Origin of the sequence: Streptomyces cinereoruber, from assembly GCF_009299385.1 — a bacterium.
Taxonomy (GTDB): Bacteria; Actinomycetota; Actinomycetes; order Streptomycetales; family Streptomycetaceae; genus Streptomyces; species Streptomyces bikiniensis.
Genome location: NZ_CP023693.1, coordinates 5220118 through 5335460 on the forward strand (window position 1 = coordinate 5220118; position 115343 = coordinate 5335460).

Here is a 115343-nt window from a genome sequence, read left to right on the forward strand (position 1 = left end):
TGCTCATCGTGATGTTCTCGCTGGCCTCTTGGTACCTGCTCAACGGCCTCGGCATCGTCTACGCCGCCACGTCGTTCGTGATGGTCATCGTCATGACCGCGTTCGAGCTCTTCATCCAGGCCGTCCAGGCGTACGTCTTCGTCCTCCTGGCCGCCAGCTATATCCAGGGCGCGCTCTCCGAGCACCACTGAGTCCGGCCCCGACCGGCAGCACACCCCACAAACCAACAGTCGTCCGGTGGCCAACCCCCACCGGGTCCTTGAAAGAGAAGGAAGAACCGGCATGTCCGCTCTCCAGACCCTCGCCGCTGTCGAAGGAAACGTCGCCGCCATCGGTTACGGCCTCGCCGCGATCGGCCCCGGCGTCGGCGTCGGCATCATCTTCGGTAACGGCACCCAGGCCCTCGCCCGCCAGCCCGAGGCCGCCGGCCTGATCCGTACCAACCAGATCATGGGTTTCGCCTTCTGTGAGGCGCTCGCCCTCATCGGCATCGTCATGGGCTTCGTTTACTAAGCCCGATTTCGACGACAGCCACTTTTACGGAAGGCACTGATGTGAACGCTCTGCTTCTTGCGGCGGCGGAGGAGCCCCAGCCTCCTCTGATCCCGCATCTCGACGAGCTCGTCATCGGCCTGATCGCCTTCGTCATCGTCTTCGGCTTCCTCGCCAAGAAGCTCCTCCCGAACATCAACAAGGTTCTGGACGAGCGCCGCGAGGCCATCGAGGGTGGCATCGAGAAGGCCGAGTCGGCCCAGATCGAGGCTCAGAGTGTGCTGGAGCAGTACAAGGCCCAGCTCGCCGAGGCCCGCCACGAGGCCGCGCGTCTTCGCCAGGAGGCGACGGAGCAGGGCACCGCGATCATCCAGGAGATGAAGGCGGAAGGCCAGCGCCAGCGCGAGGAGATCATCGCGGCCGGCCACGCGCAGATCGAGGCGGACCGCAAGGCGGCGTCCGCGTCGCTGCGCCAGGACGTGGGCAAGCTCGCCACCGACCTGGCCGGCAAGCTGGTCGGCGAGTCCCTCCAGGACACCGCCCGCCAGAGCCGCACGATCGACCGCTTCCTCGACGAGCTCGAGGAGAAGGCAGAGGCCGTCCGATGAACGGAGCGAGCCGTGAGGCACTGGCAGCCGCCCGTGAGTCCCTCGACGCGCTGACCGACAACACCCCGGTCGACGCGACGAAGCTCGCGGACGAGCTCGCCGCCGTCACCGCGCTGCTCGACCGCGAGGTGTCGCTGCGCCGGGTCCTGACCGACCCCGCCCAGTCGGGTGAGGCCAAGGCCGCACTCGCGCAGCGACTCCTGAGCGGTCAGGTGGGCGGCGAGACCGCCGACCTGGTCTCGGGCATGGTCCGCTCCCGCTGGTCGCGCTCGCGCGACCTGGTCGACGCGACCGAGGAGCTGGCGAACACCGCGGACCTCACCGCGGCGCAGAAGGCGGGCACCCTCGACGGAGTCGAGGACGAGCTGTTCCGCTTCGGCCGGATCGTGTCCTCCAGCACCGAGCTCCGCTCGGCGCTGACGGACAAGGCCGCCACGGCCACCGCCAAGGGCACGCTGCTCCGCAGCCTGCTGGGCGGCAAGGCCCACGCGACCACCGAGCGCCTGGTCGTCCGTCTGGTGACCCAGCCCCGGGGACGTAGCCTGGAAGCGGGACTCGAGTCCCTGTCCAAGCTCGCCGCGGCGCGCCGGGACCGGATGGTCGCGGTCGTCACCTCGGCGGTGCCGCTGTCGGACCGGCAGAAGCAGCGCCTCGGTGCCGCCCTCGCCAAGCTGTACGGCCGCGAGATGCACCTGAACCTGGACGTGGACCCCTCGGTCCTCGGCGGGATCTCGGTGCGGGTCGGCGACGAGGTCATCGACGGCACCGTCGCGGAGCGCCTCGGCGAGGCGACCCGCCGCCTGGCCGGCTGACGCGGTCACCACAGCAGAAAAGCATCACAGCATCACCAGCGGCCCGGTTGGGCCGTGCAGAGATTGCAGAAGATTCCTGGGGGTCGGCCCCCAGACCCCTTAAGAAACTTCGGGCCCAACAAGGAGAGCAGGGAACCCAGATGGCGGAGCTCACGATCCGGCCGGAGGAGATCCGGGACGCACTGGAGACCTTTGTCCAGTCGTACCAGCCGGACGCGGCCTCGCGCGAGGAGGTCGGCACGGTCAGCCTGGCCGGCGACGGCATCGCGAAGGTCGAGGGTCTTCCCTCGGCCATGGCGAACGAGCTGCTGAAGTTCGAGGACGGCACCCTCGGTCTCGCGCTGAACCTCGAAGAGCGCGAGATCGGTGCGATCGTCCTCGGCGAGTTCAGCGGCATCGAGGAGGGGCAGTCGGTGCAGCGCACCGGCGAGGTCCTCTCCGTCGGTGTCGGCGAGGGATACCTCGGCCGCGTTGTCGACCCGCTCGGCAACCCGATCGACGGTCTCGGCGAGATCGCGACCGAGGGCCGCCGCGCCCTCGAGCTGCAGGCCCCGGGCGTCATGGCCCGTAAGTCGGTGCACGAGCCGATGGAGACCGGCTACAAGGCCGTCGACGCCATGACGCCGGTCGGCCGCGGCCAGCGTCAGCTGGTCATCGGCGACCGTCAGACCGGCAAGACCGCGCTGTGCGTCGACACGATCATCAACCAGCGCGACAACTGGCGCTCGGGCGACGTGAACAAGCAGGTCCGCTGCATCTACGTCGCCGTCGGCCAGAAGGGCTCGACCATCGCGTCCGTGCGCGGCGCCCTGGAAGAGGCCGGTGCGCTCGAGTACACGACGATCGTCGCCGCCCCGGCGTCCGACCCGGCCGGCTTCAAGTACCTGGCGCCGTACACCGGCTCGGCCATCGGCCAGCACTGGATGTACCAGGGCAAGCACGTCCTGATCGTCTTCGACGACCTGTCGAAGCAGGCCGACGCCTACCGCGCCGTGTCGCTGCTGCTGCGCCGCCCGCCGGGCCGTGAGGCCTACCCGGGTGACGTCTTCTACCTGCACTCGCGTCTCCTCGAGCGCTGCGCGAAGCTCTCGGACGAGCTGGGTGCCGGCTCGATGACCGGTCTGCCGATCGTCGAGACCAAGGCGAACGACGTCTCGGCGTTCATCCCGACCAACGTCATCTCCATCACCGACGGCCAGTGCTTCCTGGAGTCCGACCTGTTCAACGCCGGCCAGCGCCCGGCCCTGAACGTCGGTATCTCGGTCTCCCGAGTCGGTGGCTCCGCCCAGCACCCGGCCATGAAGCAGATCGCCGGTCGCCTCCGCGTGGACCTCGCCCAGTTCCGTGAGCTGGAGGCCTTCGCGGCCTTCGGTTCCGACCTGGACGCGGCCTCGAAGGCGCAGCTGGAGCGCGGTCAGCGGATGGTCGAGCTGCTCAAGCAGGCTCAGTACCAGCCGATGCCCACGGAGAACCAGGTCGTCTCGGTCTGGGCCGGCACCACCGGCAAGATGGACGACGTCCCGGTCGCCGACATCCGCCGCTTCGAGGCCGAGCTCCTGGCGTACCTGCGCCAGAACCACTCCGGTCTCATGACCTCCATCCGCGAGGGCAAGAAGATGTCGGACGACACCCTCACGGCCGTCGCCGACGCCATCGCGGAGTTCAAGCAGCAGTTCGAGACGTCCGACGGCAAGCTGCTCGGCGCGGACGCCCCTGCCGCCGTCAACGTCTCGAAGTGACGACGGAAGGGACCTGACTCATGGGAGCGCAGCTCCGGGTCTACAAGCGTCGCATCAAATCCGTCACCGCGACGAAGAAGATCACCAAGGCGATGGAGATGATCGCCGCCTCGCGTGTCGTCAAGGCGCAGCGCAAGGTGCAGGCGTCGACCCCGTACGCGACCGAGCTCACCCGCGCGGTCACGGCGGTGGCCACGGGTGCGAACGACAAGCACCCGCTGACCACCGAGGCGGAGAACCCGAGCCGTGCCGCGGTCCTGCTCCTGTCGAGCGACCGCGGCCTGGCCGGCGCCTTCAACTCCAACGCCATCAAGGCGGCGGAGAAGCTCATCGAGGAGCTGGGGGCCAAGGGCCGCACGGTCGACGTCTACGTCGTCGGTCGCCGCGGCGTCGCGCACTTCAACTTCCGTGAGCGGAAGCTGAGCGACACGTGGACCGGCTTCACGGACGAGCCCACGTACGCGGACGCCAAGAAGATCGCGGCACCGCTGATCGAGGCGATCGAGAAGGACACGGCCGACGGTGGTGTGGACGAGCTCCACATCGTCTACACCGAGTTCGTCTCGATGATGACCCAGACGGCCGTCGAGGCCCGGCTGCTGCCCCTCAGCCTCGACGAGGTGGCGAAGGAGGCCGGCGAGCCGGACACCCTCCGTCCGCTGTACGACTTCGAGCCGTCGGCGGAGGACGTCCTCGACGCCCTGCTGCCGCGCTACGTCGAGAGCCGGATCTACAACGCGCTGCTCCAGTCGGCTGCCTCCAAGCACGCCGCCACGCGCCGCGCGATGAAGTCGGCCACCGACAACGCGGGAGACTTGATCAACAACCTCTCCCGACTTGCCAACGCGGCCCGCCAGGCCGAAATCACCCAGGAAATCAGCGAGATCGTCGGTGGCACCGCAGCCCTGGCCGACGCGACCGCGGGGAGTGACAAGTAATGACGACCACTGTTGAGACGGCCGCCGCCACGGGCCGCGTCGCCCGGGTCATCGGCCCGGTCGTCGACGTGGAGTTCCCCGTCGACGCGATGCCGGAGATCTACAACGCCCTGCACGTCGAGGTCGCCGACCCGGCCGAGGAGGGCGCGAAGAAGACGCTGACCCTCGAGGTCGCGCAGCACCTCGGCGACGGCATCGTCCGCGCCATCTCCATGCAGCCCACCGACGGCCTGGTCCGCCAGGCCCCCGTGGTGGACACCGGCGACGGCATCACCGTGCCCGTCGGCGACGTCACCAAGGGCCGCGTGTTCAACACGCTGGGTCAGATCCTGAACGAGCCCGAGGCGGAGTCGGAGGTCGGCGAGCGCTGGTCCATCCACCGCAAGGCCCCGGCGTTCGACCAGCTCGAGTCGAAGACCGAGATGTTCGAGACCGGCCTCAAGGTCGTCGACCTCCTCACCCCGTACGTCAAGGGTGGAAAGATCGGTCTGTTCGGTGGTGCCGGTGTCGGCAAGACCGTTCTGATCCAGGAAATGATCATGCGTGTGGCGAAGCTGCACGACGGTGTCTCCGTGTTCGCCGGTGTCGGCGAGCGCACCCGTGAGGGCAACGACCTCATCGCGGAGATGGAGGAGTCCGGCGTTCTGGACAAGACCGCCCTGGTCTTCGGCCAGATGGACGAGCCCCCGGGCACCCGTCTGCGCGTCGCCCTCGCCGGTCTGACCATGGCGGAGTACTTCCGCGATGTGCAGAAGCAGGACGTGCTGTTCTTCATCGACAACATCTTCCGCTTCACCCAGGCCGGTTCCGAGGTCTCGACCCTGCTCGGCCGCATGCCCTCCGCGGTGGGCTACCAGCCGAACCTGGCCGACGAGATGGGTCTCCTCCAGGAGCGCATCACCTCGACCCGTGGTCACTCGATCACCTCGATGCAGGCGATCTACGTCCCCGCCGACGACCTCACCGACCCGGCGCCGGCGACCACCTTCGCCCACCTCGACGCGACGACGGTTCTCTCCCGTCCGATCTCCGAGAAGGGCATCTACCCGGCCGTGGACCCGCTGGACTCCACGTCCCGGATCCTGGACCCGCGCTACATCGCGCAGGACCACTACGACGCCGCCACGCGCGTCAAGGGGATCCTGCAGAAGTACAAGGACCTCCAGGACATCATCGCGATCCTCGGCATCGACGAACTGGGCGAGGAGGACAAGCTCGTCGTCCACCGTGCCCGCCGCGTCGAGCGCTTCCTGTCGCAGAACACCCACGCCGCCAAGCAGTTCACCGGTGTGGACGGTTCGGACGTTCCGCTCGACGAGTCGATCGCCGCGTTCAACGCGATCTGCGACGGTGAGTTCGACCACTTCCCGGAGCAGGCCTTCTTCATGTGTGGTGGTCTCGAGGACCTCAAGAAGAACGCCAAGGAGCTCGGCGTCTCCTGAGCCCCGTGCTCGCCTTGAGGGGGGCGGGACTCGTCCCGCCCCCCTCTCCACGCCCCCTAGAATTGACCCCAACACCCGGCACGACCGCCGGGTGGTGACCCGAGGAGCCACCCTTGGCCGCTGAGCTGCACGTCGAGCTGGTCGCCGCGGACCGGAGTGTCTGGTCCGGCGAGGCCACCCTGGTCATCGCGCGTACCACCTCCGGCGACATCGGCGTCATGCCCGGCCACCAGCCGCTGCTCGGTGTGCTGGAGTCGGGCCCGGTGACCATCCGTACGAGCGAGGGCGGGACCGTCGTCGCCGCCGTCCACGGCGGATTCATCTCGTTCGCGGACGACAAGCTGTCCCTGCTCGCGGAGGTCTGCGAGCTGGCGGACGAGATCGACGCCCAGCGCGCCGAGCGCGCGCTGGAGCGCGCCAAGACGGACTCCGACGCCGCCGCCGAGCGGCGCGCCGAGGTCCGGCTGCGCGCGGTAGCGGTCCGCTGACGGTCCGCGCAGAGTAGTGCCCTCAGCCGCGGCACGGCTGGAATTTTCCAGACCGTGCCGCGGCTGAGGCGATGCAGGTGCAGGTTGTATTCGGTTCGGCCGGCTGGTCCGGTCACGGGACGCAGCGAGGAGGTCGGTGAAGATGTTCCTCGCTCTGCTCGTGTGCGGCCTGGTCGTCGCACTGGTGGTGATCGGGCTCTTCGTCTTCGGTTTGCGCCGGAGACTGATCCAGAAGGCCGGCGGGACGTTCGACTGCTCGCTGCGCTGGAACGTCCCCGACGAGCCGGACCCGGCCGGCAAGGGCTGGGTGTACGGCGTCGCCCGCTACAGCGGTGACGAGATCGCCTGGTTCCGCGTCTTCTCGTACGCGCCCCGCCCGCGCCGGGTCCTGGAGCGCTCCTCCATCGTGGCCCTGGAGCGCCGGATGCCGGAGGGCGAGGAGGAGCTCGCGCTGCTCTCGGACGCGGTGATCCAGCCCTGTATGTACGAGGGCGTCCGCCTGGAGCTCGCGATGAGCGAGGACGCCCGGACGGGTTTCATGGCCTGGCTGGAGGCGGCGCCTCCGGGGCAGAGGGTCAACGTCGCGTAGTTCTGCACGACGACGGAAGACGACGGAAGCGGGGGACGGCGTGCTGCGCCGTCCCCCGCTTCTTCGTTCTCGCTCCCGTACGGGCTAGCTCAGGCCGCTGTTGATCGCGCCGACCAGCTCGCCGTTGGTGGTGTCACCGCTGAACTCCCAGAAGAAGGCACCGCCCAGGCCCTGGGACTTGGCCCAGCCCATCTTGGACGTGACCGTGGCCGGGGTGTCGTAGCTCCACCAGTTGGTGCCGCAGTGGGCGTAGGCCGTGCCGGCGATGGTGCCGGTGGCGGGGCAGGTGTTCTTGAGGACCTTGTAGTCCTCGATGCCCGCCTCGTACGTGCCGGGCGCCGCGCCCGTCGCCGTGCCGCCGGGGGCGGACTGGGTGACGCCGGTCCAGCCGCGTCCGTAGAAGCCGATGCCGAGCAGCAGCTTGTTGGCGGGGACGCCCTTCGCCTTGAACTTGGCGATCGCCTCGGCGGAGTTGAAGCCCGCCTGCGGGATGCCGGCGTACGAGGTGAGCGGGGAGTGCGGGGCCGTCGGGCCCTTGGCCGCCCAGGCGCCGAAGAAGTCGTACGTCATGACGTTGAGCCAGTCGTAGTACGGCGCGGCACCGGCGTAGTCGGCGGCGTCGATCTTGCCGCCGGCGGAGGCGTCGGCCGTGACGGCCGCGGTCACCAGGTTGTTGGCGCCGAACTTGGCGCGCATGGCCTGCATCATGTTCTTGAAGGAGGCCGGACCGCTGGTGTCGCAGGTCAGACCGCAGGCGTTGGGGTACTCCCAGTCCAGGTCGATGCCGTCGAAGACGTCGGCCCAGCGCGGGTCCTCGACCAGGTCGTAGCAGGACTGGGCGAAGGCGGTCGGGTTCTGCACGGCCTGGCCGAAGCCGCCGGACCAGGTCCAGCCGCCGAAGGACCAGAGGACCTTGATGTGCGGGTACGCCTTCTTCAGCTTGCGCAGCTGGTTGAAGTTGCCGCGCAGCGGCTGGTCCCAGGTGTCGGCGACGCCGTCGACCGACTGGTCGGCGGTGTAGGCCTTGTCGTAGTCGGCGTAGGAGTCGCCGATGGTGCACTTGCCGCCCTGGACGTTGCCGAAGGCGTAGTTGATGTGGGTGATCTTGGACGCGGAGCCCGAGGTCACGATGTTCTTCACGTGGTAGTTGCGCCCGTAGACGCCCCAGTTGGTGAAGTAGCCCAGCTTGACCGCGTTCGGCGGCGGCGGGATGTCCGGGCCGCCGGTGGTGCGGACCGGGACCGGGCCGGCGGTGGGGCCGGTCTGGTCGATGGTGTCGCGGGCGACCACGGTGTAGCTGTAGTCGGTGCCGGCGGTCAGGCCCGTGTCGGTGTAGGTGAGGCCCGTGGTCGTGGTGACCTTCGTGCCGTCGCGCAGCACGTCGTAGTTCTTGACGCCCTTGTCGTCGGTGGCCGCGGTCCAGGTGAGCTTCACCGAGGTGTCGGTGACGTTCGAGGCGACCGGGGTGCCGGGGGCGGAGGGCGGGTTGTCGCCGGGCACGGTGGAGCCGTCGCACGGAGCGCCGTTGATCTTGCAGCCGGTGGGCGCGCCGCTGCCGCTGCCGTTGAACCCGAAGGAGATGGACGCGCCGGGGGCGAGGGTGCCGTTCCAGCCGACGTTCTTGGCGGTCCAGTGGTTCGCGGAGTTGGTGACGGTGGCGTCCCACGCGGAGGTGACCGAGGTGCCGGCGGGGTAGTCCCACTCGACGGTCCAGGAGGTCAGGGTGGTGGTGCCGGTGTTCTTGATGGTCCAGTTGGCTCCGAAGCCGGAGCCCCAGTCCTGGGTCTTGGTGTAGGTGGCCGTGGCCGAGGTGGCCGCTTCGGCGGGGGTGGCGAGGCCGACCATGGCGGCCAGCGGCAGGACGAGGGCGGTCAGACCGGCAGCGGCCCGGTGTCTGAACCCTGCTCTGCGCGGTGCTTGAGTGCTCAACGGTGCTCCTCAAGTTGCGGACGGGGTGGGGGTGGTCCGTGGAGATGCGCGCGCCCCGCGAGCGTAGGAAGGTCTGGACCAATCGTCAAGAGGTCCAGACCAACGCAAGCGTGCCCTCCTACGCCCCCAACTCCTGGGCCAGCACAGCCGCTTGGACCCGGCTCCGCAGGCCGAGCTTCCCCAGCACCTTGCTGACGTGCGTCTTCACCGTCGCCTCCGCCATGTCGAGCCGTACCGCGATCTCCGCGTTCGACAGGCCCCGGCCGAGCGCCGAGAGGACCTGCCGCTCCCGGGGCGTCAGCGCGTCCAGGACGGCGGGGTCCGTCCCCCGCTCCGCCGCCGACGGCCGGCCGGACGCGGCGAACTCCGCGATGAGCCGCCGCGTCACCGCCGGGGCGATCAGCCCTTCGCCGCGCGCCACCGTCCGCACCGCCTCGATCAGCTCCCGGGCGTCCGCGTTCTTCAGGAGGAAGCCCGCGGCGCCCGCCCGCAGCGCCCCGAAGACGTACGCGTCCAGGTCGAAGGTGGTCAGGACGAGCACGTCCGCGAGGCCCTCCGCGACCACGATCCCGGTCGCCGTCACCCCGTCCATCCGGGGCATCTGCACGTCCATCAGGACCAGGTCCGGCCGCAGCTCGCGGGCCAGCTCCACCGCCCGCTCCCCGTCGGCCGCCTCCCCGACCACCTCGATGTCCGGCGCGCTGCCCAGGATCAGGACCAGGCCCGCCCGTACCGCGCTCTGGTCCTCGGCGACCACCACCCGCACCGTCATGCCCGCTCCCCGGCGACCGCCACCCGCACCGTCATGTCCGCTCCTCGTCGCTCGCGTCCACGGGCAGCTCCGCCCGCACCCGCCACAGTCTCCGTCCCCCGCCGTCCGTCACCGCACCCGCCTCGAAGGCCCCGCCGAGCAGGGCCGTCCGCTCCCGCATCCCCACCAGCCCCGCCCCCGAGCCGGGCGCGGTCGGCCCCGGGCGCTCCCCGTACGGACTGGTCACCTCGACCGCGAGGGCGTCCGGCTCCCGGGCGAGGACCACCCGGACCTCGCCGGGCGCCGCGTGCTTGAGCGCGTTGGTCAGCGACTCCTGCACGATCCGGTACGCGGCCAGCTCCACCGGCGCGGGCAGCCCCGCCGCACTCTCCCGGTTGTCCTCCAGGACGAGGACGAGACCGCTCGGCCGGGCGTTCGTCCGCGCCTGGTCGACCAGGGCGTCCAGGCCGGCGAGCGTCGGTGCGGCCGCCGGCTCCGCGTCCGCGCCGCTCTCCCGCAGCAGCCCGATGAGCCGGCGCATCTCGGCGAGCCCCGCCACGCTGTTCTCCCGGATGACCGTCAGCGCCTGCCGGGTCGTGCCCGGGTCGTCGAGCGAGAGCGCGGCCGTGGAGTGGATCGCGATCGCGGACAGGTGGTTGGCGACCATGTCGTGCAGCTCCCGTGCCATCCGGGCCCGCTCCGCCACCACCGCCTGCGTCCGGTCCATCTCGGCGAGCAGCGCCGTCTGCTCCGCCCGCAGCCGGGCCGCCTCCGCCGCCTCCCGGTGGTTGCGCACGATCGAGCCCGTGACCGCCGGCAGGAAGGAGATCGTGCCGACGAGCGCGCCGATCACGAGCGCGGCCGCGTTCTCCCACCAGACGAGCAGCACCACCGTGAGCGCCACGGTGACCAGGGCGGTGGTGTACGGGATGCGGCGGGCCGAGGCAGGAGTGCCGTACACCACCGACGCGTAGACGACGTCCGTGAACATCAGCAGGGTGGCGAGGTTGCCGCTGGTGAGCTGGTCCCCGGCGATCGCCAGGGCGGCGGCGACCAGCGCGGTCCGCGGGGCCGTGCGGCGCAGGGCCTCCGCCCCCGCCAGTACGAACAGCGGGACCAGCGTCGCCCACCGCTGCCCGAAGACGTGGTCGCGCGTCAGGTACAGGCCGAACGACCAGAGGACCAGACCACCCGCGAGCCCGGCGAGGGCGATGAGCAGGTCGGTGCGGTGCGGGCGGGGGAGCGTCACCGGGCGGGGGAGCGTCACGTACTCATCCAACACGCCCGTCCCCGCCCCGACCTCCTCGTCCGGGCCGATCCGTCCCTCCGTCGAACGATGTAGACGGGATTCGTCATCGGCGACGACGAACCGCGCCCGGCCCCACGGGACGCTGAGGGGGAACCGAAAGGGGAACCCTCGTGATCGTCACGCTGATCGTCGTCTGCGAGGTCGGCTTCTGGGTCCTGCTGGCCGCCGGCCTCGCCACCCGCTACCTGCTGAAGATGCCCCGGACGGGCCTGGCCCTGCTGCTGTGCGAACCGCTCCTGGAGGTCCTGCTCCTCGTCGTCACCGCGATCGACCTCAAGAACGGCGCCGACCCCAGCTGGCGGCACGGCCTCGCCGCGCTCTACATCGGCTACACCGTCGGCCACGGCCACCGCACCGTGAAGTGGCTCGACGGCCACGCCGCCCACCGCTTCGGCGGCGCCCCGCCGCCGGTCAAGCCCCCGCGGTACGGCATGGCCCGCGCCCGCCACGAGGGCACGGTCTGGCTCGGCTCGGTGACCGCCGCCGCCGTCGCCTCGGGCCTGCTGCTCCTGGCGGCCTGGTACGTCGGCGACGACGGGAACACCGAGAGCCTGCGCAGCTGGATCTTCGTCGCCTGGCGGGCGGCCGGCATCCACGGCCTGATCGCGCTCAGCTACGCGATCTGGCCGAAGAAAGCGCCGAAGGAGGCCCCGGAGCACGACCCCGGGAAGACCCGGGAGAAGGCGCCCGGGAAGGCCTCAGCGGTCCCCGCCCGGGACCCAGAGGACGTCCCCGACCTCCTTGTTGGCCGTCCGCGCGAGGATGAAGAGCAGGTCCGATAGGCGGTTGAGGTACGTGGCGGTCAGCGGGTTCATCGTCTCGCCGTGCACCTCCAGGGCCGCCCAGGTGGAGCGCTCCGCCCGCCGGACCACCGTGCACGCCTGGTGCAGCAGCGCCGCCCCGGGCGTGCCGCCCGGCAGGATGAAGGAGCGCAGCTTCTCCAGCTCCTCCAGGAAGCGGTCGCAGTCGGCCTCCAGCTTGTCCACGTAGGACTGCTCCACCCGCAGCGGCGGGTACTGCGGGTTCTCCACGACGGGGGTGGAGAGGTCCGCGCCGACGTCGAAGAGGTCGTTCTGGACGCGGACGAGGACCTTCACGACCTCCTCGTCGAGCTTCCCGAGGGCGATCGCCGTACCGATCACGGCGTTCGCCTCGTTGGCGTCGGCGTAGGCCGAGATCCTCAGATCCGTCTTGGCGGTGCGGCTCATGTCGCCGAGCGCCGTGGTGCCCTTGTCGCCGGTACGGGTGTAGATGCGCGTCAGATTGACCATGGCGCCAGCGTAGCCAGCCGCCCCCGCTCCGGAACGGGCGTGTGCCGACCGTCACGCGCGCGCCGCCCCCGCTCCCTCCCGTGCCGCCTGTCGCGAGTGTGACGTCCGTCAAAGAGGGCGTGACGCGCATTACTTAGCGGTCACATGGCGGCCCCGGACCGCTAATCTCCGCCGGAGAGCCAGAAGTGAACAGGCGTGGAGGGGTGGAACATCGTGGCCAGGAAGCTCGCCGTCATCGGGGCCGGACTCATGGGATCCGGCATCGCACAGGTCTCGGCACAGGCGGGCTGGGACGTCGTCCTGCGTGACGTCACCGACGCCGCCCTGACCCGCGGCACCGACGGCATCAAGGCGTCGTACGACCGCTTCGTCGCCAAGGGGAAGCTCGACGCCGCCGACGCGGACGCCGCCCTCGGCCGGATCACCGCCACCACCGACCTCGAAGCCGTCGCGGACGCCGACGTCATCGTCGAGGCCGTCTTCGAGAACCTCGACGTCAAGCACGAGATCTTCCGCTCGCTCGACAAGGTCGCCAAGGACGGCGCCGTCCTCGCCTCCAACACCTCCGCGATCCCGATCACCAAGATCGCCGCGGTGACCGCGCGCCCCGAGGCCGTCGTCGGCACCCACTTCTTCTCCCCGGTCCCGATGATGCAGCTCTGCGAGCTCGTCCGCGGCTACAAGACCAGCGACGCCACCCTCGCCGCCGCCCGCGAGTTCGCCGAGTCCGTCGGCAAGACCTGCATCGTCGTCAACCGCGACGTCGCCGGTTTCGTCACCACCCGGCTGATCGCCGCCCTCGTCGTCGAGGCCGCCAAGCTCCAGGAGTCGGGCGTCGCCACCGCCGAGGACATCGACATCGCCTGCAAGCTCGGCTTCGGCCACGCCATGGGCCCGCTCGCCACCGCCGACCTCACCGGCATCGACATCCTGGTGAACGCGGCCAACAACATCTACACCGAGTCCCAGGACGAGAAGTTCGCCCCGCCGGAGGTGATGCGCCGGATGGTGGACGCGGGTGACATCGGGCGCAAGAGCGGGCAGGGCTACTACACGTACTGAGCGGACCGGGGCTGTCGGGGCCCCGCCCGTACGGACACACGGGCCCACGGAACGAGTACCGGCCCCGGCCCGCCCACCCCGCCCTCACTCCACGGGGTGAATTTCGGTACTGGATCGCTGACAAGGCGCAACACTTCTGCCGGTGCGGCAGTCAGTTGTTGCAAGACGGAGCACTCTCGGGGAGCGCATATGCACATCAGGGGCGACCACGTCGAGCTGGTCGTCGGGGGCCGCCTCGACGTCCGCAGCGCGGCGGACGCCCGTACGGTCCTGCACTCGGCCGTCGACGACGGAGTCGGCGACCTGGTGCTCGACCTGACAGGGCTCGACTCCTGGGACGCCACCGGTCTCGGCGTCATCATGGGCGCCCACCGGCGGGCTGGCCGCTGCGGCCGACGCCTGGTCCTGCGCGGGGTGCCGCCCCAGATGCAGCGCCTCCTCGTCGCCACCCGGCTGCACCGCATCCTCGCCATCGAGGGCGGCCTCGCCCTGGAATCGCTGCCCCGGGTCTGAACCCTGTTCCCCCCGGGGGGGGGGCGTCCGGTGCGAACCAGGCGTCACGCTCAATCCTCACAAGACCGTGACGTCTTGGTCTCGGGAGCACCCCGACTGTTCCCGGAGGTCCGGCCACGGTCTAGGGTTTCGGCCGTCCGCACATTCGGCCGTCCGCACGAGGACGCGACCCACCCCGCGGGCCCGCACACCGCTTCTTGGGGGCTAGGACCATGGACCCGATCAACCCGGGGTCGGAGGAATACGGTCACGACACCGAGGGCGAGGAGGCCCGCCAGGGCCGCGGCGTGCCCGCACCCGCGGCCACGCCCGCGCGCGCCCGCGTCGTCCGGCTCGTCTCCGGCGAGCTCCTCCTCACCGTCAACCCCGTCGACGGCAGCGAGATCGAGCCCTGCCCGCCCGGACAGGAGCCGGAAACCCCCCGCCCCCGCACCCCCGAGGAGCGCGCCGAGGCCGCCCGCGCCGCCGCCCCGCCCGTACCGCCCGGCCCGGTGGCCCCCGCCCTGCCCCTCCTCGAACGCCAGGAGGAGCGCGAACGCCTCACCGCGATCCTCGGCCGCGGCCGCTCCGCCCGGCTCCTCGGCGTCCCCGGCTCCGGCCGCACCACCCTCCTCGACGCGGTCGCCGCCGACTGCGCCGACCTCGCCCCCGACGGCGTCGTCCGCCTCTCCGGCCACCACCGCACCGCCGGCGAACTCCTCCACGAGCTCTTCGCCGCCGTCCGGCACGCCCCCGGGCAGCGCCCCGACCGGACCGCCCTCCTCGACCGGCTCCGCGACGTCGGCGCCGTGGTCGTCGTCGACGACCTGGAGTTCGGCGGCGCCGCCCTCGACGAACTCCTCGCCGCCGCCCCCGAGTGCGCCTTCCTCCTCGCCGCGACCCCCGACACCCCCGTCCCCTCGGCCGGCGCCCACCTGGAGGAGGTCCTCCTCGCCGGCCTCGGCCGCGGCGCCGCCCTCAAGCTCCTGGAGAGCGCCGTCGGCCGCACCCTCACCGACGAGGAGGCCAACTGGGCCGGCGACCTGTGGTTCGAGTCCGAGGGCCTGCCCCTCCGCTTCGTCCAGGCCGGCGCCCTGCTCCGCCAGCGCGACCGACTGCGCGTCACCCCCGCCGAGTTCGACGCCTTCGGCGCCCTCGAAGAGGCCTTCGGACCCACCGACCCCGAAGCGGCGGCGAAGGCCGCGGCCGCCTCCTTCGACGGCGTCGCCGACCCCGACGTCGAGCTGCGCGAGATACCCCTGCCCAGCCTCGGCGAGGGCGCCGCCCCCGCCGCCCTCCTCGCCTCCCGGCTCAGCCGCTCCGCCCAGACCGCCCTGCGCTTCGCCGTCGCCCTCGGCGGCGAGGTCCCGCACCAGGCCCACCTGCCGGCCCTGGTCGGCGACACCCACGCCGACGCCGCCCTCGGCGAACTCGTGGCCTGCGGCCTGCTCTCCCCGGCCGGCCCCCGCTACCGGCTCGCCGCCGGGGTCCTCACCCAGCTCCTCGCCCAGGGGTACGAGCCCGGAGCCGCCGACCGCGCCCACACCGCCGCCCAGCACTACGCCTGGTGGGCCGCCCACCCCTCCGTCACCCCCGAACGGGCCGCCGCCGAGGCCGACGCCCTGCTCGCCGCCCTCACCGCCCTCCTCCCCGGCAGCGCCACCGCCGCCGAGGCCGCCGCCGAGCACCGGGCCACCGCCGTCCTCCTCGCCCGCGCCGCCGCCCCCGCCTTCGCCGCCGGACTGCACTGGGGCGCCTGGGAGCGGGCCCTGCGCGCCGGCCAGGAGGCCGCCCGGCTGACCGGGGACGTCGCGGAGGAGGCCTACTTCCACCACGAGCTCGGCGTCCTCGCGATCTGCTCGGGCAACCTGGAGCGGGCCCGCGCCGAGCTGGAGGCCTCCATCGGCATGCGCGGCGTCCTCGCCGACAAGCGCGGCACCGTCGCCGGCCGCCGGGCGCTCGCCCTCGTCGCCGACCTCTCCGGGGAGCACGCCACTCCGGCCGCCCTCCGCGCCGAGGAGCCCGTCTCCCCGCCGCGCGGCACCCCGGCCGCCCGCCCGGCCCTCCCCGGCCCGGAGCCGGTCACGGCCCCGCTGCCCGGCGGATCCGCGCGGACCCCGGCCCCCGCCTTCCCCGGCTTCGCCGACACCTTCTCCGGCTTCGCCGACAGGACCCCTGCGCCCGCCGCGCCCCCCGAGCCGGCGAAGGACGGCCGCTCCGGCCTCGCCGGCGGCATCCTCGCCGGCGCCCGCCGCAACCTCGTCGCCGTCGGCGCGGGCGCGCTCCTCGTCGCCGTCCTCGGCACCGTCGTGACCCTCGGCGCCACCTCCGGCAACGGCGAGGACCCGACCCCGCAGCGCGTCACCTCCGACAGCACCGCGACCCAGGGCGCCCCCGACGACGGGACCGACACCGAGGAGACGCCCGAGGACGCCGAACCGGGGGAGACGAACACCCCCACCGGCTCCGTCACCCCGAGCCCCTCCGGCTCCGGCAGCGCCTCGCCGTCCTCCTCCACGAGCCCGGGCGCCACCGACGGCTCGCCGTCCTCCTCGCCTTCGGACGACCCGTCGGCGACGACGTCCCCGTCGGAGACGACGCTGCCCACGTCCCCGACGTCGAGGCCGACCACGACGCGTCCGCCGACGTCCCCGAAACCGAGCTCCTCGACGCCGACGACGCCGACCGAGACCCCGTCGGAGTCGTCGAGCGGTACCCCGTCCGAGACCCCCAGCCCCTCCAGTACGACCAGCTCTCCGGCGGACGGGGAAAACGACCCCAGCAACTCCGCCTCCGCCCCTCTCGGCAGCGCCCCCACCGGCTCCACCGCCACGGAGACCCCCGCCTGACCCGTACGCCGTACGGAAGAACGGGAACGGCCCCGGGATGCGTGTCCACGCACCCGGGGCCGCCCCGTACCCCCGTACCGCTCCTAGAACAGCCGCAGCTTGTCGTCCTCGATGCCGCGCAGGGCGTCGTAGTCGAGGACCACGCAGCCGATGCCGCGGTCCGTCGCGAGGACCCGCGCCTGCGGCTTGATCTCCTGGGCCGCGAAGACGCCCCTCACCGGCGCCAGGTGCGGATCGCGGTTGAGCAGTTCCAGGTAGCGGGTCAGCTGCTCGACGCCGTCGATCTCGCCGCGCCGCTTGATCTCCACCGCGACCGTCGCGCCGTCCGAGTCCCGGCACAGGATGTCCACGGGGCCGATTGCCGTCGGGTACTCCCGGCGGATCAGGGAGTAGCCCGTGCCGAGGGTCTCGATGCGGTCGGCGAGCAGCTCCTGGAGGTGCGCCTCCACGCCGTCCTTGATGAGACCGGGGTCCACGCCCAGCTCGTGCGAGGAGTCGTGGAGGATCTCCTCCATCGTGATGATCAGTTTCTCGCCCGCTTTGTTGATCACGGTCCAGACGCCCGCGTCGTCGCCGGTGCCCTCCTTCAGCGTGCAGGGCGGGGACATCCAGTTGAGCGGTTTGTACGCCCGGTCGTCCGCGTGGACGGAGACGCTGCCGTCTGCCTTGACCAGGATCAGACGGGGCGCGGAGGGCAGGTGGGCGGTGAGCCGGCCCGCGTAGTCGACGGAACAGCGGGCAATGACGAGACGCATGGTCGGCAACGCTACAAGACGGGCGCTCTTCCGCGCGATTCGGGCATCGCCCGGAACCCGGAGGGGATCTTCATGAGCCGAACACCCGTCGGTTATCGGCCGGTTGTGTGCTCCATCTTCTGGTGCGGCCAGGACTGCGCGCTTACCGTGGAAGCTGGAGGTCGTCGTCCGGGCACGCTGCGTGGCGGACGGCCCGGCCTTCGCCCTGCCCGCAAGACCCCGTCCGCGGGGTCGCGAGAGGAGAACCCATGTCGCTCGACGTCTCACCGGCCCTGTTGGAACAGGCCGAGCGAGGCGAGGTCGACGAAGCCGACTTCGTCGACTGCGTCCGGACCTCCCTGCCCTACGCATGGGAGATGATCAGCTCTCTGGTGGCCCAGCTGAAGGTCGACGGCGGAGAGTTCGCCGACAACCAGACGCCGCCGCCGAATGAGCAGGCACGTGGCCAGCTGCTGCGCGCACTCGCGAGCGACGCCATCCGTGGTGCCCTGCAGCGGCACTTCGGGGTGCGTCTCGCCTTCCAGAACTGCCACCGGGTGGCGGTCTTCCCGCTGGACCCGGCGGTGGACGACCGGCTCGCCCGCTTCACCTCCATAAGGGGGCAGCTTCTGAACCAGTCCCCGGAACTGCGCGACTGCTGAGACATGGTGCTGCCGCTCCCCGTCGCGGGAGAAGGGGGCCGGTGCGCGTCGACGCGCACCGGCGCGAAGGGATGCCGGAGCGGCAGCACGGTCACCGGACGAACGGCACCGCGCCGCCCCGCCCCGGGCGCCCGCCGCCTCACACCAGGAGCGGCAGGACCTCCGCGCCGAGGCGCCGGACGTTCTCCTCGGTCGCCGCGAGATCGCCCGAGCCCTCCGCGAGCAGGGCGAAGCGCGTGATGCCCGTGCGCTCCGCCGTCGCCGCCAGCCGGTCCGCCGCGAGCCGGGGCGTGCCCACCGGGTGCAGCCCGCACAGCAGCTCCGTGTACGCCACGGGGTCCCGCATCGACCGGTGCCGGCCGTCCACCGTCACATGCGCGTCGAGCCCCTGCCGCAGCCAGCCGGGCATCGCCTTCACCAGCGCCTCGGCCGCGTCCTCGTCCCGGTCCGCCAGCTGGGCCACGCCCGCCGACACGTGGTGGGAGCCGATCCGCGCGGTCTCCTCCGGGTCCCGCCCGGACTCCCGGGACCAGCGGGTCCAGGCCGCGACCATCTCGGCCTTGTCCTCGTTGCCGCAGTGCATCCCGAGCAGCATCGGAAGCCCGCGCTCGGCGGCAAGCCGCACGCTCTTCGGCGAGGTGCACGCCACCACCACCTCCGGGCCCGCCTCCCCGCCGATCAGCTCGTCCGGCCGGGGCACCACCGGCACCTCCCGGAAGGAGAACCGTTCCCCCTCGGCGCCGACGCGCGCCTCGGTCAGCCAGCGAAGCAGCAGGTCGAGCGATTCGGGGAACCCCTTCTCGTACGCCTCCAGGCCCGCACCGAACACCTCCAGATCGACCCACGGCCCACCCCGGCCCACTCCGAGGGTGAACCTGCCGCCCGAGGTGAGGTGCAGCAGGGCCGCCTGCTCGCCCAGGGCCACCGGGTGGACGGTCGGCAGCACGCTCACCGCCGTGCCGACCCGCAGTCGCCGGGTGCGGCCGAGGAGCAGCGCCGCCAGCGTGACGGCCGACGGGCAGACCCCGTACGGCACGAAGTGGTGCTCGGCCAGCCATACGGAGTCGAGCCCCGCCTCCTCGGCGACCTCGGCGGTCCGCACCGCACGGTGCAGCGCCTCTCCCTGTCCCTGGCCCGGGAACTGGGCGGCCAGAACGAACGTACCCACGCGCATCGCCTTGTGCCTCCTTGCGGCCGACGCGTATTTCCCCCTCGCACTGGCAACAACGCCTGACACGTGCCAAAGGCAACGGCCGTTCATGAAGTTCTTGCGATTTTCGGCAGGGCCCCCGCCCACCGGGCCCGGGGCACCGCGTGGCGGCCCGTAGGCTGGAGGGAACCGTCCGTGTTCCCCGATCCCGTGAGGTGTGCCCGTGTCCCCGCGTCACAACCGCGCCCGAGGCCGCGAGAAGTCCGCGCCGCAGGACGACCACGGCGACCGGTACGGCGGGGCGCAGCGCACCGAGAGCTGGCAGGGCGAGGAGTGGTACGTGCGCCTCGTCGCCGGGTCCAGCTCGCCCGGCAAGCGCTACCGCTGCCCCGGCTGCGACCAGGAGATCCCGCCCGGCGCCCCGCACGTGGTCGCCTGGCCGGAGTACGGGGGAGTGGACGACCGGCGCCACTGGCACAAGGCCTGCTGGAACGCGAAGGACCGCCGCACCAGCCGGGTGCAGCGGTCCCGCAACGCGCCGAGGTACTGAGGGGGCGCCCGACTACACGTCCCGGCTGTTCAGCAGGGCGTAGGCGCCGGCGAGCACCACCGCCGCCGTGCCCCCCATGATCAGCAGCGGCTCCCAGCCCGCCGGGCCGTCCTCGCCGAACGGCGGCTGCGAGCTGTACAGCGCGATCATCTGCGAGGGGATGGCGTACGTGAACAGCCACTCCTGCACCGACTTCAGCGCCGCGGAGAACATGAACAGGGCCGCCACCAGCGGCAGCAGCAGCAGACCGATCATCACCGTGATCGCGCCCGCCGAGTGCCGGATGAGCGTGCCGATCGCCAGCGACAGCAGCCCGAGCGCGGCCAGGTAGGCGCCCGCGCCGACCGTCGCGCGCAGCCACTCGTCCGCCGACGGCTCCGCCGCGTCCACCAGGGCGACCTGCGCGAGGGCGACCAGCGTCGCGACCACCGTGGTGACCGTGAAGACCAGCAGGAAGAAGACGATCGCCTTCGCCGTGAGCACCCGGGCCCGGCTCGGGCACGCCGTCAGCGTCGTGCGGATCATGCCCGTGCCGTACTCCGAGGCGATCGTCAGCACCCCGAGCGTGATCACGCAGATCGAAGCCGGCAGCATCCCGAAGAAACCGAAGGCGAGCGCCGTCTCCTCGCCCATCGGAGCCTCCGCGGACGAGGCGATGGCCGCCACGCCCAGGCCGATGACCACCATCAGCAGGATCATGACGCCGAGCGTCCACATGGTCGAACGCACCGAGCGGATCTTCGTCCACTCGGAGGCGAGGGCGTCCCCGAGGTGCGCCCTGCGGACCGGGATGGGGGAGACGTAGGCGTGCGGCGCCGGGGCGTGCTGCGGGTGGGCGGGGGCGGTCATCGGGCGTCCTTGGGAGTGTCGCTCGGCTGGGGGGCGGCCTGAGGGGCGTACGGACCCGGCGCGGGCGCCGGCGCGGCGTACGGGTTCTGCCCGGGCGGCGGCGGGGCGTACCAGCCCTGCTGCGGCACGTCCTGGGCCACCGGCTGCGGCGGCACCCCGTACCCCGGCTGCCCGGGCTGGAGCGGCGGCTGGAGGTGGGCGAGCTTGTCGTCGGTGGAGCGGTAGTCCACGGCGCCCTGCGTCAGGCGCATGTACGCCTCCTCCAGGGACGCCTGGTGCGGGGACAGCTCCCAGAGCCGTACGTCCGCGCCGTGCGCCAGGTCGCTGATCCTCGGCAGCGGCAGGCCGGTCACCCGCAGCGCCCCGTCCGGCTCGGAGAGGACCTGGCCGCCGGCCTCCGTCAGGACCGCCGTCAGCTTCTCCCGCTGCGCCGGCTCGGTCCCCGGCGTCCGCACCCGGGCGAAGTCGGCGGAGTTCGCCGAGATGAAGTCCGTGACGCTCATGTCCGCGAGCAGCTGCCCCCGGCCGATCACGATCAGGTGGTCCGCCGTCAGCGCCATCTCGCTCATGAGGTGGCTGGAGACGAAGACCGTCCGGCCCTCCGAGGCCAGCTTCTTCATCAGGTTCCGCACCCAGAGGATGCCCTCGGGGTCCAGGCCGTTGACGGGCTCGTCGAAGAGCAGCACCTGCGGGTCGCCGAGGAGCGCCGCCGCGATGCCGAGCCGCTGGCCCATGCCGAGCGAGAAGCCCTTCGAGCGCCGCTTGGCCACGTCCTGGAGGCCGACCACGCCCAGGACCTCGTCCACCCGCTGCGCCGGGATGCCGGCGAGCTGGGCGAGCGAGAGCAGGTGGCTGCGCGCGCTCCGGCCGCCGTGCACGGCCTTGGCGTCGAGGAGCGCGCCCACCTGCCGCGGCGCGTTCGGCAGCTGCCGGAACGGGTGGCCGCCGATCGTCACGTGGCCCGCGGAGGGCTGGTCGAGTCCGAGGATCATCCGCATCGTCGTGGACTTGCCGGAGCCGTTGGGCCCCAGGAAGCCGGTGACGACACCGGGCCTCACCCGGAAGGAAAGGTCGTACACGGCCGTCTTGGCGCCGTAGCGCTTCGTCAGGCCGACTGCCTCGATCATTCTGCAGCCCCATCGACAGGTCGGTCGCATCCGTGCCGGGGCGCGGCGTCAGTCGGCCGGAGCCCCCCGTATGAGCTAGGAGCTTATCCAGGGGTTGACGGTTCCGGCCAAACAGAAAGGGCCGGGCGTCCCGCTTCCGGGGATCAGGCGTCCCGCTTCTTCAGCACCAGGTAGCCGCCGAGCAGCGACGCCGCCACCCACAGCAGCATGATCCCGAGCCCGCCCCACGGCCCGTACGGGGCCTCCTCCGAGTCCAGGGCGCCCGGCACGACCTGCATGATCTTCGACCCGGCCTGGTCCGGGAAGTACCGGGCGACCTCCTTGGCCTTCGGCACCGCCGCCAGGATCTGCGAGACCAGGAAGAAGAACGGCACCAGGATGCCGAGCGAGAGCATCGAGGAGCGCAGCATCGCCGTCACGCCCATGGAGAAGATCGCGATCAGGCCCATGTAGAGCCCGCCGCCGACCACCGCCCGCAGCACGTTCTCCGCACCGATCGTGGTCCCGTGGTCGCCGAGCAGCGCCTGTCCCAGGAAGAAGGAGAGGAAGCTGGTCGCCAGACCCACCAGGAGCGCGAGCCCGCCCGCCACCGCGATCTTCGAGAAGAGGAAGGCGGCCCGCTGCGGCACGGCCGCCAGCGAGGTGCGGATCATGCCGGAGGAGTACTCCGTCCCCACCACCAGGACGCCGAAGACCACCATCGCCAGCTGGCCGAGGACGGTCCCGGAGAAGCTGACCAGGGTCGGGTCGAAGGTGAGCCGCTGGGCCTCGGGCAGGTCGTCGAAGGTCGCCGCCATCAGCGCGGACAGGCCCGCACCCATCGCCACCGTGACGAGGAGGGCGCTCGCCAGGGTCCAGACGGTCGAGGACACCGTCCGGATCTTGGTCCACTCGGACTGGAGGACCGCGGATGCCGCTGCCATCGTTCAGGCTCCCTTGGTGGTCGTGCCGGTGGTCGTGCCCCACTGGGGGCCGGGCGCCGCCGCGCCGCCGTGTACGTCGGTGCCGTGCGCGTGGTACTCCACCGCGCCCGCCGTCATCTGCATGAACGCCTCTTCGAGGGAGGCGCGCTGGGCGCTCAGCTCGTGCAGCACGAGCCCGTTCTCGGCCGCCAGCTCGCCGAGCTTCTCGGTCGTCGCCCCGTCGATCTCCAGGACGCCGCCGCCCGCCTCGACCACCGTGAAACCGTTGGCGTGCAGCACGTCCCGCAGCCGCTCCTGCTGCGGCGAACGCAGCCGCACATAACTCCGGGAATTCTGCTGGATGAAATCCGCCATCGACGTGTCGGCCAGCAGCTTTCCCTGCCCGATCACGATCAGATGATCGGCCGTCAGCGCCATTTCACTCATCAGATGGCTGGAAACGAAGATCGTCCGCCCTTCGGACGCCAACGCCTTCATCAGATTGCGGATCCAGTGAATTCCCTCGGGGTCCAGACCATTGACGGGTTCGTCGAACATCAGGATCTCGGGATCACCGAGGAGCGCCGAGGCGATGCCGAGCCGCTGCCCCATCCCGAGGGAGAAACCCTTCGACTTCTTCCCCGCGACCGCCGTCAGACCCACCAGACCGAGGACCTCGTCCACCCGGCTCCGCGGGATGCGGTTCGACTGCGCCAGGCACAGCAGGTTGTTGTACGCCGAACGGCCGCCGTGCATCGCCTTGGCGTCGAGCAGTGCCCCGATGTGCTTCAGGGGCTCGTGCAGCTCCCGGTAGTGCTTGCCGTCGATCCGGACCGTCCCGCTCGTCGGGTTGTCCAGGTCCAGCATCATCCGCATCGTGGTCGACTTGCCCGCCCCGTTCGGCCCGAGGAAGCCGGTCACCACACCGGGTCGCACCTGGAAGGAGAGGTGGTCGACCGCGGTCTTCGTCCCGTAACGCTTGGTCAGGCCCTCAAGCTCGATCATGCGTACAACCTACGGGCGCGCAAAACCCTCCGCCACCGGAATGACGGAGGGTTCGCGAGCCGTTGCCGAGTCGTTGTCCGACGGGCCGTTACCGGGTCTGCTGGGCCGGGACGCCGGTCTGCCGCTCGTCGTCGATCGGGGAGCCGGCCGCCGCCACCGCGGCACCGGTCAGCGTCGCCAGCATCTCGCGGACGTTGGTCAGCTGCGCGTTGATGGAGTCCCGGCGGTTCGTCAGGGCCGCCAGCTCGCGCTCCGATTCGCTGCGGATGCGGTCGGCCTTGGCGTTCGCGTCGGCCACGATGTCCTCGGCCTGGCGCTGCGCGGTCTCCACCGTCTGGCGGGCCCGGCGCTCCGCGTCCGTACGCAGCTTCTCGGCCTCCAGGCGCAGCTGCTCGGCCCGGTGCTCGATCTCCGCCAGGCGCTTCTCGGCCTTCGCCTGGCGCGAGGCCAGGTCCCGCTCCGACTGCTCGCGGCGCTTCGCCAGGTTGGTCTCGAAGTCCGCGGCGGCCTGGGCGGCCTTGGCGCGGGTCTCCTCGAAGAGGGCGTCCGCCTCCTCGCGCTTCGACTGCGCGTCCTTCTGCGCCTCGGCGCGCAGCGAGTTCGCCTCGCCCTGCGCCTTCTCGACGATCCGGACGCCCTCGTCCTCGGCCTTGGCCTTGCGGTCCGCCGCGAACGTCTCCGCGTCGTTGCGCACCTGCTGGGCCGCCGACTCGGCCAGCTCGCGGTGCTGCTCGGCGGCGCGACGGGCCTCCTCGCGCAGGTCCTTCGCCTCCTCCTCGGCGAGCCGGAGGATCTTCTCGACCCGGGCGCCGAGCCCCGCGTACGACGGCTCGGCGTCGGTGACCTGTGCCTGGGCGTTCTGCGTCTCGAGGTGGAGCTCCTCGATGCGCTTCTCCAGAGAGGTGATGCGCGAAAGAGCACTGTCGCGGTCGGCCACGAGCTTGGTAATGCGGTCGTCCACCTGACCGCGGTCGTAACCGCGCCGCACGAGCTCGAAGCCGAAGGGGGAGGAAGTGTCGCTCATGGGGTTCCTGTCGAATGAGACCGGTGAGGTGTTAGAGGGAATCCTAGGGGCCGAAGCGGCGTGTCATCGAGCGTATGCCTGTTTGGTCTGGAGAATGTCCAGCCTTTTGAGTGGCTAGCCGTCCTGGGACTTGCCACCCGTACGAGTGGAACCGGCCGAGGCCCCCGCCCTGGCGCCCGCGCCCCCGGGGGACTTCGCGCCGCCCGGCGCCTCGAAGGACTCCAACGCCTCCAGCACGTCCTGGACACGGGAGATCTCGGCGTTGATGTCCTTGCGCCGGCGCACCAGCACCTCCAGCTCGCGCTTGCCCTCCGCGATCGTCTCCGCCGCCTCGGCCTCCGCCTCGGCCCTGATCCGCTGGGCCTCCGCCTTGATGCCCTCGGCCTCCGCGACCAGCGACGCCTTCTTCTGCTCGGCCTCCTTGAGGAGCGCGTCGGCCTTCCGCACGGCCGCGATCCGGACCTTGCTCGCCTCCGAACTCGCCTCGGAGACCAGCTCCTTCGCCTTCTCCTCGGCCTCGGCGCGCTGCTCCGTCGCCGCCTTCACCAGCTTGTCGACCCGCTCGCCGGCCGTCTTCATCTGCTCGGCCGTCTCGCGCCGCGCCCGGTCGTGCAGCTCCTCGATCTCGCCCTCGATCCGGCCCCGCAGCTCCTCGGCCCGCTCCCTTATGGCCGTCGCGTCGCTGCGCGCCCCGACCAGGAGCTCGTCCGCGTCCGTACGGGACTTCTCCACCAGGGAATTGCCCTCGACGGTCGCCTCGGCGACGATCCGCTCGGCCTCCTTGCGGGCCGCGCCGACCATCAGGTCCGCCTGCGCCTCGGCCTCCGTGGTGGCGCGCAGCGCCTCCTCCCGGGCCTTGTTGATGAGCTGGTCCGCCTGCTCGGCCGCGTCCGAACGCTTCTTGGCCCCGGCCTCCCGCGCCTCGTCCAGGACCCGGTCCGCCTCCGCGCGGGCCTCCGCGCGCATCCGCTCGGCCGCCGCCTCGGCGTCCGCCTTCAGCCGCTCCGAACCGGCGCGGACCTCCTCGGCGTCCCGCCGCGCGGAACCGACCGTCGCCTCCGCCTCGGCGCGCGCCTCCGCCACGACCGACTCGGCCAGCTCGCCGGCCTCGCGGGTCAGCCGCTCGGCCTCGCTCGTGGCCTCCGCGATCAGGGCGTCGGCCTGCTCGGCGGCGTCGCTGCGCCGCTTGTCGGCGGCCTTGCGGGCCTCGTCGAGGACCTGCTCGCCGTCCGCGAGGGCCGCGGCCCGCAGCGCCTGGGCGTGCGCCTCGCCGTCGATCCTGACCTGCTCGGCCTCGGCGCGGATGCGCAGGGCGTCCTGCTCGGTGGTCTCCATGAGCTCGACCGCCTCGGCGGTGAGCCGCTCGGCCTCGGCCGTCGCCTCCGTGGTGACCCGCTCGGCCAGCTCGGCCGCCTCGCGGGTCAGGCGCTCGGCCTCGCTCGTCGCCTCGGCGATCAACGCGTCGGCCTGCTCGGCGGCGTCGGCGCGCCGCTTGTCGGCGGCCTTGCGGGCCTCGTCGAGGACCTGCTCGCCGTCCGCGAGCGCGGCCGCCCGCAGCGCCTCCGCGTGCGCCTCGCCGTCCGCCTTGACCCGCTCGGCCTCGGTACGGATGCGCAGGGCGTCCTGCTCGGTGGTCTCCATGAGCTCGACCGCCTCGGCGGTGAGCCGGTCCGCCTCGGCCCGCGCCTCGCCGACCACCGTCTCGGCCCGCTCCGCGGCCTCCGAACGGATCCGGTTCGCGTCGTCCCGGGCGTCCGCCCGCGTACGGGCCGCGTCCTGCTCGGCCGCGGCGAGCGAGTCCGTCACCTCGGTCCGCACCCGCTGTGCGTACTCGGCGGTGTCCGCCCGCAGCTTCTCCGACTCCGCGAGCGCGTCCGTGACCGTCCGCTCGGCCAGCGCCTTCGCGGCCTCGGCCTCCTCCTGGGCGCGCGCCCGGACGCTGGCCGCGTCCTCGGCCGCCCGCTCCCGCTCCTCGTACGCGTCGGAGCGGACCCGGTCCGCCTCCTCCTGCGCCTCGGAACGCGTCCGCTCGGCGGCGTGCTCGGCCGCCGACCGCAGCCCGGCGATCTCCTCCTCGGCCTGCTCGCGCAGACCGGCCACCGAGTCCCGCACCTCCTGGGCGGTCCGCTCGGCCGCCGCGACCATCTCGGTCGCCCGCGCGTCCGCCTCCTCGACCAGCCGCTGCGCCTCGACCTGGGCGTCCTCGACCCGCTTGCGGGCGGCGGCGAGCAGCTCCTCGGACTGCTCCCGGGCCAGCTCGCGCTCCCGGCCGGCCTCGGAACGCGCCGACTCCAGCGTCTCCTCGGCCTCCCGGCGGCGCCGTACGGCCTCCTCCTGCGCGGCGGCCAGCGCCTCGGCGGCCTCGGCGGCCACCCGCTCGGCGGCGGCCGCGGCCTCCGCCCGCACCCGGTCGGCGGTCTCCTGGGCCTCCGACCGCAGCCGCTCGGCCTCCTCGGACGCCTCCGTGCGCAGCCGTACGGCCGCGGTCTCGGCCTCGGCGCGCGCGGCGCCCGCGTCGGCCGCCGCCTCGACGCGCAGCCGCTCGGCCTCCTGCTCGGCCTGCTCCCGCAGGACGCGGATGCGCTCGGCGGCCTCGGTCCGCAGCCGCTCCGTCTCCTCGGCGGCCTCGCGCCGGATCCGCTCGCCCTCGGCGCGCGCGTCGGTCAGCTCCTCCCCGGCGGCCGCCACCTTCGCCCCGGCCTCGGCGTGCAGCCGGGCCAGCTCCTCGGCGGCCTCCGCGCGCCGGGCCTCGGCGGCCCGCTCGGCGTCCGCGCGCAGCGCCGTCGCCGCCGCCTCGGCCGCGGTCCGCACCGACTCGGCCTGCTCCTCGGCCTCGGTCCGCAGCCGCTCGGCCTCGGCGCGGGTGCGCTCCAGGGTCTCCTCGGCCTGGGCCCGGAGCGTCTGGGCGCGCTCCATCGCCTCGGACTTGACCTTCTCGCTCTCCGCGCCGGCCTTCGTCCGCAGCTCCTCGGCGTCCGTACGGGCCTTGGAGAGCAGCTCCTCGGCGGTCTTGGCCGCCTCCTCGATCTGCTGGAGGGCCTCGCGGCGCGCCTCGCCGCGGATCCGCTCGCCCTCGTCGATGGCCTCGCCGCGCAGCTGCTCGGCCTCGCCGCGCAGCCGCCGCGCCTCCTCCTGGAGCTCGACGGTCTTGGCGCGGTACTCCTTGGTGTCGTCCTTCGCCGAGCCGAGCAGTTCGTCCGCCTGCTCCTCGGCCTGGGCGCGCAGCCGGTCGGCCTCGGTCTCGGCCTCGCGGCGGACCCGCTCGGCCTCCTCGGCGGCCTTGCGGGTGGTCTCCCGGGCGTCCTCGGACGCCTTGGTGAGGATCTCCTCGGCGCTGCGGGCGGCCTTGGCGAGCGCGGCGGCGGAGTCCTCGGCGGCGGCCGTACGGGCCTTGTCGGAGGCCTCCGCGACCAGCTTCTCCGCCTCGGCGGTCGCCTCGCGCAGCTTCTCCTCGGCCTCGGCCTTGAGGGTCTCGGCCTCCTTGGTGGCCTCGCCGACGAGCCGGGCGATCTCCGCCTTGGCCGTACGGGTGCGCTGCTCGTTGACCGACTCGGCGGAGGAGAGCTGCCGGGCGGCGGCCTCCTTGGCCTCGGTGAGTGCCTTCTCGGCCTCGGCGCGGGCGGTCCGCAGCCTCTCCTCGGCCTCCTGCATCCGCTGCTCGGCGGCGCGGGACAGCTCGGTGGCCTGGCGGCGGGCCTGGTCGGTCTCGGCCGCGGTGGAGGAGCGCAGCTGCTCGGCGTGGCTGGTGGCCTCCTGCGCCTGCCCCGCGGCGTTGGCGAGGAGCCGTTCGGCGTCCTTGCGGGCGCGCAGCAGAATCGCTTCGGCCTCGGTGCGGGCGGCCTCCGCCTCGGCACCGACGCGGCGGCTGGTCTCCTCGGCGAGCCGGGTGGCCTCGGCGCGGGCGGTGGCGAGCGCCTGCTCGGCCTCCGCGCGGGACTCCTCCATCAGCCGGCGGGCCTGGGACTCCGTACGGGCGCGCAGCTGCTCGGCCCAGGCGACGTTCTCGTTGACGTGCGCCTCGACGGTCTGGCGGCGCTCGTTCAGCTCCTGGTCGAGCTGCTGGCGCCGCTGGACGGCCTCGTTGTGCAGCTCGGCCTGGAGCCGGGCCTGGTGCTCGGCGTGCTCCTGGAGGATGCGCTGGGTCTGGGCCCGGGCCTCGCGCAGCTCCCGCTCGGCGTCCTGGCGGAGCTGCTCGGCCTGCGCCTGGGCGTTGCGCAGCATCTGCTCGGCCTGGTAGCCGATGTCGGCGCTGTCGTACGCGGGCCGGGACGCGATGGTGCGGCGCGCCTCGTGGAGCTTGGCACGCAAGACCTCGACCTGGTAACCGAGGTCCTCGGCGTGCTGGACGGCCTTCTCCCGCTCGGTCTTCAGCCGGTCCATCTCGGCTTCGAACCGAGCGAGATGGTCGTCCTCAGCTCGGTGGCTCTCCTGGCGTTCGTAGCCCCGCACTGCGCGGTCCCATCCTTCCCCGAGCTCTCAACGCGTTCGAGCGGGGGAGACCCCAACCCTGGTCGCAACACCCAACGAGCGCCGCCCCCTCGGCCGGGGACGGGCCCCCGGGAATCGTGGCAGATCGGACGACCCCGACATCCCGACTTGGGTGCCACGCGGAGCGGCCCCGACCGGCCCCGGCCCGGAGCCGCCCACTCTACCGGGCCGGGAATCCGGAGGTCAGTGCTCCGCTGAGGAGTGGTCAGCCGACGGCTCCGCCGAAGTGACCAGTTCCGTGAGGACGCCGTGGCAGTCCTTGGGGTGCAGGAAGGTGATCCGGGAGCCCATGGAGCCGATCCGCGGCTCGTCGTAGAGGACCCGGACGCCCTTGCCGCGGATGGCCTCGGCGTCCCCGTCGACGTCGGCGGTGCCGAAGGCGATGTGGTGCACGCCCTCGCCGTTCTTGGCGAGCCACTTGCCCACCGCCGAGTCCTCCCGGGTCGGCTCCAGGAGCTGGAGGTAGGAGGCCCCGCCGTCCGAGGTCTCGTTGATCTTGAGCATGGCCTCGCGGACGCCCTGCTCCTCGTTGACCTCGGTGTGGAAGACCTCGAAGCCGTAGGTCGCGCGGTAGAACTCGACGGTCGCGTCGAGGTTGAAACAGGCGATCCCGATGTGGTCGATTCGCGTCAGCATGGCTCCAGTGCAACCCCGGAGGGGTGGTTACGCAACGTGCGCGCCGTCACACCGCCGCGCCGATGACCGGGCGCCGGGCCCCTCAGTACATTGGCGGTAAACCCTCGTTCACTTCTCATCCCTAGGGGCCGTGCCTCATGTCTGGAACGACCGGTACCACCTCAGTGATCGTCGCGGGCGCCCGTACGCCCATGGGTCGCCTGCTCGGTTCGCTCAAGTCCTTCTCCGGCGCCGACCTCGGCGGCTTCGCCATCAAGGCCGCCCTCGACCGGGCCGGCATCGGCGGCGACCAGGTGCAGTACGTGATCATGGGCCAGGTGCTCCAGGCGGGCGCCGGGCAGATCCCCGCCCGCCAGGCCGCCGTCAAGGCCGGCATCCCGATGAACGTCCCGGCCCTCACCGTCAACAAGGTGTGCCTCTCCGGGCTCGACGCCATCGCCCTCGCCGACCAGCTGATCCGCGCCGGCGAGTTCGACGTCGTCGTCGCCGGCGGCCAGGAGTCGATGACCAACGCCCCGCACCTGCTCCCGAAGTCCCGCGAGGGCTACAAGTACGGCGCGATCGAGCTGCTCGACTCCATGGCGTACGACGGCCTCACCGACTCCCTCGAGGGCATCGCCATGGGCGAGTCCACCGAGAAGCACAACACCCGCCTGGGCATCGCGCGCCCCGAGCAGGACGAGATCGGCGCCCTCTCGCACCAGCGCGCCGCCGCCGCCCAGAAGAACGGCATCTTCGAGGCCGAGATCACCCCGGTCGAGATCCCGCAGCGCAAGGGCGACCCGGTGATCTTCTCCCAGGACGAGGGCATCCGCGCCGAGACCACCGCCGAGTCCCTCGGCAAGCTCCGCCCCGCCTTCGCCAAGGACGGCACCATCACCGCCGGCACCTCCTCGCAGATCTCCGACGGCGCCGCCGCCGTCGTCGTGATGAGCAAGGCCAAGGCCGAGGAGCTGGGCCTGGAGTGGATCGCCGAGATCGGCGCCCACGGCAACGTGGCCGGCCCGGACAACTCCCTCCAGTCGCAGCCGTCCAACGCGATCCTGCACGCCCTGAAGAAGGAGGGCCTGACCGTCGACGACCTCGACCTGATCGAGATCAACGAGGCCTTCGCCGCGGTCGCCGTCCAGTCGATGAAGGACCTCGGCATCACCTCCGACAAGGTGAACGTCAACGGCGGCGCCATCGCCCTCGGCCACCCGATCGGCATGTCCGGCGCCCGGCTCGTGCTCCACCTCGCCCTGGAGCTCAAGCGGCGCGGCGGCGGCGTCGGCGTGGCGGCCCTGTGCGGCGGCGGCGGCCAGGGCGACGCCCTGATCGTCCGCGTGGCCGGCAAGTAAGTCACCCAGGCAAGGTCAGGCAAGGAGCTCTGCACATGGTGGACGTCCCCGCACTCGTCGCCCAGGCGCGCGAGGGCAGGCCCCGGGCCGTGGCCCGGCTCATCTCGCTGGTGGAGGGGGCGTCCCCGCAGCTGCGCGAGGTGATGGCGGCGCTCGCGCCGCTCACCGGCGGCGCGTACGTGGTGGGCCTCACGGGCTCTCCCGGCGTCGGCAAGTCCACCTCGACGTCCGCGCTCGTCACCGCCTACCGCCGGGCGGGCAAGCGGGTCGGCGTCCTGGCCGTCGACCCGTCCTCCCCGTTCAGCGGGGGCGCGCTGCTCGGCGACCGGGTCCGGATGTCGGACCACGCCTCCGACCCGGGCGTCTACATCCGCTCCATGGCGACCCGCGGCCACCTGGGCGGCCTCGCCTGGTCCGCCCCGCAGGCCATCCGCGTCCTGGACGCGGCCGGCTGCGAGGTGATCCTCGTGGAGACCGTCGGCGTCGGGCAGTCGGAGGTCGAGATCGCCTCCCAGGCCGACACCTCCGTGGTCCTGCTCGCGCCGGGCATGGGCGACGGCATCCAGGCCGCGAAGGCGGGCATCCTGGAGATCGGCGACGTGTACGTGGTGAACAAGGCCGACCGGGACGGCGCGGACGCCACCGCCCGCGAGCTCAACCACATGCTGGGCCTCGGCGAGGCGCGCGCGCCGGGCGACTGGCGGCCGCCGATCGTCAAGACGGTCGCGGCCCGCGGCGAGGGCGTCGACGAGGTCGTGGAGGCCCTGGAGAAGCACCGCGCCTGGATGGAGGAGCACGGGGTCCTGGCGGAGCGCCGCCGGGCCCGCGCGTCGCGCGAGGTCGAGACCATCGCGGTCACGGCCCTGCGCGAGCGGATCGGGGACCTGCGCGGCGACCGGCGGCTCGACGCCCTCGCGGAGCGGATCACGGCCGGCGACCTCGACCCGTACGCGGCCGCCGACGAGCTGGTGGCGGAGCTGACGGGCAACTGAGCGGCACGCACGAGGAAGGGCCTCCCCGGGGCGCCGGGGAGGCCCTTTCCCGTACGGGGGCTACGGCTTGCCGCGCCGTCCGCGCAGCTGCTCCGCGACCGGCTTCAGGGACTCGTGGAGGTCGCCGAGCGCCTCGGGGGTGAGCTGGTCGATGAAGTGCCGGCGCACCGACTCGACGTGGTGCGGGGCGACCTTGCGCATGGTCTCCATGCCCTGGTCGGTGAGGACGGCGTACAGGCCGCGCCGGTCCGACTCGCAGTTCTCGCGCCGGACCAGGCCCGCGTTCTCCATCCGGGTGATCTGGTGGGAGAGGCGGCTCTTCGACTGGAGGGTGGCCGCGGCGAGGTCGCTCATGCGCAGCCGGCGCTCGGCCGACTCCGAGAGGTTCACCAGGATCTCGTAGTCGTTCATCGTCAGGCCGAAGGGCTGGAGGTCCTTCTCCAACTGGTGCGTCAGCATCCTCTGGACGTCCAGGAAGGTGCGCCAGGCACACTGCTCGCCGTCGGTGAGCCACGGGGTGGCCGTATCGGTCTCCATATGTGGATTCTACCTAAGAAGTTGAATTCTTGACGAAATCTGGGAGCGTGACGCAGGGCACCCGGGGCCCCACCCGGAGACGGCCCCCGCCCCCGCCGTCGGCGCAGACGTTCGAGTACGTCACGGTCCGCAGACTACCGCTCACAGCCCGAAGCGGCGCTGGAGGTCCCCCAGCTGGCCGGGAAGACGCGGTGTCGAACCCTGCTGTCCGTGGCCCGAACCGTGCGCACCGTGGCCGCCGGGAACGCCCGCCTGGGCCGGGGGAGCGCCGATGTCCTGCTCCGCCATCAGCAGCTCCGTCGACTGGAGCAGCACCGTGCCCGCCCCCACGAACTCGAACTGGTGCTCCTCACCCGAGGTGCCGCCCAGCCCCGTCAGGGACCGCAGGCCGCCCATCACGCCCGTCAGGTAGCCGTGGTCGTAGTGGTGGCAGGGCGAGGGGCAGTCCGCCCAGCCCACGAGCGCCTGCGGGTCCACCCGCATCGGCGGCTCCATGAAGACCACCGGACCGTTCGACGCGGCCACGAACTTGCCCGTCCCGATCAGCGTCACGAACCCCGGCACGATCGACTGCTTCAGCGCCAGGGTCGGCTGGTAGGCCAGCAGGTTCCCGGACCGGATCGTCAGGTTGCCCTCGTCCAGGTCGAAGGAGTTCACGTCGAAGGCCCGGTCCGCGAGCAGCATCTTCCCGCTGCCCTCGGCCACCACCCAGTCGCTCGCGTGCAGCGGCGAGTGGAAGGACGTCCGCACCAGCCGGTCGAGCCGCCCGTGCCCGATGCCGTTGAACTCGATCCGCCCGTAGTAGGCGATCATCTTGCCCTTCTGCAGGAACCACTGGGAGCCCTTCAGCTCCACGCAGAAGGTGTACGGATTGACGTTGTCGTCCGACGGCAGGGTGTGCGGATCGTGGATGACAGGGGTGCTCACAGCTTCTCCTCCGAGGCCTGGACGTACACCGCGCCGCTGCCGCTCAGCTCCAGCTGGAACGCCTCGCCCGAGCCGCGCCCCACCATGTCGCGCCAGCCGAGCGCGGTGGAGAGCTTGTTGCGCACGTCGCCGTGGTGGGCCACGTACGCCTGCGGGTCCACGTGCACCGGGCGGCCCGGGACGATCGGCAGCTCGATCACCCCGCCGTGCGCCATCACGGCCACCGACCCGTGGCCCTTCAGGGTGGTGGTGAAGAGGCCCTGGCCGGTCACCTGGCCCCGGACCATGCCCATCACCCCGCCCTGCGAGCCCATGAACATCGTGCCCTGCTCCAGGGTCCCGTCGAAGGCGAGCAGCCGGTCGGCCTCCACGTACAGGGTGTCGCCGGTCAGCGCGATCACCTGGATGTGGTGGCCGCCGTGCCCGAACATCACCGTGCCGCTGCCCTCCACCGTCATCAGCGGCGTCGCCTCGCCGGCCACCCGGCGGCCGATCATCGACATCAGGCCGCCCTGACCGCCCGCCGTGTTCGGCGTGAAAGTGACGTCCCCGCGGTACGCCAGCATCGCGCCGCGCTGGCTGAACAACCGCTGCCCCGGCACGACGGTCGCCTCGACCATCTTCGAGTTGATCTCCCGGAACGGCATCAGACGTCACCCCCGATCGTGTTCCGCTCGCTCGGCTGGACGTACACCAGGCCGTCCCCTTCGAAGCGGATCTGGAAGGCCTCGCCGCCGCCCTCGCCCATGAAGGTGCGGAAGGTCACGCCCGACTGGAAGTGCTGCTGGAGGTTGCCCTGGTGGGCTATGTACGCGCCGGGGTCCACCTGGAGCGGGTACTGCGGGGTCACCCGCAGCACCACCGCCGGGCCGTCCGACAGGAGCGCCGCCTGGCCCGTCCCCTCCACCGTCGTGGTGAAGAGGCCGTTGCCGGTGGCCCCGCCGCGCAGCCCCGTGAAGGTGGTGCCGGTGCGCAGCCCCGCGTCGGTGCAGAGCAGATTGCTCGCCTCCACCCACAGCTTGTCGCCGTGCAGGGAGACGAGGTTGATCTCGGACGCCCGGTCGGCGAACCAGCAGGTCCCCTGCCCGCGCACCTCCATCACCTCCATCTGCTCACCCGTGAGCCGGCGGGTCACCATGCCGCGCAGGCCCTCACCGCCGCCGCTCATCTTCTTGAACGCCATCTGGCCGTCGTAGGCGACCATCGAGCCGTTCTTCGCCTTCACGGCGTCGCCGGTCAGGGAGACGGCGAGCACCTTGCTGCCTTGGAGTCGGAACGTTGCCACGGCCCGAAGGTACTGGGGACCCACCTAAAGGGACAGCAAAGTCGCCGTGCACAATGGACGCGCCCTTGTGCATCCGTTCACAAGATCGCGTCACGAGACCGAACGAAGGTGACCCCCTCCGTGGACATCAAGACCGCCTCCTCCCTCCACCGGCTCCGGCTCGTCTCCGCGCCGGAGGCCGTCTCGTTCCTGCTCCTCCTCGTCTGCTCGGTGCTCAAGCGGACGACGGAGTTCAACGCGGTGCCGGTCATGGGAGCGATCCACGGCATCCTCTTCGTCGTGTACGTGCTCTTCTGGCTGGACGCCTGGAACCGCACCAAGTGGAGCTTCGGCACCGCCGCCCTCTACTTCGCCCTCTCGGTCCTGCCCCTGGGCGGCTTCTACGCCGAGCGGAAGCTGAAGCGCGAGGCCGAGGACGCGGTCATCGCCTCCCGCGCCCGCCGCGAGGGCACGGTGAACGCGTGATCGTCGCCTTCTCGGTGACCCCGCTCGGCGTGGGCGAGGAGGTCGGCGAGTACGTCGCCGACGCCGTCCGCGTCGTCCGGGAGTCGGGCCTGCCGAACCGCACCGACGCGATGTTCACCTCGATCGAGGGCGAGTGGGACGAGGTCATGGACGTCGTCAAGCGCGCCGTCGCCGCCGTCGAGGCCCGCGCGCCCCGCGTCTCCGTCGTCCTCAAGGCCGACATCCGCCCCGGCGTGACGGACGGCCTGCACAGCAAGGTCGCCACCGTCGAACGGCACCTGGAGAGCTGACACCCGGAGGGCCGAGCGCCCCCCTGCCCCCGACCCCCGTCCCGGATCCTCCGGGCCGGGGGCCGGTCATTCCGCTCCGGGCTGCGACACCGCGAGGCCCAGCGGGGTCCGCTCGTACAGCACCTGGTGGCCGTAGCGCCGGGAGGCGAGGAGTCCCGCGTCCCGCAGCACCGTCAGGTGCGCCGAGACCGTCGAGGGCGCCCGGCCCAGCAGATGGGCGAGGGCCGTGGTCCCCATCGGCTCCGTCAGGGCGCACAGCACGTCCGCCCGCACCGGGCCGAGGAGCCGCCCCAGGGCCTCCGGAGTGCGGTCCCGGGCGTCCGTCCACAGCCCGCCGATCCCGCGCGCCGGGTACACCACCGTCGGCTGCCACGGCGGGTCGAACCCGCTCACCACGTTGGGCCAGGTGAACACGGACGGCATCAGGACGAGGCCCTGGCCGTCCAGCGGCCGCACGTGCTCGCCGTGGTAGTCCACCCGGAGCGTGGCCGTCTCCGCCGCCCAGTCGAAGGACGGGTGCAGCTCGCCCAGGAGCCGTTCGAGGCCGCCCTCCGCGAGCCGCCGCGAGTGGTACGCCACGTCCGCCTCCAGGAGCGCCCGCAGCCGGGGCCAGTCGGGCGCCACCAGCGCCTCCCAGGCGGCCCGCAGCAGCTCGGTGAGCCGCCCCACCGCGCCGGCGGGGTCCGCGAGCATCCGCCGCCCCTCCTCGGTCTCCGCCGCCCCCGGGGTCGCGGCGAGCGCCCGCTCGAAGTCGAGCAGGGCGAGCGCCGGATCGGTCCTCCGTACGGCCTCGATCTCCTCCTCGAAGGAGGCGGCGGGCCCCAGCGGCGGCGGGTACAGGAAGTCCGGGCTGTGCCCGCGCGCCGGCATCAGCAGGTGCAGCGGCGCCAGGTCCAGCCCCCGCGCGGCGTCCGCGATCCGGCGCATCCAGGGCAGGTGGTACCCCTGCTGCCGGGGCCGCGCGAGGACCCGCACGGCGGAGTGCGCCTCCCACAGCGGCGAGACGGCGAACCGGATGCGCAGCGGGTCGGCCTCCCCGAAACGCAGGTGATACGGCACGGCCCCTCCGGAAGATTCGCCTGGACCCGAAAGTCTAGGTCCCCCGCCCCCGCGACGGCAGTCTGCGCCCATGCCGAAGCCCGACACCCCGACCCCCTCCGCGCCGCCGGGGGAGCCCGCACCCGCGCCCGCCCTCGCGCGGGCGGGGGAGACCGCATCCGTACCGGCGGGCACGCCCGTCTCCGTACCGGTCGGGGAGGCCGTCCCCCTACCGGCCGGGGCGCCCGCGTCCGTGCCCGCCGGCGGCCCGAAGGCCGAGCCCGCGCCCGCCGACCGGACCGAGGGCGCGTCCGCCCCCGGCAGCCCGACCCCCGTCGCGGGCCCGGGGCAGGGGCCGGTTCCGCCCAGCCCCGGCTACCGGGCCGTCTTCCGCGTCCGGGAGTTCCGGTTCGTGTTCACGGCGCACCTGTTCTCCCTCCTCGGGGTCGTCGTCAGCGAGCTCGCGCTCACCGTGCTCGTCTACGACCTCACCCGCTCCCCGCTCCTCTCCTCCCTCACCTTCGCCCTCGGCTTCCTCCCCTACCTCGTCGGCGGCACCCTCCTCGCCGGTCTCACCGATCGCTTCCCGCCCCGCCGGATCCTCGTCGTCTGCGACCTCGTCTGTGCCGCCTGCGTCGTCCTGATGACCGTCCCCGCCACCCCCGTCGCCGCCCTGCTCGCGCTGCGCTGCGCCATCGCCGTCGTCTCGCCCGTCTTCAACGGCACCCGCATGGCGACCCTCGCCGACGTCCTCGGCGAGGGCGACCTCTTCGTCCTCGGCCGCTCCCTCCTGCGGATCGTCTCCCAGAGCGCCCTGCTCGCCGGGTTCGCCGCCGGCGGCGTCCTCCTCACCGTCGTCCCGCCGCGCGGCGCCCTCGTCGTCACCGCCGCCACCTTCCTCGTCTCGGCGCTGCTGCTCCGCCTCGGCACCGTCCGGCGCCCCGCCCGGGGCGGCGGGGACGGGGAGGGCGGCCTCGCCGGCACCTGGGCGCTCCTCCGCGACCGGCGCGTGCGCGCCCTGATGGTGATGTTCTGGGTGCCGCCGTTCTTCGCCGTCGTACCGGAGGCGCTGGCCGCCCCCTACGCCGACGAGATCGGCGTCTCCACCGCCGCCCTCGGCCTCCTCATGTGCGCGCTGCCCGTCGGCACCATCACGGGCGAGCTGCTCGCCGGCTCGTTCCTCTCCGCCGCCGCCCGCTCCCGGCTCGTGCTGCCGCTCGCCGTCACCGGCGTGCTGCCCTACCTGCTGTACGCCGTCCGGCCCGGCGTCGCCCTCGCGGCCGCCGCGCTCTTCCTGGCCGGCGCCACCGGCGCGTACACCCTCGGCCTCGACGCCCGGTTCGTCGCCGCCGTGCCCGAGGAGCGGCGGGGGAGGGCCATGACCCTGATGACGGCGGGCATGATGACCGTCCAGGGCGTCGGCATGGCGGGCGCCGGGCTCGCGGCAGAGTTCGTCCCCGTGCACGCGGTCGTCGCGGGCACCGGTGTCGTCGGGACCCTCTGCCTCCTCGCCGCCGCCGCGGAACTGCGGGCGACCGAAGGACGAGACGGGGCTGACCGCCATGTTCCCCATGGGTAAGGTCGACGCGTGCCGAAGCCGCTCAGTCTCCCCTTCGACCCCATCGCCCGCGCCGACGAACTCTGGCAGAAGCGCTGGGGCCCGGTCCCCTCGATGGCCGCGATCACCTCGATCATGCGCGCCCACCAGATCCTCCTCGCGGAGGTCGACGCGGTCGTCAAGCCGTACGGCCTGACCTTCGCGCGGTACGAGGCCCTGGTCCTGCTGACCTTCTCCAAGGCGGGCGAGCTGCCGATGTCCAAGATCGGCGAGCGGCTGATGGTGCACCCCACCTCGGTGACGAACACGGTCGACCGGCTGGTGAGGTCCGGCCTCGTCGCCAAGCGCCCCAACCCCAACGACGGCCGCGGCACCCTCGCCACCATCACCGACAAGGGGCGCGAGGTGGTCGAGGCGGCGACCCGCGACCTGATGGAGATGGACTTCGGCCTCGGCGCGTACGACGCCGAGGAGTGCGCCGAGATCTTCGCGATGCTCCGCCCGCTCCGGGTGGCGGCGAACGACTTCGACGAGGTCTGACCCGCGCGAAGATCGCCCGGAACGTACGGTTACGCTCGACGCCATGAAATCCAGCGTGCTGACCCGCTACCGCGTCATGGCGTACGTGACCGCGGTCATGCTCCTCATCCTGTGCGCGTGCATGGTCGCCAAGTACGGCTTCGACACGGGCGAGGACCTCACCTTCGCGGTCTCCCAGACCCACGGCGTCCTCTACATCCTTTACTTGGTCTTCGCCTTCGACCTGGGCTCCAAGGCGCGCTGGCCCTTCGGCAAGCTCCTGTGGGTGCTGGTCTCCGGGACCATCCCGTTCGCCGCCTTCTTCGTCGAGCGCAAGATCTACCGCGAGACGCTTCCGCTGGTCAGCGGCGCGCAGCCGGTTCCCGCCAAGGCGTAACCCCCACCCCGCGCCACACCGGCGCGGGGTCTGCCATCGACATTTACTAGGACGTCCTAGTAAATTCGGAGCATGGACGCTGACGCCATCGAGGAAGGCCGCCGTCGCTGGCAGGCCCGTTACGACAAGGCCCGCAAGCGGGACGCCGACTTCACCACGCTCTCCGGCGACGCCGTCGAGCCCGTCTACGGGCCCCGGCCCGGGGACAGCTACGAGGGGTTCGAGCGCATCGGCTGGCCGGGCGAGTACCCCTTCACCCGGGGACTCCACCCGACCGGCTACCGCGGCCGGACCTGGACCATCCGCCAGTTCGCCGGCTTCGGCAACGCCGAGCAGACCAACGAGCGGTACAAGATGATCCTGGCCGCCGGCGGCGGCGGCCTCTCCGTCGCCTTCGACATGCCCACCCTCATGGGCCGCGACTCCGACGACCCCCGCTCCCTCGGCGAGGTCGGCCACTGCGGCGTCGCCATCGACTCCGCCGCCGACATGGAGGTCCTCTTCAAGGACATCCCGCTCGGCGACGTCACGACGTCCATGACGATCTCCGGGCCCGCCGTCCCGGCCTTCTGCATGTACCTCGTCGCCGCCGAGCGCCAGGGCGTCGACCCGGCCGTGCTCAACGGCACGCTCCAGACCGACATCTTCAAGGAGTACATCGCGCAGAAGGAGTGGCTCTTCGAGCCCGAGCCCCACCTGCGCCTCATCGGCGACCTGATGGAGCACTGCGCGGCGAAGATCCCCGCGTACAAGCCGCTCTCCGTCTCCGGCTACCACATCCGCGAGGCCGGGGCGACGGCCGCGCAGGAGCTCGCGTACACCCTCGCCGACGGCTTCGGCTACGTGGAGCTGGGCCTCTCCCGGGGCCTGGACGTCGACGTCTTCGCCCCCGGCCTCTCCTTCTTCTTCGACGCGCACCTCGACTTCTTCGAGGAGATCGCCAAGTTCCGCGCGGCCCGCCGGATCTGGGCCCGCTGGATGAAGGAGGTGTACGGCGCGAAGACCGACAAGGCGCAGTGGCTCCGCTTCCACACCCAGACCGCCGGCGTCTCCCTCACCGCCCAGCAGCCGTACAACAACGTCGTGCGCACCGCGGTCGAGGCACTCTCCGCCGTCCTCGGCGGCACCAACTCCCTGCACACCAACGCCCTCGACGAGACCCTGGCGCTCCCCAGCGAGCAGGCCGCCGAGATCGCCCTGCGCACCCAGCAGGTCCTCATGGAGGAGACCGGCGTCGCCAACGTCGCGGACCCGCTGGGCGGTTCCTGGTACGTCGAGCAGCTCACCGACCGCATCGAGGCCGACGCCGAGCGCATCTTCGACCAGATCAAGGAGCGCGGGCGCCGCGCCCACCCGGACGGGCAGCACCCGATCGGTCCGATCACCTCCGGCATCCTGCGCGGCATCGAGGACGGCTGGTTCACCGGCGAGATCGCCGAGTCCGCCTTCCAGTACCAGCGCGCCCTGGAGAAGGGCGACAAGCGGGTCGTCGGCGTCAACGTGCACCACGGCTCGGTCACCGGCGACCTGGAGATCCTGCGGGTCAGCCACGAGGTCGAGCGCGAGCAGGTCCGCATCCTCGGCGAGCGCAAGGCGCGCCGGGACGACGCCAAGGTCCGCGCCTCGCTCGACGCGATGCTGGCCGCCGCCCGCGACGGCTCGAACATGATCGCGCCGATGCTGGAGGCCGTCCGCGCCGAGGCCACCCTCGGCGAGATCTGCGACGCCCTGCGCGACGAGTGGGGCGTCTACACGGAGCCCCCGGGCTTCTGACGCGCCTGGCGCGTCGGCAGGGGCGGTACGGGACTTCCCGTACCGCCCCTCACGCGTTCGGGGTCCCGGCCGTCGCCGCCGCGCCCAGGCCCCCCACCAGGAGGGCCGACAGGCGCGCCACCCACGGCCCGTCCACCGGCTCGGCGCTGACCAGGGCGCGGTGCACGACCGCGCCCGCGATCACGTCGAAGATCAGGTCGTCGGTGGCGCCGACGGCCGGCAGGTCGCGGTCGGCCGGGAGTTCGCCGCGCCGTTGCGCCCGCATCCGGCCCTCCAGGACGAGCCGCTTCTGGCGGTCGACGATGGAGGCGCGGATGCGCCGGCGCAGCGGCTCGTCCCGGGTCGACTCGGCGACCACCGCCATCAGGGCCGTCTTGGTCTCGGGGCGTTCGAGGAGCGCCGCGAACTGGAGCACCACGTGCTCGACGTCGGCCCGGAGCGAGCCCAGGTCGGGGAGTTCGAGCTCGTCGAAGAGGACGGCGACCGCGTCCACCACCAGCTCGCTCTTGTTGGCCCAGCGGCGGTACAGGGTCGTCTTCGCGACCCCGGCGCGGCCGGCGACGTCCCCCATCGTGAGCTTGGACCAGCCCAGCTCGACCAGGGCCTCGCGGGTCGCCTCCAGGATGGCCGCGTCGGCCTCGGTGGAGCGGGGGCGCCCGGTACGGCTGCTGCGGGGGTTGGTGCGGCTGCACATCGACGACATGGACGACGACCATACCCGCCGGTAGGTACGGCGCCAGAGGGCCGCGATGTGAGGCAGTTCACCGCGCGGAACGCCCGTGCGGCCTCCCGTCGCCTCCGCCCCGGCAGTTACGCTACGACTCGTAGCGAAAGGCTTTGAGCGGCCCGAGCGACAACCATGGTGTCGGGTGGGGACCCGGCGCGAACCAGCAGACGACAGAAGACGGGCAACCGTGTCGTCCACGCGTCTCGCACACCGGCGGGAGGCGGGTGGACGGCGCGGTTCGGCCACGGCTTAACGGTTACGCGCGCGGAAGGGGGAGGATGTAGCCATGCAGCCCCGAAACATGTCCATGAGCGGCGTCGTCGACCTCGCCGCGGTGAAGGCGGCCGGAGAGGCCAAGACGAAGGCGGAGCAGGCGCGCGCCGAAGCCGCCCGGCAGGGCGGATCCGCCGCCGTGCCCCCGTCCGCCCTGGTGATCGACGTCGACGAGGCGGGCTTCGAGCGCGATGTGCTCCAGCGGTCCGCCGAGGTCCCGGTCGTCCTCGACTTCTGGGCCGAGTGGTGCGAGCCCTGCAAGCAGCTCGGCCCCCTCCTGGAGCGGCTCGCCGTCGAGTACAACGGCCGCTTCCTGCTCGCGAAGATCGACGTCGACGCCAACCAGATGCTGATGCAGCAGTTCGGCATCCAGGGAATTCCGGCCGTTTTCGCGGTGGTCGCCGGCCAGGCGCTGCCGCTCTTCCAGGGCGCGGTGCCCGAGGCCCAGATCCGCGAGACCCTCGACCAGCTGATCGCGGTCGGCGAGGAGCGCTTCGGCCTCACCGGGATCACCGTGGACGCGGACGCCGACCCGTCGGCCCCCGCCGCGCGCCCGGCCGGCCCGTACGACTCCCTCCTCGAAGCGGCGATGACCGCGCTCGACGCGGGCGACCTGGCGGGCGCCGTCCAGGCGTACAAGAACGTGCTGGCCGACGACCCGGCCCACCCGGAGGCCAAGCTGGGCCTCGCGCAGGCCGAACTCCTCGCCCGCGTGCAGGACCTGGACCCGGGCGCGGTGCGCAGGAACGCCGCCGACGACCCGGCCGACGTCACCGCGCAGCTCGCCGCCGCCGACCTCGATCTGGCGGGCGGCCACGTGCAGGACGCCTTTGGGCGCCTGGTGGAGACCGTGCGCCGCACGGCCGGCGAGGACCGGGACGCGGCGCGGCTGCGGCTCCTGGAGCTGTTCGAGGTGATCGGCGCCGACGACCCGCGGGTGACGGCGGCCCGGCAGGCCCTCGCGCGCGTGTTGTTCTGAACCTTCCGGACCCCTGTTCCCCGCGCCGAATCGCCCGTCGATTTGGCAGCGGGGTGACAAACGGCGGCCGCGCTTTACCAAAACTTGGTAATCGCGGCCGCTGTTACTTGCAGTAAATCGAACCCGGCGTTCTGCCCGGATTCATCCGGCGATCTCCCGACATTCCCCTCCCTTCGAACGCACCCTGTGTACCCGTTCGGTCCCGCCCCGCCATGCCGCGGTTATCCACCCGTTACTAGCCAGTAACGAACCCTCTTGTGCGGGCGCCCGGAATGGACCACGATCGGCCACGCTCGGTCCGAACCGCACACCCCGGCAACCAACCGGGACCGCGGGGAGGGTCCCCACCGGGCGGACCGGTGCCCCGGCACCGGTCGCGGACAGGGGGGTTCCCGCTCGTACCGAACGGGGCCTGTCCGACTCAGGTCACGCGCACCGCGTGGCCCATGGTTGTCGCTCGGGGGTGATCGCCGGTGATGCGGAGGCGTACTGCGCCGTTCGCCGCCCCGGCGCTCTCCTTCCCGAGGACGTAGCTCTTCTCCCATCGCAGAACGGGCCCACGCCCCTTCTGGAGATGTACGTCCGAGAAGGAGGATTCTCATGAAGTCCCAGGTTCGTGGCGGGACCAGATGGAAGCGTTTCGCCGTCGTCATGGTGCCCAGCGTGGCCGCGACGGCAGCGATCGGCGTCGGCCTGGCGCAGGGCGCGCTCGCCGCGTCGTTCTCGATCTCCGGCCAGGAGTTCAAGGTCAAGGCGCAGACCCTTGAGGGCACCAACTTCGTCCAGTACGGCAGCGTGGACGCCGGCAAGACCCTCGACGACAAGGCGTTCGCCGCCCCCGTCGCGGTCTCCGGTTTCTCCACGGCCTACATCACCAACATGTGCCAGTCGGTCGTGACGCCGAAGGTGCCGTTCCTCGGTGACATCACCCTCCGCCTGGAGGCCGGCGGGGAAGGGGCGAAGGACCCGGACCAGCGCGTCTACGCCAAGGACATCTACCTGGATGTCTCCGACCTGAAGGCCGACGCCGAGTTCGGGAACATCGACATCGGTGTGGCCGCCGGTCAGCTCAACGGCGGGAACAAGAACAAGCCGGGCATCCAGCCCGGTACCCCCGCGGACCGGGTGTACCAGAACGGGTTCTCCCAGCGCGCCGAGACCGCGAAGCTGAGCAACGTCGAGCAGAAGGCGTGGGCGACCACGGCCGCCACGTTCAAGCTTCCCGACCTGAAGCTGTCCCTGCACCGCGGCACCGACGCCGAGTGCTACAAGGGCTGATCCGGTCCTGAGGGTGCGGGCCGCTCCGGCGGCCCGCACCGTCTCCGGGGCGCGGCCCCGCTTCTTCGCACCTTCTTCAGCAACACCGCTTCCAGGGAGCTGTTTCCATGAGCGCCGAGAACCCCGCTTCCCGCGAAGTCCCCCAGGACAACCGATTCAAGGTCTGGCGGCAGACCCGGCCCTTCTGGGCGGGACTGTTCACCATCATCGGCGGTATACCGATCGCCTACCTCCCGTACGGGGACCTGCGACTCGGCAACATCATTTTCGCCATGAAGACGACCGCGGGGTCCACCGCGCTGATCATCGGCGTCCTGCTCGTCACGCTCGGACTGACGATGTGGTTCCAGCCCATCGTGCGGATCTTCGCGGGTGTCGCGGCGATCGTCCTGGGACTCGTCTCCATCCCCGTGTCGAACTTCGGCGGTTTCGTCATCGGGTTCCTGTTCGCCCTCGTCGGGGGCGGCATGTCCATCGCCTGGGCGCCCGCGCCGCCGGTCGAGGAGGCCGTGGACGCGGAGGAAGACGGCGAACCGGAGGCCTCGGCGGAGGCCGGAGCCGTACTGACGGCCGGCCTGCCGGAGCAGCGCGGACCGGAGCACCACGCGACCGACAAGACGATCGACGCCAACGGCGGGAGGAACAGTGCGGGGTGACGAGACCCAGCCGGCGCTCGCGAGGGGCGGACCGCGGCACGCGGCCCCACGCAAGTCGCTGCTGAACAGGATCCAGGGCCCCGCGGGCAAGGCGATGGCGCTGGCCGCCATGCCGACCGCGGTGTTCGTGGGCATGGGCCTCACGCCCAAGATCGCCCTCGCCGACGACAAGGACATCCCCTTCGCCCCCGGCCCCTGCGTGACGCGCTCGGACGAGCCGACGCCGGAGGCCACGGAGACGGAGAAGGAGACGGCGAAGCCGACGGCCACCCCCTCGGCGACCGCGACCGCCTCCCCCACGGCGACTCCCTCCGGAACCCCTTCCGCCACCGCGACGCCGACGCCGACCGCGACGACGACCGGAGAGGCGACCACGCAGCGGAAGCCGACCGCCACCACGGCCCCGAAGCCCGCCGCCACCCCGACCCCGACGGCCACACCCACGCCGACGAAGTCGAAGAACCCGCTGGACCCGCTGGGCCTGGGCGACGCGCTGAAGGACCTCTTCGACGGTCCGGACCCGAAGCCGACGCCCACGCCCACCGCGACGGCCACGCCCACGACGGCGGTGCCGACGACCCCGGTCCCGAGCGCCACGACCGCCGCGCCGAAGCCCACCGCCGACCCGAAGGCCACCACGGCCCCGAAGCCGGCCGTCGACCCGGACGCGGAGAAGAAGAAGGCCGCGATCCGCGAGGCCGCCGCGAAGGCCGGCGTCGAGGTCGAGGAGCTGCCCGAGAGCGCGCAGGGCCTCGACGCCAAGAAGGACGAGGACATACCCGAGGGCGCCAAGCCCCGCTTCCCGTGCCCCGAGCGCGACGACGCGGCGCTCGCGGCGGCCGAGGTGGAGCCCGGCATCCCGCTGCTCCCGGACGAGCCATGGCGCCTGGAGAGCTCGCTGCTCACCCTCAAGGGCCTCAAGTACCACGGCATCGTCGAGGTGAAGACCTACGGCGGCAAGGTCAAGAAGGTGCTGAAGTTCACCGCGAGCGGGGTGGACATCAAGGACCTGCACCAGATGGCGGACCACAGCCCGGGACGGACGGCCCACGTCCGCTCCAAGAAGGGTTCGACGTCGACGATCACCGGCGGCACGGTGACGATGTACACGGAGGAGCTGAAGGGCAACCTCCTCGGCATCATCCCGATCACCTTCGGCCCGGAGTCCCCGCCGCCGCTGGACCTCCCGTTCGTCTTCTTCACCAACGTCAAGCTCAAGCAGGCCGGCCAGTTCGGCGGCACCCTCAAGGTCGCGGAACTCCGCAACACGATCGAACCGAGCTGACGCCCGTACTACTCCGGGAGCCGCACAAGGCGAAGCCCCCGTCCGCACCGGACGGGGGCTTCGTCGTGGATCGGGCGCGTCAGGCGCGCTCGCCGCCGCCCAGGTGGTGGACGCGGACCATGTTCGTGGTGCCGGGGACGCCGGGGGGCGAGCCGGCCGTGATGACCATGGTGTCGCCCTCGTTGTAGCGCTGGAGCTTGAGGAGCTCGGCGTCCACGAGGTCGACCATCGCGTCGGTGTTGTCCACGTGCGGGACGACGAAGGACTCGACGCCCCAGCTCAGGGTGAGCTGGTTGCGGGTGTTCTCGTCCGTGGTGAAGGCGAGGATCGGCTGCTGGACGCGGTAGCGCGAGAGGCGGCGGGCCGTGTCGCCGGACTGGGTGAAGGCGACCAGCGCCTTGCCGCCCAGGAAGTCCGCGATCTCGCAGGCCGCGCGGGCGACCGAACCGCCCTGGGTGCGCGGCTTCTTGCCCTGGACCAAGGGCTGGAGGCCCTTGGAGAGCAGCTCCTCCTCGGCCGCCGTGACGATCTTCGACATCGTCTTGACGGTCTCGATCGGGTACGCGCCGACCGAGGACTCGGCCGACAGCATGACCGCGTCCGCGCCGTCCAGGATCGCGTTGGCGACGTCGCTCGCCTCGGCGCGGGTCGGACGCGAGTTGGTGATCATCGACTCCATCATCTGGGTGGCGACGATGACCGGCTTGGCGTTCCGGCGGCAGAGCTCCACCAGGCGCTTCTGCACCATCGGGACCTTCTCCAGCGGGTACTCCACGGCGAGGTCGCCGCGGGCCACCATGACCGCGTCGAACGCGGCGACGACGTCGGCCATGTTCTCGACTGCCTGCGGCTTCTCCACCTTGGCGATGACGGGGACCCGGCGGCCCTCCTCGTCCATCACCTTGTGGACGTCCTTGACGTCGTCGGCGTCCCGCACGAACGACAGGGCGACCATGTCGCAGCCCATCCGCAGGGCGAAGCGCAGGTCGTCGACGTCCTTCTCGGACAGGGCCGGGACGTTGACGGCCGCGCCGGGCAGGTTGATGCCCTTGTGGTCCGAGACGACACCGCCCTCGATGACGATGGTCCTGACCCGGGGGCCCTCGACCTCGACCACCCGCAGCTCGACGTTGCCGTCGTTGATGAGGACCTGGTCGCCCTTGGAGACGTCGCCGGGCAGCCCCTTGTAGGTGGTGCCGCAGATCGACTTGTCGCCCGGGACGTCCTCGGTGGTGATGGTGAACTCGTCACCGCGCACCAGCTCGACCGGTCCCTCGGCGAAGGTCTCCAGGCGGATCTTCGGGCCCTGGAGGTCGGCGAGGACGCCGACGGCCCGCCCGGTGTCCGCGGCGACCTGCCGGACGCGGTCGTACCGCTCCTGGTGTTCTGCCTGGGAGCCGTGGCTGAAGTTGAATCGGGCCACGTTCATGCCGGCCTCGATGAGAGCCTTCAGCTGCTCATACGAGTCGACGGCGGGGCCCAGCGTGCAGACGATTTTGGAACGGCGCATGAGGCGGATCCTATCGGTTTGTTTCGCTGCGGAATATTCCGACTGGCGGAAAGTACAAATGGGCGGGCGGCCGCTCAGGCGATCACTCGTTCGAGCCCTCCGTGTCCCGTACGAGCGGGTCCTCCCCGGCCCTTCCCTCCCCGGACGCGCCCCGTACGAGCGCGTAGCTCTGGCGCGCGATCTCCAGCTCCTCGTCCGTCGGCACCACGGCGACCGCCACCCGCGCGTACTCCGGCGAGATGATCCGCGCCTCGTCCGACCGTACGGCGTTCAGCTCCGCGTCCACCGCGAGCCCCAGCTCCTCCAGGCCCGCGATCGCCGCCTGCCGCACCGGCGCCGCGTTCTCGCCGACGCCCGCCGTGAACGCCACCGCGTCCACCCGGCCGAGCACCGCGTAGTACGCCCCGATGTACTTCTTCAGGCGGTGGACGTAGATGTCGAAGGCGAGCGCCGCCCGCTCGTCGCCCTCGTCGATCCGGCGGCGGATCTCCCGCATGTCGTTGTCGCCGCAGAGCCCCACCAGACCGGACCGCTTGTTCAGCAGGACGTCGATCTCGTCCGCCGACATCCCCGCCACCCGCCGCAGGTGGAAGGTGACCGCCGGGTCGATGTCGCCCGACCGGGTCCCCATGACCAGGCCCTCAAGCGGCGTCAGGCCCATCGAGGTGTCCACGCACCGGCCGCCCCGCACCGCCGAGGCGGACGCCCCGTTCCCCAGGTGCAGCACGATCACGTTCACCTCCTCCGGCGCCTTGCCGAGCAGCCGCGCCGTCTCCCGCGAGACGTACGCGTGCGAGGTGCCGTGGAAGCCGTACCGCCGGATCCGGTGCGCGTCGGCGGTCTCCACGTCGATCGCGTACCGCGCCGCCGACTCCGGCATCGTCGTGTGGAAGGCGGTGTCGAAGACCGCCACCTGCGGCAGGTCGGGCCGCAGCGCCATCGCCGTACGGATGCCGATCAGGTTCGCCGGGTTGTGCAGCGGCGCCACCGGCACGAGCCGTTCGATCTCCGCCAGCACCTCCCCGTCGATGACCGTCGGCTCGGTGAACCGCAGCCCGCCGTGCACCACCCGGTGCCCGATCGCCGCCAGTTCGGGGGAGTCCAGGCCCAGGCCGTCCGCCGCCAGCTCCTCGGCGACCGCCTTCAGGGCGGCCGAGTGGTCGGAGATCGGCCCGTTCCTCTCGCGCTTCCGCCCGTCCCCCTCCCGGAGCGGGGTGTGCGCGAGCCGCGAGGTCTCCTCGCCGATCCGCTCCACGATCCCCTGCGCCAGCCGGCCGCCGTCGCGCATGTCGAGCAGCTGGTACTTCAGCGACGAGGAGCCGGAGTTGAGGACGAGGACGCGCGTGGGAGCGGACGTGGGCGCGGTCATGCGGGGAGCTCCTGACCCTGGGACTGGATCGCCGTGATGGCGACGGTGTTGACGATGTCGCTGACGAGCGCGCCGCGCGAGAGGTCGTTCACGGGCTTGCGCAGGCCCTGGAGCACCGGGCCGACGGCCACGGCGCCGGCCGAACGCTGCACGGCCTTGTACGTGTTGTTGCCGGTGTTCAGGTCGGGGAAGATCAGCACCGACGCCTGCCCCGCCACCTCCGAGTCCGGCAGCTTCGTCGCCGCCACCGAGGGCTCCACGGCCGCGTCGTACTGGATGGGCCCCTCGATCCGCAGCTCCGGGTGCGCCTCCCGGACGAGCTTGGTCGCCTCCCGCACCTTGTCGACGTCGGCGCCGGAGCCCGAGGTGCCCGTGGAGTACGAGAGCATCGCGATCCGCGGCTCCACCCCGAACCGGGCCGCGGTGGCCGCCGACTGGACGGCGATGTCCGCGAGCTGCTCGGCGTCCGGGTCCGGGTTGACCGCGCAGTCGCCGTACACGAGCACCTTGTCCGCCAGGCACATGAAGAAGACCGACGAGACGATCGAGGCGTCCGGCTTCGTCTTGATGATCTCGAAGGCCGGGCGGATCGTCGCCGCCGTGGAGTGCACCGAGCCCGACACCATCCCGTCGGCCAGGCCCTCCTGGACCATCAGGGTGCCGAAGTAGTTCACGTCCGACACCACGTCGTACGCCAGCTCCACGGTGACGCCCTTGTGGGCGCGCAGCGCCGCGTACTGCTCCGCGAACGCGTCCCGCAGCTCCGAGGTGTGCGGGTCGATCAGCTGCGTGTCCCGCAGGTCCACGCTCAGGTCGGCGGCCTTCTTGCGGATGGTCTCCACGTCCCCGAGCAGCGTCAGGTCGCACACGTCCCGGCGCAGCAGGACGTCGGCGGCGCGCAGGACCCGCTCCTCCGTGCCCTCCGGGAGCACCACCCGGCGCCGGTCGGCCCGCGCCTGTTCGAGCAGCTCGTGCTCGAACATCATCGGGGTGACCCGGCCGCTGCGGGCCACCGAGATCCGCTTGAGCAGGTCGGCGGTGTCCACGTGCCGTTCGAACAGGCCGAGCGCGGTCTCCGCCTTGCGCGGCGTGGCCGCGTTCAGCTTGCCCTCCAGGGCGAAGAGTTCGGCGGCCGTCGGGAAGCTGTTCCCGGCGACGGAGACCACCGGGGTGCCGGGCGCGAGCCGGGCCGCCAGGGTCAGGACCTCCTCGCCGGGCCGCTCGTCCAGGGTGAGCAGCACCCCGGCGATCGGCGGGGTGCCGGCCGAGTGCGCGGCGAGCGCGCCGACGACCAGGTCGGCCCGGTCCCCGGGGGTGACGACCAGGCAGCCGGGCGTCAGGGCGTGCAGGAAGTTCGGCAGCATCGCGCCGCCGAAGACGAAGTCCAGGGCGTCCCGGGCGAGCCCGGCGTCGTCCCCGAGGACGACGGTGCCGCCGAGCGCGTGGGTGATCTGGGCGACGGTCGGCGCCGACAGGGCCGGCTCGTCCGGCAGGACGTAGCAGGGCACGGGCAGCCGGGCCGCCAGCCGCTCCGCGATGGCCTCCCGGTCCTCGGCCGCCACCCGGTTGACCACCATCGCGAGCACGTCGCAGCCGAGCCCGTCGTACGCCCGGAAGGCGTTGCGCGCCTCGGCCCGCACGGACTCCGCCGACTGGCCCTTGCCGCCGACCACCGGGATGACGGAGGCGCCGAACTCGTTGGCGAGCCGGGCGTTGACGGCCAGCTCGTCGGGGAGCTGGGTGGCGGCGAAGTCGGTACCGAGGACGAGGACGACCTCGTAGTCGCGGGCGACGGCGTGGAAGCGGTCGACCAGACGGGAGACCAGCTCGTCGGTGCCCCGCTCGGCCTGGAGGGCGGAGGCCTCCCGGTAGTCCATGCCGTAGACCGTCGAGGCGTCCTGCGAGAGGCGGTAGCGGGCGCGCAGCAGGTCGAAGAGCCGGTCGGGCCCGTCGTGCACCAGCGGCCGGAAGACCCCCACCCGGTCCACCTGGCGGGTGAGGAGCTCCATGACTCCCAGCTCGACGACCTGGCGGCCGTCACCGCGGTCGATCCCGGTCACGTACACGCTGCGCGTCACGCCGTGGTCTCCTGTCCAGTCCTGCGGAAGGGCCCCGGGCGGCGCCCCAGCTCCGCCTTCCCGGCCCGTATGTTCCTCACCCGTGCGTTCGGTCACGTGCGTCAACCGAAAGGGCTCGGAAAGCCCCGATAGAGCGGCATTACCCCCTTGACAATACCCCCGGCGGTGGTTAGGTCGCCCGCCGGACGAAGGGCCTGGAGGTGAGGGCCGGAGGGCCCGGGGGAGTCGCCGGAAGGCCCCGGGGGGCAGCCTCCGGAAGGTCCCGGAGGAGAGCCCCCGGAAACCCTCCGGAAGACCGCCGGAAAGGGTGCCCGAAGGCCCCCCCGGAGGCCTCACGGACGCCCTCCGGGAAGCCGCTCGCGATCCGCCCGGCGGGACGCGCGGAACGGCGGCGAGCGCGCCCCTCAGGCCCGGCGTGTGAGAATTGCCCTGGCTCACACGGACCGCGACCGAGCAGGAGACACAGCACGATGCGCATCGGAGTTCTCACCGCAGGCGGCGACTGCCCCGGCCTGAACGCAGTGATCCGGTCGGTCGTGCACCGGGCGATGACCGGCCACGGAGACGAGGTCATCGGCTTCGAGGACGGCTTCAAGGGCCTCCTCGACGGGCACTTCCGGCCCCTCGACCTCAACGCCGTCAGCGGTATCCTGGCCCGCGGCGGCACCATCCTCGGCTCCGCCCGCCTGGAGCGGAACCGGCTGCGCGAGGCCGCCGAGTCCGCCTCCGAGCTGGCCCGCCAGTACGGCATCGACGTCCTCATCCCGATCGGCGGCGAGGGCACCCTGACCGCCGCCCGGATGCTCTCCGACGCCGGCATGCCCGTCGTCGGCGTCCCGAAGACCATCGACAACGACATCTCCTCCACGGACCGCACCTTCGGCTTCGACACCGCCGTCGGCGTCGCCACCGAGGCCATGGACCGCCTCAAGACCACCGCCGAGTCCCACCAGCGCGTGATGGTCGTGGAGGTGATGGGCCGCCACGCCGGCTGGATCGCCCTGGAGTCCGGCATGGCCGGCGGCGCGCACGGCATCTGCCTCCCCGAGCGCCCCTTCGAGGTGGACGACCTCGTCAAGATGGTCGAGGAGCGCTTCGCGCGCGGCAAGAAGTTCGCGGTCATCTGCGTCGCCGAGGGCGCGCACCCGGCCGAGGGCTCGATGGAGTACGCGAAGGGCGAGATCGACCAGTTCGGCCACGAGCGCTTCCAGGGCATCGGCACCCAGCTCGCCGTGGAGCTGGAGCGGCGGCTCGGCAAGGAGGCCCGCCCGGTCATCCTCGGCCACGTCCAGCGCGGCGGCACCCCGACCGCGTACGACCGCGTCCTCGCGACCCGCTTCGGCTGGCACGCGGTGGAGGCGGCGCACCGCGGCGACTTCGGCCGGATGACGGCGCTGCGCGGCACGCACATCGAGATGGTGCCGCTCGCGGAGGCCGTGACCCAGCTCAAGAGGGTTCCGGCGGACCGCATGCGCGAGGCGGAGTCGGTCTTCTAGCCCCTCCCTCCGGCCTTCTGGTCCCCGCCCCGGACCTCGTACGCCGGAAGCGGCCCTGACCGTACCCCCGTGGACGGTCGGGGCCGCTTCCGCGTCCGGCATCGCCCCGGAAATGCCGGATTCCACTCTTGAGCCGGGGCACGGGATCAACAAGGCTTGGGGCCTGTCCCGGACATGTCCCAACGCTGTCCGCCCGTCCGGGAGGAGGGGGAGGCGAGGATGACGCCGGGGGAGCACGCCCCTGACCCGCGGGGCGCACGGAGCCCCGCCGAGTTCCTCGCGCGCCTCCAGGCGCTCAAGGACTGGTCGGGCCTGACGTACCGCGAGCTCTCGGCGCGGGCGGAGGCGCGCGGGGACGTCCTGCCCCGCTCGACGGTGGCGAACATGCTGTCCCGCGCCACCCTGCCCCGCGAAGAACTCCTGACCGCCTTCGTCCGCGCGTGCGGAACCGGCCCGGCCGCGCTGGAGGAGTGGCGGACGGTACGGAGGGAACTGGAGGGGCGGAGGGGGTACGGAGACGCTTCGGACCCGGGGGAGGCGGTCCCGGAGGCCCCGGACCCGGACCCGCACCCGGTCCCGGAGGAAAGGCACCCGGACCCGGAGGGGCTCGGCCCGGCGCACGAGCAGCTTCCCGCCCCCGAGGAGCCGCCCGCCTCGGGGGAGCTTCCCGCCTCCGAGCAGCCGCCCGCCCCCGAGGAGCCGCCCGCCCCCGAGGAGCCGCCCGCCTCCGAGCAGCTTCCCGCCTCCGGGGAGCCGCCCGTCTGGCCCGGCGCCCCCGCCGACGAGCCCCGGAATCCCGGCCCCGGGGCCCGGTTCCGAATACGTCGTCTGCTCGTCCCGGCGGTCGCGGTCGCCGCCCTCGTGTTCGCCGGGGTCAGCGTCGTCGCCTTCCTGCGGGACGGCCACACCGGCCACCCGCCCCGTACCCCCACCGCGCCCGCCGCCGGCGACGTCCGCATCCGGGTCGTCGGCACCGACTTCTGCCTCGGCGAGCGGCGCGGCACCCGCAGCGGCCAGGTGTACCAGGTGCCGTGCGCCGCCGCGGGCGTCCCGCTGTACGCGCTCGCGGAGGCGGGCGACGGCCGGTGGCGGATCGCCTCCGACCACCCCGACTACGGCGCCGGCTGCTCCGGCCTCCCCTCCGGCGGGCGCGTGCCCGGCGCCCCGTACGAGGACTCCGAGTGCGGCGACCCCACCCGGATCGAGGAGTTCTCCCTGGAGCCCCACGGCACCCCCGTACGGGGTTACCGGATCGTCCCGGCCGGCTCCGCGCCCCCCGGCGGCTGCGTCACCGTCGTCGGCGACCGCGCCGCCGCCTGGTCCCGCCTCGCCCAGGCCCCCTGCGCACCGGACGCCGCGGGCCAGCTCTTCGACTTCGACCGCCGGGACTAGGGCCTGTCCGGCGCCTCCACCAGACGGGTCCTCAGGGCCGTCACCACCGCCGGGTCCAGGCCGACGTGGCCGGTGGCGTACGCGTACACCGATCCGTACCGCGCCCGCAGGTCCGCGAGGAACAGGCGGATGATCTCGGCGGGCGCGCGGCCGTAGCCCGGCCAGCGGAGTTCGCGGCCCGGGTGGGACGCGCGCCAGTCGGCGACCAGGCGTTCCGTGGCCAGCTCGGTGAGGGCGAAGTCCGCGAGGATCTCCTCGTCGGGGACCTCCAGGAGCGCGAGGAGGACCGCCGCGAGCAGACCCGTACGGTCCTTCCCCGAGGCGCAGTGGAAGACGAGCGGCCCGTCGGCGGCGGCGATGACCTCCAGGGCCGTACGGAGTTCCACGGCCCCGTCCTCGGCGACCTCGGCGAACCGGTCGGCGAGGTACCGCCACGGGTCGAGGCCGGGGTCGATCTCCGCCTGGTCGTAGGGGCGGTGCTCGACGGAGAGGTTGTGCCAGGCGACGCCGTCGGTCTCCGGCAGGCGGCCCTTGGCCGCGATCTCCCACGGGTAGCGCAGGTCGATCACCGTGGTCACGCCCAGCTCCCGGAAGCGTTCCAGGTCTGCGGGACCGGCGTCCGCGAGCTTGCCGAGGGAGTCGGAGCGGTAGAGGGTCTCCCACCGCACGGTTCCGCCGCCGGCGGTCCGACAGCCGCCCAGATCACGGAAGTTGTGGAGTCGCTCGAAGGGTATGTGTCGTCTCACGGCGCCAACCTACGGCGTCGGACGCCGGGGGATCATGCGCCGGCGTACGCCCAGAAGTGGCCGACGATCCCGTCCAGGTACGCGCGCCCCTCCTCGCCCGTGGTTCCCGAGGCGCCCCAGCTGCTGACCGCCGCCATCCGGGCGTGGTACTCCGTATGGAGCCGCTGGAGCGCGGACTCCACGGTCCGCCGGGGCAGCGGCACCGTCCGCGCCACCGGCTTCACGTACGCCTGCCAGCGGGTGGTGACCGCGTCGCGCAGCAGCTCGGCGAGGCTCTCGTCGCCGCCGGTCGCGGTGAGCAGGGCGCGCGGGCCGAGGCCGAGGACCTCCGCGAGGGCGGCCGTCTGGCGCTCGGTGCCGCGCCAGCGCCCCTCGTCCTCCATCCGCCGGTACGCGGAGGCCGAGAGCCCCACCCGCCGCGCCAGCTCCTCGGGGGCGATCCCGCGCGCCACCCGGTGCTCGCGCAGGGTGGAGGCGGCGGAGATCAGCTCGGCCGGGGAGCACCACAGGACGCCCGCGAGGGCGGTGAGCTCCTGTTCGGTGGGGACCGCCCCGCCGCGCTCCCAGGCGAGGACGGTCTCGGGCGTGGCGAAGACGCCGTACTGCGCCCGCAGGCCGTACGCGACGTGGCCGTGGGTCATGCCGAGGCCTTCGCGCAGGCGGCGCGCGGCCTGGGCGTCGAACGGTGGGGTGGGTCTGTGCACGCGGCCACCGTAGGTGCGGAGGGTTACGGATGGATACGGTGCGTTCCCCCAAGGCCAGAGGTTCGTAGGAACGTGGGAACCAGTCGGTAACAGCGTCGTCCCTGCTCAGCGAGCGCGCGCGGGCCCGCCCAGCCAGCGGTACTGGAGCTCGGGTCGTCCGATCTGCCCGTACTGCGGCGCCCGCACGGCCCGGCCCTCGGTGACGAGGTGCTCCAGGTAGCGGCGCGCGGTGATCCGGGAGATCCCGACCTCCGTCCCCGCCTCGGCGGCGGTGAGCCCCTCCGGGGCGGCCCGGAGGGCACGGGTGACCGCCTCCAGGGTGGGGGCGCTCAGCCCCTTGGGGAGCGCGGCGGGGTGCGGGGCCCGAAGGACGGCGAGCGCCCGGTCCACCTCGTCCTGCCCGGAGGCCTCCCCGGCGGCCGCCCGGAACTCGGCGTACCGGACGAGCCGGTCCCTGAGGGTCGCGAAGGCGAAGGGCTTGAGCACGTACTGGACGACCCCGAGGGAGACGCCCTCGCGCACGACCGCCAGGTCCCGGGCGGAGGTCACCGCGATGACGTCGGCGGTGTGCCCGGCGGCGCGCAGCGCGCGCAGCAGCTGGAGGCCGTGGCCGTCGGGCAGGTACAGGTCCAGCAGGATCAGGTCGACCGGCGTCCGGTCGAGCACCCGCACGGCGGCGGCCCGCGAGTGCGCGACCCCGACGACGGCGAACCCCTCGACCCGCCCGGCGTAGAGCGCGTGCGCGTCGGCGGCCACGGGGTCGTCCTCGACGACGAGCACCCGGAGGGGGACGCCGCTCATGACCCCGCCTCCGCCCCGGGGGCGCCGGCGACGCGGTCGGCCTCGCCCGCACGCGGGAGCCCGCCCGGGCCGGGGGAGCCACCCGGCCCGGGGGAGTCGTCCGGGCCGGGAGTGCCACCCGTACGCGGGGCGCCGTCCGGTCCGGGAACGCGGCCCGCGCCGATGGCTCCGCCCGTACGGGAAGACCCGCCCGCGCCCGGAGTCCCCTCCGGGACCGGAGCGCCGCCCGCCCCCGAAGTACCGCCCGCGCCCGAAGCGCTCCCCTCCCGTGGCGCGGGCACCGCTCCCCGTACCGCATCCGTGCGCGCGCCCGCCCCGGCCCCCGTACCCGCCCCCGATTCCCTCCGCAACGGCAGCCGCACCGTGAACTCCGCCCCGCCCTCCTCCCCGTCCGTCAGGGTCAGCGTGCCCGTGGCGCGGGAGACCGTCTGGCGGACCAGGGCCAGGCCCAGGCCGCGGCCCGGGCCGCGGGTGGACCAGCCGCGGCCGAGGACCGCGTCCCGGTCGGCCGGGCGGACGCCGGGGCCGTTGTCCGAGACCCGGAGCAGCAGCTCGCCGTCGCCCGCGCGGGCCGCGACCGTGACCGTCACGCGCGCGTGCGGGGTCCCGCCCGCCGCCTCCACCGCGTTGTCGATCAGGTTGCCGAGGATCGTCACCAGGTCCCGGGCGGACAGCGTCGCCGGCACCCGCCCGTCGTCGATGCGGCTGTCCTCGGTGAGGACCAGTTCCACGCCCCGCTCGTTGGCCTGCGCCGCCTTGCCGAGCAGCAGCGCGGCGAGGACGGGCTCGCCGACCGCGTCCACGACCCGGTCGGTGAGCGCCTGCGCCAGCTCCAGTTCCGCCGTCGCGAACTCCACCGCCTCCGCCACCCGGCCCAGCTCGATCAGCGAGACGACCGTGTGCAGCCGGTTCGCCGCCTCGTGCGCCTGCGAGCGCAGCGCCTCCGTGAAGCCCCGCTCGGAGTCCAGCTCGCCCGACAGCGCCTGGAGCTCCGTGCGGTCCCGCAGCGTGACGACCGTCCCGCGCCGCTCCCCGCCCACCACCGGGCGGGTGTTCACGACGAGGACCCGGTCGTCCGTCAGGTGCGTCTCGTCCACGCGCGGCTCCGAGGAGAGCAGCGCGCCCGTCAGCGGCGCGGGCAGGCCGAGGTCCGCCGCCGGACGCCCCACGACCCCCTCGTCCAGGCCGAGCAGCTCCCGCGCCCCGTCGTTGATCAGGGCGATCCGCCGCCGCCCGTCGAGCATCACGAGCCCCTCCCGCACGGCGTGCAGCGCGGCCTCGTGGTAGTCGTGCATCCGGCTCAGCTCGGTCGCGTTCATGCCGTGGGTGTGGCGGCGCAGCCGCGCGTTCACGACGTACGTCCCCGCCCCGCCGAGCGCGAGCGCCGCGCCCGCCATGCCGAGCAGGGCGGTCACCTGCTCCCGTACCTGCGCGCTGATCCGCTCGATCGTGATGCCCGCGCTGACCAGCGCGACGACCCGCCCGTCGGCGTCGAGGACGGGCGCGATCGTCCGCACGGAGGGGCCGAGGACCCCCAGGTGCGTCTCGGAGTGGACCTGCCCCCGCCGGGCCTGCTCGATGTGGCCGAGGTACGTGCGCCCGATCTGGTCCGGCTCCGGGTGCGTCCAGCGGGTGCCGTCCGGGGCCATGATCACCACGAAGGCGACGTCCGCGTGGCGGCGCAGCGCCTCCGCGTACGGCTGGAGCGCCGCCGACGGGTCGGCCGAGCGCGCGGCGGCGGCCACGGACGGCGAGTCGGCGACGGCCGCGGCGGTGGCCGTGGACTGGCGCCGCGCGGTCTCCTCGGCCTGCGCCCGGTCCGTGAGGTACGCGAAGACCGCGCACCCCGCCACGACGACGGCCACGAGCACGACCTGCATCGCGAAGAGCTGGCTGGCCAGGCTGCGGGGGCGGGGGAGGCGGAAGCGCATGCGGGTAAGTGTGCACGCCCGGGGCCGCGCGGCGGCGTCCCGGCCCGCCCCCCGTCGTTTCGGCCGTGAACGAAACGTACGCAACCGTGACCCGGGTCACAGGCTGGTGGATAGTCGCGGAGGCCCACCGGGACGCGGACGCCCGGGGGACAACCGCCCACCGGGACGCGGACGCCCGGGGGCACCCATTCAGCACGAGGAGGACCCCCGTGGCCGCACGCCGGGACCGTACCCACTATCTGTATCTGGCCGTCATCGGCGCCGTACTGCTCGGCATCGCGGTGGGCTTCCTGGCGCCGGGCTTCGCCGTCGAGCTCAAGCCGCTCGGCACCGGCTTCGTCAACCTGATCAAGATGATGATCTCCCCGATCATCTTCTGCACGATCGTGCTCGGCGTCGGCTCGGTCCGGAAGGCCGCGAAGGTCGGCGCCGTCGGCGGCCTCGCCCTCGGCTACTTCCTGCTCATGTCGACGGTGGCGCTCGCGATCGGCCTGCTCGTCGGCAACCTCCTGGAGCCCGGCTCCGGCCTCCACCTCACCAAGGAGCTGGCCGAGGCCGGCGCCAAGCAGGCGGAGGGCGCGAGCGAGTCCACGCCGGACTTCCTCCTCGGGATCATCCCCACCACCCTCGTCTCCGCCTTCACCGAGGGCGAGGTCCTCCAGACCCTCCTGGTCGCCCTCCTCGCGGGCTTCGCGCTCCAGGCGATGGGCGCGGCCGGGGAGCCGGTCCTGCGCGGCATCGGGCACATCCAGCGGCTGGTCTTCCGCATCCTCGCCATGATCATGTGGGTGGCCCCCGTCGGCGCGTTCGGCGCCATCGCGGCCGTCGTCGGGGCGACCGGCGTGGACGCCCTGAAGTCCCTCGCCGTCATCATGATCGGCTTCTACCTGACCTGCGGACTCTTCGTCTTCGTCGTGCTCGGCGCGCTCCTGCGCCTGGTCGCCGGGATCAACATCTGGACCCTCCTGAAGTACCTGGGCCGCGAGTTCCTGCTGATCCTGTCCACGTCCTCCTCCGAGTCGGCGCTGCCGCGCCTGATCGCGAAGATGGAGCACCTGGGCGTCTCCAAGCCGGTCGTCGGCATCACCGTGCCGACCGGCTACTCCTTCAACCTCGACGGCACCGCGATCTACCTCACGATGGCCTCGCTCTTCGTCGCCGAGGCGATGGGCGACCCGCTGTCGGTCGGCGAGCAGGTCTCCCTCCTCGTCTTCATGATCATCGCATCGAAGGGCGCGGCGGGCGTCACCGGCGCGGGCCTCGCCACCCTGGCGGGCGGCCTCCAGTCGCACCGACCCGAACTGGTCGACGGGGTGGGCCTGATCGTCGGCATCGACCGCTTCATGAGCGAGGCGCGCGCCCTCACCAACTTCGCGGGCAACGCCGTCGCCACCGTCCTCGTCGGCACCTGGACCAAGGAGATCGACAAGGCGCGGGTGATCGAGGTCCTCGCCGGCCGCATCCCCTTCGACGAGAAGACCCTGGTCGACGACCACGCACCGACGACCCCGGTCCCGGACCAGCGGGCGGACGAGGAGGGCGAGAAGACCCCCGCGAAGGTCTGACGGGCTCCGGCCCCCTCGCGAAGGACCTCCGGGTCCCGGGCCTTGAGCCGGATCCGGGCCCCGGGTACGGGAGGTCCCCGGTCGCCACGCGCGGCCGGGGACCTCCCGTTCATCCCCGTACTCCCGTAGCCCCGTTCACCCCCGTGCTCCCGCCCCCGCCGACTCCTCCAGCTCCTCCAGCTCCTCCTCCGTCAGGACGAGCCCGGCCGCGGCCGCCGAGTCCCGGGCCGTCTCCGGGCGGCTCGCCCCCGGGATCGGCAGGACGGTCTCCGAGAGCGAGAGCAGCCAGGCGAGCGCCACCCGCTGCGGGCTGGTCCCGCGCGCCCGGGCCACCCGGTGGAACGCCCCGAACTCCGGGTCCTCCTCCAGGGCGGACGCCCCGTCCAGGGAGCTGCGGGAGATCCCGCCCAGCGGACTCCACGGCAGGAAGGCGAGGCCGAGGTCCGCGCAGAGCCGCAGCTCGGCCCCACTGCCCCGGACGGCGGGCGAGTACCGGTTCTGTACGGAGACGAGGCGGTCGCCCAGGACCTCCCGGGCCAGCAGGATCTGCCCGGCGTCCACGTTCGAGACCCCGGCGAGCCGGACCGTGCCCGCGTCCAGCAACTCCCGCACCGCGCCGAGCGATTCGGCGTACGGGACGTCCGGGTCCGGCTTGTGCAGCTGGTACAGGCCGATCGCGCCGCCCCCGAGCCGCCGGGCCGAGGCCTCCGCCGCCCGCCGCAGGTGCGCGGGCCGGCCGTCCACGGTCCAGCCGCCGTCGGCCGTCCGCCCCCGCCCGCCCTTCGTCGCCACGAGCACCCCGTCCGTACGGCCCCCGTACGAGGCCAGGGCCCGGGCCACGAGCCGTTCGCCCTCGCCGGGCTCGCCGCCCGGCGGGTGGTACGAGTCGGCGGTGTCGAGCAGGGTCACGCCCGCGTCCAGGGCCGCGTGGACGGTGGCGACGGCCCGCGCCCCGTCGGGCCGCCCCTCGATGGAGAGCGGCATCGTGCCGAGGCCGACGGCCCCGACCCGTACGTCCCCCAGCATCCGGAACGCCGTCACCGCGCCGCTCCGACCGCCTCGGAGACGGCCCGAGCGAGCCACTCCGAGGAATGCGTGAAGGAGTAACCGAGCTCCGTGGCGCGGGAGTTGTCCATCCCGTACGAACGGACGAAGGAGAACGGCGAGACCTCCCCGACCTCGCTCTCCCCGACCCCCACCTCCTGGAACACCGTCCGGCCACCCACCTGCCGCTCGATCTCCGCGCAGAGGTCGGCGGTGCGGAGGGGGCCGTGGGAGTGCGCGTTCACGGGGCCGGTGAAGTCCGCCTCCACAGCCCAGGCGAGGAACGCGGCGATCTCCTCCACGTACACGTAGGTCGCCGGCCGGTTCACCGCCGGCACCGCGATCGGCTCGCCGGCCCGGACGCGCCGCACGTAGTGGTCGAGCCGGCCGGTGAAGTCGTCGTCGCCGCCGAGGACGTGCGCCACCCGCACGGAGGCCCACGCGAACGGCGACCCGGCCGCGAAGACCGCCTCGGCCTGCCGCTTGCCCTCCCCGTAGTGGGCGTCCCGGAACGCCGGGTCGTCCCAGGGCGCGCCCGTGTCGACGGCGACCGACGCCAGGTCGAGGGCGGTCTCCGGGAGCGGTACGGGCGAGTCCTCGTGCTCGTACACCTCCACCGTCGAGGTCATCACGTAGCGCCGGGCGCGCCCCGCGAAGACCCGCCGGGCGGTCTCCGCCTGGCGCGGGGTGTAGCAGACCTGGTCGAGGACGACGTCGAAGGAGCGGCCCGCGAGCACGGATTCGAGGGCGGCCTCGTCGTCGCGGTCGGCCACGAGGTGCTCGATCCCGGCGTCGGGCACGGGGGAGGTGCCCCGGTTGAGCACCGTGATCCGATGCCCGGATTCCCGCAGAAGGGCGATGACCCGCTTGCCGAAATAGCGGCTCCCGCCGATGACCAGAACGTCCATGAATGCCAACTCCCTTTCCTTCGGGGACAAGTGTTACGTTGAGCGCTCGCCGTCTGAAGGGGGAAACATGGGCGTCTCGGTCATCGCGCCGAAGGAACCACGGCGTTCGCGCCCCGCCGCCGACGAAACCTCGGCGGCCCCTTATGCGGCTTTCGATCCGATCGACCGGCAGATCCTGGACCTCCTCCAGACCGACGGCCGGATCAAGCTCAGCGAGCTCGGCCGCCGCGTCCGGCTCAGCCCGGCGGCCGTCACCGAACGGGTCCGCCGCCTGGAGGAGAGCGGCGCGGTCACCGGCTACGGGGCCAGGGTCTCCCCGGCCCGCCTCGGCTACGGCCTCCAGGCCTTCATCCGCGTGAACCCGCACGGCGGCCACACCCTCAAGCACCCCCGCACCCTCGAACTGACCGCCCGCCCCGAGGTCCTGGAGGTCCACCACGTGGTGGGCCAGGACTGCTGGATCCTCAAGGTCGCCGTCACCGACACCGTCCACCTCGAAGAGATCCTGGAACAGACCTCGGCCCTCGGCCGCACGACGACCTCGATCGTCCTCTCGACCCCGGTCGAGGGAAAACCCCTGCTGCCACCGGACCGGAAGCGCCCCTGACGCCGGCCCTTGCCCTGACGCCGACGTCAAGGCCTACCGTCGGGGGCATGCGCATCGGAGAGCTGGCCGAGCGGGCCGGGACCACCACGCGGACCCTGCGGTACTACGAGTCGCGCGGTCTCCTGACCGCCCGGCGCACGGACCGGGGGCACCGCACGTACGACGAGGACGACCTGCGGCTCCTTGGGCAGATCAGGACCCTTCAGGACTTCGGGTTCGAGCTGGAGGAGACGCGGCCGTTCCTGGAGTGCCTGCGCGCGGGGCACCCGGCGGGGGACGCGTGCCCCGCGTCGATCGCCGTCTACCGGCGCAAGCTCGCCGAGCTGGACGGGCTGATCGAAGAGCTCCGGACGGTACGCGCCCAGGTGGGCGCCCAGCTCCTCCGGGCCGAGGCGGAACTGCCGCACGGCCCGGAGCCCCGGTGCGAACTGGCAGCGGAGACGGAGGAGTGACGGACATGACGACGAACACGCCGGGCGTGACCGAGGTGACGGACGCGGACTTCGCCACGGAGGTACTGGGTTCCGGACCGCCGGTCCTGGTGAAGTTCACCGCCGAGTGGTGCGGGCCGTGCCGGCAGCTCAAGCCGGTGCTCGGCGCGCTCGCCGAGGAGGAGGCCGGGCGCCTCCGGATCGTGGAGATCGACGTGGACCGCAACCCGGGGACCACGGTGCGGTACGGGGTCCTCGCCACCCCGACCCTCATGGTCTTCCGGGACGGCGAACCCGTGAAGTCCCTGGTCGGCGCCCGCCCGAAGCGCCGCCTCCGGGAGGAGCTGGAGGACGTGCTCGGTCCCTGAGCCGCCGGGGGCCTCCGGCGGTCTGTGCCACACTCGGGCCGCATGAACCATGATCACGACATGGCCGGTCCGACAGACCTGACCGGCCTGACCGTCGGCGACCGCGACCCCGAGCTGGCGAGGCTCCTGGACCAGGGGCTCGACGCGTACAACTTCGCGGCCACCGGGACCAGCCTCAAGGACCAGAGCGAGTTCTCGGTGAAGGCCGTCGATCCGGCGACCGGCGAGGTCGTCGGCGGGATCACCGCCTGGACCTGGGCCGGACTGCTCGGCATCGACATGCTCTGGGTCCACGAGGAGCACCGTCGCGACGGCTGGGGCGGCAGGCTCCTGCGCGCCGCCGAGGAGGAGGCCCGCCGCCGCGGCTGCGACCGGGCCACGGTCTCCTCCTTCACCTTCCAGGCCCCGGACTTCTACCGCCGGCACGGCTACGTGGAGACCGGCCGCACCCTCGGCATCCCGGGTGGCGCCGAGGACGTCCACTTCCACAAGAGCCTGACCGGGAACCCGGCGGGGGAAGAGCGGGAAAACCCCCACCGGAATTGACGGCGGGGGTGTCGCGGAGCGTATATTGGTGGATTCCGTGTCTGCGCAACAAAAAGGCGCACCTAAGTGCGCCTGCAAGTCACGGAGAAGCTCAATAAACGTACTGTATCGCGCCGGGAGTCGAATTGTCAACCGAGGAATTTCGGAATGAACAACAATTCATCACCGATCTCTACACCCGACTCGACGACCTGAGGGACCAGGCCGAGGCCGCCGTCGACCGCGCCCTGCGCACCCCCGGCACCGGCAGCAACCAGGGCCGGCTCGAACGGGACGTGCTGGTCGCCGAGCAGTCCGGGCTGCTCGCCGCGCTCAACGCGGGGGAGAGCGGCCTCTGCTTCGGCCGGCTCGTCTTCCGCGACGGCCGCGACCACCACATCGGCCGGCTCGGCATCCGCGAGGACGACCCGAACCGCACCCCCCTCGTCGTCGACTGGCGCGCCGAGGTCGCCCGCCCCTTCTACCTCGCCACCGGGTACGAGCCGATGGGCCTCTCCCGCCGCCGCCACATCAGCACCACCGGCCGCACGGTCACCGCCCTCCACGACGAGGTCCTGGACCTCGCCGACGCCACCCGCACCGGCCACGAGAGCCGGGACGCCGACGAGGTGCTGCTCGCCTCGCTCGACGCCGCCCGCACCGGCCGCATGCACGACATCGTGCAGACCATCCAGGCCGAGCAGGACGCCATCATCCGCTCCCCGCACCGCGGCGTCCTCGTCGTGGAGGGCGGCCCCGGCACCGGCAAGACCGCCGTCGCCCTGCACCGCGCCGCGTACCTCCTCTACGCCCACCGCGAGCAGCTCGCCCGCCGGGCCGTCCTCATCGTCGGCCCCAACCCCGCCTTCCTCGGCTACATCGGCAACGTGCTGCCCTCCCTCGGCGAGACCGGCGTCCTCCTCGCCACCCCCGCCGAACTCTTCCCCGGCGTCCGCGCCACCGGCACCGACACCCCGCGCGCCGCCGCCGTCAAGGGCTCCGCCGCCATGGCCGACGCCCTCGCCGCCGCCGTACGCGACCGCCAGCGGGTCCCCGAGCGCGGCGAACCCCTCGTCGTCCCGCACGACGACGGCGACCTGGTCATCGACTGGGACATGGCCCTGGAGGCCCGCCACAAGGCCCGCGAGACCGCCCTCCCGCACAACCTCGCCCGCCCCTACTTCGTCTTCCGCGTCCTCGACGCCCTCGCCGAACAGCTCGCCGACCGCATCGGCGCCGACCCCTACGGCGGCCCGAACTTCCTCGGCCCCGACGACATCGCCCTGCTCGCCAAGGGCATCGCCGCCAACCCCGAGGTGTACGCGGCCCTCGACACCCTCTGGCCCGCCCTCACCCCGCAGGACTTCCTCGCGGACTACCTCACCGAGCCCACCCACCTGCCCGACGCCGACGCCGCCGCGATCCGCCGCGAGGGCGGCGCGTGGACCCCCGCCGACGTGCCCCTCCTCGACGAGGCCGCCGAACTGCTCGGCCAGGACGACTCGGCCGCCCTCGCCGCCGAGGAGGCCGAGCGGCAGAAGCGCATCCAGTACGCGCAAGGGGTCCTCGACGTCTCCTACGCCTCCCGCACCTACGAGTTCGAGGACAAGGAGGAGCAGGACAAGGACGCCTCCGAGGTCCTCTCCGCCCACGACATCATCGACGCCGAGCGGTTCGCGGAGCGCCACGAGGAGGCCGACCACCGCACCGCCGCCGAACGGGCCGCCGCCGACCGCACCTGGGCCTTCGGGCACATCATCGTGGACGAGGCCCAGGAACTCTCCGCGATGGCCTGGCGGCTCCTCATGCGCCGCAGCCCCACCCGCTCCATGACCCTGGTCGGGGACCCCGCCCAGACCGGCGACCCGGCCGGCGTCGGCGCCTGGCGGGACATCCTCGGCCCGTACGTGGAGGACCGCTGGGACCTCGTCCGGCTCGGCGTCAACTACCGCACCCCCGCCGAGATCATGGCCGTCGCCGCCGACGTGCGGCGCGAGACCGACCCCGGCTTCGAACCGCCCGGCTCGGTCCGCTCCACCGGGGTCGAGCCCTGGGACCGCACGGCCGAGGACCCGGTGAAGGAGGCCGCCGACGCGGTCGCCGCCGAGCGGCGCCCCGACGGGCGGCTCGCCGTGATCGCCCCGCCGGAGCTGCACCCGGCCCTGGTCGCCGCCCTCCCGGACGCCGACCACGGCCCGGCCCCCGACCTCACCCGGCCGGTGGTCCTCCTCGACCCCCGGCAGGCCAAGGGCCTGGAGTTCGACACGGTCCTCGTCGTGGACCCGGACGGCATCCGGGCCGGCGCCCCGCACGGCGTGAACGACCTGTACGTGGCGCTGACCCGGGCCACCCAGCGCCTCGGCGTGATCAGGCCGGCCGGGTCCTCAGCGGCCTCGTGACCTTCAAGCCGGCCTGAGCCACACCGTCGCCAGCGGCGGCAGCGTCATCCGCACGCTCGACTCCCGCCCGTGCCACGGCACCGACTCGGTCTTCACCGGGTCGGTGCCGACCACGTCCGAGCCCCCGTACCGGGCCGCGTCCGTGTTCAGCACCTCCGTCCAGGCCGCGAAGGTGTCCGGTACCCCGAGCCGGTAGTCGTGCCGCACCACCGGCGAGAAGTTCGACACGGCGAGCAGCGGCGAGCCGAAGCCGTCGAAGCGCAGGAACGCGAAGACGTTGTCGTCGGCCGCGTCCCCGACCACCCACTCGAACCCCTCCGGCGAGGTGTCCCGCTCCCACAGCGACGGCGTCGCCGTGTAGACCGTGTTCAGGTCGCGCACCAGGTCCTGGACGCCCCGGTGGTCGGCCTCCGCCCCGTACTCCGGGTCGAGCAGCCACCAGTCCGGCCCGTGGTCCGCCGACCACTCCCCGCCCTGTGCGAACTCCTGCCCCATGTAGAGGAGTTGCTTGCCCGGATGGGCCCACATGAAGCCCAGGTACGCGCGGTGGTCGGCCCGCTGCTGCCACCAGTCGCCCGGCATCTTCGACACCAGCGACCGCTTGCCGTGCACCACCTCGTCGTGCGAGATCGGCAGGATGTAGTTCTCGCTGTACGCGTACACCATCGAGAACGTCATCTCGTTGTGGTGGTACTTCCGGTGCACCGGCTCCTTCTGCACGTACTCCAGGGAGTCGTGCATCCAGCCCATGTTCCACTTCATGCCGAAGCCGAGCCCGCCGAAGCCGCCCGGACCCACCTGGTCCGTCGCCCGCGTCACCCCGTCCCAGGCCGTGGACTCCTCCGCGAAGGTCACGATCCCCGGGCAGCGCCGGTACACGGTCGCGTTCATCTCCTGGAGGAACGCCACCGCGTCCGGGTTCTCCCGGCCGCCGAACTCGTTCGGCACCCACTCGCCGTGCTCGCGCGAGTAGTCCAGGTAGAGCATCGAGGCGACCGCGTCCACCCGCAGGCCGTCGATGTGGAACTCCTGGCACCAGTACACGGCGTTCGCCACCAGGAAGTTCCGCACCTCCTTGCGCCCGTAGTCGAACTCCAGGGTCCCCCAGTCCGGGTGGTGCGACCGGCGCGGGTCCTCGTGCTCGTACAGCGGCCGCCCGTCGAACTCCGCGAGCGCCCAGTCGTCCTTCGGGAAGTGCGCCGGGACCCAGTCCATCAGGACCCCGATCCCCGCCCGGTGCAGCGCGTCCACCAGGTACTTGAAGTCGTCCGGGGTGCCCATCCGGGCCGTCGGCGCGTAGAACCCGGTCACCTGGTAGCCCCACGAGCCGCCGAAGGGGTGCTCGGCGACCGGCATGAACTCCACGTGCGTGAACCCGAGGTCGCGCACGTACGCGGGCAGCTGCTCGGCCAGCTCGCGATAGGTCAGCCCCGGCCGCCAGGACGCCAGGTGCACCTCGTACACCGACAGCGGCGCCTCGTGCGCCGGGCGCGCGCCCCGCCGCTCCATCCACTCCGCGTCGTTCCACACGTGGTGCGACTCGGTGACGATCGACGCCGTGTTCGGCGGGCACTCGGTCCGCCGGGCCATCGGGTCCGCCCGCAGCGTGTGCGAGCCGTCGGGCCGGGTGATGTCGTACTTGTAGACCGTGCCCTCGCCGAGGCCGGGCACGAACAGCTCCCACACGCCCGTCGAACCGAGCGAGCGCATCGGCAGGCCCGCGCCCCAGCACGTGAACTCGCCGGTCAGCCGCACCCCGCGCGCGTTCGGCGCCCAGACCGCGAACCGGGTGCCGGTCACGCCCTCGTGCGTCATGATCCGGGAGCCGAGCGCCGTCCACAGCTCCTCGTGCCGGCCCTCCCCGATCAGGTGCAGGTCCAGCTCGCCGAGCGAGGGCAGGAAGCGGTACGGGTCCTGGAGCTCCAGCTCGGGCCCTTCGTCGTACCGCACCCGCAGCTCGTACGCCGGCACCTTCCGCAGCAGCGGCAGCAGCCCGGAGAAGAGCCCGTCCCCGTCGTCGTGGAGCACGATCCGGCGGCCCTTGGTGAGGACGGCGACCTCGCGGGCGAACGGGCGCAGCACCCGCACCACCACCCCGCCGCGCACCGGGTGCGCGCCGAGCACCCCGTGCGGGTCGTGGTGCTCCCCGGCGAGCAGCCGGGCCCGGTCGCCCGGGTCGAGCGGTGGCGCCTTCCGTACGGCGGTCCGGTCCGGCGCGGGCGTCTTCTTGGCAGGGGACGTCTTGCCTGCGGATCGGGCGGTCACGGGGCGGCCTCCTGGAGGGCGGAAGAAGGGGATACGGAGGATGAACGGCCCGCCGCCCGCCCGGGAAACTCCGCCGAACGGGGCGCGTGGCGATCACCGCGGGCGGGGGCGGGCACGGGGGAGCGGGACACTGCTCCGAACGGGGACGCGCCCGTACGGGAGACAGCGCCCGTGATCGGGGACGTTCCCGTACGGGAAGGGGTGCCCGCGGGCACGGGCGTACTCGTACGGGCGGAGGCGGTCGTGGGCGAGGGCATCACCCGACCGCCGCCAGGCGTTCGATCGCCGCCATCGGGACCGGCAGCCAGTCCGGCCGGTGACGGGCCTCGTACACGACCTCGTACACCGCCTTGTCGGTCTCGTAGGCACGCAGGAGCGCCGGGTCCGAGCGCGGGTCGGCGCCCGCCGCCTCCGCGTAGCCGCCGCAGAAGGCGTCGCGGCAGCGGGCCGCCCAGTCGGCGTTCCACGGGCGGTGGGTGCGGGCCGCGTAGTCGAAGGAGCGGAGCATCCCCGCGACGTCCCGGACCGTGGGCTGCGGGCTGCGCCGCTCGTCCAGCGGCTTCGCGGGCTCGCCCTCGAAGTCGATGACCGCCCACGCCCCGTCGGAGCCCCGCAGGGTCTGCCCGAGGTGCAGGTCGCCGTGGATGCGCTGGAGCGCCCCCGCCTCGGCCGCCCCGCCCGCCGCCGCGAAGACGGCCCGGAGCCCCGGCACGTGCGGCAGCAGCGCGGGCACGGCCTGCGCCGCCGCGTGCAGCCGCCGGTCCATCGCGTCGGCGAGCAGCTCGGCCTCGGCCTTCCCGAGCCGCCGCGTCGGCAGCGCCCCGGCGAGCGCCAGGTGCACCTCGGCCGTGGCGCGGCCGAGCGCCCGCGCCTCGGTGGTGAACTCCCGCCCGTCGGCCAGCGCGTCGAGCGCGAGCCGCCAGCCGTCCCGGGAGTCCCGCAGATAGGGCTGGAGGACGCCGAGGGTCGCGGCCCCCGACTCGAACCAGGCGACCGGCGCGGGCACCCGGGCGCAGCCGGCCCGGCTGAGCGCGAGCGGCAGCTCCAGGTCGGGGTTGGCGCCGGGGCTGACCCGCCGGAAGATCTTCAGGATGTACGCGTCGCCGTAGACGAGCGAGGAGTTGGACTGCTCGGCGTCGAGCACGCGGGGCGCGAGCGCGGCCGGCAGGGCGGCGGTGGCGTGGAAGCGCAGCGGGCCGGTCCGGCCCGGGGTGCGCAGCCGCTCGTAGAGGAGCCCCGCGAGCCGCGGGTCCCGCAGCCCTTCGTAGACGGCCCGTCCGGCGAGCGGCCCCTGCCGGATCCGCCCGATCAGGGCGGGGGCGAGGCGGGGCGGGAGCTGGGTCCGTACGCCCAGGAGCAGTTGGTAGCAGTCGGAGGGCGAACCGGCCGGGCGGCCCGGCTGTTCGACCCGTACGAGCAGATGGAGGAGGCCGGGCCCCGGGCCGTCCAGCGGCAGCAGCTCGGTGGCCGCGTCCAGGGTGAATCCGGTGACCCGGCGGCCCTTGCCCGCGAACCAGCGCTGCCGTGGCAGCCATTCGTGGAGCAGGGGGGCGAGGGACGGAAGGAGGGCGTCCGGGGCCCGGGTGGTGGATGCGGTCTCCGGCATGGCATCGCGTCCTTTCCCCGGGGCGCGCAGTTGGCTTTCGTATACGTTCAAATGCGCAGAGTGTCCCGGATGGCGGCTTGGACTGTCCGGATGTGCGGGACGTGTCGGAAAGGGAAGATCCGTACGGGCCCGGGAAGAAGGCCCGTATGGACCTGAATCGTGTGTGGGTCACAGTGCCCAGGGTGGGGCGGGTGAAACCGCCCCACCGCGGACGTGGCCGAACCGGCTCGCGGTCAGGCCTTCTTGAGGCGGAACCAGTAGAACCCGTGTCCCGCGAGGGTCAGCAGGTACGGGAGTTGACCGATGGCCGGGAACTTCACGCCGCCGATCAGCTCCGTCGGGTGCAGGCCGGCGAAGCGGCGCAGGTCCAGCTCGGTCGGCTGCGCGAACCGCGAGAAGTTGTTCACGCACAGCACCAGGTCGTCGCCGTCCTCGCGCAGGAACGCGAGCACGGCCGGATTCGACGCCGGGAGCTCCGTGTACGTCCCCGTCCCGAAGGCCCGGTTCTGCTTGCGGATCTCGATCATCCGCTTCGTCCAGTGCAGCAGCGACGACGGCGAGGCCATGCCCGCCTCGACGTTGGTCACCTGGTAGCCGTGGACCGGGTCCATGATGGCCGGAAGGTACAGCCGGCCCGGGTCGCAGGAGGAGAACCCGGCGTTCCGGTCGGGCGTCCACTGCATCGGGGTCCGCACCCCGTCCCGGTCGCCCAGCCAGATGTTGTCGCCCATGCCGATCTCGTCGCCGTAGTACAGCACCGGCGAACCGGGCAGCGAGAAGAGCAGCGCGGTGAACAGCTCCATCTGGTTGCGGTCGTTGTCCAGGAGCGGGGCGAGCCGGCGCCGGATGCCGATGTTGGCCCGCATCCGCGGGTCCTTGGCGTACTCGGAGTACATGTAGTCGCGCTCTTCGTCCGTGACCATCTCGAGCGTCAGCTCGTCGTGGTTGCGCAGGAAGATGCCCCACTGGCAGCCGGACGGGATCTCCGGGGTCTTCGCCAGGATCTCGGAGACCGGGTAGCGGGACTCGCGCCGCACCGCCATGAAGATCCGCGGCATGACCGGGAAGTGGAACGCCATGTGGCACTCGTCGCCGCCCGACCGGAAGTCGCCGAAGTAGTCGACGACGTCCTCCGGCCACTGGTTCGCCTCGGCGAGCAGCACCGTGTCCGGGTAGTGCTCGTCGATCTCCTTGCGGACCCGCTTCAGGAAGGCGTGGGTGGCCGGGAGGTTCTCGCAGTTGGTGCCCTCCTCCTGGTACAGGTACGGCACCGCGTCCAGCCGGAAGCCGTCGATCCCCAGGTCCAGCCAGAACTTCAGCGCGGACAGGATCTCCTTCTGCACCGCCGGGTTCTCGTAGTTGAGGTCCGGCTGGTGCGAGAAGAACCGGTGCCAGTAGTACTGCTTGCGCACCGGGTCGAAGGTCCAGTTGGAGGTCTCCGTGTCGACGAAGATGATCCGGGCGTCCGGGTACTGCTTGTCGTCGTCGGCCCAGACGTAGTAGTCGCCGTACGGCCCGTCCGGATCGCGCCGCGACTCCTGGAACCACATGTGCTGGTCGCTGGTGTGGTTCATGACGAAGTCGATGATCACGCGCATGCCGCGCTGGTGGGCCGCGTCCACGAACTCCACGAAGTCGGCCAGGTCGCCGAACTCCGGGAGCACCGAGGTGTAGTCGGCCACGTCGTAGCCGCCGTCCCGCAGCGGGGACTTGAAGAACGGCGGCAGCCAGAGGCAGTCCACGCCCAGCCACTGGAGGTAGTCCAGCTTGGACGTGATGCCCTTCAGGTCGCCGACGCCGTCGCCGTTGCTGTCCTGGAAGGAGCGGACGAGGACCTCGTAGAAGACGGCCCGCTTGAACCAGTCGGGGTCACGGTCCTTGGCGGGGGTGTCCTCGAACTTGTCGGGGACGGGCTCGTTGACAGTCATGAGGTGGGTGACCCTCCGGTCTGCGGGGACGGTCGCAGGGCCAGCACGTGCGCGGGCGTGACGCCCGGTTCCAGGCGCACGTAGTTGGACCTGCCCCAGTGATAGGTCTCGCCGGTGAGCTCGTCGCGCACCGGCGCGGTCTCGTGCCAGTCGAGGCCGAGTTCCGGCATGTTCAACGAGACCGTCGCCTCCTGGGTGTGGTGCGGGTCGAGGTTGACGACCACCAGAACGGTGTTCGAACCGGAGCGCTTGCTGTACGCGATCACCTGCGGGTTGTCCGCCTCGTGGAAGGTCAGGTTCCGCAGCCGGCGCAGGGCCGGGTGGCGGCGCCTGATCCGGTTCAGGTTCGTGATCAGCGGGGTGATCGTGCGCCCCGCGCGCTCCGCCGACTCCCAGTCACGGGGCCGCAGTTCGTACTTCTCCGAGTCCAGGTACTCCTCGCCGCCCTCCCGCAGCGGGGTGTTCTCGCACAGCTCGTACCCGGCGTACATGCCCCAGGACGGCGAGAGCGTCGCCGCGAGCACCGCCCGCACCTCGAACGCGGGCCGACCGCCCTCCTGGAGGTAGCCGGGCAGGATGTCCGGGGTGTTCACCCAGAAGTTCGGCCGCATCTGCGCGGCCGTCTCCCGGGACAGCTCCGTCAGGTACTCCGTCAGCTCCTCCTTGGTGTTGCGCCAGGTGAAGTACGTGTACGACTGCTGGAAGCCGATCGCGCCCAGGGTCCGCATCATCGCGGGCCGGGTGAACGCCTCCGCCAGGAAGACCACGTCCGGATCGGCCCCGTTGACCTCACGGATCACCCGCTCCCAGAACACCACCGGCTTGGTGTGCGGGTTGTCGACGCGGAAGATCCGGATCCCGTGGTCCATCCAGTGCCGCAGCACCCGCACGGTCTCCTCGACGATCCCGTCCATGTCCTTGTCGAACGCGATCGGGTAGATGTCCTGGTACTTCTTCGGCGGGTTCTCCGCGTACGCGATCGAGCCGTCCGGCCGCTGGTGGAACCAGTCCGGGTGCTTCTCCACCCACGGGTGGTCCGGCGAGCACTGGAGCGCGAAGTCGAGCGCGATCTCCAGACGCAGCTCCCTGGCCCGCGCCACGAAGGCGTCGAAGTCCTCGAAGGTGCCCAGGTCCGGGTGGAGCGCGTCGTGCCCGCCCTCCGGCGAACCGATCGCCCACGGCACGCCCACGTCGCCCGGCGACGCCGACAGGGAGTTGTTCGGTCCCTTGCGGTGCGTCTCGCCGATCGGGTGCACCGGCGGCAGGTACACCACGTCGAAGCCCATCGCCGCCACCGCCGGCAGCCGCTCGGCGGCCGTCCGGAAGTTCCCCGGGACCGTGCGCCCGTCGACCGTCCGCGCGCCCTCCGAACGCGGGAAGAACTCGTACCACGAGCCGTACAGGGCCCGCTCCCGCTCCACCTGGAGGGGGAACTTCGGCGAGGAGGTGACCAGTTCGCGCAGCGGATGGCGTTCCAGGACCTCCACCACCCGGGGGGCGAGCGCCGCCGCGAGCCGCACGGCGGCGGGGCGGGACGGGTCGCGCAGCGTGTCCGCCACCGCCAGCACGGCCTCCCGGCCGCCGCCCTTCTTCGGGACGCCCTTCGCCGCCCGCTCGTGCAGCTCGGCCCCCTCGGCGAGGACCAGCTCGGAGTCGATCCCGGCCGGGATCTTGATCTTCGCCGTGTGCCGCCAGGTGGCGATCGGGTCGCTCCAGGCCTCGACGGCGTACGTCCACGAGCCCTCGGCGTCCGGGGTGACCTCGGCACCCCACCGGTCGGTGCCCGGGGCCAGTTCGCGCATCGGGATCCAGGGGCCGGGACGGCCCGACGGGCCGCGCAGCACGACATTGGCGGCGACCGCGTCGTGACCCTCGCGGAAGACGGTCGCCGTCACCTCGAAGGTCTCTCCGGCCACCGCCTTCGCGGGGCGCCGGCCGCAGTCGACCAGTGGGCGGACGTCCAGTACGGGAATGCGTCCCATGAGCGGATTCACAGCATCACCTGACGGGTTACGGGGGTGCGGGTGGTGGTGCGCTCTTTCTAGCTCCGCCGACGGCCGGCGGGTCGGGGGCGTGCCCTCTCCCGCCCGCGTTCACCCGGAAGGCCGAACCGAGGGGGCGAAAGGGGGTCGGGAACGGGCGCGTGCCGGGCGTTACCGGAGGAGCCTTCCCATGGTGCACCCCCGGGCAATCCGGCGCTTTGTTAACTACCGGGTCGTAGCAAAACGGGCAAGGGCGGAAGTCGGACACGAAGTCGTCACCGTCCCCGTGGCATCGGGAGGTTGCTCCCGCACGGCCCGTCACAGGGGTTTCCCCGCCCGTCGGTTCCCGTTGCTCCGATCCGGTCGGGGCTACCATCGGAACGGCACGCCGGGCACACAGCGTGGTGCGCCCGCTCCGCTCCGTACTCGCCTGCGAAGGTGGAACACGTGAAGGCAATCCGTCGATTCACCGTGCGTCCCGTCCTCCCCGACACCCTTCGACCCCTCGCCGACCTGGCGCGCAACCTGCGCTGGTCCTGGCACGAGCCCACCCGGGCCCTCTTCGAGTCCCTCGCCACCTCCGGTCCCGGTGCCCCGCCCGGCACCGACCCCGTCCGGATCCTCGGCTCCCTCGAAGCCCCCCGGCTCGCCGCGCTCGCCGCCGACCAGGACTTCCTGGCCCGGCTCCGCGCCGCCGCCGAGGACCTCGACGCCTATCTGCACGCCCCCCGCTGGTACCAGGAGCAGTCCGGCGACCTCCCGGCCGCCGTCGCCTACTTCTCGCCCGAGTTCGGCGTGGCCGCTGCCCTGCCCCAGTACTCCGGCGGCCTCGGGATCCTCGCCGGCGACCACCTCAAGGCCGCCAGCGACCTCGGCGTCCCCCTGATCGGCGTCGGCCTGCTCTACCGGCACGGCTACTTCCGCCAGTCCCTCGGCAGGGACGGCTGGCAGCAGGAGCAGTACCCCGTCCTCGACCCCGGCGAGCTGCCCGTCACCCTGCTCCGCGAGCCCGACGGCACCCCCGCCCGCGTCACCCTCGCCCTGCCCGGCGGCCGCAGCCTGCACGCCCACCTGTGGACCGCCCAGGTCGGCCGCGTCCCGCTGCTCATGCTCGACTCCGACGTCGAGGAGAACGCCCCCGGCGAACGCGGCGTCACCGACCGCCTCTACGGCGGCGGCAGCGAGCACCGGCTCCTCCAGGAGATGCTGCTCGGCATCGGCGGCGTCCGCGCCGTCCGCACGTACACCCGGCTCACCGGCCACCCCGTCCCCGAGGTCTTCCACACCAACGAGGGCCACGCCGGCTTCCTCGGCCTCGAACGCATCCGGGAGCTCCAGGGCGACGGGCTCGACTTCGACAGCGCCCTGGAGACCGTCCGGGCCGGGACCGTCTTCACCACCCACACCCCCGTCCCGGCCGGCATCGACCGCTTCGACCGCGCCCTGGTCGCCCGCCACCTCGGCGAGGACGGCGCCCTGCCCGGCGTCGACACCGGCCGCGTCCTCGCCCTCGGCGACGAACTCCCCCTCGGCGGCGAACCCGGCGTCTTCAACATGGCCGCCATGGGCCTGCGGCTCGCCCAGCGCGCCAACGGCGTCTCCACCCTCCACGGCGCCGTCAGCCGCGCCATGTTCGCCGGACTCTGGCCGGGATTCGACGCCGACGAGGTGCCGATCACCTCCATCACCAACGGTGTCCACGCCCCCACCTGGGTCGCCCCCGAGGTCGGCCCCCTCGGCCCCGACGCGAGCGACCGGGAGCTGTGGGACCTGCGCCGCACCCTGCGGGAACGGCTCGTCGCCGACGTACGGGACCGGCTGCGGGCCTCCTGGCGGCAGCGCGGCGCGGCCGCCGCCGAACTCGGCTGGACCGACTCCGTCCTCGACCCCGACGTCCTCACCATCGGCTTCGCCCGCCGCGTCCCCTCGTACAAGCGGCTCACCCTGATGCTGCGCGACAAGGACCGGCTGCGGTCGCTGCTGCTCCACCCCGAGCGGCCCGTGCAGCTCGTCGTCGCCGGCAAGGCCCACCCCGCCGACGACGGCGGCAAGCGGCTCGTGCAGGAACTCGTCCGGTTCGCCGACGACCCCCGGGTCCGGCACCGGATCGTCTTCCTGCCCGACTACGGCATGGAGATGGCCCGCGGTCTCTACCCCGGCTGCGACGTCTGGCTCAACAACCCCCTGCGCCCCCTGGAGGCCTGCGGCACCAGCGGCATGAAGGCCGCCCTCAACGGCTGCCTCAACCTCTCCGTCCTCGACGGCTGGTGGGACGAGTGGTTCGAGCCCGACTTCGGCTGGGCCATCCCCACCGCCGACGGCGCGGCCGCCGCCGACGAGGAGCGCCGCGACGACCTGGAGGCCGCCGCCCTCTACGAGCTGATCGAGCGCCGGGTCGCCCCCCGCTTCTACGACCGGGGCCCCGACGGGGTGCCGTCCGGCTGGACGGCGATGGTCCGCCGCACCCTCGCCGACCTCGGGCCCAAGGTCCTCGCCGACCGCATGGTCCGCGAGTACGTCGAGCGGCTCTACGCCCCCGCCGCCTCCGCCCGCCGGGCGCTCACCCCGGGCCGGGCCCGCGAACTCGCCGCCTGGAAGGCCCGGGTCCGGGAGGCCTGGCCCAAGGTGGCCGTCGAGCACGTCGAGGTCGGCGACGGCCTCGCGGACGACGTGGCCGACGCGGAGCTGGGCGCCACCCCGGTCGTCCGCGTCCGGGTCGCCCTCGGCACGCTCGCCCCCGACGACGTCGAGGTCCAGGCCGTCACCGGCCGGGTCGACGCCGACGACACCCTCACGTCCCCCCGCACCGTCACCCTCAAGCCGGCGGGCGGCCCGGACCTGGAGGGCCGCCTCCCGTACGCGGGCACCCTGGAACTCGACCGCACCGGCTCCTTCGGCTGCACCGTCCGCGTCCTCCCCACCCACCCCCTCCTCGCCCACCCCACCGAACTGGGCCTGGCGACCCTCCCGGAGGAGACGACGGGGGCGGGGGCGGGGGTGTTGTTGCGGTAGGGGTCGTCCGGATCCCCTGAACCGTGGTGCCTCGCCCCGAGGCACCACGGCCCTCAGGACCCGCCTCCGGGCCGGTCGCACGTCGCCCGGTGGGGTGCGGGCCGGTTTCCGGGGAACCGGTGCGGGGACGCGCGGACACCGAACGGAGCCAGGCCATGACGTACGACGGAAGCGTGGCGCCCGCCGCCCTGCTGCCCCTGCTGCGCACGTCCGTGGAGCGGTTGCACGCCTCGGCGGCGGCCCTGACGGACGACGACGTAGGGGCCCCCTCGCTGCTGCCCGGGTGGACCCGGGCGCACGTGCTCACCCACATCGCCCGCAGTGCCGACTCGCGCACCCGGCTGCTGACCGCAGCCCGCACGGGCGCGGACCTCGCGCAGTACGACGACGAGGCGCAGCGGGAGCGGGAGATCGAGGAGGGCGCCGGGCGGCCGGCCGCCGAGCTGGCGGCGGACCTGCGCGGTGCGCTGGGCGGCTTCCTGACGACCGCCGCCGAGCACCCGGACACGGAGTGGGAGGTGCCGGTGCGCCGGCTGGGCGGCGGGATGCGCCCCGTGCGGGGCGCCGTCGGCAGCATGCTGCGCGAGGTGGAGGTGCACCACACCGACCTGGGGCGCGGCCACCGGCCCGCGGACTGGCCCCCGTTCTTCATCGCCCGCGAACTCGCGACCACGGCGGCCGGGCTGCGGGAACGCGACGACGCGCCCGGCATGGTGCTGATCGCCGACGAGGACCGGGTGCTGCGTCCGGTCGGCGGCGGGCGCGGACCACGGGTGTCGGGGCCGGCGACGGCCCTCCTGGGCTGGCTGACCGGCCGCGCGGACGGACACGGCCTCACCCTCGACCCGCCCGGCCCGCTCCCCGACGTGCCCGCCTGGCGGAGCTGACCGGACGGCGGGTTTCCCGCGGGGGCGCGAGGGGTCGTTTCCCTTCGTGACCGTTCAGGGCACCTCGGTCTTGTCGGTGAGGTGCCCGGCCGTGAAGCACAGGCGGTAGACCGGGATCGTGGCGAGGAGGGTCGTCCGGTAGTAGCGGCACTCGTCCGCGCCCGGCGGTTCGGCGGGGGCGCCGTGGGGCGGGCCGTCCAGGGAGCGGGCGGGCAGGTGCTCGGTGACCTGTGCGTACGGCTGGCCGATGCGCAGGCGGGCGTACTCGGCCGGGTCCAGGTGCGATCGGTGCTGGGTCCACAGGGCGACCCCGGTCATCAGAAGGCCGAGGGCCGTGAGGAGGGCCAGGGGGATCCAGATCGCCTGCGTGAGGCCCCGGCGCACCTCGCGGCGGGCCCGGTCCAGTTCGCGTGCGGAGGTGGGGGCCGTGGGTGGGGGCGGTGGGGGGTTGCGGGGCAGGACGGCCTCCAGGGCGAAGCCGCCGTCCGCCGTCGGCCCGTGCGTCAGGGTGCCGCCCGCGAGGCGGACCCGTTCGTCCAGGGCGACGAGGCCCGTGCCGGGGGAGGGGAGGGGGGTGGTCGCCGTGGAAGCCGGGGCGTTGAGGACGCGGACCCGTACGGCCTCCTCGGTCGGCTCCGGGGCGATCGTGAGCGAGATCGGCGCGCCCGGGGCGTGCTTGGTCGCGTTCGTCAGGCCCTCCTGGACCACTCGGTACAGGGCGGGACCCGTCATTCCCGGGAGGGGTGGCATCGGTGACGTCACGAACGTGACGGGCAGGCCCGACGCTTGGGCGCGGGTCACCAGTTCCTCCACCGTTTCGCCGGGTGGGGTCGTCGGCGCCGCCGTGCCGTCCTCCCGCAGTACGCCGATGACGTCCCGCAGCCGGGCCGTCGCGTCCGCCGCCGCGCGCCGCAGTTCGCCCGCCGCCCGCCGCTGGTCCGGGCCGAGGCCCGGGTCCAGCTCCAGGGCGCCCGCCCGGACCGCGATCAGGGCCAGGTCGTGGCCCAGGGAGTCGTGCATGTCGCCCGCGATCCTGGACCGCTCCCGCAGCCGCTCCCGGTCCGCGACGGCCGCCTGCTCCCGTTCCATCCGGTCCGCCAGCTCCCAGCCGCTGCGCACCAGCCGGTCGTACTGGCGCACGTAACGGCCGATCAGCCACGGCGCCACGACCGCCAGGGCCAGTGCCAGGAGGAGGGTGAACCACTGGGCCGGGGGCGTGTGCGTGACCGCGGTCAGGAGCAGTCCCGTCGCCGCGATCGCGGCGAACAGCCACAGCGCCCCGCGCGTCCGCTCCTGCCGTCGCCCCGCGAGGTAGCCGAAGGCCACCAGGGCCAGGCTGTACGAGGGGGTGAACAGCTCCAGGGTGAGGGTCAGGCTCGCCGCGACCGTGATCGCGAGCGGCACCAGCGGCCACCGCCTGCTCACCGCGACACAGCCGCCGAGGACCGTCACCCCCAGGGCGACCAGCGGCCAGGAGCCACCGTCGTTCGGGTCCGAGCGGAGGAGGACCGGGAGGGAGAGGAGGAGCCAGAGGGCCGTGTCGGCGGCGTGTTCGCGGGTGGTGCGGCGGAGGTGTTCGCGCGTGTGGGGCCAGGGGCCGTGGGGGCGCTTGCTCTTTCCGGGCCAGGGACGGCGGGGGCGTTCAGTCATGCGCGACCAGGCCCGCCTCGTGCGCCAGGACCGCCAGTTGGACCCGGTTGCGCAGGTCCAGACGGCTCAGAACCGCGCTCACGTGTGCCTTCACCGTGCCCTCGGCGATGTGCATCCGGTCCGCGATCTCCTGGTTCGAGAGACCCGCGCCCAGGAGGGCCACGACCTCCCGCTCCCGGCCCGTCAGCGGCTCCAGGCGGGTCCGCGCCTCGGCGGCGCGGGTGAACCGCTCGCCGCCCAGGGTGTCGATGACCCGGCGGGCTACCGAGGGGGAGAGCGCGGCGCCGCCGGCCGCCACCGCCTTCACCCCGGCGACGAGTTCGCGCGGATCCCCCGACTTCAACAGGAAGCCGCCGACGCCCGAGCCGAGCGCCCGCGCGATGTAGGCGTCCTCCGAGAAGGTCGTGAGCACGACGACGGCCGCGCCCGGCACGGCCCCGCGCAGCTCCTCGGCGGCGGCCAGCCCGTCGAGCCGGGGCATCCGGACATCGAGCAGGACGACGTCCGGCCGGTGCTCGCGGGCCAGCTCGACCGCCTCGCGCCCGTCGCCGGCCTCCGCCACCACCTCGATCCCGGGGTCGGTGGCGAGGATGGCCCGCACCCCGGCCCTGATCATCGTCTCGTCGTCGGCCAGCAGCACCCTGATCATGCGTTCCACCCTACGGAGGACGCGCGGACGCCCCGGGAGCGTTGCTCCCGGGGCGTCCGTCGCTTCGTTCCGGCCTTTCCGTGACGGTTACGGGAAGGTCAGCTTGAAGCCGTTGATGTAGCCGGTGTCGTACGAGGCCCTGTCCTGGACGCGGAGCTTCCAGGCGCCGTTGGCGACCTCCGAGGAGGCGTTCACGGTGAAGGTCTGCACGATGTTGTCGGCGCTGCCGCCCGCGCGGTTGTGCAGGTTGTAGACCGAGCCGTCGGGGGCGATGAGGTCCACGACCAGGTCGCCCTTGTAGGTGTGGACGATGTCCACGCCGACCGAGAGGTTGCTGGGGGCGTTGCCGGTGACGCCGGTGACGTTGACCGTCGAGGTGACCGCGGCGCCGTTGTCCGGGATCGAGACGTCGGCGGTGTTCTCGAAGACCTTGCCACCGGGGTTGCCGCCGCCGGGGCGGGCGCCGACGTTGATGGCGGCCCAGGCGTTCTCGACGGCCGTCACCTCGGGGCTGGTGGCGCCGTAGAGCGCCTTCGCCACGTCGACCGTGCCCGTGCGGGCCGCGGCGTAGTTGGTGTTCGAACCGAACTTGGTGGTGAGCGCCTTGAACCAGATCAGCGCGGCCTTGTCCCGGCCGATGCCCGTGACGGGCAGGCCGTCCGAGGTCGGCGAGTCGTAGTTCACGCCGTTGATCGTCTTCGCGCCGCTGCCCTCGGAGAGCAGGTAGAACCAGTGGTTCGCCGGGCCCGAGGAGTAGTGGACGTCGATCGAGCCGATGCCCGAGTACCAGGCGTCCTTGGACGAGCCGTCCTTGCTCGGCTTGTCCATGTAGCGCAGCGGGGTGCCGTTGCCGCGGATGTCGATCTTCTCGCCGACCAGGTAGTCGCCCTGGTCCTGCGGGTTGTTGGCGTAGAACTCGACCGCCGCCGCGAAGATGTCCGAGGTGGCCTCGTTGAGGCCGCCGGACTCGCCGCTGTAGACCAGCTTGGCGGTGACCGAGGTGAGGCCGTGCGTCATCTCGTGCGCGGCCACGTCGATCGAGGTCAGCGGCTTGGCGTTGCCCGCGCCGTCGCCGTACGTCATGCAGAAGCAGGAGTCCTGCCAGAAGGCGTTGACGTACGCGTTGCCGTAGTGGACCCGGGAGTACGCGCCGACGCCGTCGCCGCGGATGCCGGTGCGGCCGTGCACGTTCTTGTAGTAGTCCCAGGTGAGCGCGGCGCCGTAGTGCGCGTCGGCGCCGGCGGTCTCCTTGTTCGACGGGCTGCCGTTGCCCCACACGTCGGTGGAGTTGGTGAACAGCGTTCCCGTGCCGGAGCTGCCGCCGTTGAGGTTGTACGTCTTGTGGTTGCCGCGGCCCGTGTCCGTCAGCGTGTACGAGGGCGCGGTGCCGAGCGTCACCTGGCCGCTGTACTGCGTGTTGCCGGTGCCCGTCTCGACGGCCTGCCACTCGTAGAGCTTCGCGCCCGTCTTGGCGTCCGTGACGACGTGCAGCTCGTTCGGGGTGCCGTCGTGCTGGAGGCCGCCGACGACGGTCTCGTACGCGAGGACCGGGGTGCCCTCGGCGAGCCAGACCACCTTGCGCGGGGCGCGGCTGGCGGCGGTCTTCTCGGAGCCGTCCGCCTGGGCGAGGCCGACGGCCTGCTTCTCGGCGACCGCCGGGGCGACCTTGGCGGTCGTGTCGACGTTCTTCAGCTCCGCGCGGACCGCCTTGGTGACGCTCTGCCGGGCGCCGGCCTTCGTCTCCTCGACGATCAGGTCGCCGCCGAGGACGGGGAGGCCCGCGTAGGTCCGCTCGTAGCGGGTGTGGGTCGTGCCGTCGCGGTCCTGGACGACGTCGCGGACGACCAGCTTCTCCTGGGCGGTGAGGCCGAGGGACTTGGCCGTGGCGTCCTTGTCGGCGTCGGCCGCCTTGATGAGCGCGGTGCGCTCGGCGGGGGTGAGGTCGGCCGGGAGCTTGCCGGGGTTCGCCGAGGTGCCCTGCTGGGCCTTGGGCGCGACGCCGAACGGGGTGTCCGCCGCGGTGGCGGCGCCCGTCTGGACGCTCACGGCGATCATGGCTGCGGCGGCTATCAGGGCGCCGGTCGCGGTGGCGCGACGGCTGGGCGTGGATCTCACGCGGACTCCTTTTGCGAGGGGGGTACCGGCGGGCCTGGGTGAGGCCGTCGGGCAGAGCAAGGAGAGCGGTTGAGCACGTTCGGGTGGCGCCGGGAACTTTCGTTCGGGGCAGGGGAGAGAGTGGCAGGGATGACGGGGACCTGTCAGGAGTGCGGCTGGAAGTTGGCCAGAAATCGTCCGCTGTCGGTGCGGGCGCGTTCGTTAAGCGGACGTTTCGTGGGGGGTGGGGGTGGTGTTGCTTTCTGTTCGGGTGGAGGTGTCCTTTTGCCCGCGGTCGATGGGGGTGGGGCGTGCGCCGGTGCCCCCGGGGGCGTGGGGGCCGCGGAGGGGGCCGCGTTCGGGACTGCATGATTTACGGCGCGTGCGGGGCCTGGTGGAGTGACCGGTTCCCGTGCGCCACACATCACGCTTTACGTCCCGAACGCGGCCCCCTCCACGGCCCCCACTCGCGTGCGTCCTCCTCCTCCACGCCCCCCACTCGCGTGCCTCCTCCTCAGCCCACCAGGCTGTCCCGCCACGCCCGGTGCAGGCCCGCGTAGTGGCCGTCTCCCGTCACCAGGGTCGACGGCGGGCCGTCCTCGACGATGCGGCCCGACTCCATCACCAGGACCCGGTCCGCCACCTCGACCGTCGACAGGCGGTGGGCGATGACCACCGCCGTACGGCCCTTCAGGACCGTGTCCATCGCCTGTTGGACCGCCCTTTCACCCGGTACGTCGAGGGAGCTCGTCGCCTCGTCCAGGATCAGGACTGCTGGATTCGCCAGGAGCGCGCGGGCGAAAGCCACCAGTTGGCGCTGGCCCGCCGAGATGCGGCCGCCTCGCTTGCGTACGTCCGTGTCGTAGCCGTCGGGGAGATCCTTGATGAAGTCGTGGGCTCCGATGGCTTTTGCCGCTTCCTCGATTTCTGCGCGGGTCGCGTCCGGGCGGCCGATCGCGATGTTCTCCGCCACCGTGCCCGAGAAGAGGAAGGCCTCCTGGGTGACCATGACGATTCCCCGGCGGAGGTCGGGGGTGGTGAGGTCGCGGAGGTCGGTGCCGTCGAGGAGGACTCGGCCTTCCGTCGGGTCGTAGAAGCGGGCCAGGAGTTTGGCCAGGGTTGATTTTCCTGCGCCCGTCGCTCCTACTACGGCCACCGTCTGGCCGGCCGGGATCTTCAGGTCGAAGGTGGGGAGGACCTCGCCTCCCGTGCGGTACGCGAACCTCACGTTGTCGAAGACCACCTCCCGGCCCGGGGCGCCGGTGCGGTGGGGGAGTTCGTGGGGCGCCGTCGTCTCCGGGACGCCCGGTTCCTGGGCCAGGAGGCCCGCGATCTTGGCGAGGGACGCCGCCGCCGACTCGTACGAGTTGAGGAACATGCCCAGGCGGTCGATCGGGTCGTACAGGCGCCGCATGTACAGGACGGCCGCCGCCAGGACGCCCAGCTCCAGGGAGCCCTCCGCCACCCGGTACGCGCCCCAGAGGCACATTCCGGCCACTGCCGTGTTCGCCACGAGGCGCGAACCGACGACGTAGCGGGCCATTTCGAGGAGCGCGTCGCCGTTGCTTCGTTCGTGCCGGTGGTTGAGCGCCGAGAATTCCGTGTCGTTGGTCTTCTCGCGGCGGAACGCGCGGACCGGGCGGATGCCGTTCATCGTCTCCGCGAACTTCACGATCACGCCCGCGATCGCGGTGGAACGCTCCCCGTACACCCGGCCCGCGCGGCGGCGGTAGAGCTGCACCAGGAGGTAGAGGGGGACGAAGGACGCCGTCGCCACCGCGCCGATGCCCAGGTCCAGCCAGAGGAGGACGAGGGTGATCGAGAGGAAGGAGAGGACCACGCCGATCAGTTCCTGGAGGCCCTCCGAGAGGAGTTCGCGCAGCGACTCCACGTCCGTGGTCGAGCGGGAGATCAGGCGGCCCGAGGTGTAGCGCTCGTGGAAGTCGACGCTGAGCAGCTGCGCGTGGCGGAAGATCCGGCCGCGCAGGTCCAGGAGGACGTCCTGGTTGACGCGGGCCGCTCCCCGGACGAAGGCGTACTGGAGGAGGCCCGAGAGGGCCGCGCAGAGGAGGTAGCCGAGGGCCACCGCGACCACAGGGCCGTGGTCGCCCGCGCGGAAGGCCGGGACGCCGCGGTCGATGGCGTACGCGACCAGCAGCGGGCCCGCCTGGACCGCCGCCTCCTTGACCAGGAGGACCAGCGCGGCGACCGCGACCCGCGCGCGGTGCGCGGACAGGAGGGAGCGGAGCAGGGCGCCCGTCGCCCCCGGGGGCGCGGGCAGGTCGTCGCGGTCGAAGGGGTCCGGCTCGTCCGGCGCGGTGGTGGGCGGCTTCGTGAGCGTGGTGTCCGTCATCGCCGTTCCTTCTCGCCCGACATCAGCCAGGCGTACTCCTCGCTGCTCCGCAGCAGTTCCTGGTGGGTGCCCACGGCCGCGATCCGGCCCCCGGACAGCAGCGCGACCCGGTCGGCCAGCATCACCGTCGACGGGCGGTGCGCCACCACCAGGGCCGTCGTCTCCCGCAGCACCTCCCGCAGGGCCGCCTCCACCCGGGCCTCCGTGTGCACGTCGAGGGCGGAGAGGGGGTCGTCCAGGACCAGGAAGCGGGGGCGGCCGACCACCGCGCGGGCCAGGGCGAGCCGCTGCCGCTGGCCGCCCGACAGGCTCAGGCCCTGCTCGCCGACCTGGGTCGCCGCGCCCTCGGGCAGCCGGTCCACGAAGCCGTCCGCCTGGGCCACGGCGAGGGCGCGCCGCAGTTCCGGTTCGCCGGCCGTGCCGCCGGCCCCCATCAGGACGTTCTCGCCGACGGACGCGGAGAACAGGGTGGGTTCCTCGAAGGCCATCGACACCAGGGAGCGGAGGCGGCTCCGCTCCATGAGCGCGATGTCCTCGCCGTCGAGGAGGATCCGGCCGCTCGTCGTCTCGTGCAGGCGCGGTACGAGGGCGGTGAGCGTTGTTTTTCCGGAGCCCGTGCCGCCGACCAGGGCGAGTGTTTCGCCGGGTCGGATGTGCAGGTCGACGCCGTCCAGGACCGGCGGGGCGTCCTGCGGGGCGTCCGGGTAGCGGAAGGTGACGTTCTCGAAGCGGACCCCGTCCGGGCCGGTGGTCCGCGAGGACCCCGGGGCGGCCGTGTCCGGTTCCTCCTCGGCGTCCATCACCTCGAAGTACCGCTCCGTCGCCGTCGCCGCCTCCTGGCTCATCGCCAGGAGGAAGCCGATCGACTCCACCGGCCAGCGCAGTGCGAGCGCCGTCGACAGGAACGCCACGAGCGTGCCCGCCGACAGGTCGCCGTCCGCGACCTGCACCGTGCCGAGGACGAGCGCCGCGCCGATGGCCAGTTCCGGTACGACCGTGATGACCGCCCAGATCATGGCGAGCAGCCGGGCCTTGACCAGCTCCGTGCCCCGCAGGCGTTCGGAGAGGTCGCGGAAGGCCCGGGCCTGGCTGCGGTGCCGGCCGAAGCCCTTGACGATCCGGACGCCGAGGACGCTCTCCTCCACGACCGTCGTCAGATCGCCCACCTGGTCCTGGGCCCGGCGCGCCACCCGGCCGTACCGGCCCTCGAAGAGCGAGCAGACCACCACCAGCGGCAGCACCGGGGTCAGCAGCACCAGGCCGAGGGACCAGTCCTGGGAGAGCAGCAGCACGTACCCGGCGAGGATCGTCACGCCGTTGACCAGGAGGAAGGTCAGCGGGAAGGCGAGGAACATGCGGACCAGCATCAGGTCCGTCGTCCCCCGGGAGAGGAGCTGGCCCGACGCCCACCGGTCGTGGAAGGCGATCGGCAGTCGCTGGAGCCTGCCGTACAGGTCGGCCCGCATCCGCGCCTCCACCCCGGCGAGCGGCCGAGCCACCAGCCAGCGCCGGAAGCCGAACAGCACCGCCTCCGCGATCCCGAGCAGCAGCAGGTACAGCGCGCCGAGCCACACGCCCCCCGGGTCCCGGTCCGCCACCGGCCCGTCCACCAGCCACTTCAGGACGAGGGGGATGACCAGCGACAGACAGGAGGCGACGATCGCGACGAAGGCGGCCGTGAACAGCCGCCCCCGCACGGGTCGTACGTACGGCCACAGGCGGAGCAGGACGCGCACCGCCGACCGGTCGGGGGTGCTTGGCGGGGGGAAGGGGTTCTCGGGCATCAGGTCCGACCTTACGGTTCGCCACTGACACCGCTCATCCGGTTTTCCGGCCCCGGCGCCCCGGGGGTCGTACCGGCCGTCAACCGATCGGCTGATGGCCGGTCCGAGCGGATCGGCCGATACCGGCGGGCCGCCCCGGACGGGAGGCTCGGGGCATGACGACAGCAGCGATCGAAGTGCGGGGACTGCACAAGTCCTACGACGGCCGGAAGGTCGTCGACGGGGTCTCCTTCGAGGTCGGCGAGGGGGAGGTCTTCGGGATCCTCGGGCCCAACGGCGCCGGCAAGACCACCACCGTGGAGTGCGTCGAGGGGCTGCGCACCCCCGACGAGGGCCTGGTCCGCGTCTGCGGGTACGACCCCGCCGTGCGGCGCGCCGAGGTGACCCGGGTCCTCGGCGTCCAGCTCCAGGAGAGCGAGCTCCAGCCCAAACTGACCGTCCGCGAGGCCCTCGACCTGTACGCCTCCTTCCACGAGCGGCCCGCCGACCCGCACGCGCTCGCCGAACGGCTCGGGCTCCTGCCCCATCTGAAGGTGCGGTTCGCGAAGCTGTCCGGTGGCCAGAAGCAGCGCCTGTTCATCGCCCTCGCCCTGATCGGGGACCCCCGGGTCGTCGTCCTCGACGAACTGACCACCGGCCTCGACCCGCGCGCCCGCCGCGAGGTCTGGTCGCTGGTCGAGGCCGTCCGGGACAGCGGGGTGACCGTCCTGCTCGTCACCCACTTCATGGAGGAGGCCCAGCGCCTCTGCGACCGGATCGCCGTCCTCGACCGCGGCCGGGTCGCCGCCCTCGACACCCCCGACGGCCTGATCGGACGCTCCGGCAGCGCCAAGGAGATCTCCTTCGCCGCCGGCACCCCCGTCGACCCGGCCGAACTGCGGGCGCTCCCCGGGGCCGTCTCCGTCACCACCGCCGACGGGCGCACGGTCGTCGGCGGCACCGACGAGACCGTCACCGCCTTCGTCTCCCTCCTCGCCCGCCAAGGCGTCACCGCCCACCAGCTCCGGGTCACCGACGCCACCCTCGACGACGCCTACCTCGACCTGACGGGAAACGACCACCGATGAGCACTCCCACCGCGACCGTCCTGAAGACCGAGGCGCGGCTCTTCGGCCGCGAGCCCGGCAGCCTGTTCTGGGTCATGCTCTCGCCGACTCTGCTGCTCGTGATCCTCGGCCTGATCCCCTCCTTCCGGGAGGCCTCCGAGGACCTCGGCGGACGCCGGGTCATCGACCTGTACGTCCCCGTCTCCGTCCTCTTCGCCCTCATCATGTCCGGGCTCCAGGCCATGCCCCCGGTCCTCTCCGGCTACCGCGAGCGCGGCATCCTGCGCCGGATGTCCACCACCCCCGTACGGCCCGGGGCCCTGCTCACCGCCCAGCTCGCGCTGCACGCCGCCGCCGCGCTCGTCTCCGCGCTGCTCGTGATCGCGGTCGGCCGCCTCGCCTTCGGCGTCGCCCTGCCGGGGAACCCCGCCGGGTACCTGCTCGCCCTGCTGCTCGCCGTCGCCTGCGGGCTCGCGCTCGGCGCGACCGTGTGCGCCGTCTCCCGCACGCAGAAGATCGCCACCGCCGTCGGCTCGGCCGTCTTCTTCCCCACCATGTTCACCGCCGGAGTCTGGGTACCGGTCCAGGCCATGCCCGATACCCTGCAGCGGATCGTCGGGCTCACCCCCTTCGGCGCCGCCTCCGAGGCCCTCGACACGGCAGCGTCGGGCGGCTGGCCCGGCTGGGCCGCGCTCGGGGTCATGGCCCTGTGGGCGGTCGCCCTGACCGGCGCGTCGGTGCGCTGGTTCCGTTGGCAGTGAGCGAGTGAGCGAGGGGGTGGGGGTGGTGCCGACCACCGTCGAGGAACGCTGGCGCCAGTTCTTCCGCTGGGGGCCGTACGCGCTGCTCGGCATCGCCACCGCGATCGCCGGGGCGTCGGTGGGGACGCTGATGGACCGCGCGGAGGCGCTGGTCGCCGGTGTCCTGGTGGTCGCGGCCCTCCTCCTCCACGTGCTGTGGGACCGCCGCTGCGCCCGGTTCGTCGCGGCCCACGGGTGGACGACCGGACCGCCCGGCGCCGGGGCCGCGCCCGTACGGGGAGGGACCGCACCCGTACGGGAAGGGGCGGAGCCCGTACGGGGTGAGTTCGCGCCCGTACGGGATGAGCCCGCACCCGTACGGGACGAGATGGAGCTCCTACGGGATGAGCCGGGGGCCCTACGGGGAGCGTCCGGGGGCCGTTCCGTGCCGGAGGAGCCCCCGCCCGTGCTCGTGCCCGGGGCGCCCGGGCCCGCCTCCACCGCGCACTTCGTCCTCCGTACCGCCCTCGCCTTCGCCCTGACCTGGCTCAACCCCTTCTTCGCGGTCTACGCCTGCGTCGGCTACTTCGACGCCGTCCACCTGCTGCCCCGCCGGCTCTCCCACCCCGGACTCCTCGTCGTCGCCGTCACCATGGCCGGTTCCCAGTCCGGCGGACTGCCGCCCGCCTCCCCGGTGCAGTGGCTCGTCTTCGGCGGGCTGTTCGCCCTGAACGCCTGCCTCGTCGTCGGCTTCTCCCACCTCGCCGTCAAGGACGCCGAGAAGGCCACCGAGCGGGCCGCCACCATCGCGGAGCTCGGCCGCGCCAACCGGCGCCTCGAACAGGCCCTCGCCGAGAACGCCGCCCTCCAGGCCCAACTCCTCCTCCAGGCCCGGGAGGCCGGGGTCGCCGACGAGCGGCGGCGGCTCGCCGCCGAGATCCACGACACCATCGCCCAGGGCCTCACCGGGGTCGTCACCCAGCTCCAGGCCGCCTCCGCCGCCCCCGACCGGGACCGCGCCGAGCCCCATCTGCGGCGCGCCGCCGACCTCGCCCGGCACAGCCTCGGCGAGGCCCGCCGCTCCGTGCGGAACCTGAGCCCCGTCGCCCTGGAGCACGACGCCCTCCCCGACGCCCTGCGCAAGACCGTCGAGGAGTGGGCCGAACGCACCGGCGTCGACACCCGGTTCACCGTCACCGGCACCGAGGCCCCGCTGCACGACGAGGTCGCCGCCACCCTGCTGCGGATCGCCCAGGAGGCCCTGTCCAACACCGCCCGCCACTCCGGGGCCGCCCGGGCCGGCGTCACCCTCTCCTACATGGGCGACGAGATCACCCTGGACGTACGGGACGACGGACGCGGCTTCGACCCGCTCGCCCGGCCCGAACGGGACGGCGACGGCGGCGGGTTCGGGCTCGACGGCATGCGGGCCCGCGCCGAGCGCCTCACCGGCACCGTCACCGTCGAGACCGCCCCCGGCGAGGGCACGGCGGTCTCCGCCCGCGTACCGTTGGCCACACCATGACCGACATCACCCTGCTGATCGTCGACGACCACCCCGTCGTACGGGACGGCCTGCGCGGCATGTTCGCCGCCGAGGGCTCCGGCTTCCGCGTCCTCGGCGAGGCCCCCGACGGCGTCCGGGGCGTCGAACTCGCCCTGGAACTCGACCCCGACGTGGTCCTCATGGACCTGCGGATGCCGGGCGGCGGCGGTGTCGACGCCATCGCCGCGCTCGCCCGGCACGGCGCCCGCTCCCGGGTCCTCGTCCTCACCACGTACGACACGGACACCGACACCCTCCCGGCGATCGAGGCCGGCGCCACCGGCTACCTCCTCAAGGACGCCCCGCGCGAGGAGCTGTTCGCGGCCGTGCGGGCCGCCGCCGAGGGCCGTACCGTCCTCTCCCCGGCCGTCGCCTCCCGGCTCGTCACCGCCGTCCGCGCCCCCGCCGCCCCGCCCGCCGACACCACCCTCTCCGCGCGCGAGGCCGAGATCCTCGCCCTCGTCGCCCGGGGCACCGCCAACCGGGCCATCGCCGCCGAGCTGTTCATCAGCGAGGCCACCGTCAAGACCCACCTCACCCACATCTACGGCAAGCTGGGCGTGAAGGACCGGGCGGCCGCCGTCGCCGCCGGGTACGACCGGGGGATCCTGGGCCGCTCCTGAAGCGGCGGGACCCCCCGGACCCCTATCTCGACACCCGCAGCAGCACCACCGACCGGGCCCCCACCGCCAGCGCCTCCCCGCCCCGGTGGACCGTGCCCGGCGGCTCGGACTGGTCCTCGCGGGCGGTGTCCACGACCAGTTCGTACGTCTCCGCCCACGGCGGCCCCGGCAGCCGGAAGTCCAGCGGCCGGTGGTCGGAGTGCAGGACGGCGAGGAAGCTGTCGTCGGTGATCCGCTCGCCCCGCGCGTCCCGGCCCGGGATGTCCCGGCCCGACAGGTAGAGGCCGAGCGTCCCCGCCCGCGCGTACCAGTCGCCCTCCGTCATCTCCGTGCCCTCGGCCGTGAACCAGGCCAGGTCCCGCAGCCCGTCCGCCCGCTGCGGCCGGCCGGAGAAGAAGGCCCGGCGCCGCAGCACCGGATGCCGGTGGCGCAGCGCGAGGAGCCGCCGGGACAGGGCGAGGAGCTGGGCCCGGCCGGGGTCCTCCGGCAGCGACCAGTCGAGCCAGCCGATCTCGTTGTCCTGGCAGTACGCGTTGTTGTTGCCGCCCTGGGTGCGGCCCATCTCGTCGCCGGAGACCAGCATCGGCACCCCGGTCGACAGGAGCAGGGTGGTGAGCAGGTTCCGCTGCTGGCGCAGCCGCAGCGCCCGGATCTCCGGGTCGTCGGTCTCGCCCTCCGCGCCGCAGTTCCAGGACCGGTTGTCGTGGGTGCCGTCCCGGTTCCCCTCGCCGTTGGCCTCGTTGTGCTTCCGCTCGTACGTGACGAGGTCCCGCAGCGTGAAGCCGTCGTGGGCGGTGACGAAGTTGACCGAGGCGTACGGCCGGCGCCCGCCCCAGGCGTACAGGTCGCTGGAGCCGGAGAGCCGGTAGCCGAGGTCCCGCACGTCCGGCAGCGCCCCCCGCCAGAAGTCCCGCACCGCGTCCCGGTAGCGGTCGTTCCACTCGGTCCACAGCGGCGGGAACGCCCCGACCTGGTAGCCGCCGTTGCCCACGTCCCAGGGCTCCGCGATCAGCTTCACCCGGCGCAGGACCGGGTCCTGGGCGATGACCGCCAGGAAGGGGGAGAGCATGTCCACGTCGTGGAAGGAGCGGGCGAGGGCCGCCGCCAGGTCGAAGCGGAAGCCGTCCACCCCCATCTCCGTCACCCAGTAGCGCAGGCTGTCGGTGATCAGCCGCAGCACCTGCGGCTGCACCACGTGCAGGGTGTTGCCGCAGCCCGTGTAGTCGGCGTACCGGCGGGCGTCGGACTGGAGCCGGTAGTAGCCCCGGTTGTCGATGCCCTTCAGGGAGAGGGTCGGGCCCAGCTCGCCCGCCTCCGCCGTGTGGTTGTAGACCACGTCGAGGATGACCTCGATCCCGGCCGCGTGCAGCGCCCGCACCATCTTCTTGAACTCGCCGACCTGCTGCCCGGCCGTCCCCGAGGAGGAGTAGCCGGCGTGCGGCGCGAAGTAGCCGACGGAGTTGTACCCCCAGTAGTTGCGCAGGCCCCGCCGCAGCAGGTGGTCCTCGTGCGCGAACTGGTGCACCGGCAGCAGCTCCACCGCCGTCACCCCGAGCCGTACGAGGTGGTCGATCGCGGCCGGGTGCGCGAGGCCCGCGTACGTGCCGCGCAGGTGCTCGGGGATGCCCGGGTGCAGCTGGGTGAAGCCCTTGACGTGCACCTCGTAGATGACCGAGTCCTGCCAGGGCGTCTTGGGCCTGCGGTCGTCGGACCAGTCGTCGTCGTCCTGGACGACGACCCCCTTCGGGACGTGCGGGGCGGAGTCCCGCTCGTCGCGGACGGTGTCGGCCACGTGCTGCTGCGGCCAGTCCCGCACGTGCCCGTACACCTCGGGCGGCAGGGAGAACTCGCCGTCGACGGCCCGCGCGTACGGGTCGAGGAGCAGCTTCGCCGGGTTCCACCGGGCGCCCGTCCACGGGTCCCAGCGGCCGTGCACCCGGTAGCCGTACCGCTGCCCCGGGCCGATCCCGGGCACGAAGCCGTGCCAGATCTCGTGGGTCAGCTCGGTCAGCGGCAGCCGCGTCTCCGTCCCGTCCCCGTCGAACAGGCACAGCTCGACGGCCTCCGCGCCGCCCGCCCACAGGGCGAAGTTGGTGCCCGCGACCCCGCCGGGTCCGACCCGGCAGCGGGCGCCCAGGGGCGTCGGGGCCCCCGGCCACACGGGCGGCCCCGCCCGCTCCAGGGCACGCTGCTGTACCGCCTCCTGCTCGGCTGCGCTCGCCACCGTCCGGCCTCCCGCGGCTCCGTCGGGCCCGCGCGCGGGGAGCGGCGGCGTCCCGGCCACCGCTCCCCGCGCGAGGTTCTCCTCCTGTTCTGCCCGCACGGCCGTGCTCCCAACATGGCCCGCGCGCACGTTTCCCCTGGAGGGTGGCCGTCGTTGGTCCCGGCGTGACATCTGTATGGAAGCGGGCGGGGCGCGCCCTCGCGGTGGCGGGACTGCTGGCGGGCCTCGCGGGCTGCACCGGAACGGACGGCGGCGGGGGCCTCGGCCTCTCCCTGCCGGGCAAGGGGCGGGCCCCCGGCGACGTCATCCGGGTCGTCCCGGAGGACGGCAGCCGCGCGGTCCCGGCCGACGGGCCGGTCGAGGTGAGGGTGGACAGCGGACGACTCGAACGGGTGACCGTCGCCCGGGTGGAGGACGGCCTGCGGACCGAGGTCGCCGGGGAGATCTCCGCCGACGGGCTGCGCTGGCGGCCGTCGGACCGTGACCGGCTCGCCCTGGCCGCCAAGTACAGCGTGGACGCCGTCGCCCTCGACGCGCACGGGCGCCGCTCGGCCCGCCACACCACCTTCACCACCGTGGTGCCCGAGTCCCGCTTCATCGGCTACTTCAAGCCGGAGAACCGCTCCACGGTCGGCACCGGCATGATCGTCTCCTTCACCTTCAGCCGGCCCGTCGAGAACCGGGCCGCGGTCGAGCGGGCCGTCCGGATCACCTCCGACCCGCCGGTCGAGGTCGCCGGGCACTGGTTCGGCAAGGAGCGGCTCGACTTCCGCCCGGAGCGGTACTGGGCCCCCGGCACCCGGGTCACCGTCGACCTCGACCTGCGGGACGTCGAGGGGGCGCCCGGCGTGTACGGCATCCAGCGCAAGAAGGTCGGCTTCACCGTCGGCCGCTCCCAGGTCTCCCTCGTGGACGCCGCCGCGCACACCATGGAGGTGCGCAGGGACGGCGAGGTCCTGGCCACCCTGCCGATCACCGCCGGGGCGCCGAAGACCACCACGTACAACGGGAAGATGGTCGTCACCGAGCTGTACGACGTGACCCGGATGAACGGGGCCACGGTCGGCTTCGGCGGCGAGTACGACATCAAGGACGTGCCGCACGCGATGCGGCTCACCGAGTCCGGGACCTTCCTGCACGGCAACTACTGGGCCCCGCCCGAGACCTTCGGCACCACCAACGTCAGCCACGGCTGCGTGGGGCTCCGGGACGAGAAGGGCGGCAGCGAGCGGTCGCCTGCGGGCTGGTTCTTCGACCGGACCCTGATCGGGGACGTGGTGGAGGTGGTCAACTCCCGCGACCGGAAGGTCGCTCCCGACAACGGGCTCGGCGGCTGGAACACGGACTGGAAGAGCTGGAAGGCGGGGTCGGCCCTCCGCTGAGCCGCTCCGCCGCCCTGAGCGGTCTGCGACGATGACCGCCATGGAATCCACGGAACCCACGGCACCCACGGGCCCCGCCGAGTTCACGGCAGAGGAGGCCGTTCCCGTGCTGCGCGTCGAGGACGCCGCGGCGGTGGTCGCCTGGTACGGGCGGCTGGGCTTCGTCCGGCAGTGGGAGCACCGCTTCGAGCCGGGCTTCCCGGCGTTCGTCGAGGTCGCCCGGGGCGGGGTGCGGCTGTTCCTGTCCGAGCACACCGGCGACGCCCGCCCCGGCACGCTGGTCCACCTCCGCGTCCGGGACGTCGACCCCGTCGCCTCCGAGTTCGGCGTACGGGTCGAGGACGCCCCGTGGGCGCGCGAGGTCGAGCTGCGCGACCCCGACGGCAACCGGCTGCGGATCGGCACGCCGACGGAGTGACGCGCCCTCCGGCGGGGCCGTGACGCCCCTGGTCGCGGCCGTGGGCGGTGACGGACGGGGAGCGTGTCGTCCGATGCGTCACCAGCACGTCGATCGGGACGGAACGGTGACATGCGCGAGGATCTTTCGTGTCCTGCGGTGTGATTATCTAGCGCCGTGTGCGCGAGCGGATGCGCACGGGGGTGGGGCCGTGGCGTTGCCGGGCCGTGCGAGGGGAGACGACCACAGTGAACGGGCAGCTGATACCGGGGGCACCGACGGGGACCACGGGGAGGGGCCGGCGACGCGGGGGCGTCCGGTTCCAGGCCCTGGCGACGGGGGCACTGCTCTTGGTGCTCACCGCCTGCGGCGGGGGCGGCGGGGGCTCCGCCGACGGCGCGAAGGGCCCGCAGGCCCAGGGCGCGGGCAAGCAGGAGAACGCGGCCTCCCAGGCCGTCGTGACGATCCTTCCGAAGGACGGCGCCGACTCGGTCGCCACCAGCGGCGCCCTCAAGGTGACCGCCCAGCAGGGCAAGCTGACCACGGTCACGGTCGCCGACTCCAAGGGCACCGAGGTCGAGGGGAAGATCGCGGCGGACGGCACCAGCTGGCAGCCGACCGCCCACCTGTCCGCGGGCACCCAGTACAAGGTGCACGCCGTCGCGAAGGACGCCGAGGGGCGCGAGTCGGCGAAGGACACCACCTTCACGACCCTGGTCCCGAAGAACACCTTCATCGGCCACTACACGCCGGAGGACGGCTCGACCGTCGGCGTCGGCATGCCGGTCTCCATCAACTTCACCCGGGGCATCACCGACCCCGAGGCCGTCGAGAAGGCCATCAAGGTGACGGCCGTGCCGTCCGTCCCGATCGAGGGCCACTGGTTCGGCAACGACCGCCTCGACTTCCGCCCCGAGCAGTACTGGGCCGCCGGCACCAAGGTGACGGTGCACCTGAACCTGGACGGCGTCGAGGGCCGCCCCGGCGTCTACGGCAAGCAGAAGAAGACCGTCACCTTCACCATCGGGCGCCGCCAGGTCTCCACGGTCGACGCCGGCGCCAAGACCATGAAGGTCGAGCGCGACGGGAAGATCGTCAAGACGCTGCCGATCACCGCCGGCGCGCCGTCCACGACCACGTACAACGGTCAGATGGTCATCAGCGAGAAGTACAAGGTGACCCGGATGAACGGCGCCACCGTCGGCTTCGGCGGCGAGTACGACATCAAGGACGTGCCGCACGCGATGCGCCTGTCCACCTCGGGGACCTTCGTGCACGGCAACTACTGGGCCCCCAAGAGCACCTTCGGCTCGCAGAACGTCAGCCACGGCTGCGTCGGCCTCGCGGACACCCGGGGCGCGGGGGACAGCTCGACCCCGGCCGCCTGGTTCTACGACAGCTCGATCATCGGTGACGTGGTCGTCGTGAAGAACTCCAAGGACAAGCAGATCAAGCCGGAGAACGGCCTCAACGGCTGGAACATGCCGTGGTCGGAGTGGATCGCCTAGGCGCTCCGACGCTTTTCGGTGGGACCCGGTGCTGTGAGCAACAGCACCGGGTCCCACCGCGTTAACGACCTCTAACCTTCTCCCATGACTGTGAACCTCGAAGTCGCCGAAGGCGTCGGCACGATCCGCCTCGACCGCCCCCCGATGAACGCCCTGGACGTCGCCACCCAGGACCGGCTGCGCGAGCTGGCCCAGGAGGTGACCGACCGCGACGACGTGCGGGCCGTGGTCCTGTACGGCGGCGAGAAGGTGTTCGCGGCCGGCGCGGACATCAAGGAGATGCAGGTCATGGACCACGTGGCCATGGTCAAGCGCTCGCGCGCCCTTCAGGACGCCTTCACCGCCGTCGCCCGCGTCCCCAAGCCGGTCGTCGCCGCGATCACCGGCTACGCGCTCGGCGGCGGCTGCGAGCTGGCGCTCTGCGCCGACTACCGGATCGCCGCCGACAACGCCAAGCTCGGCCAGCCCGAGATCCTGCTCGGCCTGATCCCGGGCGCGGGCGGCACCCAGCGCCTCTCCCGCCTCGTCGGCCCCTCCAGGGCCAAGGATCTCATCTTCACCGGCCGGATGGTGAAGGCGGACGAGGCCCTCTCCCTCGGCCTGGTCGACCGGGTCGTCCCGGCCGCCGAGGTGTACGAGCAGGCGCACGCGTGGGCCGCGAAGCTGGCGCAGGGGCCGGCCGTCGCGCTGCGGGCCGCGAAGGAGGCGATCGACCAGGGCCTGGAGACCGACATCGACACCGGTCTGGCCATCGAGCGCACCTGGTTCGCCGGCCTGTTCGCCACCGAGGACCGCGAGCGCGGGATGCGCAGCTTCGTCGAGGAGGGCCCGGGGAAGGCGAAATTCGGCTGAGCTGACCGAAAGGAAACCGTCGGGTGTCGGCCAGGTGTCCGTAAGGCGCCTGCGCCGGACCCGTAAGGGGCCTTCCCCGGGCCCGTAGGGGGCCGTTTCCCGCGGAACGGCCCCCGCGGGCCGCTCCGTGCGGCCATGATGGGGGGCATGGCGGGCCTGGAGGGTAGGGAACAACCACGGCAGCGCGCGAGCGCCGCCGCAGCGCGGTGGTCACTGGCCGCGGACGACGAACAGGCCGCCGAAGCAGTGGAGTTGTACGGGAATCCGGCGGAGGGTGACGTCCGGCTGCCGTCCCGTCCCGAGTCCGCGTGGGTGGCCCGCAGGCTCACGCAGCACGTCGTGATGCGCCAGTGGGCGCTGGGGCCGCAGCTCGCCGAGCACGCGGTCCTGCTGGTCTCGGAGCTGGTGGGGAACGCGGTCCGGCACACCGGCGCCCGGTCCTTCGCGCTGCGGTTGCAGCGGCGCCGGGGCTGGATCCGGGTCGAGGTGCGCGACCCCTCGCGCGGACTGCCCTGCCTGATGCCGGTGCACGAGCTGGACACGAGCGGCCGGGGGATCTTCCTGGTCGACAAGCTGGCGGACCGGTGGGGCGTGGACCTGGCGCCGCGCGGCAAGACGACCTGGTTCGAGATGCGGGTCGCGGACCGCCCCTGAGCCTTCCGCGACCGCCCGGCCCCGCACGCACGGAAGCCCCCGTGCGCCGGGGTGGGGCGTCTGGGGGCTTCCGTGTGATGCGCCGTGGACGGGGGGGTGTATCCACGGCCGCTGTGTCGACCTGGCCCGGGTCAATGGGGGTCGTGTCATCGACTATGTCAGACAAGTGGCCCATCACCAAAAGTCCCTAGCGGGGCAAAATCGGGCAAAAGCTGACACTTTACCTGTGAATCGTTGGTGACATGTGGCACTCACCTTGTAAACAGTGAATGGCTATGCGGTTCATCGATTGTTTCCCGGGCCCGTCCGCATGCTGGACGCCCGGTGGAGTCCGTCGAACGTCCCGTATCGGGGCAATCGCCGCCGACGGTCACGGCCGTCGTCCCCGGGGAGACCCTCCTCGCCGACTGCGGCGGAGCCGGGGCGGCTAATCTGACCCCCGTCAGAGAAGCACCACGAAGGGGCGGAAACAGTGGCGGACATCGAGTCGGCACGCACGGCATTCAACCGGTACGACGTGGACGGGGACGGCTTCATCACCGCCGCGGAGTACAAGAGCGTGATGGCGCAGCTGGGCGACTTCAACGTCACCGAGACGGTCGCCGAGGCGCTCATCAAGCAGCGCGACGCCAACGGCGACGGCCGGCTGTCGTGGGACGAGTTCTGGTCGCACCTCGACAAGGCCTGACCCGCGCCCACCCGGGCGGGCCGCGCAACACCGCGTTGCCGCCCGCCCGGGGCCCGGCGACGATCGCCCGTCGTTCCGGAGTTGACAAACGTCGGGCGTCGTCCGGAAAGGCCGGTGCGGCCGACAGCGGATCGGCGTTGTCGGTGATGCGGCCGAACGGTTGCCGCGAAGAATTCGGAAAGAAAAGCGCACGAGCGTCGACGGCGTCGAGAACGGCGACGCGAATGAGGCCTTTGAGGACTTCGGCGTCGACGAGCCGGAGACCCCCGAGGTCGCCCAGGGCGTGGCCCTCCCGGAGAGGGGTGCCTCCAGCGACTCGATCGGCACCTCGTCGTCCTCCACCTGCTCGGCCTGCTGACCGGGTGGCGGAGGCGGAACGCCCGAAGGGTGCGACCGCCCGGCCCGAACCGGGGGCGCGGGTCAGCCGCGCAGGGCGACGTGGAAGGACGAGGCCCACAGCACGACCGCCGCGCCCAGGCCCACCACCGTACGGATCGTCTCCGCCGTGGTGCCGGCCGCGAGCACGGCGAGCCCCACCAGCGCGACCGCCGTCAGGAAGACCGCGGTCCACGTGTACTGGCCCTGGTCGAAGAGGCGGGCGAGCGGGAAGAAGTGCAGCCCCACGACCAGGCAGATCCCGACGGGGATGAACTCCGGGTGTCCCGAGGCGTTCGACGCGGCGATCACCGCGAAGATCGCCACCAGCTCGGCCGCGTTGACCAGGCCGACCTCCGGTTCCACTTCTCCGGCAGCCGCACCAGGCGGGTCACGGGACCCGCGGTGCCCCGGAAGGCCAGCACCACCGCACCGGCCGTCACGGCGGCCGCGACGACGCCGACCGCCACGGACACGGGTACGGCCACTATCCCCGAACCGCCCGCGAAGGCCCACACGAGGGCGAAGACGGCGAGGACGATCGCGCCGCGACGGCGCAGATTGCGCGTGAGCGCCAGGCAATCGGCGTCGGTGGACTCCGTAGTCATGGCGCGGATGCTACAGCGATGATCCGACCGGGTTGTCTATTCTCGGGCAATCCGACCGGACGGCGCCGTGGCAGGCCGCGGCCCGAGTTCCACGGAAAAGGCGACGCATGGAAGGGAGGGGCCTTTTCCTCTGTTCTCCCGCAATTCCTCCGGCGTATGACGAGGGGCGGCAAGAAAGAAACACGGGACGTTGCTCCCCTTTTCCCGGAAGGTGCCGGGGGCACACGGAAGGGAACGCGCCGGCCGGGGCCCGCGGGCTCAGCACTCGATGATGTTCACCGCGAGCCCGCCCCGCGCCGTCTCCTTGTACTTGACGCTCATGTCGGCGCCCGTCTCCTTCATGGTCTTGATGACCTTGTCGAGGGAGACCAGGTGGCTGCCGTCGCCGCGCATCGACATCTTCGCGGCCGTGACGGCCTTGACCGCCGCCATGCCGTTGCGCTCGATGCAGGGGATCTGGACCAGGCCGCCGACCGGGTCGCAGGTCAGGCCCAGGTTGTGCTCCATGCCGATCTCGGCGGCGTTCTCCACCTGCTCGGGGGAGCCGCCCAGGACCTCGGCGAGGGCGCCGGCCGCCATCGAGCAGGCCGAGCCGACCTCGCCCTGGCAGCCGACCTCGGCGCCGGAGATCGAGGCGTTCTCCTTGAAGAGCATGCCGACCGCGCCGGCCGCGAGGAGGAAGCGGACCACGCCGTCCTCGTCCGCGCCGGGCACGAAGTTCATGTAGTAGTGCAGGACGGCGGGGATGATGCCGGCCGCGCCGTTCGTCGGGGCGGTGACCACCCGGCCGCCGGCCGCGTTCTCCTCGTTCACCGCCATCGCGTACAGGGTGATCCACTCCATGGCGTGCGCCTCCGGGTTCCCCTCGGAGCGCAGCTTGCGGGCGGAGTTCGCGGCGCGGCGGCGCACCTTCAGGCCGCCGGGCAGGATGCCCTCGCGGGACATGCCGCGCGAGACGCAGGACTGCATGACCCGCCAGATCTCCAGGAGGCCCGCGCGGATCTCGTCCTCGGTGCGCCAGGCCTTCTCGTTCTCCAGCATCATCGCGGAGATCGACAGGCCGGTCTCCTTCGCGAGGCGGAGCAGCTCGTCGCCGGTGCGGAAGGGGTACTTCAGGACGGTGTCGTCCGGGACGATCGGGTTCTCGCCGGCCACTGCGTCCTCGTCGACGACGAAGCCGCCGCCGACCGAGTAGTACGTCTTCTCCAGGACGAGCCCGCCCTCCGCGTCGTACGCGAAGACCGTCATGCCGTTGGCGTGGTACGGGAGCGCCTTGCGCCGGTGCAGGATCAGGTCGGCGTCGAAGTCGAAGGGGATCTCGTGGGCGCCGAGCAGGTTGATCCGGCCGCTCGCCTTGATCCGCTCGAACTCCTCGTCCGCGTGCTCCACGTCGACCGTGCGGGGCGAGTTCCCCTCCAGGCCGAGCAGGACGGCCTTGGGGGTGCCGTGCCCGTGGCCGGTGGCGCCGAGGGAGCCGTACAGCTCCGCCCGCACCTTCGCCGTGTGGGCCAGCAGGCCCTCGTTCTTCAGGCGGCGGGCGAACATCCGGGCCGCGCGCATCGGGCCCACCGTGTGGGAGCTCGACGGACCGATGCCGATCGAGAACAGGTCGAAGACCGAGATGGCCACGGGAGGACTCCTTGTGGGGGCTGGACGTCGTTGTCTGCCGGGGTGGTGCAGAGAGCGCGTGGGGCGGGGGACATGGGTCGGGGCACCGCGCCCGTTGTTCCAGTGTGCGCGGTGCCCCGGATGTCCGTACGAACAAAAGCGTACGAAATTACTACGGTGTCACTACTACTGCGGTGTCACTTCAGGCCGGGGTACAGCGGGTGCTTGTCCGCGAGGGCGGTCACCCGGGCCTTGAGGGCCTCGGCCTTATCGGCGTCGAAGCCCGGCTTCAGGGTCTCGGCGATGACGTCCGCGACCTCGCGGAAGTCCTCGGCCCCGAAGCCGCGGGTCGCGAGCGCCGGCGTGCCGATGCGCAGGCCCGAGGTGACCATCGGGGGACGCGGGTCGTTCGGGACCGCGTTCCGGTTGACCGTGATGCCGACCTCGTGGAGGCGGTCCTCGGCCTGCTGGCCGTCCAGCTCCGAGTCGCGCAGGTCGACCAGGAGCAGGTGCACGTCCGTGCCGCCGGACAGGACCGAGACGCCGTGGGCCTTCACGTCGTCCCGGACCAGGCGCTCGGCGATGATCCGGGCGCCCTCCAGGGTGCGCTCCTGGCGCTCCTTGAACTCCTCCGAGGCCGCGACCTTGAAGGAGACGGCCTTGGCCGCGATCACGTGCTCCAGGGGGCCGCCCTGGAAGCCCGGGAAGACGGAGGAGTTCAGCTTCTTCGCGAACTCCTTCTTCGCCAGGATGATGCCGCCGCGCGGACCGCCGAGCGTCTTGTGCGTGGTGGAGGTCACCACGTCCGCGTGCTCGACCGGGTTCGGGTGCAGGCCGGCGGCGACCAGGCCCGCGAAGTGGGCCATGTCGACCCACAGGTAGGCGCCGACCTCGTCGGCGATCCGGCGGAACTCCGCGAAGTCCAGCTGGCGCGGGTACGCCGACCAGCCCGCGATGATCACCTTGGGGCGGTGCTCCTTGGCGAGGCTCTCGACCTCGGCCATGTCGACCAGACCGGCCCCGTCCACGTGGTACGCGACCACGTTGAACTGCTTGCCGGAGAAGTTCAGGCGCATGCCGTGGGTGAGGTGGCCGCCGTGCGCCAGGTCCAGGCCCAGGATCGTGTCGCCCGGCTGGGCGATCGCGAAGAGGGCGGCCTGGTTCGCGGAGGCGCCGGAGTGCGGCTGGACGTTGGCGTACTCGGCGCCGAACAGGTCCTTGATCCGGTCGATGGCGATCTGCTCGGCCACGTCGACGTGCTCGCAGCCGCCGTAGTAGCGGCGGCCCGGGTAGCCCTCGGCGTACTTGTTGGTGAGGACGGAGCCCTGCGCCTCCATGACGGCGACCGGAGCGAAGTTCTCCGAGGCGATCATCTCGAGGGTGGACTGCTGACGGCGGAGCTCGGCGTCGACGGCGGCGGCGACGTCGGGGTCCAGCTCGTGGAGGGGAGTGTTCAGAAGCGACATGAATCGATCCCTAAGGGGTCTCGGGCCCGGTCTCAGTTCCCGGCGGAGAACGCGGCGTACTCGTCGGCGGTGAGCAGGTCGTCCGGCTCACCCGCGACGCGCACCTTGAACAGCCAGCCACCCTCGAACGGAGCCGTGTTCACCAGGGACGGGTCGTCCACCACGTCCTGGTTGGCGGCGACGACCTCGCCCGACACGGGGGAGTACAGGTCGCTCACGGACTTCGTCGACTCCAGCTCGCCACAGGTCTCGCCCGCGGTGACGGTGTCGCCGACCTCGGGGAGCTGGGCGTAGACGACGTCACCGAGCGCGTTGGCCGCGAACTCCGTGATGCCGACGGTCGCGACGCCGTCCTCGGCGTCCGACAGCCACTCGTGCTCCTTGGTGTACCGCAGCTGCTGGGGGTTGCTCATGACCTGATTCTCCTGGATCGGGGGAGTGCTGATGAACGTCGGTCTTGCGGGGTGAGACGCGCGGTGGGACGACTTCGTCACTTCTGGCGCTTGTAGAACGGCAGCGCCACGACCTCGTACGGCTCGTGGGTGCCCCGGATGTCCACACCTACACCCCGGGTGCCGGGCTCCGCGTGCGCCGCGTCCACGTACGCCATCGCGATCGGCTTTCCGAGGGTCGGGGACGGGGCCCCGGAGGTGACCTCGCCGACGACCTCGCCGTCCTTGACGACGGAGAACCCGGCGCGCGGGACCCGGCGGCCCTCGGCGACCAGGCCGACCAGCCTGCGCGGCGGGGCGGTCTCGGCGCGCTCGGCGGCCTTCTCCAGGGCCTCGCGGCCGACGAAGCGGCCCTCGTTGGTCGTCTTCTCGAACTTCACGACCCGGCCGAGACCGGCGTCGAAGGGGGTGAGGGAGGTGGTCAGCTCGTGGCCGTACAGCGGCATGCCCGCCTCCAGGCGGAGCGTGTCGCGGCAGGACAGGCCGCAGGGGATCAGGCCGACGCCCTCGCCGGCCTCGGTCAGCGCCTTCCACACGCCCTCGGCGTGCTCCGGCTTCAGGAAGAGCTCGAAGCCGTCCTCACCGGTGTAGCCGGTGCGGGCGATCAGGGCGGGCACGCCCGCGACCGTGCCCGGCAGGCCGGCGTAGTACTTCAGGCCGTCCAGGTCGGCGTCGGTGACCGACTTCAGGATGCCGGGGGACTCCGGGCCCTGGACCGCGATCAGGGCGTACGCGTCGCGGTCGTCGCGGACCTCGGCGTCGAAGCCGGCGGCGCGCTCGGTGAGGGCGTCCAGGACGACCTGCGCGTTGGAGGCGTTGGCGACGACCATGTACTCCGTCTCGCCCAGGCGGTAGACGATCAGGTCGTCCAGGATGCCGCCGTCCTCGCGGCAGATCATCGTGTACCGGGCGCGGCCGGTGCCCACCGTGGAGATGTTGCCGACCAGGGCGAAGTCGAGGAGCTCTACGGCCTGCGGGCCGGTGACGGTGATCTCGCCCATGTGGGAGAGGTCGAAGAGGCCGGCCCGGGTGCGGACGGCGTTGTGCTCGTCGCGCTCGCTGCCGTACCGCAGCGGCATGTCCCAGCCCGCGAAGTCGGTCATGGTCGCGCCCAGGGAGCGATGCAGCGCATCGAGGGCGGTGAGGCGGGGGGCAGTGGTCATGGGGTGGCTCCCGGGTCCCAAGGGCGTTCGGTGACGAAGACATGACGGGCGAGGACGTCCTCCCCATCTGTCATGGAACCTGAGAGGTTCACCGGGGGCATCTCGTCACCGAGAGCCCGGCTTGCACCTTGGGTGGGGACACCGGGGTGTCCCGCTTTTCAGATCTGCCTCATCCACGCGGTACGGGGCCTGAGAGATTCAAGGGAGGGTCTTGCTCCTTCGGCGCCCGGACGCACCGGGTGGTCACCCACTCCGTGGTCCGGAACTCTCCCGCGCGGATTCGAACGGCCGGTATGCGGTTGTACAGGCGACCGTGGGCGCCTGGCGCGCACATCATTGCACGCGGTGTCGGCGCGGCAAATCGCTTGTGCCCCATTACCGTTTCTTTACACTTCTTGGGAAGGGTCTCCCGAGGCCCGTCAGGGGGAGAAGGTCATGACGATCCAGCACACCGGCGCGTACGCGGCGAGTCCCGGCATACCGTCCCCACGGGCCCGCGCCCGGACCCGGGGACGGGGCCGGATCCTGCGGGACCTGCGCGAGCGCGGAGGGCGGGGCCCCCGCGCCCTCGCCTTCGCGCCCGGAGACCTCGTGGTCGTCTCCGGGCTGCCCGGCAGCGGCAAGTCCACCCTGATGAAGCGGACCGCCGGGAGCCGGGGCGTCGACTCCCAGGACGCCCGGGAGCGCTGGGAGGCCCGGATGCCCCGCCTCCTGCCGTACGCGGTCTACCGCCCCCTGGTCCGGATCGCGCACTACGCCGGGCTGCGCCGCGCCCTGCGCTCCGGCGCGAGCGTGATCGTGCACGACTGCGGCACCCAGTCCTGGGTGCGCGGCTGGCTCGCCCGCGAGGCCCGCCGCCGGGGGCGCGAGCTGCACCTGCTCCTCCTCGACGTGACCCCGGACACCGCCAGGGCCGGGCAGCACTCCCGCGGCCGGGGCGTCTCGGCGTACGCCTTCGCCCGGCACCGGCGCGCGGTCGGCCGGCTGCTGCGGGCCGCCGAGACCGGCCGGCTGCCGCACGGCTGCGCCTCGGCGACCCTGCTCGACCGGGACGCCGCCGACACCCTCCGGACGATCACCTTCGGGGAGGCGGTCTGACGCGAGCACCCCTGTGCGGCCCCTCCGGGGCGCCCGTACGCCCCCCTTCCGGTCACGGCGGTGCCGGGGCGGCGTTAGGGTGCTGCCGGGCGGCCGGGTACGGCAGGCCGTGCGAGAAGGGGAACGGGACCGTGGACGTGACGTGGCCGGGCAACGAGTTGGAAGAGGTGCTCGCCGCCTCGCTCGGCAACCCCGAGGCGGGCGGCCGCCTCGTCGAGGTACTGGGCCGCAGCCCGGTCTGGATCCCCCTGCCCAACGGCGGCGGTCCCGACAGCACCGACCTGGACCTCGCCACCATGGAGATCGACGGCGCGGCCTACGTCCCCGTCTTCAGCTCCGAGCAGCAGTTCCGCGCCTGCGCCGGCGACCACATGTCCTTCGCCGTCGCCCCCGCCCGCGACTTCGCCCGCGGCCTGCCCCCGCAGCTCGGCATCGCCGTGAACCCCGGCGGGACCGTCGGCGTCCCGCTGCCCCCGCCCGCCGTCGCCGAACTCTGCCGCGTCGGCCGGACCCCGCTCGACGGCCCCGCGTCCGGCGGCCGCGTCCGGCTCTTCGAGCCCGACTGGCAGGACGACCCCGTCGACTTCCTCGCCGCCGCCTCCGCCGAGTTCGAGGCCACCGGCGTCGTCGCCAGCGCCCGCCGTGCCCTCGCCAGCGTCGAGGGCACCGAACCGGCCCTCTTCATCGGCGTCCAGCTCTCCCACTGGGAGGGCGCCGACCGCACCGCCCCCCTGGACGCCCTCGGCCGGGCCCTCGGCCGCGTCGAGGTCGCCTGGCCGGTCAACCTCATCCTGCTCGACATGGCGCAGGACCCGGTGGGCGACTGGATGCTGGAGCGGGTCCGCCCCTTCTACCAGCGCGCCGCCGTGTGAGCGGCACCCTGTTCAGGGCTTGCCGGGCGGGTCAGGCCCTAAGCTGAACTGATTCGACGGAACCGATGCGACGGCCGCCCCTGACCCGGCGGCCGCGCGGACGTGGTGGACGGAAGAGGGGCGGGACCCAGGGTGAGCGCGTCAGGCACCGCTGCGGCTGGACACGTCGAGCACATGCTGCGCCAGGTGGCACCCGGACGCTACGACGCGTACGAGCGGCTGCTGCACGCCCTCGCCGACGGCGAGCTCCGGATGCTGCTCTGGCAGGGCACGCCCGGCTCCCCCGACGCCCAGTACGGGAACATGGAGGTCGAGGGCTTCGGCTACGCGCCCTGCGTCACCTCCGACCAGGAGCTCGCCGCCTCCGGCTGGAACCGCGCCCACGAGCGCGTCACCGGCCGCGAGATCGCCCGCGCCCTCTACCCCGACCGCTGGGGCGTCTGGCTGAATCCGCACGCCCCGGGCGGCGGCGTCGGCATCCCCTGGGCCGACCTGCGCCGGATCGCCACCGGACTCGACCGGATGCCCGCGGGCCCGCTGCGCGTCACCGAGCCCGCCCTGGAGCTCCCGCAGTTCTACGCCCTGATCACCCAGAACGCGCACCGCACCCCGGCCGTCCGGGCGCTGCGCCGCGGCTGGGTGCAGCCCGCGCTCGGCTCCCCATACCTGGTCATCGGGCTCGACCTGTACGACACCTCCCCGGCCGCCGTCGACGCGGTCCGGGCGATGATGCGCCAGTCCATCGGCTCCGTCCCCGACGGGCTGCCCGTCTCGACGGTCGCCCTCTCCGACGCGTACGACCCGGTGGCGCTCTGGCTGAAGGCGAACGCCCGGCCCTTCTACGACCGCGAGGCGCACGCCGCCCCGCCTGCCCCGGGATACGGCTATCCGCCCCGAGGTTGACCGGAAGTCCCGGATGGGCGGTCTGTCCGGTCGTGACACCTCTCGTTAACTCACCCGCGCGTCAAGGGTGTTCGCCCAGGCCACGCACTTGTCCCGGAAGTGCCCGGTTTGGCGAGTGTCCGGGTCTCGACTAGGTATCACCGTTATCCGGACTGTTCTCCAGCTGGTTGCCCGTCGGTAGTGTTCGGCCGGTCAAGACCTCTCCACACGGCTGATCCTGGGGTGGCCCCATGCGAATATTCAATTCCCGTACCGTTCGGGCGATCACGGTGGTGGCTGCCGCCGCGCTCGTCGCGACGGGCTGCTCCAGTGAGCGCGGAAAGGACGGCGCGAAGGGCGGTGCGAAGGACACCTTCGTGTTCGCCGGCGCCGGCGACCCCGGTTCCCTGGACCCCGCCCTCGCGAGCGACGGCGAGACCTTCCGGGTGACCCGGCAGGCCTTCGAAGCACTCCTGGAGCACGAGTCGGGAGGCAGCAAGCTCGTCGGCGGCCTCGCCGAGACGTGGTCCGCCGACCCCGCCGGCAAGGTGTGGACGTTCAACCTGCGCAAGGGCGTGAAGTTCCACGACGGCGAGGCGTTCAACGCCGCCGCCGTCTGCGCGAACTACGACCACTGGTTCAACTGGAAGGGCACCTACCAGTCCAGCTCGGTCTCGTACTACTGGCAGTCCATCATGGGCGGCTTCGCGAAGAACGAGGACGCCGAGGCGCCGAAGCCCAACTACAAGTCCTGCACGGCCAAGGACGAGAACACCGCGGTCATCGAGGTCAACGAGCCCTCCGCGCAGCTCCCCGGCGGCTTCTCCCTCCAGGCCCTCGCGATCCACTCGCCGAAGGCGATCAAGGAGTACGAGAAGCAGGACGCGTCCGCCAAGGGCGACGCCATCACGTACCCCAAGTACAGCCAGGAGGCCGGCACGGTCGCCGGCACCGGCCCGTACAAGATCACGAAGTGGAACAAGGGCAACAAGGAAGTCACCCTCGAGCGCTTCGACGACTACTGGGGCGAGAAGGCCAAGGTGAAGAACCTGGTCTTCCGCACGATCGACACCGAGGAGGGCCGCCGCCAGGCGCTCCAGGCCGGTGACATCGACGGCTACGACCTGGTGTCGCCCGCGGACGTGAAGACCCTGGAGAAGGAGGGGTACAACGTCCCGACGCGTGACGTCTTCAACCTCTTCTACGTCGGCATGAGCCAGGAGAAGAACGCGGCGCTGAAGAAGCCCGCGGTCCGCCAGGCCATCGCCCACGCCATCGACCGCGAGAACCTCGTGAAGACCCAGCTGCCCGAGGGCGGCAAGGTGGCCACGCAGTTCATGCCCGACACGATCGCGGGCTACTCGGACAAGGTGAAGACGTACGCGTTCGACACCAACAAGTCCAAGGAGCTCCTGAAGGGCGCCGGCGAGTCCGCCCTCAAGGTCGAGTTCTGCTACCCGACCGAGGTCACCCGCCCGTACATGCCCGCCCCGCAGGACATGTTCGAGCTGATGAAGGCCGACCTGGAGAAGGCCGGCGTCACCGTCACCCCGAAGCCGATGAAGTGGGCCCCGGACTACCTGGACGCCACCGAGGCCGGCTCCTGCGACCTGCACATGCTGGGCTGGACCGGTGACTTCAACGACGGCTTCAACTTCATCGGCACCTGGTTCGCCGGGTACGACAAGCAGTGGGGCTTCAAGGAGCCGAAGGTCTTCGACGCCGTGAACGGCGCCTCCAAGATCGCCGACCCGGTCAAGCGCGTCGAGGCCTACAAGGCGGCCAACGAGGCGATCATGGAGTACCTGCCGGGCCTCCCGATCTCCTCCTCGCCCCCGGCCATCGCGTTCGGCAAGAACGTCAACCCGCCGAAGGTCTCCCCGCTGACGCAGGAGAACTTCGCCGAGGTCTCCTTCAAGTAATCGACACACGAGCGGGATTCGCCCGGCCACGTCGGACGTGGCCGGGCGAACCCGCTTCTCACGCACACGCAAGAAAGGGGCACGCGGGGTGCTGCGACTCGTCGTACGAAGACTGCTACAGCTCATACCCACCCTGCTCGGCCTGTCGGTTCTCCTCTTCCTCTGGCTGAACCGACTGCCCGGCGGACCCGCCTCAGCGATCCTGGGCGAGCGGGCGACCGAAGCCGAAGTGGCGCGCATCAACCGGGCGCTCGGGCTCGACCAGCCCATCTGGGTGCAGTACGGCCGCTTCCTCAAGCGGATCCTCGACCTGGACCTCGGCACCTCCACCCAGACCGGACAGCCGGTGTGGGACGAGTTCGCGCTGCGCTTCCCGGCCACCGTGGAACTCGGCGTCGCCGCCATCCTGATCGCCGTCGTCGTCGGCATCCCGCTCGGCTACCTCGCCGCCAAGCGCCGCGGCGGCTGGCTCGACGTCGCCTCGGTCTCCGGCTCGCTCGTCGGCATCTGCATCCCGGTGTTCTTCCTCGCCATGATCCTCCGGGGCCTCCTCGCCGTCGAACTCGGCATCTTCCCGAGCTACGGACGGCTCTCCACCGGAATCGACGCGACCAGCGTCACCGGGTTCGCCGTCCTCGACGGCCTCCTCACCGGAGAGTTCGACGCGTCCTGGGACGCGATCATGCACCTGGTCCTGCCGGCCGTCACCCTCGCCTCCATCCCGCTCGCCGTCATCGTCCGGATGACCCGCGCCAGCGTGCTCGAAGTGCTCGGCGAGGACTACATCCGCACCGCCGAGTCCAAGGGCCTGGGGAAGAACGTCGTCCGCGTCCGCCACGTGCTGCGCAACGCGCTCCTCCCGGTGGTCACCGCGATCGGCCTGCTCACCGGCAGCCTCCTCTCCGGAGCGGTCCTCACCGAGTCCGTCTTCTCCTTCGGCGGCATCGGCTCCTTCATCCGCACCTCCATCGACGCCCGCGACTACCCGGTGCTCGTCGGCTTCATCATGTTCATCGCGATGGTGTACGTCCTCATCAACCTGCTGGTCGACCTGGCGTACAGCCTCATTGACCCGAGAGTGCGGGTGCACTGACCGTGAGCACCAAGACAGAGAAGATCGACCGCCTCGCGGCGCTCACCCAGCGGAACGAGGCCACCGTCGGCGCCAGCCTGTGGCGCGAGGCCTTCCGGCGCCTGCGGACGAACAAGATGGCCGTCATCGGCGCCGTCGTCATCGCCCTGTTCGCCCTGATCGCCATCGTCGGCCCCTGGTTCGCGCCCTACTCGCCGACCGCCCAGACCTGGCGCGGCGAAGTCCTCTCCAACCAGGGCAAGTTCGTCGGCATGCGGGGCGAGAACTGGTTCGGCCTCGACCACCTGGGCCGCGACCTGTTCTCCCGGATGCTCGTCGGCGCCCGGCAGACCCTCCTCGTCGGCGTGGTCTCCATGCTCATCGGCCTCGTCGTCGGCGCGCTGATCGGCATGCTCTCCGGCGCCGCCGCGACCCTCGGCGGCAAGCCGGGCCAGCGGATCGACACCGTCGTCATGCGCTTCATCGACATCATGCTGTCCCTGCCGTCGCTGCTCCTCGCGGTCTCGATCGCCGCGGTCATGGGCCAGTCCCTGACCACGGTGATGATCGCCGTCGGTGTCGTCCAGATCCCGATCTTCGCCCGCCTGCTGCGCGGTTCGATGCTCGCCCAGGGCGGCGCGGACTACGTGCTCGCCGCGAAGGCCCTCGGCGTGCGGAGGAAGCGGATCGTCGTCACGCAGATCCTGCCGAACTCGCTCAGCCCCGTCATCGTGCAGGCGACGCTCAGCCTCGCCACCGCCATCATCGAGGCCGCGGCCCTCTCCTACCTGGGCCTCGGCAACCCCGACCCGGCCGTCCCGGAGTGGGGCGTCATGCTCTCCCAGGCGCAGCGGTTCTTCGACAACGAGCCGATGATGGCCGTCTACCCGGCGGTCGGGATCATCATCACCGCCCTCGGCTTCACCCTCCTCGGCGAGGCCATGCGCGAAGCCCTCGACCCGAAGCTGCGAGGCTGAAGTCCCATGCCACTTCTTTCGGTTGAAGAACTCACCGTCACCTTCGGCGGCCGGGGCCGCACACCGTCCACCGCGGTGGACGGGGTCTCCTTCGACGTCGACCAGGGACAGGTCGTGGGCCTGGTCGGCGAGTCCGGCTGCGGCAAGTCGGTGACCTCCCTGGCCCTGATGGGCCTGCTGCCCCGCAAGGGCGTCACCGTGGGCGGACGCGCCGTCTTCGACGGCACCGACCTGCTGGGCCTGAGCGAGAAGCAGATCCGCGACCTGCGCGGCAGCCGGCTCGCGATGATCTTCCAGGACCCGCTCTCCTCGCTGAACCCGGTCGTCCCCATCGGCGTCCAGGTCACCGAGATCCTCCGGCGCCACCGGGGCATGAAGGGCGAGGCCGCCCGCAAGGAGGCCGCCCATCTGCTCGACCGGGTCGGCATCCCCGACCCGACGCGGCGCCTGAAGGAGTACCCGCACCAGCTCTCGGGCGGCATGCGCCAGCGCGCGCTCATCGCGATGGCCGTGGCGTGCGCGCCCCGGCTGCTCATCGCCGACGAGCCGACCACCGCGCTCGACGTGACCATCCAGGCCCAGATCCTGGAACTGCTCAAGGAGCTCGTCGACCAGGAGGGCACCGCCCTGCTGATGATCACCCACGACCTGGGCGTCGTCGCCGGCCTCTGCGACCAGGTCAACGTGCTGTACGCGGGCCGGGCGGTGGAGTCCGCGGCCCGCCGCGAGCTGTTCGCGCACCCCACCCACCCGTACGCGCACGGACTGCTCGGCTCCATCCCGCGCCTGGACGCCCCGCGCGGCGAACCGCTCACCCCCATCCGGGGATCCATCAACGACAAGATCGCCTGGGCCGACGGCTGCGCCTTCGCGCCCCGCTGCGACTCCTACACGATGGAGTGCCTGACCGGCACGCCCGAACTGACGGAACCGCGCACGACGGGCCACCGGGTCCGCTGCGTGAACCCCGTCCTCCCCGCCCAGGCCGAGTCGGAGGTGCCGGCATGAGCCTGCTCGAACTCAACGATGTGAAGGTCCACTTCCCGGTCAGGAAGGGCGTCCTCTTCAACCGTACGGTCGGCCACGTCTACGCCGTCGACGGCATCTCGCTCAACGTCGAGGCCGGTCAGACGTACGGTCTCGTGGGCGAGTCCGGCTGCGGCAAGACGACGCTCGGCCGGGCCGTGCTGCGCCTGGTCGACGTCACCGACGGCGAGATCGTCCTCGACGGCACCGACCTGGCCAAGCTGCCCGACGAGGAGATGCGCCGGTTCCGTCGCCGCCTCCAGATGGTCTTCCAGGACCCGCTGGGCAGCCTCAACCCGCGCCAGAACATCGAGTCGATCCTCAGCGAGGGCATGGCCGCGCACGGCATCGGCGCGAACCAGGAGGAACGCCGGGAGCGGATCAAGGAGATCCTCACCCGGGTCGGCCTCCCGGCCAACGCCCTCTCGCGCTACCCGCACGAGTTCTCCGGCGGACAGCGCCAGCGCATCGGCATCGCGCGCGCCCTCGTCCTCGAACCCGACGTGATCATCTGCGACGAGCCGGTCTCGGCGCTCGACGTGTCGATCCAGGCACAGGTGATCAACCTCCTGGAGGAGCTCCAGGAGCAGCTCGGCCTGACCTACCTGGTCATCGCCCACGACCTCGCCGTCGTCCGGCACATCTCGGACGTCATCGGGGTCATGTACCTGGGCTCGCTGGTCGAGGAGGCCCCGAGCGACGCCCTGTACGCGGCGCCGAAGCACCCGTACACCAAGGCGCTCATGTCGGCGGTGCCGGTGCCGGACCCGGAGGTCGAGGACCGCCGCGAGCGCATCCTGCTCCGCGGCGACCTGCCGTCGCCGGCCAACCCGCCGACGGGGTGCCGCTTCCACACGCGCTGCCCGTGGAAGCAGGAGACCCGCTGCGCGACGGAGCGCCCGGAGCTGGTGGACCTGGGCGACGGGCACAAGGTGGCCTGCCACTTCGCGGCCGGGATCGAGGCCGGGACGGTGAAGCGGACGGGGGCGGCCGCGATCGTACCGGCCGGGAAGACCGACACGGTCCCGGCGGCCCGGACGTCGCCGGAGGCGTCGGCCGAGACCGCGAAGGCCGAGACCGCGAAGGCCGAGGCCGTCGTGCAGGACGAGCCGGTGAAGGCCGAGTCCGAGGTGTCGGCCGAGGCCGAGGTGCGGGACGAGCCCGTGAAGCCGGCGCCGGGTGAGGCCGAGGCGTCGGAGAAGCCCGAGGCGTCGGACGAGTCCGAGGCGCCCGGCAAGTAGCACGCACCGACCGGGAGGGCCGGAGCCGCCGCATCACGGGCGCTCCGGCCTTCCGGCTTCCCCGGCCCCCCGCTCTCCTGGCCCTCCCGGAGGGGACGGGCACGGGTCCCGGACCAGGACAATGGGGCGGTGCTCCACGACCTGTTCACCCCCTCCGTCCAACACGCCCTCGACCTCGTCGGCATCTTCGTGTTCGCCATCTCCGGCGCCCTCCTCGCCGTCCGGAAGAACTTCGACGTCTTCGGCATCGCCGTCCTCGCCGAGGTCACCGCCCTCGGCGGCGGTCTCTTCCGCGACCTGATCATCGGCGCCGTACCCCCCGCCGCCTTCACCGACCTCGGCTACTTCCTCATGCCCCTGGTCGCGACGGTCCTCGTCTTCTTCCTGCACCCCCACGTGGAGCGCACGCAGGCCGCCGTCAACGTGTTCGACGCCGCCGGGCTCGGCCTCTTCTGCGTGACGGGGACGACGAAGGCGTACGACTACGGGCTCGGCCTCACCGCCTCCGCCGCCCTCGGGCTCGCCACCGCCGTCGGCGGCGGCGTCCTGCGCGACGTGCTCGCCAACGAGGTGCCCTCGCTGCTGCGCTGGGACCGGGACCTGTACGCCGTCCCGGCGATCGTGGGCGCGACGATGGTCGTGCTCTGCATCCGCTTCGACACCCTCAACGCCTTCACCAGCGGCGCAGCCGTCCTCACCGCCTTCGTGCTCCGCCTCCTCGCGATGCGCTACCACTGGCGCGCGCCCCGCGCCTGGAACCGCCGCTCCTCCACCAGCGAGGAGCCGGAGAAAGCTACCGCTCAGTAGTAACCTGCGGTACCGTCGGATCCATGAGCACGAGCACCGAGACGAGCACCGAGACGCACGCCGTCGTCACGAACGAGTTCGACCGCGACACCGCCGTCACCCTCCGGGAGCCCGGCGTCTACGACGCGGACCTCTCCGCCGGCTGGACGATCATCCACGCCGTCAACGGCGGCTACCTCCTCGCTCTGCTCGGCCGCGCCCTCGGCCACCACCTCCCGCACCCCGACCCGTTCACGATCTCGGCGCACTACCTCACGCCGTCCGTGCCCGGCCCCGCGGTGATCCGGACCGAGACCGTCCGCACCGGCCGGACCCTCTCCACCGGCCAGGCCTCGCTCTTCCAGTACGCCGAGGACGGCACCGAGGTCGAGCGCATCCGCGTCCTCGCCTCGTACGGCGACCTCGACGCCCTCCCCGACGACGTCCGCACCAGCGCGACGCCCCCGGCGATGGCCCCGATCGAGAACTGCTTCGGCGCCTCCGACGGCCCGACCCCGCAGATCCCCGGCTCCTCCGCCATCACCGAGCGCCTCGACATCCGCCTCGACCCGGCCTGCGTCGGCTGGGCGATCGGCGCCCCCTCGGGCAAGGGCGAGATGCGCGCCTGGTTCGGCCTCGCCGACGGGCGCGAGCCCGACGCCCTCTCCCTGCTGCTCACCGTCGACGCCCTGCCGCCGACCTCCTTCGAGCTGGGCCTGAAGGGCTGGACCCCGACCGTCGAGCTCACCACCCACGTCCGCTGCCGCCCGGCCCCCGGCCCGCTGCGGGTCTCCATCACCACCCGCAACCTGGCCGGCGGCTTCCTTGAGGAGGACGCCGAGGTCTGGGACAGCGCCGACCGCCTGGTCGCCCAGTCCCGCCAGCTGGCCCGCGCCCCGCGCGGCTGAGCCCGTACGACCGTACGCACGCTCGTACGCCCGGACCACCGCCGCCCCGCCCTTGCCGCACAGGGGCGGGGCGGCGGCACATCCGGGCACGACGGGCACGCCCGGGACCTACGGCACACCCGGGTACGACGGGCGCGCCCCGGCCCGGCAGGCGCACCCGGGACCACGGCACCCCCGACCTCGGCGGCGCAAACAGGCCAGGCGCCGGGAGTGCGACGGCGGGCTCGTAGAATCGACCCACCATGGCTTACCTCGACCACGCCGCGACCACGCCCATGCTGCCCGAGGCGATCGAGGCGATGACCGCCCACCTCGCCGTCACGGGCAACGCCTCCTCCCTCCACGCCGCCGGACGGCGGGCCCGGCGGACCGTCGAGGAGGGCCGCGAGACCCTCGCCGCCGCCCTCGGCGCCCGGCCGAGCGAGGTCGTCCTCACCTCCGGCGGCACCGAGGCCGACAACCTCGCCGTCAAGGGCCTCTACTGGTCCCGCCGCGACGCCGACCCGCGCCGCGTCCGCGTCCTGGCCAGCCCGGTCGAGCACCACGCCGTCCTCGACGCCGTCGACTGGCTCGCCGTCCACGAGGGCGCGCGGGTCGAGTACCTGCCCGTCGACCGCCACGGCCGCGTGCACCCCGAGGCCCTGCGCGAGGCCATCGCCCGCGACCCCGGGACCGTCGCCCTGGCCACCGTCATGTGGGCCAACAACGAGATCGGCACCCTCATGCCGGTCCGCGAACTCGCCGACGTCGCCGCCGAGTACGGCGTCCCCCTGCACGCCGACGCCGTCCAGGCCGTGGGTCAGGTTCCGGTCGACTTCGCCGCCTCCGGCCTCGCCGCCATGACCGTCTCCGGCCACAAGATCGGCGGTCCCTACGGCATCGGCGCCCTGCTCCTGGGCCGCGAGCACACCCCCGTCCCCGTCCTG

General features: G+C 72.5%; 103 protein-coding genes and 1 riboswitch (2 of these 104 only partly in view). Of the genes, 59 read left to right on the forward strand and 44 right to left on the reverse strand.

Going from position 1 to position 115343, the window contains the following annotated elements; genetic code table 11:
* The 9 genes from atpB to CP977_RS23725 all read left to right on the forward strand — a co-directional run.
* Positions 1–191 carry the 3' end of a F0F1 ATP synthase subunit A gene (atpB, locus tag CP977_RS23685; protein WP_030218874.1) on the forward strand. Its footprint begins 619 nt before the window's first position, so the window shows 191 of its 810 coding nt (coding positions 620–810); the start codon falls outside the window, past its left edge; its stop codon occupies positions 189–191.
* Positions 192–282: 91 nt separating this feature from the next.
* On the forward strand, positions 283–513 hold the full coding sequence (gene atpE, locus CP977_RS23690) for an ATP synthase F0 subunit C (protein ID WP_006346597.1): 231 nt from the start codon (positions 283–285) through the stop codon (positions 511–513).
* Between the two features lie 41 nt (positions 514–554).
* Complete coding sequence (locus CP977_RS23695; protein WP_030218869.1) at positions 555–1100, forward strand: F0F1 ATP synthase subunit B; 546 nt, start codon at positions 555–557, stop codon at positions 1098–1100.
* Positions 1097–1912, forward strand: a complete 816-nt coding sequence (locus tag CP977_RS23700; protein ID WP_062752186.1) for a F0F1 ATP synthase subunit delta — start codon at positions 1097–1099, stop codon at positions 1910–1912. The genes CP977_RS23695 and CP977_RS23700 overlap by 4 nt, the downstream gene beginning before the upstream one ends.
* Positions 1913–2052: 140 nt before the next feature.
* A complete protein-coding gene (gene atpA / locus CP977_RS23705; protein ID WP_062752185.1) occupies positions 2053–3651 on the forward strand; it encodes a F0F1 ATP synthase subunit alpha in 1599 nt (532 codons plus the stop codon).
* A 20-nt stretch (positions 3652–3671) separates the two neighbouring features.
* Positions 3672–4589, forward strand: coding sequence for a F0F1 ATP synthase subunit gamma (locus CP977_RS23710; protein ID WP_062752184.1), 918 nt, complete (start codon positions 3672–3674; stop codon positions 4587–4589).
* On the forward strand, positions 4589–6031 hold the full coding sequence (atpD, locus tag CP977_RS23715) for a F0F1 ATP synthase subunit beta (protein ID WP_062752183.1): 1443 nt from the start codon (positions 4589–4591) through the stop codon (positions 6029–6031). The genes CP977_RS23710 and atpD overlap by 1 nt, the downstream gene beginning before the upstream one ends.
* A gap of 113 nt (positions 6032–6144) precedes the next feature.
* Positions 6145–6519, forward strand: coding sequence for a F0F1 ATP synthase subunit epsilon (locus tag CP977_RS23720; RefSeq protein WP_062752182.1), 375 nt, complete (start codon positions 6145–6147; stop codon positions 6517–6519).
* 142 nt (positions 6520–6661) lie between these two features.
* Entirely contained in the window at positions 6662–7108 is a 447-nt protein-coding gene (locus CP977_RS23725) for a DUF2550 domain-containing protein (RefSeq protein WP_062756864.1), read from the forward strand.
* A gap of 84 nt (positions 7109–7192) precedes the next feature.
* Here CP977_RS23725 and CP977_RS23730 read toward each other — a convergent pair whose 3' ends face one another.
* The 3 genes from CP977_RS23730 to CP977_RS23740 all read right to left on the reverse strand — a co-directional run bounded on the left by CP977_RS23730 (position 7193) and on the right by CP977_RS23740 (position 11055).
* The gene (locus CP977_RS23730; RefSeq protein WP_229991383.1) at positions 7193–9037 is read right to left on the reverse strand and encodes a glycoside hydrolase family 18 chitinase; all 1845 of its coding nucleotides are present in this window, start codon (positions 9035–9037) and stop codon (positions 7193–7195) included.
* Positions 9038–9155: 118 nt separating this feature from the next.
* Positions 9156–9809, reverse strand: coding sequence for a response regulator (locus CP977_RS23735; RefSeq protein ID WP_062752180.1), 654 nt, complete (start codon positions 9807–9809; stop codon positions 9156–9158).
* A 31-nt stretch (positions 9810–9840) separates the two neighbouring features.
* Positions 9841–11055, reverse strand: coding sequence for a sensor histidine kinase (locus CP977_RS23740; protein WP_229991382.1), 1215 nt, complete (start codon positions 11053–11055; stop codon positions 9841–9843).
* Positions 11056–11207: 152 nt separating this feature from the next.
* Between CP977_RS23740 and CP977_RS23745 the strand changes: the two genes are divergently transcribed.
* Complete coding sequence (locus CP977_RS23745) at positions 11208–11879, forward strand: hypothetical protein (RefSeq protein WP_062752179.1); 672 nt, start codon at positions 11208–11210, stop codon at positions 11877–11879.
* On the opposite strand, the gene CP977_RS23750 is transcribed toward CP977_RS23745, so the two are convergent.
* Positions 11796–12368 carry a cob(I)yrinic acid a,c-diamide adenosyltransferase gene (locus CP977_RS23750; RefSeq protein ID WP_062752178.1) on the reverse strand — a complete coding sequence of 191 codons (573 nt, stop codon included), beginning with the start codon at positions 12366–12368 and terminating at the stop codon, positions 11796–11798. The two genes, CP977_RS23745 and CP977_RS23750, sit on opposite strands and share 84 nt — an antisense overlap.
* 213 nt (positions 12369–12581) lie before the next feature.
* Here CP977_RS23750 and CP977_RS23755 point away from each other — a divergent pair, with 213 nt between their 5' ends.
* From CP977_RS23755 to CP977_RS23765, 3 genes are all read left to right on the forward strand, one after another.
* Entirely contained in the window at positions 12582–13430 is an 849-nt protein-coding gene (locus CP977_RS23755) for a 3-hydroxyacyl-CoA dehydrogenase family protein (RefSeq protein WP_109185631.1), read from the forward strand.
* Positions 13431–13619: 189 nt separating this feature from the next.
* Positions 13620–13943: an STAS domain-containing protein gene (locus CP977_RS23760; RefSeq protein WP_030210572.1), complete on the forward strand. Its 324-nt coding sequence runs from the start codon at positions 13620–13622 to the stop codon at positions 13941–13943.
* Positions 13944–14155: 212 nt separating this feature from the next.
* Complete coding sequence (locus CP977_RS23765; protein WP_152370772.1) at positions 14156–16771, forward strand: ATP-binding protein; 2616 nt, start codon at positions 14156–14158, stop codon at positions 16769–16771.
* 83 nt (positions 16772–16854) lie between these two features.
* On the opposite strand, the gene nucS is transcribed toward CP977_RS23765, so the two are convergent.
* Positions 16855–17526, reverse strand: a complete 672-nt coding sequence (nucS, locus tag CP977_RS23770; protein ID WP_062752176.1) for an endonuclease NucS — start codon at positions 17524–17526, stop codon at positions 16855–16857.
* Positions 17527–17774: 248 nt separating this feature from the next.
* Between nucS and CP977_RS23775 the strand changes: the two genes are divergently transcribed.
* Positions 17775–18167, forward strand: coding sequence for an SCO5389 family protein (locus CP977_RS23775; RefSeq protein WP_030218823.1), 393 nt, complete (start codon positions 17775–17777; stop codon positions 18165–18167).
* Positions 18168–18306: 139 nt separating this feature from the next.
* Here the strand turns inward: CP977_RS23775 and CP977_RS23780 are convergent, their stop codons facing one another.
* Positions 18307–19341, reverse strand: coding sequence for an LLM class flavin-dependent oxidoreductase (locus tag CP977_RS23780; protein ID WP_152370773.1), 1035 nt, complete (start codon positions 19339–19341; stop codon positions 18307–18309).
* A 199-nt stretch (positions 19342–19540) separates the two neighbouring features.
* On the opposite strand from CP977_RS23780, the gene CP977_RS23785 reads away from it, so the two are divergent.
* A complete protein-coding gene (locus tag CP977_RS23785; protein ID WP_062752174.1) occupies positions 19541–19867 on the forward strand; it encodes a hypothetical protein in 327 nt (108 codons plus the stop codon).
* A 12-nt stretch (positions 19868–19879) separates the two neighbouring features.
* Here the strand turns inward: CP977_RS23785 and CP977_RS23790 are convergent, their stop codons facing one another.
* From CP977_RS23790 to mce, 7 genes are all read right to left on the reverse strand, one after another.
* Positions 19880–20716, reverse strand: coding sequence for an ABC transporter permease (locus CP977_RS23790; protein WP_062752173.1), 837 nt, complete (start codon positions 20714–20716; stop codon positions 19880–19882).
* Positions 20713–21843: an ABC transporter ATP-binding protein gene (locus CP977_RS23795; protein WP_062752172.1), complete on the reverse strand. Its 1131-nt coding sequence runs from the start codon at positions 21841–21843 to the stop codon at positions 20713–20715. Before CP977_RS23795 ends, CP977_RS23790 begins: the two co-directional genes overlap by 4 nt.
* A 143-nt stretch (positions 21844–21986) precedes the next feature.
* Complete coding sequence (locus tag CP977_RS23800) at positions 21987–22766, reverse strand: ABC transporter permease (protein ID WP_062752171.1); 780 nt, start codon at positions 22764–22766, stop codon at positions 21987–21989.
* A 3-nt stretch (positions 22767–22769) separates the two neighbouring features.
* Positions 22770–23750 carry an ABC transporter ATP-binding protein gene (locus CP977_RS23805; protein WP_062752170.1) on the reverse strand — a complete coding sequence of 327 codons (981 nt, stop codon included), beginning with the start codon at positions 23748–23750 and terminating at the stop codon, positions 22770–22772.
* An 88-nt stretch (positions 23751–23838) separates the two neighbouring features.
* Positions 23839–24774 carry a coiled-coil domain-containing protein gene (locus tag CP977_RS23810; protein ID WP_062752169.1) on the reverse strand — a complete coding sequence of 312 codons (936 nt, stop codon included), beginning with the start codon at positions 24772–24774 and terminating at the stop codon, positions 23839–23841.
* Positions 24775–24888: 114 nt separating this feature from the next.
* Entirely contained in the window at positions 24889–29223 is a 4335-nt protein-coding gene (gene scy / locus CP977_RS23815; RefSeq protein WP_152370774.1) for a polarized growth protein Scy, read from the reverse strand.
* Positions 29224–29445: 222 nt separating this feature from the next.
* On the reverse strand, positions 29446–29898 hold the full coding sequence (mce, locus tag CP977_RS23820; RefSeq protein WP_062752167.1) for a methylmalonyl-CoA epimerase: 453 nt from the start codon (positions 29896–29898) through the stop codon (positions 29446–29448).
* A 137-nt stretch (positions 29899–30035) separates the two neighbouring features.
* On the opposite strand from mce, the gene CP977_RS23825 reads away from it, so the two are divergent.
* Together CP977_RS23825 and meaB are read left to right on the forward strand one after the other, a co-directional pair.
* Positions 30036–31238, forward strand: coding sequence for an acetyl-CoA C-acetyltransferase (locus CP977_RS23825; RefSeq protein WP_152370775.1), 1203 nt, complete (start codon positions 30036–30038; stop codon positions 31236–31238).
* Positions 31239–31273: 35 nt separating this feature from the next.
* Entirely contained in the window at positions 31274–32230 is a 957-nt protein-coding gene (gene meaB, locus CP977_RS23830) for a methylmalonyl Co-A mutase-associated GTPase MeaB (protein ID WP_062752165.1), read from the forward strand.
* Positions 32231–32290: 60 nt separating this feature from the next.
* On the opposite strand, the gene CP977_RS23835 is transcribed toward meaB, so the two are convergent.
* The 4 genes from CP977_RS23835 to CP977_RS23850 all read right to left on the reverse strand — a co-directional run bounded on the left by CP977_RS23835 (position 32291) and on the right by CP977_RS23850 (position 34979).
* Entirely contained in the window at positions 32291–32767 is a 477-nt protein-coding gene (locus CP977_RS23835) for a MarR family winged helix-turn-helix transcriptional regulator (RefSeq protein ID WP_062752164.1), read from the reverse strand.
* A 141-nt stretch (positions 32768–32908) separates the two neighbouring features.
* Positions 32909–33694 (reverse strand): AIM24 family protein, encoded by a 786-nt coding sequence (locus CP977_RS23840; RefSeq protein ID WP_109185395.1) that lies wholly within the window; start codon positions 33692–33694, stop codon positions 32909–32911.
* Positions 33691–34341 (reverse strand): AIM24 family protein, encoded by a 651-nt coding sequence (locus tag CP977_RS23845; protein WP_109185396.1) that lies wholly within the window; start codon positions 34339–34341, stop codon positions 33691–33693. Before CP977_RS23845 ends, CP977_RS23840 begins: the two co-directional genes overlap by 4 nt.
* A complete protein-coding gene (locus tag CP977_RS23850; protein WP_079131027.1) occupies positions 34341–34979 on the reverse strand; it encodes an AIM24 family protein in 639 nt (212 codons plus the stop codon). Before CP977_RS23850 ends, CP977_RS23845 begins: the two co-directional genes overlap by 1 nt.
* Before the next feature lie 120 nt (positions 34980–35099).
* Here CP977_RS23850 and CP977_RS23855 point away from each other — a divergent pair, with 120 nt between their 5' ends.
* Together CP977_RS23855 and CP977_RS23860 are read left to right on the forward strand one after the other, a co-directional pair.
* Entirely contained in the window at positions 35100–35444 is a 345-nt protein-coding gene (locus CP977_RS23855; RefSeq protein WP_062756861.1) for a DUF3817 domain-containing protein, read from the forward strand.
* A complete protein-coding gene (locus tag CP977_RS23860; protein WP_062752160.1) occupies positions 35441–35734 on the forward strand; it encodes an MTH1187 family thiamine-binding protein in 294 nt (97 codons plus the stop codon). The genes CP977_RS23855 and CP977_RS23860 overlap by 4 nt, the downstream gene beginning before the upstream one ends.
* A 66-nt stretch (positions 35735–35800) precedes the next feature.
* Here the strand turns inward: CP977_RS23860 and CP977_RS23865 are convergent, their stop codons facing one another.
* Positions 35801–36793 carry an ArsR/SmtB family transcription factor gene (locus CP977_RS23865; protein WP_152370776.1) on the reverse strand — a complete coding sequence of 331 codons (993 nt, stop codon included), beginning with the start codon at positions 36791–36793 and terminating at the stop codon, positions 35801–35803.
* Between the two features lie 70 nt (positions 36794–36863).
* On the opposite strand from CP977_RS23865, the gene CP977_RS23870 reads away from it, so the two are divergent.
* The 4 genes from CP977_RS23870 (at position 36864) to icmA (ending at position 41019) form a co-directional block, all read left to right on the forward strand.
* Entirely contained in the window at positions 36864–38351 is a 1488-nt protein-coding gene (locus CP977_RS23870) for an MFS transporter (RefSeq protein WP_208420652.1), read from the forward strand.
* A 9-nt stretch (positions 38352–38360) separates the two neighbouring features.
* Positions 38361–38870, forward strand: a complete 510-nt coding sequence (locus tag CP977_RS23875) for a MarR family winged helix-turn-helix transcriptional regulator (RefSeq protein WP_062752157.1) — start codon at positions 38361–38363, stop codon at positions 38868–38870.
* A 43-nt stretch (positions 38871–38913) separates the two neighbouring features.
* Positions 38914–39246, forward strand: coding sequence for a DUF3817 domain-containing protein (locus tag CP977_RS23880; RefSeq protein ID WP_062752156.1), 333 nt, complete (start codon positions 38914–38916; stop codon positions 39244–39246).
* 72 nt (positions 39247–39318) lie between these two features.
* Positions 39319–41019 carry a coenzyme B12-dependent isobutyryl-CoA mutase large subunit gene (gene icmA, locus CP977_RS23885; protein ID WP_062752155.1) on the forward strand — a complete coding sequence of 567 codons (1701 nt, stop codon included), beginning with the start codon at positions 39319–39321 and terminating at the stop codon, positions 41017–41019.
* 49 nt (positions 41020–41068) lie between these two features.
* Here the strand turns inward: icmA and CP977_RS23890 are convergent, their stop codons facing one another.
* Positions 41069–41713 (reverse strand): TetR/AcrR family transcriptional regulator, encoded by a 645-nt coding sequence (locus tag CP977_RS23890; RefSeq protein ID WP_104860663.1) that lies wholly within the window; start codon positions 41711–41713, stop codon positions 41069–41071.
* 319 nt (positions 41714–42032) lie between these two features.
* On the opposite strand from CP977_RS23890, the gene CP977_RS23895 reads away from it, so the two are divergent.
* The 4 genes from CP977_RS23895 to CP977_RS23915 all read left to right on the forward strand — a co-directional run bounded on the left by CP977_RS23895 (position 42033) and on the right by CP977_RS23915 (position 46217).
* The gene (locus CP977_RS23895) at positions 42033–42998 is read left to right on the forward strand and encodes a tetratricopeptide repeat protein (protein WP_183953274.1); all 966 of its coding nucleotides are present in this window, start codon (positions 42033–42035) and stop codon (positions 42996–42998) included.
* Between the two features lie 600 nt (positions 42999–43598).
* Positions 43599–44276 carry a DUF6230 family protein gene (locus tag CP977_RS23905; RefSeq protein WP_152370777.1) on the forward strand — a complete coding sequence of 226 codons (678 nt, stop codon included), beginning with the start codon at positions 43599–43601 and terminating at the stop codon, positions 44274–44276.
* Between the two features lie 107 nt (positions 44277–44383).
* Entirely contained in the window at positions 44384–44932 is a 549-nt protein-coding gene (locus CP977_RS23910) for a DUF6114 domain-containing protein (RefSeq protein ID WP_152370778.1), read from the forward strand.
* Complete coding sequence (locus CP977_RS23915; RefSeq protein WP_152370779.1) at positions 44922–46217, forward strand: hypothetical protein; 1296 nt, start codon at positions 44922–44924, stop codon at positions 46215–46217. Before CP977_RS23910 ends, CP977_RS23915 begins: the two co-directional genes overlap by 11 nt.
* Before the next feature lie 79 nt (positions 46218–46296).
* Here CP977_RS23915 and pyk read toward each other — a convergent pair whose 3' ends face one another.
* The 3 genes from pyk to pta all read right to left on the reverse strand — a co-directional run bounded on the left by pyk (position 46297) and on the right by pta (position 51174).
* Positions 46297–47727: a pyruvate kinase gene (gene pyk / locus CP977_RS23920; RefSeq protein ID WP_152370780.1), complete on the reverse strand. Its 1431-nt coding sequence runs from the start codon at positions 47725–47727 to the stop codon at positions 46297–46299.
* 82 nt (positions 47728–47809) lie between these two features.
* The gene (locus tag CP977_RS23925) at positions 47810–49096 is read right to left on the reverse strand and encodes an acetate kinase (RefSeq protein WP_229991381.1); all 1287 of its coding nucleotides are present in this window, start codon (positions 49094–49096) and stop codon (positions 47810–47812) included.
* Positions 49093–51174, reverse strand: a complete 2082-nt coding sequence (pta, locus tag CP977_RS23930; RefSeq protein ID WP_062752148.1) for a phosphate acetyltransferase — start codon at positions 51172–51174, stop codon at positions 49093–49095. Before pta ends, CP977_RS23925 begins: the two co-directional genes overlap by 4 nt.
* 470 nt (positions 51175–51644) lie before the next feature.
* Between pta and CP977_RS23935 the strand changes: the two genes are divergently transcribed.
* Together CP977_RS23935 and CP977_RS23940 are read left to right on the forward strand one after the other, a co-directional pair.
* Positions 51645–52670 carry an ATP-dependent 6-phosphofructokinase gene (locus tag CP977_RS23935; RefSeq protein ID WP_152370781.1) on the forward strand — a complete coding sequence of 342 codons (1026 nt, stop codon included), beginning with the start codon at positions 51645–51647 and terminating at the stop codon, positions 52668–52670.
* A 219-nt stretch (positions 52671–52889) separates the two neighbouring features.
* Positions 52890–54062: a helix-turn-helix domain-containing protein gene (locus tag CP977_RS23940; protein ID WP_152370782.1), complete on the forward strand. Its 1173-nt coding sequence runs from the start codon at positions 52890–52892 to the stop codon at positions 54060–54062.
* Here the strand turns inward: CP977_RS23940 and CP977_RS23945 are convergent.
* The 4 genes from CP977_RS23945 to CP977_RS23960 form a co-directional block, all read right to left on the reverse strand.
* Positions 54059–54808, reverse strand: a complete 750-nt coding sequence (locus CP977_RS23945) for a tyrosine-protein phosphatase (protein ID WP_152370783.1) — start codon at positions 54806–54808, stop codon at positions 54059–54061. The genes CP977_RS23940 and CP977_RS23945 overlap by 4 nt on opposite strands.
* A gap of 32 nt (positions 54809–54840) precedes the next feature.
* A complete protein-coding gene (locus CP977_RS23950) occupies positions 54841–55449 on the reverse strand; it encodes a helix-turn-helix domain-containing protein (protein ID WP_062756859.1) in 609 nt (202 codons plus the stop codon).
* Between the two features lie 168 nt (positions 55450–55617).
* Positions 55618–56313 carry a response regulator gene (locus CP977_RS23955; RefSeq protein ID WP_152370784.1) on the reverse strand — a complete coding sequence of 232 codons (696 nt, stop codon included), beginning with the start codon at positions 56311–56313 and terminating at the stop codon, positions 55618–55620.
* Positions 56310–58244: a sensor histidine kinase gene (locus CP977_RS23960; protein WP_229991380.1), complete on the reverse strand. Its 1935-nt coding sequence runs from the start codon at positions 58242–58244 to the stop codon at positions 56310–56312. Before CP977_RS23960 ends, CP977_RS23955 begins: the two co-directional genes overlap by 4 nt.
* Positions 58245–58453: 209 nt before the next feature.
* Between CP977_RS23960 and CP977_RS23965 the strand changes: the two genes are divergently transcribed.
* Positions 58454–59809, forward strand: a complete 1356-nt coding sequence (locus CP977_RS23965) for a cation:dicarboxylate symporter family transporter (RefSeq protein ID WP_152370785.1) — start codon at positions 58454–58456, stop codon at positions 59807–59809.
* A 135-nt stretch (positions 59810–59944) separates the two neighbouring features.
* Here the strand turns inward: CP977_RS23965 and CP977_RS23970 are convergent, their stop codons facing one another.
* Positions 59945–60835, reverse strand: a complete 891-nt coding sequence (locus CP977_RS23970) for an aldo/keto reductase (RefSeq protein WP_062756858.1) — start codon at positions 60833–60835, stop codon at positions 59945–59947.
* A gap of 11 nt (positions 60836–60846) precedes the next feature.
* On the reverse strand, positions 60847–61761 hold the full coding sequence (locus tag CP977_RS23975) for an NAD-dependent epimerase/dehydratase family protein (RefSeq protein ID WP_152370786.1): 915 nt from the start codon (positions 61759–61761) through the stop codon (positions 60847–60849).
* 67 nt (positions 61762–61828) lie between these two features.
* Between CP977_RS23975 and CP977_RS23980 the strand changes: the two genes are divergently transcribed.
* The 5 genes from CP977_RS23980 to CP977_RS24000 all read left to right on the forward strand — a co-directional run bounded on the left by CP977_RS23980 (position 61829) and on the right by CP977_RS24000 (position 66091).
* Positions 61829–62368, forward strand: coding sequence for an Lrp/AsnC family transcriptional regulator (locus CP977_RS23980; RefSeq protein ID WP_152370787.1), 540 nt, complete (start codon positions 61829–61831; stop codon positions 62366–62368).
* Between the two features lie 47 nt (positions 62369–62415).
* Positions 62416–62820 carry a MerR family transcriptional regulator gene (locus CP977_RS23985; protein ID WP_062752141.1) on the forward strand — a complete coding sequence of 135 codons (405 nt, stop codon included), beginning with the start codon at positions 62416–62418 and terminating at the stop codon, positions 62818–62820.
* Positions 62821–62825: 5 nt separating this feature from the next.
* A complete protein-coding gene (locus tag CP977_RS23990) occupies positions 62826–63167 on the forward strand; it encodes a thioredoxin family protein (protein WP_152370788.1) in 342 nt (113 codons plus the stop codon).
* Between the two features lie 60 nt (positions 63168–63227).
* Positions 63228–63713 carry a GNAT family N-acetyltransferase gene (locus tag CP977_RS23995; protein WP_229991379.1) on the forward strand — a complete coding sequence of 162 codons (486 nt, stop codon included), beginning with the start codon at positions 63228–63230 and terminating at the stop codon, positions 63711–63713.
* Between the two features lie 125 nt (positions 63714–63838).
* Complete coding sequence (locus tag CP977_RS24000) at positions 63839–66091, forward strand: HelD family protein (RefSeq protein ID WP_152370790.1); 2253 nt, start codon at positions 63839–63841, stop codon at positions 66089–66091.
* A 3-nt stretch (positions 66092–66094) separates the two neighbouring features.
* On the opposite strand, the gene glgB is transcribed toward CP977_RS24000, so the two are convergent.
* From glgB to CP977_RS24020, 4 genes are all read right to left on the reverse strand, one after another.
* Positions 66095–68356 (reverse strand): 1,4-alpha-glucan branching enzyme, encoded by a 2262-nt coding sequence (gene glgB / locus CP977_RS24005; RefSeq protein WP_183953273.1) that lies wholly within the window; start codon positions 68354–68356, stop codon positions 66095–66097.
* 256 nt (positions 68357–68612) lie between these two features.
* A complete protein-coding gene (locus CP977_RS24010; RefSeq protein WP_062752138.1) occupies positions 68613–69962 on the reverse strand; it encodes a maltokinase N-terminal cap-like domain-containing protein in 1350 nt (449 codons plus the stop codon).
* Positions 69963–70195: 233 nt separating this feature from the next.
* Entirely contained in the window at positions 70196–71890 is a 1695-nt protein-coding gene (gene treS / locus CP977_RS24015; protein WP_062752137.1) for a maltose alpha-D-glucosyltransferase, read from the reverse strand.
* Complete coding sequence (locus CP977_RS24020) at positions 71887–73872, reverse strand: alpha-1,4-glucan--maltose-1-phosphate maltosyltransferase (RefSeq protein WP_062752136.1); 1986 nt, start codon at positions 73870–73872, stop codon at positions 71887–71889. Before CP977_RS24020 ends, treS begins: the two co-directional genes overlap by 4 nt.
* A gap of 447 nt (positions 73873–74319) precedes the next feature.
* On the opposite strand from CP977_RS24020, the gene glgP reads away from it, so the two are divergent.
* Positions 74320–76884, forward strand: a complete 2565-nt coding sequence (gene glgP / locus CP977_RS24025; RefSeq protein WP_109185412.1) for an alpha-glucan family phosphorylase — start codon at positions 74320–74322, stop codon at positions 76882–76884.
* A 155-nt stretch (positions 76885–77039) separates the two neighbouring features.
* Positions 77040–77771: a maleylpyruvate isomerase family mycothiol-dependent enzyme gene (locus CP977_RS24030; protein ID WP_152370791.1), complete on the forward strand. Its 732-nt coding sequence runs from the start codon at positions 77040–77042 to the stop codon at positions 77769–77771.
* Between the two features lie 54 nt (positions 77772–77825).
* Here the strand turns inward: CP977_RS24030 and CP977_RS24035 are convergent, their stop codons facing one another.
* The 5 genes from CP977_RS24035 to CP977_RS24055 form a co-directional block, all read right to left on the reverse strand.
* Positions 77826–79421 (reverse strand): sensor histidine kinase, encoded by a 1596-nt coding sequence (locus CP977_RS24035; RefSeq protein ID WP_152370792.1) that lies wholly within the window; start codon positions 79419–79421, stop codon positions 77826–77828.
* Positions 79414–80070: a response regulator gene (locus CP977_RS24040; RefSeq protein WP_062752131.1), complete on the reverse strand. Its 657-nt coding sequence runs from the start codon at positions 80068–80070 to the stop codon at positions 79414–79416. Before CP977_RS24040 ends, CP977_RS24035 begins: the two co-directional genes overlap by 8 nt.
* Before the next feature lie 87 nt (positions 80071–80157).
* Entirely contained in the window at positions 80158–82185 is a 2028-nt protein-coding gene (locus tag CP977_RS24045) for a M4 family metallopeptidase (RefSeq protein ID WP_109185417.1), read from the reverse strand.
* Between the two features lie 493 nt (positions 82186–82678).
* Positions 82679–84517: an ABC transporter ATP-binding protein gene (locus CP977_RS24050; RefSeq protein WP_062752129.1), complete on the reverse strand. Its 1839-nt coding sequence runs from the start codon at positions 84515–84517 to the stop codon at positions 82679–82681.
* Positions 84514–86301, reverse strand: a complete 1788-nt coding sequence (locus tag CP977_RS24055; RefSeq protein WP_062752128.1) for an ABC transporter ATP-binding protein — start codon at positions 86299–86301, stop codon at positions 84514–84516. The genes CP977_RS24050 and CP977_RS24055 overlap by 4 nt, the downstream gene beginning before the upstream one ends.
* Before the next feature lie 155 nt (positions 86302–86456).
* On the opposite strand from CP977_RS24055, the gene CP977_RS24060 reads away from it, so the two are divergent.
* The 4 genes from CP977_RS24060 to CP977_RS24075 are packed head-to-tail and all read left to right on the forward strand — an operon-like array spanning position 86457 to position 90256.
* Positions 86457–87368 (forward strand): ABC transporter ATP-binding protein, encoded by a 912-nt coding sequence (locus CP977_RS24060; protein ID WP_062752127.1) that lies wholly within the window; start codon positions 86457–86459, stop codon positions 87366–87368.
* The gene (locus CP977_RS24065; protein ID WP_062752126.1) at positions 87365–88108 is read left to right on the forward strand and encodes an ABC transporter permease; all 744 of its coding nucleotides are present in this window, start codon (positions 87365–87367) and stop codon (positions 88106–88108) included. Before CP977_RS24060 ends, CP977_RS24065 begins: the two co-directional genes overlap by 4 nt.
* Before the next feature lie 25 nt (positions 88109–88133).
* Positions 88134–89612, forward strand: coding sequence for a sensor histidine kinase (locus CP977_RS24070; protein WP_244412652.1), 1479 nt, complete (start codon positions 88134–88136; stop codon positions 89610–89612).
* The gene (locus tag CP977_RS24075; RefSeq protein ID WP_152370793.1) at positions 89609–90256 is read left to right on the forward strand and encodes a response regulator; all 648 of its coding nucleotides are present in this window, start codon (positions 89609–89611) and stop codon (positions 90254–90256) included. Before CP977_RS24070 ends, CP977_RS24075 begins: the two co-directional genes overlap by 4 nt.
* A 22-nt stretch (positions 90257–90278) precedes the next feature.
* Here CP977_RS24075 and glgX read toward each other — a convergent pair whose 3' ends face one another.
* Positions 90279–92480 (reverse strand): glycogen debranching protein GlgX, encoded by a 2202-nt coding sequence (gene glgX, locus CP977_RS24080; RefSeq protein WP_062756852.1) that lies wholly within the window; start codon positions 92478–92480, stop codon positions 90279–90281.
* A 164-nt stretch (positions 92481–92644) separates the two neighbouring features.
* Between glgX and CP977_RS24085 the strand changes: the two genes are divergently transcribed.
* The 7 genes from CP977_RS24085 to CP977_RS24115 all read left to right on the forward strand — a co-directional run bounded on the left by CP977_RS24085 (position 92645) and on the right by CP977_RS24115 (position 98319).
* On the forward strand, positions 92645–93862 hold the full coding sequence (locus CP977_RS24085) for a L,D-transpeptidase (RefSeq protein ID WP_229991377.1): 1218 nt from the start codon (positions 92645–92647) through the stop codon (positions 93860–93862).
* 40 nt (positions 93863–93902) lie between these two features.
* A complete protein-coding gene (locus CP977_RS24090) occupies positions 93903–94280 on the forward strand; it encodes a glyoxalase superfamily protein (protein ID WP_152370794.1) in 378 nt (125 codons plus the stop codon).
* Positions 94281–94507: 227 nt separating this feature from the next.
* Positions 94508–95767, forward strand: coding sequence for a L,D-transpeptidase (locus tag CP977_RS24095; protein WP_152370795.1), 1260 nt, complete (start codon positions 94508–94510; stop codon positions 95765–95767).
* Positions 95768–95851: 84 nt separating this feature from the next.
* Positions 95852–96619: an enoyl-CoA hydratase/isomerase family protein gene (locus CP977_RS24100; protein ID WP_062752120.1), complete on the forward strand. Its 768-nt coding sequence runs from the start codon at positions 95852–95854 to the stop codon at positions 96617–96619.
* A 147-nt stretch (positions 96620–96766) separates the two neighbouring features.
* On the forward strand, positions 96767–97273 hold the full coding sequence (locus tag CP977_RS24105) for an ATP-binding protein (protein WP_062756851.1): 507 nt from the start codon (positions 96767–96769) through the stop codon (positions 97271–97273).
* A 472-nt stretch (positions 97274–97745) separates the two neighbouring features.
* Positions 97746–97961 carry an EF-hand domain-containing protein gene (locus CP977_RS24110; RefSeq protein ID WP_062752119.1) on the forward strand — a complete coding sequence of 72 codons (216 nt, stop codon included), beginning with the start codon at positions 97746–97748 and terminating at the stop codon, positions 97959–97961.
* Between the two features lie 160 nt (positions 97962–98121).
* Positions 98122–98319, forward strand: a complete 198-nt coding sequence (locus CP977_RS24115; protein ID WP_208420651.1) for a thiazolylpeptide-type bacteriocin — start codon at positions 98122–98124, stop codon at positions 98317–98319.
* 62 nt (positions 98320–98381) lie between these two features.
* On the opposite strand, the gene CP977_RS34910 is transcribed toward CP977_RS24115, so the two are convergent.
* From CP977_RS34910 to gcvT, 6 genes are all read right to left on the reverse strand, one after another.
* Complete coding sequence (locus CP977_RS34910; protein ID WP_229991376.1) at positions 98382–98702, reverse strand: DUF7010 family protein; 321 nt, start codon at positions 98700–98702, stop codon at positions 98382–98384.
* Positions 98645–98944, reverse strand: coding sequence for a hypothetical protein (locus CP977_RS34915; protein WP_229991375.1), 300 nt, complete (start codon positions 98942–98944; stop codon positions 98645–98647). The genes CP977_RS34910 and CP977_RS34915 overlap by 58 nt, the downstream gene beginning before the upstream one ends.
* Positions 98945–99202: 258 nt before the next feature.
* The gene (locus tag CP977_RS24125; protein ID WP_062752118.1) at positions 99203–100573 is read right to left on the reverse strand and encodes an L-serine ammonia-lyase; all 1371 of its coding nucleotides are present in this window, start codon (positions 100571–100573) and stop codon (positions 99203–99205) included.
* A gap of 176 nt (positions 100574–100749) precedes the next feature.
* Complete coding sequence (locus CP977_RS24130) at positions 100750–102018, reverse strand: serine hydroxymethyltransferase (protein WP_152370796.1); 1269 nt, start codon at positions 102016–102018, stop codon at positions 100750–100752.
* A 32-nt stretch (positions 102019–102050) separates the two neighbouring features.
* Positions 102051–102431 (reverse strand): glycine cleavage system protein GcvH, encoded by a 381-nt coding sequence (gcvH, locus tag CP977_RS24135; protein ID WP_030218599.1) that lies wholly within the window; start codon positions 102429–102431, stop codon positions 102051–102053.
* A 77-nt stretch (positions 102432–102508) separates the two neighbouring features.
* Complete coding sequence (gcvT, locus tag CP977_RS24140; RefSeq protein ID WP_062752116.1) at positions 102509–103633, reverse strand: glycine cleavage system aminomethyltransferase GcvT; 1125 nt, start codon at positions 103631–103633, stop codon at positions 102509–102511.
* Positions 103634–103801: 168 nt separating this feature from the next.
* Positions 103802–103916: riboswitch (glycine riboswitch) on the reverse strand.
* Between the two features lie 152 nt (positions 103917–104068).
* On the opposite strand from gcvT, the gene CP977_RS24145 reads away from it, so the two are divergent.
* The 11 genes from CP977_RS24145 to CP977_RS24195 all read left to right on the forward strand — a co-directional run.
* A complete protein-coding gene (locus CP977_RS24145; protein WP_062752115.1) occupies positions 104069–104731 on the forward strand; it encodes an AAA family ATPase in 663 nt (220 codons plus the stop codon).
* 131 nt (positions 104732–104862) lie between these two features.
* Positions 104863–105603 (forward strand): enhanced serine sensitivity protein SseB, encoded by a 741-nt coding sequence (locus CP977_RS24150; RefSeq protein ID WP_062752114.1) that lies wholly within the window; start codon positions 104863–104865, stop codon positions 105601–105603.
* Positions 105604–105735: 132 nt separating this feature from the next.
* Positions 105736–106506, forward strand: coding sequence for an enhanced serine sensitivity protein SseB C-terminal domain-containing protein (locus CP977_RS24155; RefSeq protein WP_079131022.1), 771 nt, complete (start codon positions 105736–105738; stop codon positions 106504–106506).
* Positions 106507–106736: 230 nt separating this feature from the next.
* Complete coding sequence (locus tag CP977_RS24160) at positions 106737–108407, forward strand: ABC transporter substrate-binding protein (RefSeq protein WP_062752112.1); 1671 nt, start codon at positions 106737–106739, stop codon at positions 108405–108407.
* An 88-nt stretch (positions 108408–108495) separates the two neighbouring features.
* Positions 108496–109500 carry an ABC transporter permease gene (locus tag CP977_RS24165; RefSeq protein WP_062752111.1) on the forward strand — a complete coding sequence of 335 codons (1005 nt, stop codon included), beginning with the start codon at positions 108496–108498 and terminating at the stop codon, positions 109498–109500.
* 2 nt (positions 109501–109502) lie between these two features.
* Complete coding sequence (locus CP977_RS24170; RefSeq protein WP_372460601.1) at positions 109503–110456, forward strand: ABC transporter permease; 954 nt, start codon at positions 109503–109505, stop codon at positions 110454–110456.
* A 6-nt stretch (positions 110457–110462) separates the two neighbouring features.
* Positions 110463–111464, forward strand: a complete 1002-nt coding sequence (locus tag CP977_RS24175; RefSeq protein ID WP_062752109.1) for an ABC transporter ATP-binding protein — start codon at positions 110463–110465, stop codon at positions 111462–111464.
* On the forward strand, positions 111461–112723 hold the full coding sequence (locus CP977_RS24180; RefSeq protein WP_109185426.1) for an ABC transporter ATP-binding protein: 1263 nt from the start codon (positions 111461–111463) through the stop codon (positions 112721–112723). Before CP977_RS24175 ends, CP977_RS24180 begins: the two co-directional genes overlap by 4 nt.
* Before the next feature lie 129 nt (positions 112724–112852).
* Positions 112853–113530: a trimeric intracellular cation channel family protein gene (locus CP977_RS24185; RefSeq protein ID WP_109185428.1), complete on the forward strand. Its 678-nt coding sequence runs from the start codon at positions 112853–112855 to the stop codon at positions 113528–113530.
* A 23-nt stretch (positions 113531–113553) separates the two neighbouring features.
* Complete coding sequence (locus tag CP977_RS24190; RefSeq protein ID WP_062752106.1) at positions 113554–114417, forward strand: thioesterase family protein; 864 nt, start codon at positions 113554–113556, stop codon at positions 114415–114417.
* A gap of 242 nt (positions 114418–114659) precedes the next feature.
* Positions 114660–115343, forward strand: the 5' portion of a protein-coding gene (locus CP977_RS24195) for a cysteine desulfurase family protein (RefSeq protein ID WP_062752105.1). It continues 480 nt past the right edge of the window; 684 of the gene's 1164 nt are visible here — the first part of the coding sequence; the start codon lies at positions 114660–114662; the stop codon falls past the right edge of the window.

Bases quoted from the DNA above. Each gene is read 5' to 3' on its own strand.
- atpE (WP_006346597.1), top strand. From the start codon at position 283: ATGTCCGCTCTCCAGACCCTCGCCGCTGTCGAAGGAAACGTCGCCGCC.
- CP977_RS23700 (WP_062752186.1), top strand. From the start codon at position 1,097: ATGAACGGAGCGAGCCGTGAGGCACTGGCAGCCGCCCGTGAGTCCCTC.
- atpA (WP_062752185.1), top strand. From the start codon at position 2,053: ATGGCGGAGCTCACGATCCGGCCGGAGGAGATCCGGGACGCACTGGAG.
- CP977_RS23710 (WP_062752184.1), top strand. From the start codon at position 3,672: ATGGGAGCGCAGCTCCGGGTCTACAAGCGTCGCATCAAATCCGTCACC.
- atpD (WP_062752183.1), top strand. From the start codon at position 4,589: ATGACGACCACTGTTGAGACGGCCGCCGCCACGGGCCGCGTCGCCCGG.
- CP977_RS23725 (WP_062756864.1), top strand. From the start codon at position 6,662: ATGTTCCTCGCTCTGCTCGTGTGCGGCCTGGTCGTCGCACTGGTGGTG.
- CP977_RS23735 (WP_062752180.1), bottom strand. From the start codon at position 9,809: ATGACGGTGCGGGTGGTGGTCGCCGAGGACCAGAGCGCGGTACGGGCG.
- CP977_RS23750 (WP_062752178.1), bottom strand. From the start codon at position 12,368: ATGGTCAATCTGACGCGCATCTACACCCGTACCGGCGACAAGGGCACC.
- CP977_RS23760 (WP_030210572.1), top strand. From the start codon at position 13,620: ATGCACATCAGGGGCGACCACGTCGAGCTGGTCGTCGGGGGCCGCCTC.
- CP977_RS23765 (WP_152370772.1), top strand. From the start codon at position 14,156: ATGGACCCGATCAACCCGGGGTCGGAGGAATACGGTCACGACACCGAG.
- nucS (WP_062752176.1), bottom strand. From the start codon at position 17,526: ATGCGTCTCGTCATTGCCCGCTGTTCCGTCGACTACGCGGGCCGGCTC.
- CP977_RS23775 (WP_030218823.1), top strand. From the start codon at position 17,775: ATGTCGCTCGACGTCTCACCGGCCCTGTTGGAACAGGCCGAGCGAGGC.
- CP977_RS23780 (WP_152370773.1), bottom strand. From the start codon at position 19,341: ATGCGCGTGGGTACGTTCGTTCTGGCCGCCCAGTTCCCGGGCCAGGGA.
- CP977_RS23790 (WP_062752173.1), bottom strand. From the start codon at position 20,716: ATGACCGCCCCCGCCCACCCGCAGCACGCCCCGGCGCCGCACGCCTAC.
- CP977_RS23795 (WP_062752172.1), bottom strand. From the start codon at position 21,843: ATGATCGAGGCAGTCGGCCTGACGAAGCGCTACGGCGCCAAGACGGCC.
- CP977_RS23800 (WP_062752171.1), bottom strand. From the start codon at position 22,766: ATGGCAGCGGCATCCGCGGTCCTCCAGTCCGAGTGGACCAAGATCCGG.
- CP977_RS23805 (WP_062752170.1), bottom strand. From the start codon at position 23,750: ATGATCGAGCTTGAGGGCCTGACCAAGCGTTACGGGACGAAGACCGCG.
- CP977_RS23810 (WP_062752169.1), bottom strand. From the start codon at position 24,774: ATGAGCGACACTTCCTCCCCCTTCGGCTTCGAGCTCGTGCGGCGCGGT.
- mce (WP_062752167.1), bottom strand. From the start codon at position 29,898: ATGCTGACGCGAATCGACCACATCGGGATCGCCTGTTTCAACCTCGAC.
- CP977_RS23825 (WP_152370775.1), top strand. From the start codon at position 30,036: ATGTCTGGAACGACCGGTACCACCTCAGTGATCGTCGCGGGCGCCCGT.
- meaB (WP_062752165.1), top strand. From the start codon at position 31,274: ATGGTGGACGTCCCCGCACTCGTCGCCCAGGCGCGCGAGGGCAGGCCC.
- CP977_RS23835 (WP_062752164.1), bottom strand. From the start codon at position 32,767: ATGGAGACCGATACGGCCACCCCGTGGCTCACCGACGGCGAGCAGTGT.
- CP977_RS23845 (WP_109185396.1), bottom strand. From the start codon at position 34,341: ATGCCGTTCCGGGAGATCAACTCGAAGATGGTCGAGGCGACCGTCGTG.
- CP977_RS23870 (WP_208420652.1), top strand. From the start codon at position 36,864: ATGCCGAAGCCCGACACCCCGACCCCCTCCGCGCCGCCGGGGGAGCCC.
- CP977_RS23880 (WP_062752156.1), top strand. From the start codon at position 38,914: ATGAAATCCAGCGTGCTGACCCGCTACCGCGTCATGGCGTACGTGACC.
- icmA (WP_062752155.1), top strand. From the start codon at position 39,319: ATGGACGCTGACGCCATCGAGGAAGGCCGCCGTCGCTGGCAGGCCCGT.
- CP977_RS23890 (WP_104860663.1), bottom strand. From the start codon at position 41,713: ATGTGCAGCCGCACCAACCCCCGCAGCAGCCGTACCGGGCGCCCCCGC.
- CP977_RS23895 (WP_183953274.1), top strand. From the start codon at position 42,033: ATGCAGCCCCGAAACATGTCCATGAGCGGCGTCGTCGACCTCGCCGCG.
- CP977_RS23905 (WP_152370777.1), top strand. From the start codon at position 43,599: ATGAAGTCCCAGGTTCGTGGCGGGACCAGATGGAAGCGTTTCGCCGTC.
- CP977_RS23910 (WP_152370778.1), top strand. From the start codon at position 44,384: ATGAGCGCCGAGAACCCCGCTTCCCGCGAAGTCCCCCAGGACAACCGA.
- pyk (WP_152370780.1), bottom strand. From the start codon at position 47,727: ATGCGCCGTTCCAAAATCGTCTGCACGCTGGGCCCCGCCGTCGACTCG.
- CP977_RS23925 (WP_229991381.1), bottom strand. From the start codon at position 49,096: ATGACCGCGCCCACGTCCGCTCCCACGCGCGTCCTCGTCCTCAACTCC.
- CP977_RS23935 (WP_152370781.1), top strand. From the start codon at position 51,645: ATGCGCATCGGAGTTCTCACCGCAGGCGGCGACTGCCCCGGCCTGAAC.
- CP977_RS23940 (WP_152370782.1), top strand. From the start codon at position 52,890: ATGACGCCGGGGGAGCACGCCCCTGACCCGCGGGGCGCACGGAGCCCC.
- CP977_RS23950 (WP_062756859.1), bottom strand. From the start codon at position 55,449: ATGACCCACGGCCACGTCGCGTACGGCCTGCGGGCGCAGTACGGCGTC.
- CP977_RS23955 (WP_152370784.1), bottom strand. From the start codon at position 56,313: ATGAGCGGCGTCCCCCTCCGGGTGCTCGTCGTCGAGGACGACCCCGTG.
- CP977_RS23960 (WP_229991380.1), bottom strand. From the start codon at position 58,244: ATGCGCTTCCGCCTCCCCCGCCCCCGCAGCCTGGCCAGCCAGCTCTTC.
- CP977_RS23970 (WP_062756858.1), bottom strand. From the start codon at position 60,835: ATGCTGGGGGACGTACGGGTCGGGGCCGTCGGCCTCGGCACGATGCCG.
- CP977_RS23975 (WP_152370786.1), bottom strand. From the start codon at position 61,761: ATGGACGTTCTGGTCATCGGCGGGAGCCGCTATTTCGGCAAGCGGGTC.
- CP977_RS23980 (WP_152370787.1), top strand. From the start codon at position 61,829: ATGGGCGTCTCGGTCATCGCGCCGAAGGAACCACGGCGTTCGCGCCCC.
- CP977_RS23985 (WP_062752141.1), top strand. From the start codon at position 62,416: ATGCGCATCGGAGAGCTGGCCGAGCGGGCCGGGACCACCACGCGGACC.
- CP977_RS23990 (WP_152370788.1), top strand. From the start codon at position 62,826: ATGACGACGAACACGCCGGGCGTGACCGAGGTGACGGACGCGGACTTC.
- CP977_RS23995 (WP_229991379.1), top strand. From the start codon at position 63,228: ATGGCCGGTCCGACAGACCTGACCGGCCTGACCGTCGGCGACCGCGAC.
- CP977_RS24010 (WP_062752138.1), bottom strand. From the start codon at position 69,962: ATGCCGGAGACCGCATCCACCACCCGGGCCCCGGACGCCCTCCTTCCG.
- treS (WP_062752137.1), bottom strand. From the start codon at position 71,890: ATGACTGTCAACGAGCCCGTCCCCGACAAGTTCGAGGACACCCCCGCC.
- CP977_RS24020 (WP_062752136.1), bottom strand. From the start codon at position 73,872: ATGGGACGCATTCCCGTACTGGACGTCCGCCCACTGGTCGACTGCGGC.
- CP977_RS24030 (WP_152370791.1), top strand. From the start codon at position 77,040: ATGACGTACGACGGAAGCGTGGCGCCCGCCGCCCTGCTGCCCCTGCTG.
- CP977_RS24035 (WP_152370792.1), bottom strand. From the start codon at position 79,421: ATGACTGAACGCCCCCGCCGTCCCTGGCCCGGAAAGAGCAAGCGCCCC.
- CP977_RS24040 (WP_062752131.1), bottom strand. From the start codon at position 80,070: ATGATCAGGGTGCTGCTGGCCGACGACGAGACGATGATCAGGGCCGGG.
- CP977_RS24050 (WP_062752129.1), bottom strand. From the start codon at position 84,517: ATGACGGACACCACGCTCACGAAGCCGCCCACCACCGCGCCGGACGAG.
- CP977_RS24055 (WP_062752128.1), bottom strand. From the start codon at position 86,301: ATGCCCGAGAACCCCTTCCCCCCGCCAAGCACCCCCGACCGGTCGGCG.
- CP977_RS24060 (WP_062752127.1), top strand. From the start codon at position 86,457: ATGACGACAGCAGCGATCGAAGTGCGGGGACTGCACAAGTCCTACGAC.
- CP977_RS24065 (WP_062752126.1), top strand. From the start codon at position 87,365: ATGAGCACTCCCACCGCGACCGTCCTGAAGACCGAGGCGCGGCTCTTC.
- CP977_RS24075 (WP_152370793.1), top strand. From the start codon at position 89,609: ATGACCGACATCACCCTGCTGATCGTCGACGACCACCCCGTCGTACGG.
- CP977_RS24090 (WP_152370794.1), top strand. From the start codon at position 93,903: ATGGAATCCACGGAACCCACGGCACCCACGGGCCCCGCCGAGTTCACG.
- CP977_RS24100 (WP_062752120.1), top strand. From the start codon at position 95,852: ATGACTGTGAACCTCGAAGTCGCCGAAGGCGTCGGCACGATCCGCCTC.
- CP977_RS24105 (WP_062756851.1), top strand. From the start codon at position 96,767: ATGGCGGGCCTGGAGGGTAGGGAACAACCACGGCAGCGCGCGAGCGCC.
- CP977_RS34915 (WP_229991375.1), bottom strand. From the start codon at position 98,944: ATGACTACGGAGTCCACCGACGCCGATTGCCTGGCGCTCACGCGCAAT.
- CP977_RS24130 (WP_152370796.1), bottom strand. From the start codon at position 102,018: ATGTCGCTTCTGAACACTCCCCTCCACGAGCTGGACCCCGACGTCGCC.
- gcvH (WP_030218599.1), bottom strand. From the start codon at position 102,431: ATGAGCAACCCCCAGCAGCTGCGGTACACCAAGGAGCACGAGTGGCTG.
- gcvT (WP_062752116.1), bottom strand. From the start codon at position 103,633: ATGACCACTGCCCCCCGCCTCACCGCCCTCGATGCGCTGCATCGCTCC.
- CP977_RS24145 (WP_062752115.1), top strand. From the start codon at position 104,069: ATGACGATCCAGCACACCGGCGCGTACGCGGCGAGTCCCGGCATACCG.
- CP977_RS24160 (WP_062752112.1), top strand. From the start codon at position 106,737: ATGCGAATATTCAATTCCCGTACCGTTCGGGCGATCACGGTGGTGGCT.
- CP977_RS24175 (WP_062752109.1), top strand. From the start codon at position 110,463: ATGCCACTTCTTTCGGTTGAAGAACTCACCGTCACCTTCGGCGGCCGG.
- CP977_RS24180 (WP_109185426.1), top strand. From the start codon at position 111,461: ATGAGCCTGCTCGAACTCAACGATGTGAAGGTCCACTTCCCGGTCAGG.
- CP977_RS24190 (WP_062752106.1), top strand. From the start codon at position 113,554: ATGAGCACGAGCACCGAGACGAGCACCGAGACGCACGCCGTCGTCACG.